The organism is Micromonospora sp. NPDC047074 (genome assembly GCF_040643815.1).
Taxonomy (GTDB): Bacteria; Actinomycetota; Actinomycetes; order Mycobacteriales; family Micromonosporaceae; genus Micromonospora.
On the sequence record NZ_JBEYVB010000014.1, the window covers coordinates 1 to 114,092 of the forward strand.

Genomic DNA, 114,092 nt, shown 5'->3' on the forward strand with positions numbered 1-114,092 from the left:
TCGGCGAGTACCGCGAGAACCGGAAGGGCCTGATGGCGCCGCCCCGCCGCCCCGCCGCCCCGCCGCCCCGCCGCCCTGCCGCCGTGGCGGTGGGGCGCACGTGCGCACCCCCTGTCGCGCCAAGATCGCGCTCGATCCTGGAACGAGTGGTCATCCGGCACCCGGGTGACCACCCGATCCTGGATCGAGCACGATCTTGACGGCGTCGGGCGCGGTGACCCGTACGCCGACAGCGTTGGGCGGTCGGCTGATCGGTTGAGCGGATGCCGGCCACGGGTATCGATTGCGGTGGCGCTTGGGCCGGTGGGATCGGATGGCCCGACGGCAACAAAACGCAGCAATCCCGGCAATCCTTAAGTTTTTCTTAGCGGCGCTGCTCAGTGCGCCGAAAGGCGGGGGTGGCGGGCATGATCGCGGACCGCTAACGTCCCGGCCCATACCCCTTCGGTGCTGGTCGCGGGCGCGGTGATGTCCGTGGCGGCGCGGCGGCGCCGGGTCGTCCTGGTGAACCCGGGCGACGAGAAGCCGACGGCCTGACAGTCGTCCTCCATCGACCCATGAGGGTCGTTCATATAACGCACGGCAGTGAGGGCGGGATGGGTGACCATCCCGCCCGCACTGTGCGTCGGGCCGTACGCGCCGGCCGGGCGGGGCGGCACCCGTACGTCCGACCAGGTCGGACGTACGGACAAAACATGATCGTCGTGCTGGCGCGGCACGTCGACCCTTCGATACCGTCCGCTCGGTTCCGCAACCACCAGTCTCCTTTCCTGACCCCCCGGGGGGACCGATGACCCTGTTCCACCGCTCGGCCCTGGCCCGCGCCGGTGCCGTGGCGCTCCTCGCGGCGGGCGGCCTGGCCGTCGCCGCCGTTCCCGCACAAGCCGCCGACCAGGTGGACCTGGCGCTGACTCCGGTCAGCTACCACGTGGCCAAGGGCGTGAAGGCGGCCAAGGCCAAGCCGTTCAAGTTCACCGTCCGGAACCTCACCGACGCGGTCGACGCGAAGGCCGTCACGGTCACCGTGGACACCAGCCGCCTCAAGGCCAAGCGGGTCGGCTACGTCGTCCCGGACGGCTGCGAGACGACCGGCGCGACGTTCACCTGCCTGCTCGGTGACCTGCGCGGCGGCACCAGCGAGGACTTCGGCATCCCGCTGTTCAGCACCGGCGGCAGGGGCGACGGCGGCGTGCTGCTGGTGTCGGTCAGCTCGGCCGGCGGCGATTTGAACCCCAAGAACAACGAAGACGTCGAAGTGCCGATCACCGTGACGAAGCCCGGCTACGACCTGACCGCCTGGGTGCAGGACGTCCAGGCCAACGTCGTGGTCAACGGCGCGGTGGCCGACGAGCCGGACCTGCGGCCGGTGCGCCGGGGCGAGACGGTCCCGCTGGACTGGGCGGCCTACAACGACGGCAGCCGGCCGGCGACCGGCATCTCCTACGGCATCACCCTCCCGGTGGGCGTGAGCTTCGCGACGCTGCCGGAGGGCTGCGTCGAACAGGTGTACCTCGGCAAGCAGCAGGCGTTCTGCGAGGACTCCGGCGTGACCATCCGCCGGGGGCAGTACTACACCGCCGGAATCACGGTGAAGGTCGGCGACGACGTCACCGCGCCGGTGCTCAAGGAGGGCGACCTCTTCGCGTACGGGCTGGACGCCGCCGAGGGCGAGCCGGAGGCGGAGCCGCGGGTCGCCGGACCGGCGCAGCGGAAGTCGTTCGACGAGGTCGACATCGTGGACAACCACACGACCTTCGAGGCGTTCGTCGACCTCTCGGCGCAGCCGACCCCGCACCCGACCGCCACGCCGGCCCCGACCGGGGAGCCGACGCCGGCCCCGTCCGGAGAGCCGACGGCGACCCCGACCCCGGGCGGCGGCGGTGGCGGCGGTGACGACGGCGGGCTGCCGGTGACCGGCGTGCAGGCCGGGCTGATCGGCGGCATCGGCGCGGCCGTGCTGCTGGCCGGCGGCGCGCTGCTGCTGCTCTCCCGGCGACGCCGTGTGGTTCTGGTCACCCCCGCCGACGAGAAGTCGACCAACTGACGACGGACCGGCGACCGGACAGGGGCGGGATGGGCGACCATCCCGCCCCTGTGACGTATCCGGCCGGCGGTCGACCCAGCGGCGGCCTGCCGGAGCCCGGCTGGCACAGTGGAGGGGTGAGCATCCCGCAGGGCCGGCGCGCCAGCCTGGACAAGCAGCCGCACGAGGTCGCCGCGATGTTCGACGGCGTGGCGGCCCGCTACGACCTGACCAACACCGTCCTCTCCTTCGGGCAGGACCGGTTCTGGCGGCGGGCCACCCGGGCCGCGCTCGACCTGCGGCCGGGTGACCGGGTGCTCGACGTGGGCGCCGGCACCGGTGTCTCCACGGAGGAGCTGGCCCAGTCGGGGGCGTACGCGGTGGGCGCCGACCTGTCCCTCGGCATGCTGCGCGTCGGCAAGCGCACCCGTCCCGGGGTGCCGCTGCTGGCCGGGGACGCGCTGCGGCTGCCCTTCGCCGACGCCACCTTCGACGCGGTGACCATCTCCTTCGCGCTGCGCAACGTGAGCGACACCGACGCCGCCCTGGGTGAGCTGGCCCGGGTCACCAGGCCCGGCGGCCGGCTGGTGGTGTGCGAGTTCAGCACCCCGGTGAACCCGGCGTTCCGCACCGTCTACCTGTCGTACCTGATGCGCTCGCTGCCCACGGTGGCGCGGGCCGTGTCCAGCAACCCCGACGCGTACGTGTACCTGGCCGAGTCGATCCGGGCCTGGCCCGACCAGCCCGGGCTGGCCGCGCGGATCGGCGCGGCGGGCTGGGAGCGGGTGGCCTGGCGCAACCTGAGCGGCGGGATCGCCGCGCTGCACCGCGCCGTCCGAGTCTGATCTCCCGGCCCCGTACGCGGTGCCGATGGCGCCGTGCGTCTCGACGTTTGACGGATTTTCGTAAATATCCGGTTTTGCTCCACTTCGTTCCGTAGGCTCGCCCCCATGACGGGACCAGACCAGGCGGCCGGCGTGGCGGCCACCGACGACGACGCGGCCGAACTCGTCGCGCAGCTCAAGGAGCTGGCCGGCGCGGATCCCGCCGACGTCCGTCAGGTGGTGGCCGAGGTGCTGGCCGCGCTGGACCGTGCCGCCGGCGGCGCGCTGCGCGAGCACCTGCCGGAGACGATCCGGCACGACGCGGGCCTGGGCGCGGCCTAGCGCCGTCCGGCACTGATACCCGGCCCCCGACCTCGGCCGCTGCGTTTCCGGCAAGTTAGGTACCCCTGATCAGGGGCCGGTATGGCTTCGGTCATAGACTCCCTCCGTCTGGCTTGTGAAGCATTTCACGAGCGTGCGGGAGGGAGTCGCGGATGGCCGCGGTGGAGCATGACGCCGACGTGATCGTCGTGGGCGCCGGCCCCGGTGGGTCGGCTACCGCATACCACCTCGCCCGGCACGGTGTGCGGGTGCTGCTGCTGGAGAAGACGGAGTTCCCCCGGGAGAAGGTCTGTGGCGACGGGCTGACCCCGCGCGCCGTACGGCAGCTGATCCGGATGGGCGTGGACACCTCGCCCGAGGCGGGCTGGCTGCACAACCGGGGCCTGCGGGTGATCGGCGGCGGGGTCCGGCTGGAGCTGGACTGGCCCGACCTGGCGAGCTTCCCCAACTACGGCCTGGTCCGCACCCGGCTCGACTTCGACGACCTGCTCGCCCGGCGCGCCGTAGAGGCCGGCGCCGAGCTGCGTACCGGCGTGAACGTCACCGGCCCGGTGCTGGGCCCGGACGGCCGGGTGACCGGCGTCGAGGCGGAGGTCGGCCCGGGCAGGGAGCCCGCCACCTTCCACGCGCCCCTGGTCGTCGCGGCCGACGGGGTCTCCGGCCGGTTCCCGCTGGCCCTCGGGCTGGCCAAGCGCGAGGACCGGCCGATCGGCGTGGCCGTCCGGCGCTACTACCGCTCGCCGGCCAAGCACGACGACAACTACCTGGAGTCCTGGCTGGAGCTGCGCAGCAAGGACAGCGGCGACAACCTGCTGCCCGGGTACGGCTGGATCTTCGGGCTGGGCGACGGCCGGGTCAACGTCGGCCTCGGCGTGCTCAACTCCTCGTCGGCCTTCGGCAAGACCAACTACCGGCGGCTGCTCACCGACTGGCTGGCCAACACCCCGGCCGACTGGGGCATGACCGACGAGGCGAACGCGGAGGGGCCGATCCTCGGCGCCGCGCTCCCCATGGGCTTCAACCGGGTGCCGCACTACACCCGGGGCGTGCTGCTGGTCGGCGACTCCGGCGGCATGGTCAACCCGTTCAACGGCGAGGGCATCGCGTACGCGATGGAGTCCGGCGAGCTGGCCGCGGAGGTCGTCGTGCAGGCGCTTGCGCGGCCGGCCGGCGCGGACCGGGAGCGGGCCCTGACGGCCTACTCGACGGAGCTGAAGGCGCGCTTCGGCGGCTACTACCGGCTCGGCGGCATCTTCGTGAAGCTCATCGGCCGTCCCGAGATCATGCGGATGGCCACGAAGCACGGCATGCCGCACCCGATGCTGATGCGCTTCGTGCTCAAGCTGCTGGCCAACCTGACCGACCCCCGGGACGGGGACGCGATGGACCGCGTCATCAACGCGATGACGAGGGTCGCGCCAGCGGTGTGACGGCCACGGTGTGGGCCGGATCGACCCCCGCCGACAGCCGCCACGAGGGACGTGAATAGTGTGATTTTTGTTAAGGACCAGGACCAGGGGCAGGGAAGGACGAGCAGGAGAAAACGATGACGCTCTCGCCTTACGCACCGATCATCGGGCTGTTCGCCCTCGCCGCGGCGTTCGCGCTGTTCTCCGTCGGCGCCGCCCGCTTCGCCGGTCCCCGGCGCTACAACAAGGCCAAGCTCGAGGCGTACGAGTGCGGCATCGAGCCCAGCCCGCAGCCGGTCGGCGGCGGCCGGTTCCCGATCAAGTTCTACCTGACGGCGATGCTCTTCATCGTCTTCGACATCGAGATCATCTTCCTCTACCCCTGGGCGGTCTCGTTCGACGCCCTGCCGATCTTCGGCTTCGTGGAGATGGTCCTGTTCATCGTCGCGGTCTTCGTCGCGTACGCCTACGTGTGGCGTCGCGGCGGCCTGGACTGGGACTGAGGGAGGAACCTCAGATGGGTATCGAGGAGAAGCTTCCCGCCGGTGTCCTGCTCACCTCGGTGGAGAAGCTGGTCAACTGGTCGCGGAAGTCGTCGGTCTGGGGCGCCACCTTCGGCCTGGCGTGCTGCGCGATCGAGATGATGGCCGCCGGTGGTCCGCACTACGACATGGGCCGCTGGGGCATGGAGGTCTTCCGGGCCTCGCCCCGGCAGGCCGACCTGATGATCGTGGCCGGCCGGGTGAGCCAGAAGATGGCTCCCGTGCTGCGCCAGATCTACGACCAGATGGCGGAGCCCCGCTGGGTCATCTCGATGGGCGTCTGCGCCAGCAGCGGCGGCATGTTCAACAACTACGCCATCGTCCAGGGCGTCGACCACATCGTCCCGGTCGACATGTACCTGCCCGGCTGCCCGCCCCGGCCCGAGATGCTCATCGACGCGGTCCTCAAGCTGCGCGAGAAGATCGGGCACGAGCCGCTCGGCCCGAACGGCCGCAAGATGCTCGAGGCGCGCAAGGCCCGCGGTGACGTCCCGGTCGTCCCGTACGGCTCGATGCCGTCGTCGTACCGCAGCGACAAGGCCCGGCGGGCCGAGTGGACCAAGGCGGTCCGCGAGGGCCGCGAGGAGCAGCTGCGGATCGAGAACTGGATGAAGGCCCAGAACCACCTGCACGGGAGTGTGAAATGACCGCGCCTAACGACGGTGGTGTGCCGGTGCCGGTGACGCCGGCGGGCGCCACCAGCGGCGCCCCGGCCGAGTTCCCGCCGGCCAGCCCGGCGGGCCGCGGCATGTTCGGCAACCAGGGCACCGGAGACGTGTCCGGCTTCGGCGGCCTCGTCCGCCAGCGCCGGACCATCGAGGACGCCCCCCGGCCGTACGGCGGCTACTTCGACGAGGTCCGCGACGCGCTGGAGGAGGCGTACCCGGACTTCGCCGACGCCATCGAGAAGGTCGTGGTCGACCGTGGCGAGCTGACCCTGCACGTCCGCCCCGAGCGGATCGCCGAGGTCTGCCAGGTGATGCGGGACGACCTGGCGCTGCGCTTCGAGCTCTGCTCCTCGGTGTCCGGTGTCGACTACCTCGGCGCCGACGCCCGCCGGCTGCACGTCGTCTACCAGCTCACCTCGATGACCTACCGCCGGATGGTGCGGCTGGAGGCCGCGGTCTCCGTCGAGGACCCGCACCTGCCCAGCGTCACGTCGGTCTACCCGACGGCGGACTGGCAGGAGCGCGAGGCGTACGACATGTTCGGCATCGTCTTCGACGGCCACCCCAACCTGACCCGGATCCTCATGCCGGACGACTGGGAGGGGCACCCGCAGCGCAAGGACTACCCGCTCGGCGGCGTGCCCGTCGAGTACAAGGGCGCGGAAATCCCACCGCCGGACCAGCGGAGGTCGTACCAGTGACCACGTCGAACTACGCCACCGAGCGCGACACCGCCGAGGGCAAGGTCTTCACCGTCACCGGTGGCGACTGGGACAGCGTCGTCTCGGGCACCGACCCGATCAACGACGAGCGGATCGTCGTCAACATGGGTCCGCAGCACCCGTCGACGCACGGCGTGCTCCGGCTGATCCTGGAGCTGGAGGGCGAGACGGTCCGCGAGGCCCGCTCGGTCGTCGGCTACCTGCACACCGGCATCGAGAAGAACCTCGAATACCGCAACTGGGTCCAGGGCAGCACCTTCGTGACCCGGATGGACTACCTCTCCCCGATCTTCAACGAGACGGGGTACGCGCTGGCGGTGGAGAAGCTGCTCGGGATCACCGACCAGATCACCGAGCGGGCGAACACCATCCGGGTGCTCATGATGGAGCTGAACCGGATCTCCTCGCACCTGGTCTGGGTGGCCACCACGGCCATGGAGCTGGGCGCGATCAACATGATGCTCTACGGCTTCCGCGAGCGTGAGTACATCCTGGAGATCTTCGAGATCATCACCGGCCTGCGGATGAACCACGCGTACGTCCGGCCGGGCGGCGTCGCCCAGGACGTGCCGGACGAGGCGATCGTGAAGATCCGCGAGTTCCTGAAGCTGCTGCCGAAGCGGCTCAAGGAATACGAGAACATGCTCTCCGGGCAGCCGATCTGGCTCGAGCGGACGAAGAACGTCGCGGTGCTCGACGTGACCGGCTGCCTCGCGCTCGGCGTGACCGGCCCGGTGCTGCGCTCCGCCGGCCTCGCCTGGGACCTGCGCAAGACCATGCCGTACTGCGGCTACGAGACGTACGAGTTCGACGTGCCGACGCACACCGACGGCGACGTGTGGGGCCGCTACCTGGTCCGGCTGGCCGAGATCCGGGAGTCGCTCAAGCTCGTCGAGCAGGCGTTGGACCGGCTCAAGCCGGGGCCGGTGATGGTGGCCGACAAGAAGATCGCCTGGCCGGCGCAGCTCGCCATCGGCGTCGACGGCATGGGCAACTCCCTGGAGCACGTCGCGAAGATCATGGGTCAGTCGATGGAGTCGCTGATCCACCACTTCAAGCTCGTCACCGAGGGCTTCCGGGTGCCGCCGGGCCAGGTCTACGTCGGGATCGAGTCGCCCCGCGGTGAGCTGGGCGTGCACGCCGTCTCCGACGGGGGTACCCGGCCGTACCGGGTGCACTACCGGGAGCCGAGTTTCGTCAACCTCCAGGCACTCCCGGCGATGGCCGAGGGCGGCCTGATCGCCGACGTGATCGCCGGCGGCGCCTCGCTGGACCCCGTGATGGGCGGTTGTGACCGATGAGTGTTTTCACTGACGAGACCAGGGAGCGGGCGCGGGAGATCATCGCCCGCTATCCGGCCGACCGGTCCCGGTCGGCGCTGCTGCCGCTGCTGCACCTGGTGCAGGCCGAGGAGGGCTACGTCTCGCCGGCCGGTGTGGCGTTCTGCGCCGAGGTGCTGGGCCTGAACAAGGCCCAGGTCGGGGCGGTCGCCACCTTCTACACCATGTACAAGCGCCGGCCGACCGGCGACTACCTGGTGAGCGTCTGCACCAACACGATGTGCAACGTGCTCGGTGGCCAGGAGGTCTACGACACCCTCGCCGAGCACCTCGGCGTCGGGCACGACGAGACCACCGCCGACGGGAAGATCACCCTGGAGCACGCCGAGTGCCTGGCGGCCTGCGACTACGGCCCGGTGATGACCGTCAACTACGACTTCTTCGACGGCGTCGACCCGCAGGGCGCGGTCGGGGTGGTCGACGAGCTGCGCGCCGGTGGCCGGCCGATGCCGACCCGGGGCGCCCGGCTCTGCACCCTCAAGGAGATGGCGGTGCAGCTCGCCGGCTTCGCCGACGAGCGGGAGGGCGCGGTCGCCGACGGCGGGCCGGGGGAGCCCACCCTGCGCGGGCTGCGGCTGGCGCAGGAGCACGGCATCTCGGTGCCGGGCTTCGACCCGAACACCCCGATCCGGAGCAAGGCCGAGGCCGACAAGGCCGCCGCCGAGGCGAAGGCCAGGAGCGAGGCCGCGAAGCCGGCCCCGGAGCCGGCCAAGGCCGCCCCGGCCGGCACCCGACCCGTCCTGGGCACGGCCGGCAACTCGGGCGCCGGTGAGCCGGCACCCGCCGCCGAGGCGGCCGGCAGCACCACCCGCGACGTCAAGGCGCCGGACGCCAAGTCACCCGAGGTGCGTGCCGCCGAGACCCGGCAGCCCGACGCGGCGACCGCCGTGCCGGACGCCCCGGGCACCAAGATTCCGGCGGACACCACGCCGCCGGCTCCCCGCGACGCGCGGGAGGCGGAGGCCGCCGGGGCGGCGGCCAACGCGCCGGCCGGCGACGGCAAGCCCGCCGGCGACGAGGCCGGCGCGCAGGAGCGCAACCTCAAGGAAGCCGAGGCGGGGGCGGGCGCCGGTGGCGCGGGCTCCGCCGCCGCGAGCGAGACGGGAGTCCAGAAGTGACCGCTCCCCGGCCGGAGACCCTGGCCAAGCTGACGCCGGTGCTCACCAAGCGCTGGCTGTCGCCGGACGCCTGGCGGATCGGCACCTACGAGAAGCTCGACGGCTACGCGGCCCTGCGCAAGGCGCTCAAGGCCCACCCGGACGACCTGATCCAGCTCATCAAGGACTCCGGCCTGCGCGGTCGCGGCGGCGCCGGCTTCCCGACCGGCCTCAAGTGGGGATTCATCCCGCAGGGCGACGGCAAGCCGCACTACCTCGTGGTCAACGCCGACGAGGGGGAGCCGGGCACCTGCAAGGACCTCCCGCTGATGACGCACGACCCGCACGCGCTCGTCGAGGGCGTGATCATCGCGTCGTACGCGATCCGGGCCAACCGCGCCTACATCTACATCCGGGGCGAGGCGGTGCACGCCGCGCGCCGGCTGCGCAACGCCGTGCGGGAGGCGCAGGCCAAGGGCTACCTCGGCCGGAACATCCTCGGTTCCGGGTTCGACCTGGAGCTGGTGGTGCACTCGGGCGCCGGGGCGTACATCTGCGGCGAGGAGACGGCGCTGCTGGACTCGCTGGAGGGCTTCCGGGGCCAGCCCCGGCTGCGCCCGCCGTTCCCGGCGACCCACGGCCTGTACGCGAGCCCGACGGTGGTCAACAACGTCGGCACCATCGCCAGCGTGCCGTACATCGTGCTGGGCGGCGCGGACTGGTGGAAGACCATGGGCACGGAGAAGTCGTCCGGCCCGATGATCTACTCGCTCTCCGGTCGGATCGCCAACCCCGGCCAGTTCGAGTGTTCGATGGGTGTCACCCTGCGGGAGCTGATCGAGCTGGCCGGCGGCATGCAGCCCGGCCACAACCTGAGGTTCTGGACGCCGGGTGGCTCGTCGACGCCGCTGCTCGCCGCCGAGCACCTGGACGTGCCGCTGGACTTCGAGGGGGTGGCGGCGGCCGGTTCGATCCTCGGCACCACGGCCACCCAGATCTTCTCCGACCAGGACTGCCCGGTCTACGCGACCTACCGGTGGCTGGAGTTCTACCACCACGAGTCGTGCGGCAAGTGCACCCCGTGCCGCGAGGGCAACTACTGGATGGTTCGGGTCTACCGGCGGATCCTCGCCGGCCAGGGCACCCATGAGGACCTCGACACCCTGCTGGACACCTGCGACAACATCCTCGGCCGCTCGTTCTGCGGTCTCGGTGACGGCGCGACCAGCTCGGTGACCTCCTCGCTGAAGTACTTCAAGCAGGACTACCTCGACTACATCGAGGGACGTACCGCGCCGAAGCTGTCGGACAAGCAGCTGGTGGGAGCCCACTAATGACCGACGTCGCGAAGCAGACCGAGACCGTCACGCTCACCATCGACGGCGTCGAGGTCACCGCCCCCAAGGGGGCGCTCCTGATCCGGGTCGCCGAGCAGTTGGGCACCGAGATCCCCCGGTTCTGCGACCACCCGCTGCTGGCCCCGGCCGGCGCGTGCCGGCAGTGCCTGGTCGAGGTGGAGGGGCAGCGCAAGCCGGTCGCCTCCTGCACCCAGACCGTCGCCGACGGCATGGTGGTACGCACCCAGCTCACCTCCCCGGTCGCCAAGAAGGCGCAGGAGGGGGTCATGGAGCTGCTGCTGGTCAACCACCCGCTCGACTGCCCGATGTGCGACAAGGGCGGCGAGTGTCCGCTGCAGAACCAGGCGATGTCGACCGGCCGCGCCGACTCGCGGTTCCACGAGCACAAGCGGGAGTACCCGAAGCCGCTGCCGATCAGCACCCAGGTGCTGCTCGACCGCGAGCGTTGCGTGCTCTGCCAGCGCTGCACCCGGTTCTCCGAGGAGATCGCCGGCGACAAGTTCATCGACCTGATGGGCCGGTCGTCCGCCGAGGAGATCAACATCTACCGGGACGAGGATTACGGCGCCGGCTGCGCTGGCCACGCCGACTCGGCCTCCGCCGGCGCTCCGGCCGAGTCCGGCGATGTCCCCTTCAACTCGTACTTCTCCGGGAACACGGTGCAGATCTGCCCGGTCGGCGCGCTGACGGGCAGCCAGTACCGCTTCCGTGCCCGCCCGTTCGACCTGGTCTCCACCCCGAGCGTCTGCGAGCACTGCTCCGCCGGCTGCGCCCAGCGCACCGACTGGCGGCGGGGCAAGGTGCTGCGCCGGCTGGCCGGCGACGACCCGGCGGTCAACGAGGAGTGGAACTGCGACAAGGGGCGGTGGGGCTTCCAGTACGCCCGCGCCTTCGACCGGCTCACCACCCCGCTGGTCCGCGACGCGAAGACCGGCGAGCTGCGTGAGGCGCCGTGGAGCGAGGCGCTGGCCGTCGCCGCCGAGGGCCTGCGCGCGGCGCGGGACGGCGGTCGGGGCACGGCGGTGCTGACCGGCGGCCGGCTGACCGTCGAGGACGCCTACGCGTACGCGAAGTTCGCCCGGGTCGCGCTGAACACCAACGACATCGACTTCCGGGCCCGGCCGGTCTCCCGCGAGGAGACCGACTTCCTGGCCAGCTCGGTCGCCGGGGTCACCGACGTCACCTACGCCGACGTCGAGAAGGCGCCGGCGGTGGTGCTGGTCGGGCTGGAGCCGGAGGAGGAGTGCCCGATCCTCTTCCTGCGGCTGCGCAAGGCGTACCTGAAGAAGAAGCTGACGGTGTACGCGATCGCGCCGTTCGCCAGCCGGGGCCTGGAGAAGCTCGGCGCCAAGCTGGCCCGGGTGGTCCCGGGCGAGGAGGCGACCGTGCTCGCCGAGCACGACACGGTCGCCGAGGCGCTCAGCGCCGAGGGCGCGATCCTGATCGTCGGCGAGCGGCTGGCCAGCGTGCCGGGCGGCCTCTCCGCGGCGGCCGCCGTGGCCCGGCGTACCGGCGCGAAGCTGGCCTGGGTGCCGCGGCGTGCGGGTGACCGTGGCGCGGTCGACGCGGGCTGCCTGCCCAACCTGCTGCCCGGCGGCCGGCTCGTCAACGAGCCGGCAGCCCGGGCCGAGCTGGGCGAGGCGTGGGACATCGCGGCGGGAGTGATCCCGAGCCAGGCCGGCCGGGACACCGACGCCATCCTGGCCGCCGCTGCCAACGGTCAGCTCGGCGCGCTGGTGGTGGCCGGGGTCGACCCGGCCGACCTGGCCGACCCGCGGCTGGCCGAGACCGCCCTGGACGAGGTGCCGTTCCTGGTCAGCCTGGAGCTGCGGATGAGCGCGGTGGCCCGGCGGGCCGACGTGGTCTTCCCCGTCGCCCCGGTGGCCGAGAAGGCCGGCAGCTTCCTGGACTGGGAGGGCCGGCTGCGCACCTTCGAGGCGGTGCTGCACACGGCCGCGATGACCGACGGCCGGGTGCTGGACGCGCTCGCCGCGCAGCTCGACGTGCAGCTCGGCACCGGTGACGTGCTCAGCGTCCGCCGGGAGCTGGGCGCGCTGCCGCGGACCCGCACCGACCGCCCCGCCGCCCCGTCGGTGGAGCCGGTCGAGGTGCGGCAGCCGGGCGCCGGCGAGGCGGTGCTCGCCACCTGGCACCAGCTGATCGACCTGGGCAGCCTCACCGACGGCGACGAGTACCTCGTCGGCACCGCCCGCCCGCCGGTGGTCCGGCTGGGCAAGGGCACCGCGGAGGCCATCGGTGTCGCCGACGGCGAGCCGGTGACGGTGGGCACCGACCGCGGGGCGCTGACCCTGCCGGCGGAGCTCACCGAGATGCCGGACGGCGTCGTCTGGCTGCCGACCAACTCGCCCGGCTCGACCGTACGGCGCAGCCTCGGCGCGACGTCCGGCGCGGTCGTGCGGATCTCCGCGAACGCGGTCGGGAACGGAAGGAGCGTCCAGTGAACGCGGTCCACCTGGCCCAGGATCCGACGCTGGCCGACTTCGGCCGGGATCCCTGGTGGCTGGTCCTCATCAAGATTGTCTTCGCCTTCGCCTTCGGCCTGGTCGCCACGCTGCTCGGCGTCTGGTTCGAGCGGCGGGTCGTGGGCCGGATGGCGGTGCGGCCCGGCCCCAACCAGGTCGGCCCGTTCGGTCTGCTGCAGACCCTCGCCGACGGCCTGAAGATGGCCTTCAAAGAGGACATCCTGCCGAAGGCGGCCGACAAGGTCGTCTACTTCTTCGCGCCGACCATCTCGGTGATCTGCGCGGTCACCGCGCTGTCGGTGGTGCCCTTCGGGCCGATGGTGAGCATCTTCGGCCACTGGACGCCGCTGCAGGTCACCGACGTGCCGGTGGCGGTGCTGGTGCTGCTGGCCTGCTCGTCGATGGGCATCTACGGCATCGTGCTCGGCGGTTGGGCCTCCGGCTCGACCTACCCGCTGCTCGGCGGCCTGCGCTCCAGCGCCCAGATGATCTCGTACGAGGTCGCCATGGGCCTCAGCATCGTGGCGGTGTTCATGACCGCCGGCACGATGTCCACCAGCGGGATCGTCGCCGCGCAGGGGGACGGCACCCAGCTGAGCATCGCCGGCGTCGAGGTACCGGCCCCCGGCTGGTACGCGATCCTGCTCCTGCCGAGCTTCATCATCTTCTTCATCTCCACCGTCGGCGAGACCAACCGCGCGCCGTTCGACCTGCCCGAGGCGGAGTCCGAGCTGGTCGCGGGTTACATGACCGAGTACAGCTCGCTCAAGTTCGCGCTCTACATGCTCAGCGAGTACGTCGCGATGGTCACCATGTCGGCGGTCACCACGACGCTCTTCCTGGGCGGCTGGCGGGCCCCGGCACCGATCACCACCTTCTGGGCCGGCGCCAACTCCGGCTGGTGGCCGATGCTGTGGTTCTTCGCCAAGGTCGTGCTGCTGGTCTTCGTCTTCGTCTGGCTGCGGGGCACGCTGCCCCGGCTGCGCTACGACCAGTTCATGCGCTTCGGCTGGAAGGTGCTGCTCCCGATCAACCTGGTCTGGATCCTGGTCCTGGCCGGCCTGCGCTCGATCGAGGACTGGGACTCGCGCAGCAAGCTGATCGCCGTCGGCGTCCCGGCCGGCCTCCTGCTGCTCGCCACGCTGCTGTGGCCGAGCCGGAAGCCGCAGCCGAAGCCGACGGTCCAGGAACAGGTCAACAACCGGCCGCACGGCAGCTTCCCGCTGCCCCCGCTGGACCTACAGGTACCACCGAGCCCGCGCACCAGGCGCGTGGTCGCCGAGCGGGAGCCGGCCAACATCGCCGCCGGCTCGGACTCCAGGGAGGTGTGACGTGGGCGCGATCACCGGAACGTTCAAGGGTTTCGGTGTCACCTTCTCGCACATGTTCAAGAAGGTCGTCACCACCGACTACCCGTTCAAGCCGCCGGTCTCGGCGCCGCGCTACCACGGGCGGCACATCCTCAACCGGCACCCGGACGGGCTGGAGAAGTGCATCGGCTGCGAGCTGTGCGCCTGGGCCTGCCCGGCGGACGCGATCTACGTCGAGGGCGGCGACAACACCGACGAGCAGCGCTTCTCGCCGGGTGAGCGGTACGCCAGCGTCTACCAGATCAACTACGCCCGCTGCATCTTCTGCGGTCTCTGCATCGAGGCCTGCCCGACCCGTTCGCTCACCATGAGCAACGAGTACGAGCTGGCCCGCGACAGCCGGCAGGACCTGATCTTCACGAAGGAGCAGCTGCTCGCGCCGCTGCTGCCGGGCATGGAGCAGCCGCCGCACCCGATGCGGCTGGGCGACAGCGAGAAGGACTACTACGTCGGCGCGCTGACCAACCCGGGCACCTCGGCCGGCGCGGAGCACTCGGCCAACAACCCGGGCCGGTACCAGTTGGAGGAGCACCCCGGTGTGACCTTCCCCGGTGCCGAGCAGCACGCCCAGCGGGCCGCGGCGGCCAAGGGGGATGGAGCATGACCACGCAGACGATCCTCGCCGCGGCGGGCGAGGTCTCCAGCGGGGAGCAGGTGACCTTCTACATCCTCGCCCCGCTGGCGCTGATCGGCGCCATCGGGATGGTCGCGGCGCGCAACGCGGTGCACTCCGCGCTCTGGCTGGTGCTGACCATGCTCTGTCTGGGCGTGTTCTACGTGCTCCAGGCCGGGCCGTTCATCGGCATGGTGCAGATCATCGTCTACACCGGCGCGATCATGATGCTCTTCCTGTTCGTGCTGATGCTGGTCGGGCGCGACGCCTCCGATTCGCTGATCGAGACCCTGCGCGGCCAGCGGGTCGCGGCCGTGGTGCTCGGGCTCGGCTTCGCCGGCCTGGCCGGCGGCGGGCTGTGGCGCGCGCTGGAGGGCACCACGGCGGTCGGCCTGGAACAGGCCAACGCCGAGGGCAACGTGCAGGGCATCGCCCGGCTGCTCTTCACCAAGTACGTCTTCGCCTTCGAGCTCACCTCGGCGCTGCTCATCACCGCCGCGGTCGGCGCGATGGTGCTGGCCCACATCGAGCGGCGCAAGCAGGACAAGCTGGACCAGCCGAAGACGATGCGGGCGCGGTTCGCCCCGGGCAACTACCCGGGCCCGAAGCCCGGCCCCGGCGTCTTCGCGACGTCCTCCTCGGTGGCCACGCCGGCCCGCCTGCCGGACGGCCGGCTGACCGAGCGGAGCACCCCGGACATCCTGCCGGTGCGCGAGCTCACCGACCGGGAGACCACGCTGAAGGGGACCGAAAAGTGAGCGCGAGGAGTGAGCTTGCGAGCCCCGCAGTCGCGAACGAAAGGCTGGCGCAGCGATGACGCCCGACTACTACCTGGTGCTGGCCGCGGTGCTCTTCACCATCGGCGCGGTCGGTGTGCTGATCCGGCGCAACGCGATCGTGCTGTTCATGTGCATCGAGCTGATGCTCAACGCGGCCAACCTGACGCTGGTCACCTTCAGCCGGATCAACGGTGACCTCAACGGCCAGATCATGGCGTTCTTCGTGATGGTGGTCGCGGCGGCCGAGGTCGTGGTCGGGCTCGCGATCATCATGGCGATCTTCCGGACCCGGCGCTCCGCGAGTGTCGACGACGCCAACCTGCTGAAGTACTGAGGGGTCCTGCGGTGGGAACGATTCTGACGAACGCCCCGGCTGAGCCGGTGGGCACCGTCGCCTACGCGACGGCGGACGGGCTGCTGGGCAGCGTGTGGCTGCTGGTGGCGATTCCGCTGGTCAGCGCGGCGATCCTGCTGCTGCTCGGCCGGCGGGCGGACCGCTGGGGGCACTGGCTCGGGGTGGCCGCCATCGGCGCCGCGTTCGTGCTGGGCCTGACCTACTTCCTCCAGCTGCGGGGCCTGGAGAACAAGTCGGTCGAGCTGAGCCTGTGGGACTTCATCACGGTCGGCGACCTGCGGGTGGACTTCGGTCTGCTGTTCGACCCGCTGGCGGCCGTCTTCGTGCTGCTGATCACCGGGGTGGGTTTCCTGATCCACCTCTACGCGGTCGAGTACATGTCGCACGACGCGGGGCGCAGGCGGTTCTTCGCCTACTTCAACCTGTTCGTCGCCGCCATGCTCCTGCTGGTGCTCGGCAACAACTACGTGATGCTCTACTTCGGCTGGGAGGGCGTCGGCCTGGCGTCGTACCTGCTGATCTCCTTCTGGTACGAGCGGCCCAGCGCCGCCACGGCCGGCAAGAAGGCGTTCCTGATGAACCGGGTCGGCGACGCCGGCCTGGCGATCGGCATCTTCATCATGTTCGCCACCCTCGGCACCACCCAGTACGACGAGGTCTTCAACGGGGTCGGTTCGCTGACCGCGACCACGGTGCTGGTGCTCGGCCTGCTGCTGCTGCTCGGCGCGACCGGCAAGTCCGGCCAGTTCCCGCTCCAGGCGTGGCTGCCGGACGCGATGGAGGGCCCGACCCCGGTGTCGGCGCTCATCCACGCCGCCACCATGGTCACCGCGGGCGTCTACCTGATCGCCCGGTCCAACCCGATCTTCTCGGCCAACTCCACCCTCCAGTTGGTGGTGGTGAGCGTCGGTGCGCTGACGCTGCTGATCGGCTGCGTCATCGGCGCGGCCAAGGACGACATCAAGCGGGTGCTGGCCTGGTCGACGGTGAGCCAGATCGGCTACATGTTCCTGGGCGTCGGCCTCGGCGGCGGGGCGTACGCGCTGGCGATCGTGCACCTGCTGGCGCACGGCTTCTTCAAGGCCAACATGTTCCTCGGCGCCGGCTCGGTCATGCACGGCATGAACGACCAGGTCGACATCCGCCGCTTCGGCGGGCTCGCGAAGTACATGAAGGTCACCTGGATCACCTTCATGACGGGTTGGCTCGCCATCATCGGCATCCCGCCGCTGTCCGGCTTCTTCTCCAAGGAGCCGATCATCGTGGCCGCGTTCGAGCGGGACGACTGGACGGCCTGGCTCTTCGGCATGGCCGCGCTGCTCGGCGCCGGGCTGACCGCGTTCTACATGACCCGCCTCTTCGTGCTCACCTTCCACGGGCCGAAGCGGTGGACGGAGGACATCGGGCACCCGCACGAGTCGCCGAAGCTGATGACGATCCCGCTGATCCTGCTGGCGGTCGGCTCGGTCGGCGCGGGTTGGCTGCTCTCCACCTCGGTGCCGGACTGGCTCACCGCCACGGCCGGGCTCGGTGCGGCAGAGGGGGAGCACCACGCGGTGCTCTCGCACACCGTGATCACGATCCTGTCGATCCTGGTCACCGTCCTCGGCGCCGGGCTCGCCTGGTTCCTGTTCCGCAACGGCACGGCCACCGCGCCGCAGCCGGCCGGGGTGCTGGTCACCGCCGCGCGGAAGAACCTCTACACCGACGCGGTCAACGAGGCGGTCTTCGAGAAGCCGGGCATCTTCCTCACCCGGGCGCTGGTCTACCTCGACAACCGGGGCATCGACGGGCTGGTCAACGGCCTCGCGGCGGGGATCGGTGGCGGCTCGGGCCGGCTCCGGCGGCTCCAGACGGGCTTCGTCCGGTCGTACGCCACGTCGATCCTGGCCGGCGCGCTGCTGGTGCTGGCGGCGTTCCTCGCCGTCGAGGCGGGGTGGCTGGCGTGATCGACCTCTTCCAGGCGGCCGTCACCGGCGGACCGCGCAGTGACGACGGAGGTAAGGCCGCATAATGTCCGACTTCCCGTTCCTCTCGGTGCTCACCGTGGCGCCGCTGGTCGGCGCCCTGGTGGTGGCCCTGCTGCCGCGCAGCCGGCCGGAGCTGGCCAAGCAGGTGGCGCTCGGCTGGTCGCTGCTGGTGCTGGTGCTGTCGGTGGTCATGTGGGTGACCTTCGAGGTCGGCGGTGACCGCTTCCAGTTCCGCGAGTCCTACGCGTGGATCCCCAACTGGGGCGTCAACTTCACCTTCGCCGCCGACGGCATCGCGCTGGTGATGCTGATGCTGATCGCGGTGCTCGTGCCGCTGGTGATCCTGGCGTCCTGGCACGACGCCGAGTCGTCGAAGCGGTCGGTGCCGGTCTACTTCGCCCTGCTGCTCGTCCTCGAGTGCACGATGATCGGCGTCTTCGCCGCCGCCGACGTCTTCCTGTTCTACGTGTTCTTCGAGGTCATGCTGGTGCCGATGTACTTCCTCATCGGCAGCTACGGCGGCCACCAGCGGCAGTACGCGGCGGTGAAGTTCTTCCTCTACTCGCTGGTCGGCGGCCTGTTCATGCTCGCCGCGGTGATCGGCCTCTGGGTGGTCGGTGGGAAGACCTTCGACTGGCAGGCGCTGTCCCAGGTGGACATCTCCACGGGCACGGAGCGCTGGCTGTTCCTCGGCTTCTTCCTCGCGTTCGCGATCAAGGCGCCGTTCTTCCCGTTCCACACCTGGCTGCCGGACGCCGGTGGCGCGGCCCCGGCCGGCGCGGCGGCGCTGCTCGTCGGCGTGCTGGACAAGGTCGGCACGTTCGGCATCCTGCGCTACTGCCTGCCGCTGTTCCCGGACGCGGCCAAGTGGTTCGCGCCGTGGGCGCTGGCGCTGGGCGTGATCGGCATCATCTACGCCGCGCTGCTGGCGGTCGGCCAGAACGACCTGAAGCGGCTGGTGTCGTACACCTCGATCGCGCACTTCGGCTTCATCGGCGTGGGCATCTTCGCCTTCACCACCCAGGCCGGCACCGGCGCGGTGCTCTACATGGTCAACCACGGGCTCGCGACCGGCCTGCTCTTCCTGGTGGTGGGCATGCTCATCGCCCGGCGGGGCTCGGCGTTGATCAGCGACTTCGGCGGCGCGGGCAAGCTGGTGCCGATCCTGGCCGGGGTGCTCTTCTTCGCCGGTCTGGCCTCACTCGCGCTGCCCGGCACCGCGCCGTTCGTCTCCGAGTTCCTGGTGCTGATCGGCACGTTCACGGTGAACAAGCCGGTCGCGGTGATCGCGACGCTCGGCATCATCCTGGCCGCCGCGTACGTGCTGTGGATGGTGCAGCGCACCACCCAGGGCACGCTCAACCCGGCCCTGACCGAGATCGACGGCATGCGGCGCGACCTCAACCTGCGCGAGAAGGTCGTGGTCGCCCCGCTGATCGCGCTGATCGTGCTGCTGGGCTTCTACCCGAAGCCGGTCACCGACGTGATCAACCCGGCCGTGCAGGCGACCATGCAGGACGTCGGCCGGACCGACCCCGCCCCGACGTCGGGCGGAACCGTTCAGGAGGCGGCCAAGTGAGCGCGAGGAGTGAGCTTGCGAGCCCCGCAGTCGCGATCAAGAGCGGCCAAGTGAGCGCGAGGAGTGAACGAGCGGAGCGAGTGAGCCCCGCAGTCGCGAACGAAAGGTTTGCGCAGTGACCGAGCTCAAGTTGCCGTCGATCGACTACGCGGCGCTCGCTCCCACCCTGATCATGCTGGGCGCCGCGCTGTTCGGCGTCCTGGTCGAGGCGTTCGTGCCCCGTCGGCTCCGGCACGTGGTCCAGTTGTCGCTGGCCCTGCTGGCCGTGCTCGCCGCGCTGACCATGGTGGTGCTGGCCGCCGACGAGCGGACGATCACCATCGGCGGGGCGATCGCGGTGGACGGGCCCACCCTCTTCCTCCAGGGCGCGATCCTGGTGCTCGCCGCGATGGCGCTGCTGCTCATCGGTGAGCGCACGGTGGAGCGGGGCGGGGCGTTCGTCGCCCAGGCCGCCGTCACCGCCGAGTCGGCCGACGACCGGCGGCAGGCCGAGGGGAAGAACGGCCTCACCGAGGTGTACCCGCTGACCACGTTCGCGATCGGCGGCATGCTGATCTTCGTGGCGGCGAACGACCTGCTGACCATGTTCATCGCGCTCGAGGTCTTCTCGCTGCCGTTGTACCTGCTCTGCGCGCTGGCCCGTCGCCGGCGGCTGCTGAGCCAGGAGGCCGCGCTGAAGTACTTCATGCTCGGCGCGTACGCCTCGGCCTTCTTCCTGTTCGGCGTGGCCCTGATCTACGGCTTCACCTCGGGCATCCCGGGCCGGCCGGCCGGCGTGGACTTCGCCACCATCGACGCCGCCGTCACGAACTCCCCGGCCAGCCCGGTGCTGCTCTTCGCCGGCATGGCGATGCTCGCCATCGGCCTGCTCTTCAAGGCGGCGGCCGCCCCCTTCCACGTCTGGACGCCGGACGTCTACCAGGGCGCGCCGACCCCGATCACCGGCTTCATGGCCGCCTGCACCAAGGTCGCCGCGTTCGGCGCCCTGCTGCGGGTGTTCCACGTCGCGTTCGACGGGGCCCGGTGGGACTTCACCCCGGTCCTCGGCGTGGTGGCGGTGCTCACCATGCTGGTCGGTGCGGTGCTGGCGGTCACCCAGACCGACATCAAGCGGCTGCTGGCGTACTCGTCGATCGCCAACGCCGGCTACCTGCTGGTCGGCGTGCTGGCGCCCGGCGCCGCCGGGGTCTCCGGGACGATGTTCTACCTGGTCGCGTACGGCTTCTCGGTGCTCGCCGCGTTCGCCGTGGTGACCCTGGTCCGCGACGCCGACGGGGAGGCCACCCACCTGTCCCGCTGGGCGGGTCTGGGGCGTCGATCGCCGTTCTACGCCGGGCTCTTCACCTTCGTCCTGCTGGCCTTCGCCGGCATCCCGCTGACCAGCGGCTTCACGAGCAAGTTCGCGGTCTTCGGCCCGGCGCTCGACGGCGGGCAGGCCTGGCTGGTGATCGCCGGCGTGCTGACCAGCATGGTGCTGGCCTTCCCGTACCTGCGGGTCGTGGTGATGATGTGGCTCTCCGAGCCGGGCGAGTCGACGCCGACCGTCGCGGTGCCCGGTGGGCTGACCTCGGCCGCGCTGATGATCGGCGTGCTCGCCACGCTGGTCCTCGGTGTCGCCCCCGCGCCCCTGCTCGACCTGGCCACGGGAGCCGCCGAGTTTGTCAGATGACCGACGCTCGCGCCCACGGGGGCCGGTACGCCACGGCGTGCCGGCCCCCGTGCCGTATCCCCAATCCCGAGCAGGTCGGATGGGTGTGGCATGGTTGATGGCGTGGTGAATCCGGCTGGCGAGCGTTCAGGTGCCCCCGGGTCCGGCGGCCGTCGGACCAGGGTGAGCACGAGTCAGTTCGGCGCGCTCGGCCTCTATCTCGCCGACCCCCGCGTCGAGGCGTCCGTGCTGGGCCTGCTGGAGGGCGTGGAGGCCGAGTTGCGGGCCAGCGTGGCCAGCGCCGACCCCTTCGTCACGGAGGCCGCCCGGCACCTCGTGGAGGCCGGCGGCAAGCGGTTCCGCCCGCTGCTGGTGGCGCTGGGCGCACAGTTCGGTGACCCGACCAACGCGCAGGTCGTACCGGCGGCGGTCGTGATGGAGCTCACCCACCTGGCGACGCTCTACCACGACGACGTGATGGACGAGGCCGCCGTGCGCCGGGGGGCGCCGAGCGCCAACTCCCGGTGGACCAACTCGGTGGCCATCCTCGTCGGCGACTACCTCTTCGCCCGCGCCGCCGACATCGCCGCCGACCTGGGCATCGAGGCCGTACGCCTCCAGGCGCGCACCTTCGCCCGGCTGGTGCACGGCCAGATCGCCGAGACCGTCGGCCCGCGCCCCGGCGACGACCCGGTGGCCCACTACCTCGACGTGATCGCGGGCAAGACCGGCTCGCTTATCGCCACCTCGGCCCGCTTCGGCGGCATGTTCGGCGGCGCCTCCCCGGAGCACATCGAGGCGCTGGCCGGCTACGGCGAGACCATCGGCGTGGCCTTCCAGCTCTCCGACGACCTGCTCGACATCGCCTCGGAGTCGGCCGAGTCGGGCAAGACACCCGGCACCGACCTCCGTGAGGGCGTGCCGACCCTGCCGGTGCTCTACGCGCTGGCCTCCGACGACGCCGATGCCGCCTCGGTGCGGCTGCGGGAGATCCTGGCCACCGGCCCGCTGACCGACGACGACCTGCACGCCGAGGCGCTCGGCCTGCTCCGCGAGAGCCCCGCGCTCAAGCGGGCCCGGGAGACGGTCCGCGGCCACGCCGAGGAGGCCCGGGAGCAGCTCGCGCCGCTGCCGGAGGGCCCGGCCCGCCGCGCCCTCGAATCCCTCTGCGACTACATCGCCGACCGCACGAGCTGACCCCGGCCCGCCCCGTTCGGAGGCGGGTACGCCGCCCGGGTCGGCCCCGGCCGGGATCAGTGCCGGGCGAGCAACCGGCTGCCGGTGAGCATCAGGGCGGCCGCGGCCAGCATGGCGACCGCCGCGACGGACCACATGACGGGGTATCCGGCGTGACCGGCGACCGCGCCGAGGCCCAGCGGGCCGAGGCAGCCGCCCGCGTACACCCCGGTCTGGGTGATCGAGGTGGCGGCGGCGGGCGCCTGCGGGTGCAGCCGGACCACCGCGAAGGTCATCAGGCCCGGCCACGCCCAGCCCAGGCCGAACCCGAGCAGCACACCGACCACCAGCGGCGCCGGGCCGGCCACCGCGAGCAGGCCCAGCCCGGCCGCGCCGACCACGAGCATGCCGGCGACGAGGGCCACGTGGCCGGCGGCGCGCCGGTCCGCCAGCCAGCCCAGGAAGACCCGGGCGGCGACGCAGACCACACTGCCCAGGGTCAGGGTCAGGCCGGCCAGCGCGGGCGACAGCCCTCGGCCGGCGGCGGAATCCACCAGGAAGGTGCCCAGCGCGTTCGCCGAGGCCGCGGCGAGGGTCCCGGCCGCCCCGACCACCACCAGGGCGCCGGTGGCGCGGCCGGCATGGGCGGGAGCGGCCCTTCGCGCGGGGCGTGGCTCCCGCGCGGGTACGGCCGCCAGCGCCGCCAGGGCCGCGCCGGCACCCGCCACGAAGGCCCAGCGCCAGCCGGCCGTCAGCGCGACGGTCGGCACCGCCGCCCCGGCCAGCAGGGTGGCGACGGGGATGGCGGCCTGCTTCACCCCGAACGACAGCCCCTGCCGCCGGGCCGGGACGTGCCGGGCGAGGGCGGCGTTGCTGGCGAGCTGCCCGAGGGCGTTGGCGGTGCCGCTGAGCGCGAGCAGCCCGAGCAGGACCGGGTACGAGCGGGCCACCGCCGCCACGGCCAGCAGGCAGGCGGCGGAGATCAGGATGCCGGCGCGGGCCACCACGGCGGGCCCGTACCGCTCGGCGAGGACACCGGAGGGCACCGAGGCCAGCGCGCCCACCCCGAAGTAGACCGACACGGCCAGCCCCAGGCCGGCGGGGGAGAAGCCGAGATCCGCGCCCATCTGCACCGCCAGGCCGCCGAGCAGGAAGACCGGCAGGACACAGGCGATGGTGACGGCGACTGCGCCGGCGGCGGCCCGGACGGGCCGGGACGGGCCGAGGCCCGGGGCGGGGTGGAGCGCGGTCTCGGTCATGGTCCGGCAAATCTACGCGAGCCGTCATCGCGTCACGCATTGTGCCTGTCGCTGGCACGCGCTGTGGGTGAAGATCTGGCATCCTCCACCCGAACAGGCATTTCGCACCCGGCCTGTTTTTCATATGGTGTAAGTCCCCGGCGGCGGAGGTGGTTGTGCGCGACCCCCTGGCGGAACCTTCGGATCTCATCCGGAGCGTGTCCCGCGCGCTACGAGTGCTCGAGTCGGTCGGTCGCGCCCCGAAAGGGCTGACCGTCAAGCAGATCGCCCGGCGCTGTGAGCTGACCGTGGCGACGACCTACCACCTGGTCCGCACCCTCGCCTACGAGGGCTACGTGATCAGACGCGAGGACGGCACCTACATCGTGGGCTTGGAGGTGGCCGACCGCTACCGCGAGCTGGTCACGGCGTTCCGTGGGCCGCCGGTGGTCGGGGAGAGCCTGCGCCGGGCCGCCATGGACACGGGCTACAGCCACTACCTCGGCCGGTTCGTGGGCGGCCAGGTGGCGCTCACGGCCCTGGCCGAGGGGCCCCGTTCGCCGTACCTGGAGGACCTGGTGCCCGGGTTCGACGAGGGCGCCCACGCGACCGCCCTCGGCAAGGCGCTGCTGGCCACGCTGACGGCCGATCAGCGCTTCCGCTACCTGCGCGAGTACGGCATGCGTCCGTTCACCTCCGCCACCCTGACCAGTCCCGAGGCGTTCGAGGTCGACCTGGCCGCCGGGGACCGCCGGGGCATGCAGCTGGAGCTGGGGCAGTTCCGGCAGGGCGTGGCCTGCGCCGCGGTGCTGGTCAGCCCGGACAAGGACATGGAGCGTCGGGTGGTGCTGGCCTGCGCGCTGCCGGCCGGCGAGATGATGACCTCCGCGCGGGTGGTCCGGGCGAAGCTGCTGACGGCCGCCCGGGCGATCGCCGACGGTCTGGCCACCGACAGCTGACCCGACCGATGCCGGGCGGCGGGCCCGGAACGGCCGAGGGCCCTCTCCCCGGCTGGGAGAGGGCCCTCGGCGGCGGTCCAGCGCCGGACCGCCCGAGGAGGAGTCAGCTACCGATCGGGCCGCCGTCGAGCCGCCAGGTGACCACCACGCCCGGCTTGGCGTAGTCGCCGTCCGGCCAGTTCGAGGCGGGCTTCTCGACCGACGCCCCGCTGATCTCACCCGGGTGCTGCACCGCCACGAAGACCGAGCGGTTGTCCCCGGTGATGAACGGGCCGCACGCCTCGGCGCCCAACGGCACCGTCAGGAACTGCTTGAGGTGGCCCCGCTCCGGCCCCTCGACGGCGGTGGCGAAGAGGCCGTCGTTGCTGCCCAGCGCGTTGCCGTCGGTGGAGATCCAGAGGTTCCCGGTGGCGTCGAACGCCACGTTGTCCGGGCAGGAGATCGGGGAGACCTTCGACTTGTCGTACCCGGCGAAGAAGGTCGACGGGTCGGCCGGGTCGCCGGCGACGATCGGCAGCGACCAGGCGAAGGTCTCGGCGGCGTTGTCGCCCCGGTCCTCGACCAGCTCCAGCACCTGGCCGTGCTTGTTGAGGTTGCGCGGGTTGGCCTCGTCGGCGGCCGGCTTGCCGGCCTTGCCCCGGTCGGTGTTGTTGGTCAGTGCCACGTACACCTTGCCGGTGAGCAGGCTCGGCTCGACGTCCTCCGGGCGGTCCATCTTGGTGGCCCCGACCTTGTCGCCGGCGAGCCGGGTGAAGGTGAGCACGTCGGCGGCGGTCATCCCGTCGACGTACGAGCGGTTGCCGCTGACCAGCTTGATCCACCGGCCCCGGCCGTTGAACGCCCCGTCGGAGGGGAGCTTGCCGGACCCGTCGATCTCGTCGGCGCTGGTCTGGTCGAGCTGCGCCACGTAGAGGGTGCCCGACTCCAGCAGGGTCAGGTTGTGCCGGCGGGCGACCCAGGAGTTGCCCTTCATGAACTTCTTGTCGGAGACGAACTTGTAGAGGTAGTCGAACCGCTCGTCGTCGCCCGAGTACGCGACCACGTGCCCGTTCTTCGCGACGATGACGTTCGCGCCCTCGTGCTTGAACCGGCCCAGCGCGGTGTGCTTGCGCGGGCGGCTCTCCGGGTCGAACGGGTCGATCTCCACGATCCAGCCGTGCCGGTTGGCCTCGTTCGGGTGCTTGGCCAGGTCGAACCGCTCGTCGGCGCGCTCCCACTTGCGGCTGCCGCTCGGGTGGCGGGCGGTGGTGTTGATGCCGTACCGGGCCAGCCGGGCCTTGTCGGCCTCCGGCGCGCCGTCGCCGCCGACGAAGTACTGGTTGAAGTTCTCCTCGCCGGAGAGGACCGTGCCCCACGGGGTCACCCCGCCGGCGCAGTTGTTGAGGGTGCCGACCACCGTGCGGCCCTTCGGGTCGGCGGCGGTGCGCAGGTGGACCGAGCCGGCGGCCGGCCCGGTCAGCTCGAACTGCGTGGCCAGCGCGGTGATCCGCCGGTTGTACGGCCGCCGGCCCCTGGTGACCGGCCGCCACTGCCCGGTGCCGTCGACCCGCTCCAGCTCCACCACGGACAGGCCGTGCGCGGCCATCGCGATCCGGAGCTGCTCGACGGTCAGCGCGTCCTGGCTCGTGAAGCCGGGGAACATCAGGTCCTCGTTGGTGTACTCGTGGTTGACCACGAGCAGCGCCCGCTGGCCGCGCCCGTCGAGCGGGAGCACCCCGACGAAGTCGTTGTTGTAGCCGAACTGCCGGGCCTGCGCGGCGGAGGACTGGGCGTGCACGTCGAACTCGGGAGCGCCCGGGACGACCGGGTCGCCCCAGCGGATGACGACCGCATGGTCGTACCCGTTGGGCACGACGAAGGTGTCCAGGGTGTTCGGGGGAACCGGCTTGAAGGTCAGCGCGCCGCTGCCGATGCCGCCGGAGGGGCGGCCGAAGCCGACGGCCTCGGGGACGGTGGGGGTGGGGGTGGCGGGGGCGGCCGCGGCGGGCGCCGCGTTGGCCGCCGCGCCGCCGAAGCCGAGGACCAGCGCGCCGACCGCGCCGGCACGGACCACGCCGCGCCGGGACACCTGCGCGTCCACCACGTCCCCGAAGTACGCGTTGTCGGAGGTGTTGGGGACCGGGTGGTCACACGCGTTGCCGCACCGGTAGAGACAGGTCATCGCGTCGCGGCTGCCGTGGCGGGTGGCGCCCAGCAACGGAAGCAGCCGGGGACGGTCGCTCATGGAAGGAGCCTCCTGGAGGGGTTGGTGCACGCCGGACCAGCCGCTGGCGTGCGTACCCGCCGGACGCTAGGAGGGTGTGATGAGCGGGCGTCGGCGACGGCGTGAACCAGACGTGAACACCCCCTGCCCACGCGGCCTGGCCACCCTCGTCGACCTTGCGCTTGTGGCCCGCGAAATGCGAGCTAAACCCCTTTTGCCTGGGCAGGAAGTGCAAGATCGCGAGGGAGGGCGGCGGTGGCGCGGCGGGAGTTGCGGGTGTGGCGGAGGGCGTCGACGGTGAAGACGATCAGGGCCAGCCAGACCAGGGCGAAGCCGGCCACGCGGGCGGGGGGCATCGGCTCGTGGAAGATCAGCACGCCGCAGCCGAGCTGGAGGATCGGGGCCAGGTACTGGACCATCCCGAGGGTGGTGAGCGGGAGCCGGTTCGCCGCCCCGGCGAAGAGCAGCAGCGGGATCGCGGTCGCCGCCCCGGCCGAGACCAGCAGCGCGGTGTGCCCGATCGACACCTGCCCGAACGTGGCCCCGCCGTCGGCGCCGAGCCAGACCAGGTACGCCAGGGCGGGCAGCGCCAGCACCGCCGACTCGACGAAGAGCCCCTCCGCGGCGGGCAGCCCGAGCCGCTTCTTGACCAGGCCGTACCCGGCGAAGGTGAGGCCCAGGGTCAGTGCCAGGTAGGGCAGCCGCCCGTAGTCGACGGTCAGCACGGCCACGGCCAGCCCGCCGATGCCGAGCGCCACCCACTGTGCCGGGCGCAGCCGCTCGCGCAGCACGGTGACGCCCAGCAGCACCACCACCAGCGGGTTGATGAAGTAGCCGAGGGCGGTCTCCACCACCCGGTCGGTGGTGACGCCGTAGATGTAGGTGCCCCAGTTGACGGCGATCAGCGCGGCGGCGACACCGATGCCGGCCAGCGCGCGGGGCCGGCGCAGCAGCGTCCGCAGGAACCCGATGTTGCGCATCGCGGCCAGCAGCAGGGCGACGAAGGCCACCGACCACACGATCCGGTGGGCCAGGATCTCCACCGGCCCGGCCGGGCGCATCAGCTTCAGGTAGACCGGAAAGAAGCCCCAGATGAGGTACGCGGTGATGCTGTAGACGTAGCCGAGGCGGAGTGGCGTCACGCCTCCACCGTAAGGGGCGAACGGCCGATCGGATCCTTGCCGGTGACCTGGCTCACCGGCGTGTTCCGCTGGTCGAGCTGCATCCAGCGGTGCGGATCGGCCAGCGGGTCGAAGCCGGCCTTCGCGTACACCCCGTGGGCGTCCTCGGTGGCCAGCAGGATCCGGCGTACGCCCAGGGTGGCGAGGTGGTCGCGGACCGTGCCGGCCAGCCAGGTGCCCAGCCCCCGGCCCCGCTCGGCGGGGTCGACGTAGACGTCGCAGAGCCAGGCGAAGGTGGCCCCGTCGGTGACCGCCCGGGCGACCGCGACCTGCCGGCCGTCGCCGGGGCGGTAGACGCCGAACGGCACCGACCCGGCGAAGGCCCGCGCCACCGTCTCCCGGTCCCGCCCGATCGCCCAGTACGCGTCGGTGGAGAGCCAGTGGTGCGCCAGGTCCAGCTCGATCCGGGCCGGGTCGGTGCTGATCAGGTAGCCGTCGTCGCGAGTCAGGGTGAACATGCCGTGACGCTAGCCCGGCCCCCCGGGCCCCGCGCCGGCCAATTCCCGCCCTCTGGTCAGCCGACCGGAGGGCGGATCGCGTCAGTCCCGGTCGAGCACGGCGCCCAGGATCCAGGTGACGATGCCGACGAAGAGCGCGCCGAGCACCGCCTCCGGCCAGAAGCTCTCGACGTGGAAGGGCAGCCCGGCCTGGTCGGCGATCCAGCTCGTGAGCAGGAAGAGCAGCCCGTTGACCACCAGCGCGATCAGCCCGAGGGTCAGCAGGTAGAAGCCGCAGCCGACGGTCTTGATGATCGGCTGGAGCACCGCGTTGACCACACCGAAGATCACCGAGACGAGGATCAGCGTGGTGACCGCCTCGACGGCGGACGCCGAATCCAGCGTGATGCCCGGGATGAGCAGCGTGGCCAGCCAGAAGGCCAGCGCCGTGCTGCCCAGTCGGATCAGCAGCCCCTTGAGGAAACCCATGGCGGGGATCGTGCCACGGACGCGCCACGCACGGAACCCGCGAAGGACCTCGAACCCCTCGTCGTCCGGCGGCTCAGCGCCGGGCGGGGCGGCCGATCAGCTGCGACTCGATCGGAGTGGGGGAGAGCAGCGCCCAGCGCAGCGCCCGGCGGTTGACCACCGCGACCATGTCGTCCCGGATCCGGGTCAACCACTCCGCCGAACCGCCGAGGCCCAGCGCGGCGCCGGCCACGGCGGCCTCGGCAGGGGCGAGCGGTTGCAGCACGGCCAGGTCGGCCCGGCCCAACGCGTCGGCGTCGGCGGGGGTCAGCTCGTCGCGGACCAGCAGCGTGGTCTGCCACGGGGAGCCCGGTTCCGGATCGGCGGGTGTCGGACCGGCGTCGACCACCACCAGGAGCGGGCGCAGCGGCGAGCCCGGCTCGCCCACCGGCCGGCCGGGCGGGACCATCGGAATCATCGCCCCGGGGGTGCCCACGCCCCGGACGAACGGTTCCCAGCCGCGCGGGCGGGCGGTCTGGACCACCACCCGGGCGCCGAGCGCCATGGCCCGCAGCGTGACGAGCTGTGCCGCGCGTACCCCACCGACGAGCATCACCCGGGTGCTCTCCGGCCGGAACAGCCGGACGGTCACGGCGCCACCGTGCCGGTTCCTGCCGACCATCAGCCCCGCCTCGCCGACGGTCAGCTCCAGGCCGGCGGGCGTCGGGCCCGGTCCCGCCGCGCTCACCGCCGCGATCGGCAGCGTCCCGGCCAGCCCGTCGAGCTGCTCGCCGTCGAGCCGGCGTACCTCACCGCCCGCCTCGGCCAGCAGCCGGCGCAGCGCCTGCGCCGCGATCGACAGCTCCGTCGCGGTGGCGGCAGCCAGCCGTACGGTCAGCCCGGTCGGCACCGACGCGGGGTCGGCGCCGGCCCACGGCCCGGCGCAGAGCGACACCGTGGTCGCGGTCGCGGGCAGTGCGAGCAGCCGGGACACCAGCCGCCGGCCGGCGTCGGCACCCGCGTCGGGCCAGCGGCGCAGCCGGAAGGTGGTCTGGAGCAGGTCCCCCGCGCGGACCGCCTGCCAGGACTCCTGCACGGGATGGGCGTCGTGGTGGGCCAGCTCCGCCAGCACCCGCAGCGTCGCGTGCTCGCCGAGCGGGCGGGCGGTCGCCGGCCCGATCCGGCGCACGATCCGGCGCACCGTGCCGGAGAGTGCCCGCCGCAGCTCATCCCCGGTCCACCCCTCGACCCGGAGCACCCGGACGGCGAGCACCGCCCGGTCCCGGCCGGCGAGCCGGCCGTCGGTGAGCTGACGGTAGGAGGTGGCGACGGTGCCGCCCCCCGCGCCGACGGTCGGCGCCGGCGAGCCGGTCAGCAGGAGCTGGAGCCGGACCGGGGGGCCGTCCGGCGCGGCGGCCGGCAGCAGCGACGCCGGTAGCGGCAGTGGACGGGGAGCGTCGCCGAGCAGATCGGCCGGGTCACTGATCTCCAGGACGGACACCATGCCCGAGGCGTCGTCCAGCACGGCGGCCGACGTGCCGGCCAGCTCTGCGGGGCGGACGACCGCGCCCGGGCCGACCAGGTCCAGCAGGGCCGCCGGCCCGGCGGCCGGGGCCAGGGCGCGGCGCCGGCTCGCGTAACCCAGCCCGGTGACCAGCCACTCGAACAGCCAGCGCCCCCGCAGCCGCACCCACGCCACGGGCAGTAGCAGCGCGGCCACCCCCACGGCCGCCAGCATCGCCAGCACGCCTTCGTCCAGGGCCGCGACCACGGCGGCGACCGCCAGTTGGGTGGCGACGACCTGGCCGGCAAGGACGCCGACTCCACCCGGCCGGGCGACCGGGATCCACTGTGGCGGCAGGGCGGCCCGGGGCGCCGGCGGGCCCGGCGTGGGACCCGCCGGAGCCGGCGGGACCGGCACGGGCGCCGAGGTGGGCGGGCCGGGATCGTGGCCCGGGAGCGGTCGGCGCGGGCCCGGGCTGGTGGTCACCGTCACCGCGCCTCCTCGACCGATCACTCGCTGCGACACCGACGCCGCCCATCGTAAGCGGCGAGCGTGCGGGGCGGGGTGCCGCGGTCGTCCACAGGGGAGAGCGGCGGGGTAGCAGAACCGCGACCGGACCGCTACCGTCAGCGACGAGTTTTGCTGACCCCGCGCCCGACGCGCTCGGCGTCCGGGCGGCGCGAGCGGCGCGCCCGGTGGGCGGGCGCACCGACGGCCAGCCACGATCGAGGAGACGAGGTGACGTCCCGGGTGTCCCAGACCCAGGCGGAAGCAGCGGTGATGCAGCAGACCGCCGCGAAGTTCGAGCAGGTCGACCAGTCCCTGCAGTCCATGCTGAGCAGTCTGATGGCCGAGTTGGAGGTGTTGCAGCAGGCCTGGCGCGGCGCCGGTGGGCGCTCGTTCGAGCAGGTCAAGCAGCAGTGGGCACAGGATCAGGCGGCGTTGCAGCGCGCGCTGCGGGAGACCGCCGGCGGCATCCGCACGGCCGGTCGGCAATACGACGTCTCGGACGCCGAGGCAGCCAGCCGGGTGTCCACCACCAACCGCGGCGGCATCCAGCTGCCGCTCTGACCCGGTCTCGGGGGAGGAGACATCCGATGGATCACGGTGTACTGGTCGTCAACTTCGCCGCACTCCAGCAGGCGAGCGCGGACATCCAGAAGGCGCTGAACGCGCTCGACTCGCAACTCGGGCAGCTCGAACGCGACGCCGCCCCGCTCGTGGCGAGCTGGTCGGGCGAGTCCCGCCAGGCCTACGAGCAGCGCCAGGCCCGCTGGCGCTCCGCCTCGCAGGACCTCCAGGCCATGCTGCGCGACATCAAGCTCGCGGTGGACGACTCCGCGGCCGACTACCTCGACACGGAGAAGAAGAACGTCGGCCTGTTCCAGTGACTCCCGCCGGTGGCGCCGACCGTGACCGGTCGACGCCACCCGGCCGGCGGGCTCCCGGCAACCGGGCCACCCGGCCGGCGGGATCCCGGCAGGACGGCGAGCCGGCCGGTCAGGCGGGGCCAGCCGGCTCCCAGCGACGGCGTGCCCCGCGCGGCACGACCAGCGCGAGCAACGCCGCCAGAGCCACCGCCGCCCCGCTGGCCCCCGCCACCAGCAGCGCCCGGTCACGGGCCGTCGCCCGCCGGGCCTGCTGCGCCACCAGCGCCGGATCGGCCCGGTCGTCGGCCAGCGCGGTCGCCGGGCGTGACCGTTCCAGGACCCCGCCGCCGGTCTCGGTGACCGCCCGGTACGGGTTCAGCACACCCGCGCCGTACCCGCCACCCTGGCCGTCGCCCGGGGCCGGATCGGCGGTCGCCACGATCCGCCGCGTCACCTGCGCCGCGGTCAGCTCCGGCCGGTACTGCCGCAGCAGCGCCGCCGTGGCCGCCACGAAGGGCGCCGCGTAGCTGGTCCCCTCCGCCCGGAGGTGACCCTGGCCGGGGGCGGCCATCAGCACGTCGCTGCCGGGGGCGACCAGGTCCACGTACGCGCCGGTCTGGGAGAACGGCGCACGGATCCCGTCCACCCCGATCGCGCCGACCCCGAGCACCCCGTCGTACGCGGCGGGGTAGGGCAGGGGGTCTCCCGCGTCGTGCAGGTTGCCGGCGGCAGCCACCACGACCACGTCCCGGTCGACCGCGTAGCCGATCGCGGCCCGCACCGCGGGGTTGTCCGCGTACAGCACGACGGAGAGGTTGAGCACGTCGGCGTCGTGGTCGACCGCCCAGCGGATCGCCCGGGCGAAGTCCTCGGCGCTGACCGTACGCCCCGACTCCCGCCCCTCGACCACCTGCTGCTCGCTGACGCGTACCGGCAGGATGCGGGCGCCCGGGGCCAGCCCGTGGAACGCGACCCCGGCACGGGGCGCGGCGGCGATGAGGCTCGCCACACCGGTGCCGTGGCCGGCGCAGTCCCGGCTGCCGTCGCCGCCCGCGTCGAGCAGGTCGGTGCCGTCGAGGACCCGGCCGGTCAACTGCGGGTGTCGCCGGTCCACGCCGGAGTCGACCACCGCGACCGTCACCCCGGCACCGGTGGCGAGCGGCGCCAGCCGCTCCGGCGCGTACCGCTGCTGCGGCCACGGGAGCGCGGACACCGGCCGGACCGGGGCGAGAGGCGCGGCGCAGCCGGGGGCCGCCCGGGCGGCGGTCGGGACGGGCGCGAACCGCCCGGCCGGAACCGGCCCGGGTGCGGCGCCGGCCGGGCTGCCGGCGGATGCCTGGGCGGCCGGAGCGACGGTCAGCAACGCGGTCGTCAGAGCGGCCAGGAGCGGGCGCGCGAGGGACGGGGACATCGACCGCCTCCGTATCGTGTCGGCTCCGGAACGGGATGTTAGCGCCTCCGGCGGAACCCGGCGCACCGCCGCCGGCCAGCGATTGTGATCTTGCTTCTACCTTGTAGGTTGTACGCGATACCTATGGCCTGTGCGCGGGAGGAGGGGTGGCCGTGACCGAGTGGGCGCCGGCCACCGAGGCCGAAGCGGCGATGCGGGACGCCCTGCGCGCCAACGACCAACAGCTCTACTTCCGGGTCCTGGCCCGCACGGAGCTGCTGCTGCCGGTCGCCGCCGAGGCGCACGGCGGGCGGGCGCCGGTGGGCTGGGGCACCTGGACCACCGGAGGCCGGACCCACGTGCTGGCGTTCACCTCCGGCGCGGCCCTGCGCGCCTGCCTCGGGGAGAACGGCGGCGGAGTCCGGCGCACCGCCTTCGCCGACCTGGCCGACGGCTGGCCCGATCACGAGTGGTGGCTGGCGGTGAACCCGGGCCTGCCCGTCGAGGGCTACCTGCCGGCCTGGTTCGTCGCCCAACTCGCCCGCGGCGACGTCCGGCTGCCCGGCCGCACCATGGGGGCACGGGCGCGGCTGGAACGGGTGGAGACGGCCGCGCGGGCACGGGCCAACGCGGCCGGCAACGAGGCACCGGGCGGGCCCGGCAACAGGCCGACCACCGGCGGCGCCCCGGCCACCGGCACGCCGACCACCGGCGGCGCCCCGGCCACCGGCACGCCGACCACCGGCGCCGCCCCGACCACCGGCACGCCCTGGCTCGACCGCACGGCCGCGTCGAGCGCCGGCCACGCTCCCGCCCGACCCGGCGGGCCGGCGGGCCACCCCGACCTGTGGCACGGCGACCCGGCGGCCGGCGGGCCCACCCGGCTCGACACCCCGGCGGCGGCCGACCGGGTTGCCCCGCCCCGCCCGGCGCCGCTCACCGAGCGGCCGAGGGGCCTGCCGCCGCCCGACACCCAGCCCACGCCGTCGACAAACGGCCGCCCCGCCGGAGAGGCCCCGGACCGGCAGAACCGGTCCTTCTTCGAGCCGGCGTCCGGCCGTGCGGCGGCCCACCGGCAGGAGGCGTTGCGCTCCGGCGAACGGGCGACACCGCCGCCCCGCATCGCGCCCGGCAGTCAGCCGTTTCCCCGCCGTCGGCCGCTCACGGAGCCGGTGCCGATGCCGGCTCCGGCACCGGAGGAGACGACCCGCCCCATCCGGATCGCCTCGACCGACGGGGAACCGACCCGGGCCTTCGCGGTGCCGGGCGCGGAGGCCACCCAGGTGCTGCCGCCGCACCGGCCCGCCACCGCCGCCGAGGACGTCACCCGGGACCTCCGGGCCCCTGCCCCGAGCCCCGGGCGGCCCCCGGGGCACGCCGGGCGCCCACCGGAACCGGCCGAGGAGGCCACCCAGCCCCTGCCGCGCCGACGGCCCGTCCCCGAACCCGGCGGGCCGGATCCGGTGGCGGAGCCGCCGTCGTCGGCCGCGGAGCCGGTGTCCGCGCCGCCCGCCCCCCGGCGTGGCTTCACGCCGATCGTCATCGAGGGCACCATCGTCGAATCGCGGGACGTCACCGGACCGAGCGCCGCCGAGCGCGAGGCCGCCGCCGAGGAGACCGTCTCGCTGTTCGAGCCGGTCCGACGGCGGCGGGAGTCGGTGACCCCCGGTCCGCCCGCCGCCGCGCCCGCGCCGCCCGCGCCGCACGGCCCGCCGCCGCAGGAGCCGGCGACCCTGCCGGTCGACGCGCCGGCCCCCTTCTCAGCCGACGCGCCGGCGACCCTTCCTGACGAGCCGGTCCTTCCCGTCGACGAGCCGGTGGCCCTGACCGAGCCCGCCGCCGAGGACGCGCCGCCGCTCGCCGGTCCCGCGCCGGCCGACTTCCGGCCGGCCAACGAGGTCGAGGAGAACCTGCTCGACGCCGCCGGTGCCGGCAGCACCGACACGTTCCTGTCCACCCTGCTGCTGGCCCGTGTGCTGCTGCCCGTGGCGGCCGGCTCGGGGCCGGGCAGCGGACCAGGCGATCCCGGCTTCGTCTGGCGTACGGAGGAGCTGGACGGCGAGACCTTCGTGGTGGTGTACACCTCGCCGGAGCGACTCGCCGACCACACCGACGTGGCGGTCGAGACGATCGAGGTCAGGTTCGTCCAGTTGATCCGCCGCTGGCCGGAGGAGTCCTGGTCGTTCGCGGTCAACCCGGGCACCCCCGTCGGGGCGAAGCTGCCCGGTGAGCAGATCGTCGGCCTGGCCAACTGGGCGGCCGAGGTGGGGCTCGGCGACGACGTCGGGGCCGAGACCGAGCCGCCCGCCGCCGAGGAACCGGTCAGCCGCCCCCGCTACGCCCCGCCCGCCCCCGATCCGGCGCGCCCGATCGTGATGCAGAAGGCGGTCGCCGCCAGCCAGCTCGCGTACTACCTGGAGCGGGGCTACGACCGGGTCTCCGGCTTCGTGCACCGGGCCGGCGAGCTGGCCCACCTGAACACCCCGGCGCAGCTGCACGAGGCGCTCGGCCTGGGCTACCCCGACTCGCCCTTCGCCCGCGACGCCGAGGAGATCTACGTGCTGCGCTGGCCGGCACACCGGCCCAGCCTCTACCGGATCCCGTACGGCGGGCAGAACGAGGCCGCCATGCGGGCCATGGAGGGCTGGGTCATCGAGCGTCCGCCCTTCCGGGGCAACGGCTTCGCCCCCGGCGAGAGCAGCGACGTGGTGGCGGAGTTCAAGGTGGACAGCGCCCGGCTGCCGCACGGCGCGCAGCTGTGGCGGATCGGCGCGGACGGCACCGAGCGGGTCGTCGCGATCCTCGACACGGACGCGCTGCGGTGGCGACAGGTCGGTGAGCAGTGACCCGCGACGGCTACATGGCCCGCTGGCGGGGCCGGGAATACCAGGCGAGCCCGGACGGCGACGACGTCCGGCTCTACCGGCCGGAGCCGGGCGAGGGCTTCGAGGAGGTCCGCCCCGGCCGGTACGTCCGCGTACTGCCGGCCAGCGAGATCGAGGACCTGGCGTACGTGCGGACCACCTGCACCTGGCAGGGGCAGCCGTTCATCGTGCTCGGCGAGCACGACGGCTGGCTGCGGGTGGAGTACACCGGCGGGCGCTGGCCGGTCGCCCGGGCGATGGGGCTGGAGGTCTTCGACTTCGGCGTCTACCAGGGCTGGGCGCCCGCCGCCGAGGTCGCCGACCTGCGCGAGCAGCGGGTCTGAGTCAGGACTTCGCCCAGCGCAGGATCTCGCCCAGCACCACGTCGCCGGCCTCCACGTGCGGGAAGTGCCCGACGCCGTCCAGGAGCCGCCACTCGTACGGCGCGACCACGTACCGGCCGGAGCCCTGGGCGGTACGTGGCAGGGAGGCCTCGTCGAGCGCGCCGTGCAGCTGGAGGGTCGGCGTGACCAGGGGCTTCTGCATCAGCCGGACGAACCGGTAGCCGTGCAGGCGGAGCACCGAACGGAACGCCCAGCGGTAGCCCTCCAGCGCGCAGAACGCCGCCTGCGGGATCCGCATGGCCTCCTGGCACCGCCTCGCGTACGCCTCGAAGCCGGGCCCGTCGACCCAGCGCGGCCCGCCCCAGCGGCGCAGCATCCCCGTCACCGCGTCGTCGCGGGTCAGCACGTGCTCGTAGCGGGGTAGCTGGAACTTCAGCGTGGGGGTGGCGGCGGCGAACTGCCCGCGCGGGTCGGCGAAGATGGCGGCCCGGAGCCGGAGCGGGTGGGGTGCGCCGAGCACCACCAGCCGGCGGACCAGCGACGGGTGGAACGACGCCGCCGTCCACGCGATCATGCCGCCGACGCCGGTGCCCACGACGGTCGCGGACCGCTCGCCGAGGGCCCGGATCAGCCCGGCGACGTCGGCGGCCAGCGTGTAGCCGTCGTACCCCCGGGGCGGCTTGTCGCTGGCGCCGTAGCCGCGCAGGTCGACCGCGACGGCGCGGAAGCCGGCGTCGGCGACCGCCGGCAGCATCTCGTGCCAGGCCCACCAGTGCTCGGGGAAGCCGTGCAGGAAGAGCACCATCGGCCCGGCGCCGGCCTCGACGACGTGGAAGCGGCTGCCGTTGGCGCCGACGAACCGGTGCGTCCACGGCCCCTCGGTGAGGACGCAGGACTCGTCGACGGCCTCGCCGCGCTGCTCGGTCATGGCAGACAGCCTAGGACCCCGGCGCCGGCCGGCTCCGCGGCCGATCCCACGGGTGGCCGGGACCGCCCGCGGAACGGGCGATGCCCGGGCAGGTGACCTGCCCGGGCATCGCGTGGTACGGGTGGTGCGGATCAGGTGATCAGGAGATGCGGATCTTGGTGTTGAGGCCGTTCTTCTCCAGAACCTTGATCTTGGTGCCGGTGGCCGGGAGCTTGACGCCGTGGTTCGGCAGCTCCGGGAACCAGTACTGCTGGGTGTCGTCGAACAGCGGCTGCGCGGCCTGGCCACGGATGTACTGCGGCTGGCTGTTGAGGTGCAGCGTGAACGAGTCGGCCTTCTTCAGGCTGAACGGCGCGTCGTAGACCTGGACGCGGGCCCGCCACGGCTGGCCGGTCAGGTTGTAGATCGGCCGCGGGTGCGCGTCGATGATCAGGTTGCGACCCTCACCCGGGTGCGCGAACGTGTCGTTGTCCGCCCAGCGGGTGTTCCAGTAGGAGATCAGCAGACCCTCCTGGTACGCGTAGTGGTCCACGTAGTCCGGGCGGGTGTTCGAGTAGCCGAAGAAGTACGGGCCGGTCTTCAGGTACTTGTCGTACGAGATGTACTGCCGGGTGCCCGCGATGTAGTAGTTGTCGTACGCCTTGGTGTAGCTCGCCTCGGCGATCTCGAAACCACCGGCGAGCGTCCAGCCGGCGGCGCCGGACTCGGCACCCTCGGAGACGACGGTCTGGCCGTCGGCGGTCACGGTGAGCGCGTCACCGTAGAAGCCGCCCTCGGAGACACCACCGTCGGTCTGGTAGCGCAGCCGGAACTGCGCGGCCTTGCCCGCCGCCACGTCCAGCGGGACGTTGATGTCGACCCACTGGCCGTTGCTGCTGCCGTCCAGCGCGTACCGGCCGGCCGAGATCTCCTTGAGCGGCTGGCCGTTGGCCGTGCCGGGCAGGGTGCTCCAGCTCTGGCCGCCGTCCAGCGACACCTCGAAGAACAGGTAGTCGTAGTCGGCCTCGATGCTGTAACGGCCCTTCAGCGACAGCGCCGCCGACGACTTCCCGGTGAGGTCCAGGGCCCGGGTCATCGAGCTGTTCAGGTCGTCCTGGTTGCCGGAGAAGAACTGCTTGCTGCCCTCGAACGGCGCGCCGTGGTCGAACGTGTAGTCGCGCTGCGGGAGCACCACGACGACGGCCTGCGCCTCGGCGGTGTTGTACTCCTGCGGGCCGAGGGTCATGGTGCGCTTCTGCCCCGCGACGACCACCTCGTAGTCGAGCCAGCCGAGCTGGAGCTTGTTCCACGCGCCGAGGTCACCACCGCGGTCGCCGATGCCGGCGTCCTCCTTGGCGCCGAGCCGGCTCTGGGCCATCAGGGTCCAGTGCTCGTTGTTGTTGTCCCCACCACTGGTGACGTTGTAGTCGTCCGGCAGACCGAGGTCGTGGCCGTACTCGTGGTAGAAGACGCTCCGGCCACCGTTCTCGGGCTGGATGGTGTAGTCACCGATCCAGAGGCCGGTGTTGCCGATCTGGGTGCCGCCGAGCGGGTTGCCCACCGGGCCGGTCGAGCCCTGGTCGGACGCGTAGGCGTACCAGCGGTGGCTCCAGATGGCGTCCTCGCCCTGGTACGGGTCACCGTCGGCCTCGTCGCCACCGGAGTGGACGATCTGGAAGTGGTCGATGTAGCCGTCGGGCTCGTTGAAGTTGCCGTCGCCGTCGTGGTCGTACCGGTCCCACTGGTCCATCGCCTGCAGGTCGGCGGCGATCTGGGCGTCGGTCTGGCCCTTGGCCTTCTGGCTGGCGACCCACTGGTTGGCGGCGTCGCGGACCAGCGCCCAGGTGTTGGTGCAGACGTTCGAGGCGCACGGGTAGCCGCCGGAGCGGCCGTAGCGGGCCTCGTTGTACTGGACCTTCACCCAGTCGGTGACGACGCCGTCGACGCTGTAGCGACCCGAGGACTGCGCCTCGTAGTACTGCTTCACCGACTCGTCACCGGGGTTGGTGCCGAAGTAGAGCTTGCGGTAGTAGTCGGCGTTGTAGTCCGCCTGCCACACCGTGGAGTTGTCCACCGCCCGGTTGGGCTGCGGGATCTCGTTGTGCAGCGGCCCGTCGAACCGGGTCGGGCCCGCGGTGTTCGGGTTGGTGTCCTGGTCCGGGTAGCTCGGGTGCCGATCGTTGCCGAACTCGGCCAGGATGACGAAGATCTGGTCGGTCTTCTCCCGGGAGAGCTCGACGTACTGGTCCTCGGTCTGCGTGGCGGCGTTGGCCCGGGTCGAGCGGGCGCTGGCCCCCTCGGCCTGGCTCTTGCCGACCTTGACGACCGTGCTGCCGTTGACCTTCTGCGGCTTGGACCGGCCGGAAAGGACGTCGCTCAGGCCCTTCTGGCGCAGGGCGCGGCGCTTCTCCTCCATCGGGTTCGGCAGGTCGTGGTCGACATGGGCTGGCTCGGCGGCCGACGGAGCGGCCGTCGGCAACTTCAGCTGGGGCGCGGCGCTGGCGGTCGTGCTGAACGCCAGTCCCGTCGCCGTCAGCGAAAGCCCGAGCAGACCCACTGCGACTTTGCGCACGTGGTACCTCCGGTTTTAGGGAACCGGCCCAACGGGGGTACGGGCCGGCGAGACGAGTCCCACTAGGGGGACCAATGGTGAACATAGACACTCGTGTGACCGGTGGGAAGACGCATGCGTCGATTTGTTGCAAAGTCTTGTTGGGAATGCTTGTCCGCGTCACATTCCGGCCGGACGTCAACCGTCGTGAGCAGCGCGGACGATGGCCGTTAAGTAGGGAAGAGACGGTTTTCGGCAGGACTGGTCGCGTACGCGAAAACCGGCCACCGCCCGGCGTTCCACGGTTGTCGATGGAGCGTGACCGGGACACCTCGAAGCGAGGCGGGGCCCGCCCGGAGCAGTGTGCTCCGGACGGGCCCCGCCGGGTGTCCCGCGTCAGCCGACCCTGGGGTCAGTTCCGTGCGGGGGTGACGTACACCGTGGCGTACGAGTTGTCCTTCGCGGTGCGCTTGATGGTGATCGTGACGCCGTAGGACACGCCCTGGTCGCCCGGGTTACCGGTGCCCAGCACGATGCCGCTGCCGAGGCTGACCCCGTAGTAGGACGGCGCCGGCGTACCGTCCGGGTTGGTGACCCGGGTCGTGTACGGCGCGTTGCCCTTAGACGGGATGACCACCGAGGCGTCGCTGTCCCGGGCGTACGCCGAGCCGTTGCGGATCTCGATGCCCGGGTACCAGCCCTTCGCGTCCGTGAAGGTCGGCACCGCCGGCTGGGCGGCGAAGTTGGTGCAGTACTCGCTGTACGGCTCGTCGGCCGCCTCCAGGCACTCCGTGAAGGGGTACGTGGGCTTGAGCGAGAAGGCCGCGTTCGCGGACTGCGGGCGGCTGGGCAGGTTGTCCAGCACCGACGGGTCCTTGACGGCCGCCTCGCCCTGGCGGCGGTACGGGTCGAAGTGCGAGTCGACGATCAGCAGACCGCCCTTGGCCCCGTAGCTGGGCAGGGAGGTGAGCTGCGCCGTGGTGTGGTTGACGTCGCCCAGCGCGGTGTCCCGGTACCAGACGAGCATGCCCGGGGCGTTGTAGGAGACCCGGTCGACCTTCCACGCGTCGCGCGAGTACACCGTGTCGTAGCCGTACTTCAGGCCCTTGTCGAAGCCGTCGAAGTTGCGCCACTCCGCCAGGTAGTAGTGCGCCTGGTTGGAGGTGCCGCTGTTGATGCCCCAGCCCGCGCCGGTGGTGTCGACGAAGGTGCCGCCGGTCGCCGTCCAGTCCTTGACGCCGCCCTCGACGTCGTCGCTCCACGTGGTGGCGCCGCCGCCGGTCACCGAGAAGTCGTCGGCGAACCAGCCGCGCTCCGCGAACGCCTCGTCCGTGGCGTAGCGGAGGCGGAGCTGCACGGTCTGCCCGGCGTACGCCGACAGGTCGACGTAGTCGTGCCGCCAGCCGTGCGTGTCACCGGTGAGGCCGTACTTCTTGTTGCCGAAGTCCACCATCCGGCCGTTCGGGTCGGCGTAGCCGTCGTTGGTGGTGACCAGGTTGCCGGCCTCGTCGTAGACCTTCTGCTCGGTCCACGTGGTGCCGCCGTTGGTGGAGACCTCGACGAAGCCGTAGTCCCAGTCGGCCTCGATGACGTAGTTGTTCCACATCCAGAACTTCGCGTCGGCCGCCGCCGGAACGGCCACCTGGCGGGCGAGCTTGACGTCCGCCCACTCCTGGTCGGCGCCGGAGTACCACATGTTCGCGCCGCTGTGCGGCGTGGCCAGGGTGATCACCTTGTTCGGCAGGTCGATCTTGATGCCGTCCTGGGTGCCACGCGGCGTCCGGGACGTCTGGCCGAGCTGCACGGAACGCGGGTCGGAGCCGGGCGCGAGGGTCAGCGGGTCGGCCCAGCCGAGCACCCACTTGTCCCACAGGCCCATGTGCGTCGGCAGCGCCTGGAAGATCTCACCGGAGTGCGAGCCCGAGGCCATCAGGTCCCAGAAGTCGACGTCCGAGTCGGCGTTGCCGGAGGTGTCGTAGAGGTCCGGCAGACCCAGGTCGTGGCCGAACTCGTGGGCGAAGACACCGACGCCCGCGTCCTCCGGCTGCACGATGTAGTTCGAGACCTGGAGGTCGGTGCCGGGGATGGTGTAGCCGCCGGCGATCGACGACGAGTGCGCCCAGATGGCGTACGTGCCCTCGGCGCCGCCGCCACGGGACTTGCCCTGGCCGGCGTGCACCAGCACCAGGTGGTCGATCACGCCGTCCGGCTCGAAGAGGTTGCCGTCACCGTCGCGGTCGGCCTGGTCCTCGATGTCGTAGTCGGCCCACGGGAAGTCCGGGTCCGACTGCGCGAGGGTGGCGATCGCGTCGGTGGCCAGCCGGCCCGCGCCCTGCGGGTTGTCCGGGTGACCGTTCATCGACTGCTGGCGGCCGGGGACCCAGGCGCCGGTCTCGTCCTGGAAGCAGCGCGAGGCGGCGTACCAGCCCTCGGAGTGCGGCACCTTGATCCACGGGCTGGCCTGGCCGTCGACCGTGTACGCGCCCTTCGACATCTCCAGGTACATGTTGTGCATCGTGCGGCCGGCCAGGCTGACGCCCGGCTTGCCGTCCGGCCCGGTCAGGTCCGGACGGACCCGCTCGGTGAGGCCCGTCTTGCTGTAGAGCATCTTGTCGAAGTGCGTGGGGGAGAAGTCCGGCACCCACATCGAGTTGTTGTCCTCGTGGGGCAGGTTCGCCGGGTTCGGGATGTTGTTGTGCAGCGGGCCGTTCTGGACGGTGCCGGGGACACAGCTCCGGTCCTCGAAAACCGTCTTGGGGACCATGACGCCGGTGAAGTCGTCGTTGGCCTGGTCGTTGAACTCCACCAGCAGGGTCAGCAGCTTGGCGGTCTGGGTGGCCGGGGCCTTCTTGATCTGCCGCGGGCTCTTGCCCGTCTTGATCGCCTTGGCCTCGTCCTTGGCGAGCCGCTCGGCCGTGACCGGGTTGCCGCGGGCGAACTTCCGGTCGTAGGCGCGGGCCTCCTCGACCGCCGGGGCGAAGACGCCGTTCTTGCCCTTGACCTCGCGGCCGGTGCTGTCCGGCTGGACGGCGGGCTCGGCGTAGTTGATGTAGTACTCGTCCGCCCCGATCTTGGCGCGGGCGGGGCCGGGCTCGGCCGCCACCGCGCCGCCGGGCACGGTCAGTGCCGCGGCGGCGAGGGCGATGGCGGGCAGCGCGACGAGTAGGCGTCGGCGCTTCCCGGACTGCGGATTTCTGTTCATTCCGCTCCGTTTCTCGGGCTTGGAGAGGCGGGGGCCGGGCGCGCACCATCGATGTCACATCCATCGAACCGGCCCGACCTGCGTGAATTTAAATCAGAAAGAAGGCGAACGACAGGGCCGAGGTGCCCCTGTGTCCGTTCAGCTTCACCCGGCTCACCCGACCGACCGATGTGACAGCACGTCGCCGGACCGCCGTACACCCGTAAGAAACAGCGAGGGTGGCGGCCCGTGCGGACCGCCACCCTCGCTGCGTACGCCTGCCGTCAGTCCTCGTCGGACTTGCCGCCGCTCATGCCGGACGAGATCAGGTCCATCACGGACGAGTCCTGGAGCGTGGTGACGTCGCCGAGCGAGCGGTTCTCCGCGACGTCCCGCAACAGCCGACGCATGATCTTGCCCGAGCGGGTCTTCGGCAGCTCCGGCACCAGCATGATCTGCCGCGGCTTGGCGATCGGGCCGAGGGTCTTCGCCACGTGGTTGCGCAACTCGGCGATGAGCTTCTCGCCGGCCTCACCGGCGGTGTCCGTGGTGCCCCGCGGGATGGCGAACGCGACGATGGCCTGCCCGGTGGTCGGGTCCGTCGCACCGACCACCGCCGCCTCGGCCACCGACGGGTGGGAGACCAGCGCCGACTCCACCTCGGTGGTGGAGATGTTGTGCCCGGACACCAGCATCACGTCGTCGACGCGGCCGAGCAGCCAGATGTGCCCGTCGTCGTCCTTCTTCGCGCCGTCCCCGGCGAAGTACATGCCCTCGAACCGCGACCAGTACGTCTCGATGAACCGGTTGTCGTCGCCCCAGATGGTGCGCAGCATCGACGGCCACGGCTCGCGCAGCACCAGGTAGCCACCGCCGCCGTTCGGCACCGACTGGCCCTGGTCGTCCACCACGTCGGCGACGATCCCGGGCAGCGGCGTCATCGCGGAGCCGGGCTTGGTCGCCGTCACGCCCGGCAGCGGCGAGATCATGATCGACCCGGTCTCGGTCTGCCACCAGGTGTCGACGATGGGCAGCTCACCCCGGCCGACGTGCTGCCGGTACCAGATCCACGCCTCGGGGTTGATCGGCTCGCCCACGCTGCCGAGCAGCCGCAGCGAGGACAGGTCGTAGCCGGCGGGGATGTCCTCGCCCCACTTCATCATGGTGCGGATGAGGGTCGGGGCGGTGTAGAGGATGGTGACCTTGTACTTGTCGACGACCTCCCAGAACCGGCCCTTGTGCGGGGTGTCCGGGGTGCCCTCGTACATCACCTGGGTGGCGCCGTTGGAGAGCGGGCCGTAGACGATGTAGGAGTGCCCGGTCACCCAGCCGATGTCGGCGGTGCACCAGTAGACGTCGGTCTCCGGCTTCAGGTCGAACACGGCGTGCGTCGTGTACGACGTCTGGGTCAGGTAGCCGCCGGTGGTGTGCAGGATGCCCTTCGGGCGGGCCGTGGTGCCGCTGGTGTAGAGGATGAACAACGGGTGCTCGGCGTCGAACGGCTGCGCGTCGTGCTCGGCCGCGGCGGTCTCCACCGTCTCGTGCCACCAGTGGTCCTTGGCCGACCAGGCGACCTCCTCGCCGGTGCGCCGGACCACCAGCACGTGCTCGACCGAGGGGCAGTTCGCCACCGCCTCGTCCACGGTGGGCTTCAGCGCCGACGGCTTGCCCCGGCGGTACCCGCCGTCGGCGGTGATCACCACCTTCGCGCTGGCGTCCTGGATCCGGTTGGTCAGCGCGTCTGCGGAGAAGCCACCGAAGACCACGCTGTGCGTGGCGCCGATCCGGGCGCAGGCCAGCATCGCGACCGCCGCCTCCGGGACCATCGGCAGGTAGATCGCCACCCGGTCGCCGGCGGTGACGCCCAGGTCGGTGAGCGCGTTCGCGGCCTGACAGGTCAGCCGGTGCAGGTCGGCGTAGGTGATGGTGCGGGTGTCGCCCGGCTCGCCCTCCCAGTGGATGGCGACCTTGTCACCGAGGCCGGCCTCGACGTGCCGGTCCAGGCAGTTGTAGGCCACGTTGAGCTGCCCGCCGACGAACCACTTCGCGAACGGCGGCTTCGACCAGTCGAGCACCTGGTCCCACTGCCTCGCCCAGGTCAGCCGGCCGGCCTGCCGCTCCCAGAACGCCAGCCGGTCGGCGCCGGCCTCCGCGTACGCGTCTGCGGTGACGTTGGCGTTCTCGGCGAGTTCTGCCGGCGGGGGGAACTGGCGCGTCTCGTTCAGCAGATTGGCCAATGCCTCGCTCATGCCGTGCTCCCTCGTCGTTCAGGTGAACTACGTCTCTCTTGGCCACGAGGTTAGTCGGGGTGCCGGGCCCGGGCGACAAGACCCGGTCGACGCGCGCCGAGCGGCCCCCGCGACGCGCCGGACGGCGTTCCTGAGGTAAGGAAGGGCACCCTGTTAACGGATTCTGTCGAGGAAGGGCCCCTTCCTAACCTGAACGCGGGTGGCAGCGGTCGCTTCCGGCCGGCTCGTCGGCGGGTCGCGCCGGGCAGTCGATAGCGTGACGGGGTGACCGCTGACCCGCTCGCCCCGCTGCTCGCGCTCGCCGACATCGCCCCCGCCGTCGAGCGGGCCCGCGAGCGGTTCGACCAGGCGCTGGGGCACCGCGCGCTGCGCCGGCACGGGGGGCAGGTCGCGGCCGAGGTCAGCCTCCGGTCCGCGGTGGCCAGCGCCGCACTGGAGGGGCATGCGTACGAGCGCGAGGCGGTCCGCGCCGGGACCGTGACCGAACCGGTGGTCCAGGGTGCGCTGCGGGTCGCCGGGGCGCTGCCGGGGCTGTCCGAGCTGTGGCCGAAGGCGCCCCGCCAGGCGCTGGCCAGGCTGCACGTGCTCGCCGCCCGCGACGTCGTCACGGAGGCCGAGCTGGGCCGGCCGGTGGCGGACCCGGTCGTCGCCGCCCGGCTGGACGGCCTGGCCGGGCTCGTCGCTGGCGGCACGCAGGTCTCCCCGCTGGTGCTGGCCGCCGTCGTACACGGCGAGCTGCTGAACCTGCGCCCCTTCGCCGGGCCCTCCGGGGTGGTGGCCCGGGGCGCCGCGCGGCTGGTGCTGCTCTCCAGCGGGCTCGACCCGCGCGGCCTGTTGGCCGTCGACGTCGGCCACCACGAGCGGGAGCCGGAGTACGTCGGCTCGGCCGGCGCGTTCGCCACCGGCACCCCGGACGGGCTGCGATCCTGGCTGCGGCACTACATGGCGGCGGTGGAGGTCGCCGCCGCCCAGCTGACCGCCATCGGCGACGAGATCCTCGCGGCCTCCTGAGCCCTCCCGGCCCGCGTCTCCGCCCGCCGGCGCTGGTCAGGCCGGGGTGGGGGCGGTGCGGGTACGGCGGTGACGGCCGTACCACGCGATGCCGATGGCCACGCCCACGCCGACACCGAGCGCGGCGGCGGCGACCGGGACGGCCGGGCGTTCGCGCAGCCGCCGGCCCAGCGGGATCGGGTGCCGGAACTCCAGCACCGGCCAGGAGTTCTCGACGGCGAGCCGGCGCAGCTGCCGGTCCGGGTTCACGACGGAGGGATGGCCGACGCACTCCAGCAACGGCCGATCGCTGTACGAGTCGGAGTAGGCATACGAGTCGGCCAGGTCGTAGCCGCGCTCGGTGGCCAGCTCGCCGACCGCGTCGACCTTGCTCGGGCCGGCCGCGTAGAACTCGACCTCGCCGCTGTAGCGGCCGTCCACCACGCCCATCCGCGTGGCGATCACGTCCGTCACCCCGAGCAGCGCGCCGATCGGTCGCACCATCTCCTCGCCGGAGGCGGAGACCAGGACCACGTCCCGGCCCGCGGACTGGTGTTCCTCGATCAGGGCGGCGGCCTCGGCGTACACGTACGGATTGATCAGCTCGTGCAGTGTCTCCGCCACGATCTGGCGGACCTGTTCCACCTGCCAGCCCTTGCAGAGCGTGGCGAGGTAGTCCCTGGTCCTGGCCATGGTCTGCTCGTCGGTGCCGCCCAGCCGGAACATCAGCTGCGCGTACGCCGACTTGACCACGTCACGCCGGGTGATCAGGCCGTCCCGGTAGAACGGCCGACCGAACGCCAGAGCGCTCGACTTGGCGATGACGGTCTTGTCCAGATCGAAAAAAGCGGCACTTCGGCCCACGGCGCGAAAGTCTAGCCGGATGGTCTATGGTCGGCGGGTGCCCGGGGCCCGATGACCCTCTCGGACCTGCGGGCCCACCCTCACCGCCTTCGCTCACCGTGACGGTGGTCACACTCTGCGGGTATTAATTCGCGGGGAGTGGAGTCGGCACCACTCGACGTATACAGGTCCGCTCAGGCAGACTTGTCAGTGCGACGAGTATTCACATCTCGTACGAGAGGCAGACCCTCGGCGGTTGCACCCCCCGTGACCGCTGAGTGGGTTCGGCTCGACCCCCCCGGAGCCGAACCTTCGACGACCCCCGTCTCCCCCCGACGGGGGTCGTCCCTTTCCGGCGGGAGCGCTCCGACGCAGGTCACAGGTCGTCTCCATCTCCGTCAGGGCCGCTCTCCGAGGGCGAGTTCTCGACCGGAGGCAGCAGGGAGGCAGCAGAGCCGTCGAAGGCATCCAGGACCCGGGCGGCGTAGTCGTCGGGGGTGTGCGTATAACGATTGAGCGTCGTGGACGCCTGCTCGTGGCCCATGACCCGCTGCACCAGGTTGATCGGGACGCCGTCGGTGACCAACCAGGTGGCGTAGGCGTGTCTCAGGTCGTGGAACCGCATGCCGCCGACAGCCTTGGCCGCGATGTGGGCCACCGCTTCCCGATCGGTGGTGAACTCGGTGGACCACTCGACGCCCTCTCGGTCCGGCCAGACAGCGCGGTACCGATGCGGGCCGCTGTTGACGACCTGGCCGAGCAGGCCGGCACGTACCAGCAGCCGACAGCCTGACGCCGGACCCCCTCGACAGGGGCCGTCCCTTTCCGCGAGCGTCTTCCGGCCCACGTGGAAGGCAGATCGCCGGGCTCGGCCGGGCGGGACGCCGGGCGGAATCTTCTCATGCCCACGACCCGCCGCACGATGCTGACCGGCACCCCGTCCGTCACCAGTCAGGTGAGGTGCAGTTGCCGCACGTCCGCAAGGGCGGCCCTGAACGGGCCGCACGCGCCGCCGCCTGGGCGTGCGTCCGATGCTCCGCTGTCGCTTTACGCCGGCCAGGCAACACGCCAGCAGTTGGCGGAGGGCGTGCCGGGTTCACCCGGCGAGTGACGGCGGGCGAACCCGGTGGGTGCGGGGATCTTTCTTGTCCTGGCTGTTTGGGTGCACCACTGTCGCAGTATGGGCAAGGGTGGGAAGCGGAAGCGCTTGGCGGCAGTTGGGCGGCGCTTCCAGGAGGAACGAGACGAGGACTGGGTGTCGCTGGGATGGTCCGAGGACCAGACCGCCGCAGTGGCCCAGGCGTGGAGGCGTCTGGCTGACCTCGGCGTTGATCTGCCAACGCGACCGACTCTCCGAGACCTCTGGGCTGCCGGCATCGCGGACACGGATATCAAGATCGATCACTGCTACCTCGGTCCAGAGCGGGGTGTCTGCGCGATCCAGATCAGTGTGCGTAGGGCAGCGCTGGATTTCGCACGGCGTAGACCGTGATCGAGCGCTCCGGTCGGTCCGGCGCCGCGGCTGGCGGTTGAGTCGCCGAAAGTCGGACGGTGCGGAGTACGTACAACGATCTTGGCGTGTCCCGGCCGCTGGCCGTCCTCTGGCCGCGCAGCGCTGACGGCCCGGACCACCAGTCACGCCAGCGATCGGGCCCGTTGCCAGGGCGACGCGGACGGATCACGACAGCCGAGAATGATCTTCCAGACTGGTGGTGCGGAGATCGCGGGCGAGAGAGCATCCTCTGATGCTGACCTGCATGGCGAACGACTGTGATCGTCTGGCGACGCGTGGACAGGCGTGGACGGACGAACCGCTGGAGGGGATAGCGCAGTACCAGAAGGGAATCAGGCTTGAACTGTCTGTGCAGGACATCGCGGTCCGGTTGGTGCTGTGCGATGAGCATGCCCGGGAGTTGACAGTCGCTGCGTGGGAGGCGGCGCTGGCCAAGCTCGACGGGTGGGGCTGGCAGCCGCTTCGCGGGCCGATCGGCTGACCACCGGCAGCGCGTCCTCGCGAGCCCGTGCCGCCGTGGCACCGCCGTCAGGCGAGGTCGGCGTCGTGGGCGAGGAGCGCTATCTGCGTACGGTTGTCGAGGTCGAGCTTGGTCAGGATGTGCGACACGTGGGTCTTCACGGTCGCCAGGGTCATGTTGAGCGCGGCGGCTATCTCGGCGTTGTTGCGGCCCTGGCCGATCGTCACCACGACGTCGCGCTCGCGTGGGCTGAGCGCCGCGAGGGTGGCCCTGGCCCGGGCGTACGCGCCGGCCTGGACGGCGACCCGATCCATGAGCCGGCGGGTGATCCGTGGGGACAGGATCGGCTCGCCGGCCGCGACCTGCCGTACCGCCTCGGCGATCCGGGCCGGTGGGGTGTCCTTGAGCAGGAAGCCGCTGGCCCCGGCGCGTAGCGCGTGCAGGATGTTCTCGTCGGTGTCGAACGTGGTCAGCACGATGATCTCGGGCGGCCGCGGGCGCGCCCGTAGGCGGCGGGTGGCGGTGATGCCGTCGACCCGGGGCATGCGCAGGTCCATCAGTACGACGTCGGGGGCGTGCGCGTCGGCTGCGGCCGGCACCTGGTCGCCGTCAGCGGCCTCGCCGACCACCGCGATGCCCGGGGCGCCGTCGAGCATCATGGTCAGCCCCGCGCGGACGAGCGCGTCGTCGTCGACGACGAGCACGCGCACCGGCGGGGTCATGCCGGCCATGGTATCGACGCGTGCAGCCGGAACTCCCCGCCGATCATCTGGTGGTCGAGCCGCCCGCCGGCCAGGTGCACCCGCTCGGTGAGCCCGACCAGCCCGGCGCCCCCGGACCAGCCGGGTGGCGTCGTACGCTCCGACGCCAGCGCGTTGCGGACGTCGATCTCAAGCCCCACGCCCGGCCCACCGCGCAGGGTGACCTGGGCCGGCTGGCCCGCGGCGTGTTTGCGGGCGTTGGTGAGGCCTTCCTGGATCACCCGGTACGCGGTGCGGGCCACCGACGGGGGCGCCTCGGCCGGCTTGTCCACCGCCTCGTGCAGCAGCACCTCGGTGCCGGCGTCGCGGGACTCGTCGACCAGGCGCGGGACGTCGGCCAGCACCGGCTGGGGGCGGCTGCCGTCGCTGTCCGGCGGGTCGTCGTCGCGCAGTAGCGAGATCACCTCGCGCAACTCGTCGAGCGCCTGGTGCACGCCGTTGCGGACGACGCCCGCGGCCTGGGACAACCGCTCGGGTGAGGAGTCCGGACGGTACTCCATCGCGCCGGCGAACGTGGCCAGCAGCGACAGGCGGTGGGCGAGGACGTCGTGCATCTCCCGGGCGATCTTGCGGCGTTCCAGCATGCGCGCCTCGGCCACCCGGCGGCCCTGCTCGGCCTCGGCGCGGCGGGCCCGCTCGTGCAGCGAACGGATCAGCGCTTCGCGGGCCTGCGCCCACGCGCCCCAGCCGAGCAACGCCCCGTAGCCGATGACGACCAGCGCCAGCCACCAGCCGTACGACATGCCGCTGTTGGACCGCCATACGCCCTGGACCGCGTGCGCGCCGATCCCGGCTACCGCCACCGCGACCGCAACCGGGGCGCGCCGGCGCCGCGCCACCTGCAGCGCGCCGATCGTGGCCGGCGGGGTGGCTGCCGGCGACACCGCAGCCAGCACGGTGAGCACGGCCGTGGTGGCGACCGGCCGCCACACCACCAGCGGCGTCAGCAGCCAGCTCAGCGCGCCGGCCGTGAGGTCGAGCGCGAGCAGTGGGCCGGGCGAGCGGTCGCTCCACCAGCCGAGGATCGTCGCCGCGACCAGCACGCCGGACACGACCAGCATCGCGGCGTGGGCGGCGATGGCGGGGCGGCGGTCGCAGTCTTCCGGCCCGACGGGGAAGCTGTTCACGCGGCGAGGCTAAACCGGCGGGCACCGGCGCCGACACCTTCCAAAGTTGGGGGTCGGGCTCTCCTAGGAGAGGACCGGCGCAGCTCGCGGCCCGATGTGCCCACCCGGCCCGGACCGCGACGCTCATCGGCATGACGAACGACATGCAACAGAGCGACACGACCCGGACCACCGTGCGGCGTACGCGGCGGGCGATCACCGTCGGCGCGGGAGCGGCCGGCGCTCTCCTCCTGTGGGTCGTCAACGACCCCTGGGCCGGTGTCGACCTCGCCGTCCGCCAGGGTGACACCACGCAGCACATCGGCCCGGCCGCCGTCGTGGTGGCCGCGCTGGTCGCCGGCCTGGCCGCCTGGGGCCTGCTCGCGCTGCTGGAGCGCACCGTCCGCCGTCCCGCCCGGGCGTTCCGGATCATCGCGCTGATCGTGCTGGTGCTCTCGCTGATCGGCCCGCTGGGCAGCGGCGGCGGCATCAGCAGCCGACTGGTGCTGCTCGGCATGCACCTGACCGTCGGCATCGCCCTGATCATCGGACTCCCCGGCCGACGGAACTGCTGAATGCTCGCGCGGCACTCATAGCAGATCGACTCGCGCTGCGGGCGTTGTCCACAGGGCGTGCGGTTGTCCACAGGCTGTGCGGACGGGGCGGCGATCAGGGGTGGTAGCGGAGCAGGGTCTCGGGCCAGGAACCCCGGAGCCCGACCGCTGGAGGCCGCGATGCCACCCCGTACCTCCGTCCCGCCGCACCGGCGCCTGCCGCTGCTCGTCACCTCGGACGGCGACCTGCTCGACGACCTGCTCCGGCTCGCCGCGGCCGGGGGTGTCGAGGTGGAACTCGCCGCCGATCCCGCCGCCGCCCGGACCCGGTGGCTGCCTGCCCCGCTGGTGCTGGTCGGTGCCGACCAGGCCCAGCCCTGCCTGCGGGCGCGGCTGCCGCAGCGGCCCCGGCTGGTGCTGGTCGGCCGGGCCGGGGAGCTCGATCCCGGCTGGCAGGTCGCCGAGCTGATCGGCGCGGAGCACGTGGCGACGCTGCCGGCCGCCGAGCCGTGGCTGGTCGACCGGTTCGCCGAGTGCGGGCCGGAGGGCGTGGGTCGGGGCGGCGCCCGGATCGTCGCCGTGCTGGGTGGCCGGGGCGGTGCCGGGGCGAGCATCCTGGCCGGCGGGCTCGCCGTCACGGCCGCCCGCGCCCGGCTGCGCACCCTGCTCGTCGACGCCGACCCGCTCGGCGGCGGGCTCGATCTGGTGCTCGGCTGGGAGCAGTTGGAGGGGCTGCGCTGGCCGGCACTGACCGGTGCGGACGGCCGGGTGGACGCCCCGGCGCTGGTGCGCGCCCTGCCGAGCCGAGGCGATCTGGTGGTGCTCTCCTGGGACCGGGGCGATCTGCTGGCCCTTCCCGCCCAGGCGATGGCGGCCACCGTCGACGCCGCCCGACGGGGCCGGGACTTCGTGGTGGTCGACCTCCCCCGGCAGTTGGACGACGCCGCCGTCACCGCGCTCCAGGCCGCCGACCAGGTGTACGTGGTGGTCCCCGCCGAGCTGCGGGCCACCGCCGCCGCGGCCCGGGTGGTGGCCGCCGCCGGCCCGCACTGCGCCGAGCTGTCGGTGATCGTGCGCGGTCCGGCACCGGGCCGGCTGGGCGCGGCGGAGGTGGCCCGGGCGCTCGGGCTGCCGCTTGCCGGCACGCTGCGTCCGGAGCCGGCGCTGGCCCGTGGGTTGGAGCGGGGCGAGGCCCCGGCCGCGCACGGCCGGGGACCACTGGCGGCACTCTGCCAGCGGATCGTCGCCGAGCTGACCGGCACCCCGGCGGCGGGTGCGGCGTGACCGGGCCGTCGGCCGAGGGCGACACCCTCGCCGCCCGGGTCCGGCAGCGCATCGCGGCCGCGTCGACCCCGGTCACACCCGCCGCGATCGTCTCCGCCGTACGGGCGGAGCCCACCGCAGCCGTCCTCGGCGACACCACCGTGCTGCGGATGGCCGACCAGGTGCACGACGACCTGATGGGGGCAGGCCCGCTCGCTCCGCTGCTGGCCGACCCGGAGGTGACCGACGTGCTGGTCAACGGCGTACGGGTCTGGGTGGACCGGGGGCAGGGCCTGCACCAGGTAGCGGTGCCGCTCGGCACGCTGGACGACGTACGCCGGCTCGCCCAGCGGCTCACCGCCAGCGCCGGCCGGCGGCTCGACGACGGCTCCCCGTACGCGGACGCCCGGCTGCCCGACGGCACCCGGCTGCACGCCGTGCTGCCGCCGGTGGCGACCGACGGGCCCTACCTGTCCCTGCGGACCTTCCGGCAACGGCCCTTCACCCTCGACGAGTTGGTGGGCCAGGGGACGGTCACCCGTCCGGTGGCGCCGGTGCTGGCCGCCGTGGTGGCGGCCCGGCTGGCGTACCTGGTTGTCGGCGGCACCGGCTCGGGCAAGACGACGCTGCTCAACACGCTGCTCGGGCTGGTCCCGGCCACCGAACGGATCGTGCTGGTGGAGGACGCGGCCGAGCTGCACCCCCAGCATCCGCACGTCGTCGGGTTACAGGCGAGGACGGCCAACGTGGAGGGCTCCGGCGCGGTCGGGCTCACCGACCTGGTGCGGCAGGCCCTGCGGATGCGGCCCGACCGGCTGGTCGTCGGCGAGTGCCGGGGCGGAGAGGTGGTCGATCTGCTCGCCGCGCTGAACACGGGCCACGACGGAGGCGCCGGCACCCTGCACGCCAACGCCCCGTCGGACGTGCCGGCGCGACTGGAGGCGCTCGGGATGCTTGGCGGCTTGCCCCGCCCCGCCCTCCACGCCCAGGTGGCCGCTGCGCTCCAGGTGGTGCTCCAGGTGCGCAGGAGCGCCGAGGGACGCGTGCTGGAGTCGGTCTGCCTGCTGCTGCCGGAGGGCCCGGATCGCCTGGTCACCGCGGTTCCCGCCTGGGTACGCGGGCGCGGCCCGGGTCTTGCCGCCCCCGCCCTCGCCGCACTGCTGCGGGAACGGGCCGTGCCGGTGCCACCGATCCTGCGCGAGCCGTGGCCCGGATCGGCGGGACCGCGGTGACCGCCACGTACGTGCTGGTGGCGATCGTCTCGGTCGTGGCGGCGGCGCTGGTGTCCCGGGCGATGCGCGACGGTCGGAGGCGGCGGGCGGTGCTGGTCGACGGCGCACGGGGGAGCGGACGGCCCGGCGGGCAGGATCCGCTCGTCGACTGGATCGTCGAGCTGCGCCAGACGTCCGGCCCGGGAGACGAGCTTGACCAGGCCAGCGGCGGTTGCGCGGATCGGCGCGCGTCGGACGGCGAGGCACGGTGGGGGTCGCGGGACGCGGCCGACAGGTCGCCCTGGCCCTGGCCTGACGGCGCGGACCGCAGCCCTGCTCGCCCCCCGACAGCACCGGTTCGCCCGACTGCACCGGTTCGCCCGACGGGAACCGCTCGGCCGACTGCGCCGGTTCGGCCGGCGGGGACCGCTCAGCCGACGGCGCCGGCTCGGCCTGGTGGCGGCGACCTCGGCCGAGACCGGCCGCCTGCACGTCGGGACACCCGGCGCCCGGGCGGTACGCCCGCCCCCGTGGTCGCCCCTGCCCGGCGAACTGGCGTCCTGGCCGACCCGGCCGGCGAGGGGCGGCGACCGTGGTGGCTCCGGCCGGGTCTGCTGACAGCGTCGCCCAGGCGCACCCTGCTGCTGGTCGCGTCGGCCGGCGCCGGGTCCGGCCTGCTGTTGGCCGGTCCGGTCGCGGCGGTGGCCGTCGGCGGTTACGGCACGTTGGCCGCCCGCGCACTGATCCGGCGGCAGGATGGCCGGTACGCCGTCCGGGCCCGGCGGCGCCGGCTGGACCAGCTGTGCGGCCTGGCCGCGGACCTTCGCGCCGGCCTGCCGGTGCCGGTGGCTGCCGAGCGGTTGACCGGCGATCAGTCGGTGGACGGTGGCGGATCCCCGCGCGACCGGCCGACGGTTGGCGACGGGCGGGGTGGGGCAGGGCGGCTGGATCGGCTGGCGCGCGCGGCCGTACGTCTCGCTGACCAGACGGGTGCGCCGCTGGCGGAGTTGCTGGAGCGCATCGAAGCGGACGCCCGCGCGAGCGATCGCGGACTCGCGGCGGCGGACGCCCAGGCAGCCGGTGCGCGGGCGACCGCCTGGCTGCTCGCCGCCCTGCCGCTCGGTGGTATCGGGCTCGGCTACGGCATCGGCGTCGATCCGGTGTCGGTGCTGCTGCACACCCCGGTCGGCGGTGTGTGCGCGGTCGTCGCCATCGCCCTTCAGGTCGCGGGACTGTTCTGGGCCGAGCGGCTCGGTGCGACGCCGGGACAGGTGACCTGATGCCCCGGTTCGCGCTGACCGTGGGCGCTGTGGTGACGGTGGCCCTGCTCGTGGCGTTGCTCGTCGCCGGCCGTCGGCCCCTGCGTCGACTGCGGGCGCTGCGCCGGGCACCGGTCGGCGTGCATCCGGCCGCCGCGCCTCGCCGAACGGCTGCCTCCGACGACGACACGAGAGCTGGCCTCCGACCTTGGCGACGGCCGGACGCCATCCGCCTCGCCGCGTGCCTGGGCGGTGTGGCCCTGGCAGTCGTCGTCGGCGGCTGGGCCGGGGCGGTGGGGGCCGGGCCGACAGCGCTCCTGCTCGATCGGCTGCTGCGGCGGATCGAGCCGCCGGCCGCGCGGAACCGACGGCTGAGGGAGGCCGCCGACCTCCCGCTCGCCGCCGACCTGCTCGCGGCGTCGATGCGCGCGGGAGCACCCGTGGACAGGTCGGTGCTGGCTGTGGCGGAGGCGCTCGACGGCCCGCTCGCCGACCGGCTCGCCCGGGTGGGCCGGTTGCTGCGACTCGGCGGTGGCCCCGACGAGGCGTGGGCGCCACTCGCGGCGGTGCCGGAGGCCGAGCGGCTGACGGCTGCCGTGCTCCGCAGCGCTGACAGCGGAGCCGCGCTGGCCGGTGCGCTGACCCGACTCGCCGACGACCTCCGCGCCGACCGGTCCACGGCTGCGGAGGCGGCCGCTCGTCGCGCCGGCGTGCTCATCGTCCTGCCGCTGGGGCTCTGCTTCCTGCCGGCCTTCATTCTCGCCGGCCTGGTGCCGGTGATCGTCGCCGTCCTCGGCGACGTGCTCTGACCGACCATCGAGAAAGGACAAGCACGTGCGCAAACTTCTCGCCCGCCTGCGCGGTGACGCCGGGATGAACACCGCCGAGTACGCCGTCGGCACCCTCGCCGCGGTCGCCTTCGCGGGGATCCTGCTGAAGGTGCTGACCTCGGGCAACGTTCAGTCCGCCCTGACCGCCGTCATCGACCGGGCACTCAAGTGACCCGGCGCCGGCCGGCTGGCCGCGACCGGGGTTCCTTCACCGCCGAGATGGCGGCCGGCCTGCCGGCGCTCCTTCTGCTCCTGCTCACCGGCCTGTCGGCGGTCGACGCCGTCGGTACGAGAGCGGCCTGTCTGCACGCGGCCCGGGAGGCTGCGCTGGCCGCCTCCCGGGGCGCCGACGGGGCGGTCGCTGCCAGCCGCGCGGCCCCGGCAGGTGCCGAGGTGACCGTCACGGTCGACGGCCAGCGCGTCGTCGCGACCGTGCGGGCACCCGTACGCGCGCTCGGCTCCCGGGTGCCCCGGATCGCCGTGACCGCGACGGCCGTCGCAGCCGTGGAGCCCGGAGTCGTGGCCCCCGGACCCGCTGGGCCTTCGGGTTCCGAGGTGCCGGAGGACAACCCGTGACGGGCGTCGCCTGGTGTCGCCGGGCGCCGTACCAGGAGTCCGGCGACGCCCGGCGGCCCGGAGCCCGGCGGCCCGGAGCCCGGCGGCCCGGAGCCCGGCGGCCCGGAGCCCGGCGATTCGGCACGTGCGGCCTTCGGGTGGCAGAGCAGGGCGCGGAGGAGCGTGGTGGGGCGACCGTCTGCCTGCTTGCGATCGGGTTGGTGTTCGTCATGGTCGGGCTCTTCGGTGCCGCCGTCGGTGCGGCGCGGACGGCGCGGCAGCAGGCGCAGGTGGCGGCGGACTTCGGCGCGCTGGCCGGCGCCGGTCAGGCTCTGCTGGGCGAGCCGGCGGCCTGTGCGCGGGCGGTCGAGATCACCACCGCCAACGGTGCGCGGCTCCTCGCCTGCCGGCTCGACGGCCTCGACGTCCTGGTGACCGCCGAGGTGGCGGTCGCCCCGCTGCCCGGCCTGGCCCGAGCTGCCCGCGCCAGCGCCCGCGCCGGCCCGGTCCGCAGCTGATCGCCGAGTGGCCCGTGACGGTCCATAACGCGGCGCCGGTCGTCACTCGGGGGCGAGGCGGTCACCCCCGAGCGTCGTGCCGGCCCGCCTTTGCTCAACGTGTGCCGGTCCGCGTTGGCGCACCACTCGAACGCGGGCCGGTGCGGGCCGGGGCGACGAGAGATCGGCACCCCGGCCCGAACGGGTCAGCGCCCCTGGAGGGCGTCGAGGGCGATGGCCATCGCGATCACGACACGGCGGTCGACCTGCGGCTGGTGGATCTGGACGACGTACCGGTCGCGCAGGCCCCACTTCTTGATGACGGAGAAGACCGGCTGGCCGCCGGCGACGAAGTCGAAGTGGTACGGCAGCCACGACAGGGAGTCGACGAACCGGCGCAGCAGCGCCACCGGCATGCTGCGTTCCTGGCCGGTGACCTGCGGCAGGCCGGCCTGCTCGACGTGCCAGGTGGACCGGAGCAGGGACTGGGCGAAGTCCTTGCGGAACAGCCCGATCGGGTTGCCGGCGTGGTCGGTGACGTCGTACGTGGCGCCGAGGTCGAGGCGCTGGCGGGCCTTGAACCCGAGCAGCGGCTGCTGCTTCGAGTCGTCGGTGTAGATCGTCACCTGCTCCTTGAAGGCGAGCCGCTTCTGCTGGGCGAACGCCAGCAGCCCACCTTCGGAGCCGTCCGGTGCGACGGCGTGGACCTCGTACTGGTTGACCATCATCCGGATTCGCTGCCGGATGTGGAACTGCTGCTGGGACTGCAGGTGTTCGAGCTGCATGGGATCTCCTTCAGGGGGTGGCCGGAGTCTCGCACAGCTCCCGCCGGTTCGCCCGCAGCAGGTCGCGCACCGCCCCCGCCCCGACCCTCAACGCCCCCCGTCGGCGGTGGCCTTGAGCGCCCAGGCGTTGAGGACCTGGTGGATGCTGCGCAGCCGCTCGTTGATCTGCTCCAGCCGTTCGGCCTGTGCCAGGGCGGCCAGCGCGGAGCCCAGGGCGATCTGCTGGTCGGGGCTGAGTTTCTCCTGGTCGATCGTGTAGAGCAGGTCGACGGTCTCGGCGATGGTGTCGGCCACGATTGCTCCTTCGGCGGGAGGGGCGGTCAGATGATCCGCGGCGTTCGATGGAAGCGCTCCCATCCGTCCTTGCCCCGCCTGGCGGCGTTCTAAGCCTGATCTCCCCCGGCCCGAACGGGGGCACCGCCGGGATCGGTGCGGCCGCCCGGGACGGCGGGACCGCGGCCCGGGACGTGCGCCGGTGCCCCGACCTCCGCCCCGTCGCCGGCCGTGCGGGGTGCCGGTACGCCGTCGGGGAGGTTGGCGAGCACCACGTCCAGCACCCTGACGGCGTCCGGCTTCGAGAGCGGGTTGTTGCCGTTGCCGCACTTCGGGGACTGCACGCAGGACGGGCAGCCGGTCTCGCAGCCGCACTCGGTGATCGCGTCCCGGGTGGCCCGCAGCCAGGTCGCCGCCGTCCCGTACGCGCGCTCGGCGAAGCCCGCCCCGCCCGGGTGCCCGTCGTAGACGAAGACCGTCGGGGCCTCCGTGTCCGGGTGGACGGCCGTCGAGAGCCCGCCGATGTCCCAGCGGTCGCAGGTGGCGGTGAGCGGCAGCAGCCCGATCGCGGCGTGCTCGGCGGCGTGCAGCGCGCCCGGCACGTCGGCGGGCTCCACTCCGGCGGCCGTCAGCGACTGCGGCGACAGGGTGAACCAGACCGCGACCGTGCGCAGCTCCCGGGCCGGCAGGTCCAGCGGGCGGGTGTCGATGACCTCGCCGGTGGCGATCCGCCGCCGCTGGTACGACACCACCTGGCTGGTCACGTCGACCTCGCCGAGGAAGAGCCCCACGGGTCCGGCGTCCACGTACGAGCGGACCGACACCACCGACAGCGAGGTGACGTCGCGGGCGTGGGTGGACCAGTCCGGCTCCTCGGGGTGCACCAGCGCGCACCCGTCGGCCAGGTCGAGCGAGTCGACCACGTACGAGACGCCCTGGTGCAGGTAGACCGCGCCGGGGTGGAGCAGGAAGTGCGACGAGCCGCCGTCGACGGTGCCGAGCAGCCGGCCGGTCGCCGCCTCGACCACGCAGACGGGCGCGCCGCCCTCGCCGCGCAGGTCCACCTCCGGCCGTTCCCGGTGCCGCCAGTACCAGCCGGTCGGCCGTTGCCGCAGCGCCCCCGCCGTCACCAGACGGTCCACCGCCTCCTTCGCGCCGTCGCCGAAGAGTGCCAGGTCGGCGGGGGTCAGCGGCGCCTCGACCGCCGCGCAGGCGAGCTGTGGGGCCAGCACGTACGGGTTGGCCGGGTCGAGCACGGTCGCCTCCACCGGTCGACCGAACAGCGCCTCGGGGTGGTGCACGAGATAGGTGTCGAGCGGGTCGTCCCGGGCGACCAGCACGGCGAGCGCCTCCTGCCCGGAGCGCCCCGCCCGGCCGGCCTGCTGCCAGAGCGAGGCCCGGGTGCCCGGGTAGCCGCAGATCAGCACCGCGTCGAGTCCGACCAGGTCGACGCCCAGCTCCAGCGCGTTGGTCGAGGCCAGGCCGAGCAGGTCGCCGTGCAGCAGCGCGCGTTCCAGCTCGCGCCGCTCCTCACGGAGGTAGCCGGCCCGGTAGGCGGCCACCCGGGCACCGAGGCCGGGCACCGCCTCGTCGAGGGACCGGCGGGCGTTCGCCGCGACCACCTCGGCGCCGCGCCGGGACCGCACGAAGGCCAGCGTGCGTACCCCCTCGGCGACCGTGTCGGCGAGCAGGTCGGCCGTCTCGCGCAGCGCCGACCGGCGGACCTGGGTGAGATCCGCCTGCTGGTCCGCGGCGGAGTCCGGCGGCAGCAGCGGCGGCTCCCAGAGTGCGAACGTCACCCCGCCGCGCGGCGAGGTGTCCTCGGTCACGGCGGCGACGGGCAGCCCGGTGAGCCGCCCGGCCGCCGCCGCCGGGTCGCCGGAGGTGGCCGAGGCCAGCACGAAGACGGGCGTACGCGGGCCGCCGGGCGCGAGGGAGGCGGACCGGCCCGGCGCCCCGCTCAGTCGGCGCAGCCGGCGCAGCACGTGCGCGACGTGTGAGCCGAAGACCCCGCGGTAGGTGTGGCACTCGTCGATCACCACGTACGTGAGCCGGCGCAGGAAGCCGGCCCACTGGGCGTGCCCGGGCAGGATGCCGTGGTGCAGCATGTCCGGGTTGGTCAGCACGAAGCGGGAGTGTCGCCGGATCCACTCCCGTTCGGCGCGCGGGGTGTCCCCGTCGTAGCAGGCGGGGCGTACCCCCTCCAGCTCCAGGGCGGCGACGGCGCGTAGCTGGTCGGCGGCGAGCGCCTTCGTCGGCGCCAGATAGAGCACGGTGGCCCGCGGGTCGGCGAGCAGGGTGGCCAGGGCGGGAAGCTGGTAGGCCAGGGACTTTCCGGACGCGGTGCCGGTCGCCACGACCACGTGCTGGCCGTCGTACGCCAGGTTGGCCGCCTCGGCCTGGTGCCGCCAGGGCGCGGCGACGCCCCGCCGGGCGAACGCCGCCCGGAGTTCCGCGGGCGCCCACCCGGGCCACGCGACGGCCTCGCCGGCCCGGGCCGGCACCTGCTCGACGTGGGTGACCGGGTCGGCGGCGCCGCGGGCGCGCAGCCTGCCCAGCAGGTCGGCCGGTGCGCGCCCGGGGCCGGTACCGGCGGATACGGTGGCCGCGGACGACGACTCCGGGTCGTGACGCGGCACCAGACGCGCCGCGCTGAAGCCGTCGTCCGTCACGTCCTGCACTCTCGCACTGGTGTTCGGCGGTGAAACGCCGAGGGCCGGGGTAATGGGGAGGCCTCGCCGGTGAGCTGGAGCCGTCGCCCGGCGGGGATGGTTAGATGCCCAGGAGAGTTTACGGCTCTTGCGAGGGAGGACCGATGGAGCTGTCGCTGGCGACCCGCACCGTGGGAGAGCACACGGTGCTCGAGGTCGGCGGTGAGGTGGACGTCTACACCGCCCCCCGACTGCGGGAGCGGCTCCTCGAGCTGATCGACGCGGGCGCCCGGCACGTCGTGGTCGACCTGGGCCGGGTGGACTTCCTCGACTCCACCGGGCTGGGCGTGCTGGTGGGTGCGCTCAAGCGGCTCCGCGCGGCCGGCGGCTCGTTCGCGCTGGTCTGCGACAAGGAGCCGCTGCTCAAGATCTTCCGGATCACCGCGCTCGACCAGGTGTTCCCGTTGCATCCCACGGTCGACGCGGCGGTCGGCGCCGATCCGGCCGGTGCTGGCGCCTGATGGCCACGGTCCGGCTCTCGTTCTCGCCGGCCCCGGTGCACGTGCGCACCGCGCGTCTGGTCGGCGTGGCGGTCGCCCGGCGGGCCGGGGTCCGGGAGGAACTGCTCGACGAGGTGCGGCTGGCCATCGGTGAGGCGTGCACCCGCGCGGTCGCCCTGCACCGCCAGTACGGCGTGCCCGACCCGGTGCTCGTCGAGATGTCCGACACGGGGGCGTACGCCGTGCGGGTCGTCGACCGCGCGCCGATCGAGGCGGGCCTCGGCCTGGCCGCGCTGGACGCCGACCAGCTCGCCAACGAGTCCCTCGACGAGGACGACCTCACCACCGGCGTGGGCTTCGCGCTGCTGGCCGGGTTCGTCGAGGATCTCCAGGTCCGTCCGGTCGAGGAGGGCATCGGCACCGAGGTGCGGATGGTCTGGCCCGTCGGCCGCTGACTCGATCCTTCCCCCACCGCCCTCGCCGAGGGCGTCGTACGGCATCCAGGCCGCGTCCGTGTGCAGGACGCGGCCTACTTGTCATGGACCGACTCCTATATCAGATTTTTCCTCATAACACAGCGACGAAGATCATCGCGGCGCGGTGCCCCCTCGGTGTGACCTCCGACACGCGGAGAGCTACAGTACGCGAGTTGTCAGCAAGTGATCCATCCCGCGGCCAGCGGGAACGGTGTTCGTCGCTGGTCCGTCGGGGTGGGGTGCGCGCGCTTGCGGCACCGCATCCAGGCGCCGGCCAGTGCGTCTCCACCGGCCGGCGCGAGCGTTCGGTACAGGAGGACACAGATGTCCGACACCTTGGCCGCCGACGGCGGCGGGATCTCCCTAAGCGGAAGCAATGTCACGTACGTCGTCATCGCCGCGGTGCTCGCGCTGGTGGCGCTCGCCTTCGCCGGCGCGCTGACGAAGACCGTACTGGCAGCCGGCAAGGGCACCACCAACATGCAGGAGATCTCCGGCGCGGTTCAGGAGGGGGCCTCGGCCTACCTGATCCGGCAGTTCCGGACCCTGGCGATCTTCGTGGTCGTCGCAGTGGTGCTGCTGTTCCTGCTGCCGGTGCACGACACCGACGGCAGCGAGATGGCGGTGAAGATCGGCCGGTCCGCGTTCTTCGTCGTGGGCGCGTTGTTCAGCGCGTTCATCGGCGGCGCCGGCATGTGGCTGGCCACCCGGGCCAACCTGCGGGTCGCCGCCGCCGCCCGCGAGCGGGAGGGCGGCCGCGAGGCCGCCATGAAGATCGCCTTCCGCACCGGTGGCGTGGTCGGCTTCCTCACCGTCGGCCTCGGCCTCTTCGGCGCCGCGCTCGTCGTGCTCTTCTACCGGGGCGACGCGCCGACCGTGCTGGAGGGCTTCGGCTTCGGCGCCGCGCTGCTCGCGATGTTCATGCGGGTCGGCGGCGGCATCTTCACCAAGGCCGCCGACGTCGGCGCCGACCTGGTCGGCAAGGTCGAGCAGGGCATCCCCGAGGACGACCCGCGCAACGCCGCCACCATCGCCGACAACGTGGGCGACAACGTGGGTGACTGCGCCGGCATGGCCGCCGACCTCTTCGAGTCGTACGCGGTCACCCTGGTCGCCGCGCTGATCCTCGGCCGCGCCGCCTTCGGCGAGCAGGGCCTGGTCTTCCCGCTGATCATCTCCACCATCGGCGTGCTCGTCGCGATCATCGGCGTCTTCATCACCCGGCTGCGCGCCTCCGACCGCAACGGCCTCACCGCGATCAACCGGGCCTTCTACATCTCGGCGCTGCTCTCGGCGGTGCTGGTGGCGATCGCCACGTACGCGTACCTGCCGGCCAGCTTCGCCGACCTGGAGGGTGGGCTGACCGACGTCAGCGAGAACCCGCGCACGGTCGCCATCGGCGCGGTCGTCATCGGCATCGTGCTGGCGGCGGCGATCCAGGCGCTGACCGGCTACTTCACCGAGACCAACCGGCGCCCGGTGCAGGACATCGGCAAGAGCTCGCAGACCGGCGCCGCCACTGTCGTGCTCGCCGGCATCAGCGTCGGCCTGGAGTCGGCGGTCTACTCGGCGCTGCTGATCGGCGCCGGCGTGTTCGGCGCGTTCCTGCTCGGCGGCAGCTCCATCACGCTCTCGCTGTTCGCCGTGGCGCTGGCCGGCACCGGCCTGCTCACCACGGTCGGCGTGATCGTCGCGATGGACACCTTCGGCCCGATCTCCGACAACGCCCAGGGCGTGGCGGAGATGTCCGGCGACATCGACGAGCACGGCGCCCGGACGCTCACCGAGCTGGACGCGGTCGGCAACACCACCAAGGCGATCACCAAGGGCATCGCGATCGCCACGGCGGTGCTCGCCGCGACCGCGCTGTTCGGCTCGTACACCGACACGCTGCGTACCGCGTACTCGGACGCCGGGGTGGGCGACGTCGGCACCGAGATCCTCAACTCGCTGAACGTGGCGAACCCCCGCAACCTGGTCGGCCTGATCATCGGCGCGGCGGTGGTCTTCCTCTTCTCCGGCCTGGCCATCAACGCGGTCTCCCGCTCGGCCGGCGCGGTCGTGATGGAGGTACGCCGGCAGTTCCGCGAGCTGCCCGGCATCATGGACCGCACCCAGCGCCCCGAGTACGGCAAGGTCGTCGACATCTGCACCCGGGACGCGCAGCGCGAGCTGATGACCCCGGGCCTGCTCGCCATCCTCGCGCCGATCGCGGTGGGCTTCGGCCTCGGGCCCGGCGCGCTGGCGGCGTACCTGGCCGGGGCGATCGGGGCCGGCACGCTGATGGCGGTCTTCCTGTCCAACTCGGGCGGCGCCTGGGACAACGCCAAGAAGCTCGTCGAGGACGGCGCGTACGGCGGCAAGGGCTCCGAGTCGCACTCCGCGACGGTCATCGGCGACACCGTCGGCGACCCGTTCAAGGACACCGCCGGCCCGGCGATCAACCCGCTGATCAAGGTGATGAACCTGGTCTCGCTGCTGATCGCGCCGGCCGTGGTCGCCTGGAGCGTGGGCGACGACCGGAACACCGCCCTGCGGGTGGGTATCGCCGTGGTGGCGACGCTGATCATCGTCGCGGCGGTGGTGTTCAGCAAGCGCAAGGGCGTGGCGGTCTCCGACGCCGACTCCGGCTCCGGCACCGGCAGCCAGAACCAGCGACCGGAGACGGTCAACGCCTGATCGGGCACGCATCCCGGTCCCCGGTCGGCCCACGTGGCCGGCCGGGGACCGCTCGTAGCCGGGCAAACCTGACCGGTGCCCCGGCTCGACAGAGGCCGTACGCTGCAACGCATGCGTACGTGCCGGGCGGCAGCCGTCGGAAAGCTCACGGTGGTCCTGGCCACGCTCGTACTTCTGGCCACCGGTTGCGGCAGTGGTCCCAGCCCGCAGGCGTGGGCGGCGTCGGTCTGCTCGGCGCTCACCCCGTGGCGGGCCGAGATCAGCAAGCTGACCAGCAGCACCGACCAGCAGATGACCGCCCAGACCACCCCGGCGCAGGCGAAGGAGAACCTGGTGCGGCTCTTCGACGGCGCGGAGCAGGCCAGCGAGGCCGCCCGGCGCAAGGTCGAGGAGGCCGGCATCCCGGAGGCCGAGCGCGGCGCGGAGGTGTCCGCCGGCTTCCGTGCCTCGCTGGGCAAAATCCGCGACGCGTACGGCAGGGCCCGCGACACGATCGACGGACTCGGCACCGGGCAGCCCACCGCCTTCTACGACGGCGTCCGGGCTGCGGTGGACATCCTGAACAAGGAGTACGACGCCAGTGCGCTCGACACCAGCCGGCTCAACTCGGAGGAGTTGAAACGCGCCTTCGACGAGGTGCCGGAGTGTCGCTGAGCGGGCCCGGTGACCCGTCCGGCAGCGAGGCGCTGCCGGTGATCTTCCCGGCTCCCACGGACCGGGCCGCGCCGGCCGCACGCCGCGCCGCCCGACCGACGCCGACCGACGCCGACGACTCCGCCAGGCAGCTCACCTTCTTCGGCGCGGAGACGGCGGACCCGTCCGTCGCCGACCTCGCCGGGCTGCTGGCCGGCCCGGGCGAGGTGGTCCGGATGGGCGGCACGGCCCGGCTCTCGGTGCTGGTCGACGCCGCCTGGCGGGTGCACGTGCTCGTCGCCGAGCTGGCGTTGCGCGGTGTGGCGGCCAACTGGGAGGCGACCACCGACGGGCGGCACGCGGTGCGCACCTCGTACGCCCGCACCCTGATGCCGCTCGCGACGGCCTGGCTGAACGGTGCGGGCAAGCGGCCACCCGCCGGTTTCCACCTCAACGGCCGGCGGCTGCGGCTCTGGCTCGCCGCGGCGGGGGCCGTCGAGCCGGCCGGCCTCCTGCTGCGGCTCGGCGTCGCCGACGAGGAGTGCTGGGCGCCGGTCGGCGGGGCACTCGACGCGGTCGGCCTGGCGGGGACGCTGCTCGGGCCCGTCGACGGCGGGCCGGCGTACCGGATCACCGGTCGCCGGCGGCTCGCCCGGCTGGCCGAGCTGGTCGGTGACCCACCCGCCACCGCCCCCGCGACAGCCTGGCCGGCCCGCTCCTGAACCGCCGCGCGGCTGTCCGATGGGGGACAGTCGGGGACGAAATCCCCCAGCAGAACGCCCGGGTGGCTCCTCGGCCGAGGGACCGCCATCGTCACAGTGTCCTGCCTGGCGGCACACGCACGGTGTACGGTGACGCCGTCCGGCTCGGCTGCCGGTACGTCGCTACCGACGTGCACGACCAGCCTGCGGCCGGACCGAAGGAGGGCCACCCCCGGCAGGGGCGGTTTGCCGCCCGCGAAACCCGAAACGCGGGCGGCGCGTTACGTTGGACATCCGGACCGCCGGGGGCCGGCGGGCCGAAACCGGCCCGAACCGGGCGCCGGTGGCTATGAGCAGGAGTGAGGTCGGGGAGAGACGTGCCGAGCAACGCTGGAACCACCCGTCTGGTCATCGTCGAGTCACCGGCGAAGGCCAAGACGATCTCGGGCTACCTCGGCCCGGGGTACGTCGTGGAGGCCAGCTTCGGCCACGTCCGGGACCTCCCGCGCAACGCCGCCGACGTGCCGGCCAAGTACAAGGGCGAGCCGTGGGCCAGGCTCGGGGTGGACGTCGACAACGGCTTCCACGCCCTCTACGTGGTCTCCGCCGACCGCCGGCAGCAGATCAGCAAGCTGGTGAAGCTGGCCAAGGAGGTCGACGAGATCTTCCTGGCCACGGATGAGGACCGCGAGGGCGAGGCGATCGCCTGGCACCTGGTGGAGACCCTCAAGCCCAAGGTGCCGGTCAAGCGGATGGTCTTCCACGAGATCACCAAGCCGGCCATCCAGGCCGCGGTGGCCAACCCCCGGGAGATCGACCGCGACCTGGTCGACGCCCAGGAGGCCCGGCGCATCCTCGACCGCCTCTACGGCTACGAGGTCTCGCCCGTGCTGTGGAAGAAGGTCATGCCGAAGCTCTCGGCGGGCCGGGTGCAGTCCGTCGCGACCCGGATCGTGGTCGAGCGCGAGCGGCAGCGGATGGCCTTCCGCACGGCCGAATACTGGGACATCCTGGCCACCCTGGCCGTGGCGAACGCCGGCGAGGGCCCGCGTAACTTCAACGCCACCCTGGTCGCGCTGAACGGCGACCGGATCGCCACCGGCAAGGACTTCGAGCCGACCACCGGCCGGGTGAAGCCCGGCGCGGGCGTGGTCCACCTCGACTCGGCCGGCGCCCACGGGCTCGCGGCCCGCCTTCAGGGGCGGCCGTTCACCGTCACCCGGGTGGAGGAGAAGCCCTACCGCCGCCGCCCGTACGCGCCGTTCATCACCTCCACCCTCCAGCAGGAGGCGGCCCGCAAGCTGCGGTTCTCGTCGCAGCAGACGATGCGCACCGCGCAGCGCCTCTACGAGAACGGCTACATCACCTATATGCGTACCGACTCGGTGAACCTGTCGGAGACCGCCATCGCGGCGGCCCGCCGGCAGATCGTCGAGCTGTACGGCGAGCGCAGCGTGCCGCCGGAGCCGCGCCGCTACACCGGCAAGGTGAAGAACGCGCAGGAGGCGCACGAGGCGATCCGCCCGGCGGGGGACAACTTCCGCACCCCGGGCGACGTGGCCAAGGAGCTCTCCGCCGAGGAGTTCAAGCTCTACGAGCTGATCTGGCGGCGCACCATCGCCTCGCAGATGACCGACGCCGTCGGCTCCAGCGTGTCGGTGCGCATCCGCGCCGTCTCCTCCGCGCAGGAGGAGGCCGACTTCGGCGCCACCGGCAAGACCATCACCGACCCGGGCTTCCTGCGGGCGTACGTCGAGTCCAGCGACGACGAGAACGCCGAGGCCGAGGACGCCGAGCGTCGGCTGCCCAACCTGGTCAAGGACCAGCCGCTCACCGCCGACGAGCTGGCCGCGCAGGGCCACCACACCCAGCCGCCGTCGCGCTATACGGAGGCGTCGCTGGTCAAGGCCCTGGAGGAGCTGGGCATCGGCCGCCCCTCGACGTACGCGTCGATCATGCAGACCATCCAGGACCGGGGGTACGTCGTCAAGCGGGGTCAGGCGATGATCCCGTCGTTCCTGGCGTTCGCGGTGATCGGCCTGCTGGAGCGGCACTACCCGCGCCTGATCGACTACGACTTCACGGCCAGCATGGAGAACGAGCTGGACGAGATCGCCGGTGGCGACCACGCGGCCGTCGACTTCCTCACCGCGTTCTACTTCGGCAGCGCCAACGGTGCCGGCGACCGGGACATCGCCCGCTCGGGCGGGCTGAAGAAACTGGTCACCGAGAACCTCAGCGACATCGACGCGCGCAGCGTCAACTCGATCCCGCTGTTCACCGACGACGAGGGCCGCGAGGTCGTCGTCCGGGTGGGTCGCTACGGGCCGTACCTCCAGCGGGCGGTGCCGGGCGAGCAGCCCGCGCCCGCCGCGGAGGGCGAGGAGGGCGGCGGCCAGGGCGACCGGGCGCCGATCCCCGAGGGGCTGGCGCCGGACGAGTTGACCCCGGAGAAGGTGCACGAGCTGTTCCTCGGCGGCGGGGGTGAGCGCAAGCTCGGCGACGACCCGGCCACCGGCGAGCCGATCCTGCTCAAGTCGGGCCGCTTCGGCCCCTACGTGGCCAGCGGCGAGCGCAAGTCGTCGCTGCTGCGCTCGCAGTCGCCCGACTCGCTGACCTTCGACGAGGCGCTGCGGCTGCTCAGCCTGCCCCGGCTGGTCGGGAAGGCCCCGGACGGCACCGAGGTCCTCGCCGCCAACGGCCGCTACGGCCCGTACGTCAAGCAGGGCGACGAGTTCCGCTCGCTGGACTCCGAAGACAAGATGTTCACCGTCACGCTGGACGAGGCGCTGGCCCTGCTGGCCGCTCCGAAGGCGCGCCAGCGCCGGGCCGCCGCCCCGCCGCTGCGGGAGATGGGCGTCGACCCGCTCACCGAGAAGCCGCTGGTCATCAAGGACGGTCGGTTCGGCCCGTACGTGACCGACGGCGAGACCAACGCGTCACTGCGGCGCGGCCAGACCCCCGAGGCGCTGAGCATCGAAGAGGCCTCGGAGATGCTCGCCGAGAAGCGGGCGAAGGGGCCGGCACCGAAGAAGAAGGCACCAGCGAAGAAGACCACGGCGGCGAAGACCACGGCGGCGAAGAAGACGGCTGCGGCGACCAGGTCCACGGCCGCGAAGAAGACCACCACGGCCAAGGCCACCACCGCCAAGAAGACCCCGGCAAAGAAGGCGACCCCGAAAAAGGCCACCACCCCCACCACCGACTGACCCGCGCCGGGGCTGGGCTGGACCCGGCTGACCGGTGCCAGGCTGGGCTGGGCTGGAGTTCTTGGTACGAACGCGCCCCTTGGAGGGCCTGTTCGTACCAAGATCCGGCGTAGCAGGGTGAAAAACAAGCTCAGTAGCCCGGTGAACAACGCAGCCCGGTCGCCCGGCGGTCGGTTGATGGAGTGCGTAAGGCGAGGGCCTGGGTCAGGGCGAGCCAGTCCAGCCGGCGGCCCGCAGTGCTGCTCGGAGTTGGGCGAGGACCGTGCGAGAGTCGTTGCGTACCGCCCAGGCGGGGAACCGCAGCACCCGGTCTCCGTCGATCCACAGGTCGTTCTGCCGGCGCATGTCCGCCCAGGCGGTGCCGGGGTCGAGGTGCTGCCCGCCGTCGATCTCCACGTGCACCCGCCACTGCCCGAACCACGCGTCGAGGTAACGCCGGCGGCCGGCAGAGTCGTGTCGGACAACCTGCCGGGAGGGGTCGGGCAGGCCCGCTCGCCGGACCAGGCCGAGGAAATCCAGCTCCGCCAGGGAGTGCGCGCCGCCGGCGGCGTCCGCAGCGGTCTGCCGGATCAGGCTCCGGCGACGGGCCCGGGGCATGCCGTCCAGTATCCGGTGCAGGTCGTCGCCGGCCACGAGACGTTGCTGGAAATCCGCGGCGATGACCGCCCGAGCCTGCTCGTCGGTGACCGCCCACTGCGCCGCGTCCACCAGCGACCGGGCCGGCATGGTGCGGGGCGGCTGCCCGACGTGCAGGACGTCCTCCGGGCCCAACAGGGTGGTCCGGTGCAGGCGTACGCCGGGCGGCAGGGTGCGGGTTTGGTGCACGGCGGGTAGGAGCACGTGCACGATCCGGCTGTCGTAGCCGCGCAGGCCCCAGGCCTGGGCTGCCGTCAGGCCACCGAGCACCGCAGCCGGCCCGGCGGCGAGCACGGCGATCCAACGGTGCTGAGCGGGGCCGACCGGACCGTTGTGGGCGACGAAGACGGCACGGTGCACCTGGCGCCAGCGTTGGGTGGCGACCCGGTGCCGGATCGCCTTCGACGACAGATGGCATCGGGCCTGGTCGAGGCTGATCACGTCGTCCTGACGGAACAACAACCAGGTCAGCTCGTCGGCATCGTCACCCGGCAACGCCCGGCGCAGCTCCGCTAATGACCTCGAAGACCTCGCCACACCCGCACTCTGCCCAACCGGTACCGCCCGCGTCCGCCCCTGTGGACAGCGGACAGATCTTGGTACGAGCACGCCCCCACAGGGGCCGGTTCGTACCAAGATCGCGGCGGGGAACGGCGGCGGGGGTTAGCCGAGGATGTGGGTCAGGTGGGGGGTGGTGAAGAGGTGGTTCGGGTCCAGGCGGGCGCGGAGGGCCTGGAAGTCGGCGAACCGGGGGTAGGCCGCAGCCAGTGACTCCGCGTCACGCCAGTGCAGCTTGCCCCAGTGGGGCCGGCCACCGAGGCTGGCGGCGACCTGCTCGAAGGCCCGGAAGTAGGGCTCGTAGGGCATGCCGACGTACTGGTGGATCGCCACGTACGCGGACTCCCGCCCGTAGCCGTGGGAGAGCCAGATGTCGTCGGCGGCGGTGAACCGCACCTCGACCGGGAAGAGCACCTTGAACGGCAGCCCGTCGACGATCCGCCGCAACGCGTCGAGCGCCTCGCGGAGGGCGTCGCGCGGTAGCGCGTACTCCATCTCCACGAAGCGGACCCGGCGCGAGGTGCAGAAGACCCGGTCGGAGCGGCCGGTGTAGCGGCGCTCGGTGAGCGCGCGGGCGGAGACGGCGCTGATGCCCGGGGCCAGGGCCGGCACGGCCCGGCCGAGCCGGCAGGCCCCGGCGAAGACGGTGTTGGAGAGGAACTCGTCGTCCAGCCAGCCCCGCCACCGGGGCAGCGGCTGGTCGTCGGCGGGCACCCGGTCGTTGGCCTTGACCTGCACCCGTTCGGTGTACGGGAACCAGTAGAACTCGACGTGGTCGTGCCGCCCGATCAGCGTGGGCAACTCGTCGAGCACGGCCCCCAGGGGTGCCGGCCGCTCGTGGGCGCGGAGCACGAAGGCGTCCACGCAGCGCAGGGTCACCTCGACGAGCACTCCGAGCGCGCCCAGCGAGACCCGGGCGGCGGCGAAGACGTCGGGGTGCTCGTCGGCGGAGCAGCGCAGCACCTCGCCCGTGCCGGTGACGAGGGTGAGTGCCTCGACGAACGTCGACAGGCAGCCGTACGCGGCGCCGGTGCCGTGGGTGCCGGTGGAGATCGCCCCGGCGATCGTCTGCGCGTCGATGTCGCCCAGATTGGGTAGGGCCAGGCCGTGCGCGGCGAGCAGTTCGTTGAGTGCGCGCAGGGTGATCCCGGCCGGTACGGTGACCAGTCGGCGATCGATGTCGACGCGTACGCCGGTGGCCAGTTCGGTCAGTTCCATCCGTCGTGCGTCGGTGACCGCGACGGCGGTGAAGGAGTGGCCGCTGCCCACCACCCTGATCCGGTCCCCGGTCGTCGCGGCGGCGCGTACGGCTTCGGTGACGTCGGCGAGGGAGGTGGGGCGCAGGATGGCGGTGGCGGTGGCGCGTTGGTTGCCGGCCCAGTTGGACCAGGCTGCCACGGTTGGCGGTGCGGTGCCGGCCATGTGCGCTCCTCGACATGAATATGAAGTGCCTTCATATCAGGAACGTTGTCGCAGGTAAATACCGCAATCGAGGTTAGCTCGTTGTACCGGTAGTCACGAACCAGTGACGTGCAGATATGTTCATCCGTCGAAGGGGGGTGGCGAGTGTCCACACCAGCCGCCACAGCCGGGCCGCTGCGTCGCGTACCGGTGCAGGGTCGAAGTGTCGCGCGGGTCCAGCGGATGCTGGACGCCTGCGCCGAACTCGTCGACGAGGTGGGGTACGAGGGCCTGACCACGACCCTCCTCGCCGAGCGGGCCGAGGTGGCGATCGGGTCGGTATACCAGTTCTTCCCGGACAAGCGGGCCATCGTCCAGGCGCTGACCCTGCGCACGATGGAGTCCTACCTCCAGCGGCTCGACGAGCGCTTCGCCTCCGACGACCTGACGCACTGGTGGGACGGGGTCGACGCGGGGATCGACGAGTACATCTCGATGCACCGCACCGTTCCGGGATTCCGTACCCTGCACTTCGGCGACGTGGTCGACCTGCACCTGCTCGACGAGCAGCGGGACAACAACGGCGTGATCGCGGACCAGCTCGCCCGGGTGCTCGCCGAGCGCTTCGGGCTGACCGACGTCCCCGACCTCCGGTTCCACCTGGAGATCGCCGTCGAGGCGGCCGACGCGCTGATCAAGTTGGCGTTCCGGCGGCAGCCCGAGGGTGACGACCGGGTGCTGGTCGAGGCGAAGGCGCTGATCCGGGAGTACCTGCACCGCCAGGTCGACGCCCCCGCCGACGCCAACCAGCCCGGCTGACCGGGCCGCGCCGGCCCCGGGTGTGCTGACCCCGGGGCGGGGGCCCGGGTGCACCACGACTCGGGTGCGCCGGGCCTCCGGGTGCGCCGGCCCGGCCGGTTCAGAGGAACGCGTGGCTCTCCCCCCGGTAGGTGGGCACGGTGGCCACGACGGCATCCCCCTCGACCAGGTGCAGCTCGTTGACCCGCTCGCACAGCTCGCCGGCCTTCGCGTGCCGGAACCAGACCCGGTCGCCGACCCGCAGCTTGTCGGCCGCCGCGCCGGCCAGCGGGGTCTGGACCTCGCCGGCACCCTCGGTGCCGATCAGCTTCAGGCCGTCCGGCAGCCACGGGCGGGGGAGCCGGCTGTCCTCGGCCGGGCCGGAGGCGATCCAGCCGCCGCCCAGCACGGTGGCGAGGCCGGGCCCCGGCCTGCGGACCACCGCGCAGGCGAAGAACGCCGCCGGGGTGGGACGCCAGGCGCGGTAGGCGTCGAACAGCGTCGGCCCGTACAGGCCCGATCCCGCGGTGATCTCGGTGACCGCGGGATCGGCGCTGGTCGCGGCCACGCTGCCGGTGCCGCCGCCGTTGACGAACTCCAGGTCGGCGTGTTCGCGTACGGCCGCCACCGCCGCGCCCCGGCGGGTCAGCAACTCGCGGTACGACCGCCGCTGGGCCAGCCGGATCGCGGAGCCGAGCGCCGCCCGCCCGGGCGGCGCGTCGCCGAGGCCGGCGATCTGCGCCTCGTACGCCATCAGCCCGACCAGCCGGAAGCCCGCCCGGCCCGCGACGGTGGCGGCGAGCGCGCCGGCCGCCTGGGCGCTGTGCACCGGTGACCGGCGCACCCCCACGTGCACCCGCCCGCCGAGCGGTCGCCAGGAGGCGTCGAGGTCGAGGCAGACCCGCAGCTCGGGCCGCCGCCCGGGCGGGCACACGGTGTCGACCAGGTCGAGCTGGTCGGTGCCGTCGATCATCAGCGTGACGGCGGCGGCGAGCGCCGGGTCGGCGGCGAGCGTGGCGAGCGCCCCCCGGTCGGCCGTGGGATACGCCACCAGCGCGTCGTCGGTCACGCCGGAGCGGACCAGCCAGATCGCCTCGGGCAGGGTGAAGGCCATCACGCCGTGCCAGCCGGGCCGCCCCAGCGCCCGGCCGATCAGGTCGCGGGCGCGTACCGACTTGCTGGCGAGCCGGACGGGTTTGCCGTCGGCCCGTCCGGCCAGCGCGGCGGTGTTGTCGTCGAAGGCCGCGAGGTCGACGACGGCGTACGGCGGGTCGAGGTGCGCGGTCGCCCGGTCGAGGCGGTCACGAAGTTTGTCGCTTTCGATGGCCACGTGTGCACGCTAACTGTCCGGCGGTCAATGCGAAATACCCTCGCGTCTGTCCGGGCTGCGGGCGGTGGTCGCGGCGGCCTAGGCTCGACGAACAGGAGAATGTCGCGGCGGGGCAGGTGACCCGCCGGGTCTAGAGTGTTCCACCGGGACTGCCCAGCGATGGGCCGGCACGTGGAGGTACGGCCATCGAAAGCCAGTTCAACGGCGAGTCGCCCGGCGTGTCGCCGTCCTCGAACAAGCCCGGCGGCACCGCCGAGCAGCAGCCCATCACGGACCACTCCGGCTACGCGGCCATCCGCTCGGTGCTGCGGATCACCCCGTTCCGCCGGCTCTGGATCGTGCTCGGTGCGGCCTCCTTCGGCGACTGGTTCGGCCTGCTCGCCACGTCGGTCTTCGCCGCCTCCCAGGTCGAGGGGAGCACCGCCCAGGGCGCCGCGTTCGGTGGCGTGATCGCCATCCGGCTGCTGCCGGCGCTGGTGCTCGGCCCGGTCGCCGGCGTACTGGCCGACCGGTTCGACCGGCGCTGGACCATGGTCATCTGCGACATCCTGCGGTTCCTGCTCTTCGCCTCGATCCCGCTGGTCGCGCTGCTCGGGGCGAGCGGGCCCGTCGTGGTCGGCTGGGCGGCGATCGCCACCTTCCTGATCGAGTCGATCACGCTGCTGTGGATCCCGGCCAAGGAGGCCGCGGTCCCCAACCTGATCCCGCGCGCCCGGCTGGAGGCCGCCAACCAGCTCACGCTGATCACCACGTACGGCCTCACCCCCATCCTCGCCGCGCTGATCCTCGCCGCGCTCGACGGCATCGTGCGGGGGGCAACGGGGGGCTCGACGCCCAACTGGGCCGAGCCGGCCGACCTGGCGCTCTGGTTCAACGCGTTCTCCCGGCTGGCCACCGCGCTGGTGGTCGCGTACGGCATCAGGGAGATCAGCCAGGGACAGGCCGCCGAGCGGGACCGCACCGAGCAGAGCATGACGCGCCAGTTCAAGGAGGGCTGGCGTTACATCGGCCAGACCCCGCTGGTCCGCGGCCTGGTGCTCGGCATCTTCGGCGCGTTCGCCGGCGGCGGCATCGTGATCGGCACCGCCAAGTTCTTCGCCACCTCGCTCGGCGCCGGTGACGCCGCCTTCTACCTGCTTTTCGGCGCCATTTTTGTCGGCCTCGCGCTCGGCATCGGGCTCGGCCCGATGATCGTCAAGGAGATGTCCCGGCGGCGCTGGTTCGGCATGAGCATCGTGCTGGCCAGCGCCTCGGTGATGGCCCTGGCCTTCGCCATCCACCTGTCGATGGCGATGGTCGGCGCGATCCTGGTCGGCGCCGGCGCCGGCATGGCGTTCCTCTCCGGCACCACCCTGCTCGGCGGCGAGATCGCCGACGAGGTCCGCGGCCGGGTCTTCGCGGTGGTGCAGATCGGCACCCGGCTCGTGCTGATCCTCGCGATCGGCCTCAGCAGCCTGCTCGCCGGCGTCGGCGGCTCGCGCCGGCTGGAGCTGGCCGACCTGGGCGTGTCGATCTCGTCCACCCGACTGCTGCTGCTCGCCGCCGGCGCCGCCGGCATCTTCGCCGGGATCAGCGCGTTCGGGCAGATGGACGACAAGAAGGGCGTTCCCGTCCTGGCCGACCTCTGGGGCTCGATCCGGGGTCGCCCGCTGATGCCGGCCGAGCCGTTCGTCTCCGCCGGCCTCTTCGTGGTCTTCGAGGGCGGCGAGGGCGCCGGCAAGTCCACCCAGCTCGCCGCGCTCGCCGAGCGGCTGCGCGGGCAGGGGCGCGACGTGGTGGTGACCCGGGAGCCGGGCGCCACCGCCGTCGGCGAGCGGATCCGGTCGCTGCTGCTCGGCGCGCCCGGGTCCGACGTGCCGTCGCCGCGCGCCGAGGCGCTGCTCTACGCCGCCGACCGGGCGCACCACGTGGCCACCGTCGTCCGGCCGGCGCTCGTCCGGGGCGCGGCGGTGATCAGCGACCGGTACGTCGACTCGTCCCTGGCGTACCAGGGGGCGGGGCGGACGCTCCCCGTCGACGAGGTCTCCTGGCTCTCCTCCTGGGCCACCGGTGGGCTCAAGCCCGACCTGGTGGTGCTGCTGGACGTCGACCCGCGTACCGGCCTGGCCCGGGTGGCGGCCCGCGCCGAGGCGGCGGACCACCTGGAGGCCGAGTCGGTGACCTTCCACGAGCGGGTCCGGTACGCCTTCCTCGACCTCGCCGCCGCCGACCCGAAGCGCTACCTGGTGCTCGACGCGTCCCGCCCGGTCGAGGAGATCGCCGGCCAGGTGGCCCGGCGGGTCGAGGAGATGTTCGGCAGGCCCGGCGGCATCGTGCACCCGCGTCCCGCCCAGGGCCCGGACACCTCGGTGCAGCCGGAGTTATCCGAATCGGAGCTGGTACCGATGGAGCGCCGGACCTGATGCCGGACGTCTTCGCCGACCTGGTCGGGCAGGACGAGGCGGTCGACACGCTGCGCCGGGCCGCCGCCGCGGCGGCAGCCGTGCTGCGCGCCGCCGCCGCGCCCACGACCGCCGTCGGGGACGAGCTCGACGCGCTGGCCGAGGAGGCAGGAGGCGCGGAGGCGGCGACGGTCGACCCCGGGGCGGGGATGACGCACGCCTGGATCTTCACCGGGCCGCCCGGGTCGGGGCGGTCGGTGGCGGCCCGGGCCTTCGCCGCCGCCCTCCAGTGCGCGTACGGCACCGGCTGCGGCGAATGCCCCGGCTGCCACACCACGATGGCCGGCACCCACGCCGACGTCCGGATGGTGGTACCGGACGGGCTCTCCATCGGCGTCAACGAGATGCGGGCGCTGGTGCTGCGCGCCGCCAGCACCCCGTCCGGCGGGCGCTGGCAGGTGGTGGTCATCTCCGACGCGGACCGGCTCACCGAGGCCGCCGGAAACGCGCTGCTCAAGGCCATCGAGGAGCCGCCGCCGCGGACCGTCTTCCTGCTCTGCGCCCCCTCCACCCACCCGGACGACGTCTCGGTGACCATCCGGTCGCGCTGCCGGCTCGTACCGCTGCGGCAGCCGGCACCGGACGCGGTGGCCGAGGTGCTGGTCCGTCGGGACGGTGTCCCGCCCGACGTGGCGCGGTGGGCGGCGGCGGCCGCGCAGGGGCACGTGGGGCGGGCCCGCCGGCTGGCCAATGACCCGGAGGCGCGCAAGCGCCGGGAGGCGGTGCTGGCGGTGCCGCGCCGGCTGACCGGCGTGGGTGCCGCGTTCGACGCGGCGTCGGCGCTGATCGAGGCGGCCGAGGCGGAGGCCGAGGCGTCGGTGGCGGAGACCGCCGCGGCCGAGCGCGCGGCGCTGGAGACCGCGCTCGGGGCGGGCGGCACCGGGCGGGGTGCGGCCGGCGCCATCCGGGGCGCCGCCGGGCAGTTGAAGGACCTGGAGCGGCGGCAGAAGTCCCGGGCCACCCGGGCGCAGCGGGACGCGCTGGACCGGGCGCTGGTCGACCTGGCGGGTTTCTACCGGGACGCGCTCACCATGGCGCTACGCGCCCCCGTGGCGCCGGTGCACACCGACACCGCCGCGCTGGCCGGGGCGGGCGCGCAGAAGTGGGACGCCGAGGGAGCGCTGCGCCGCCTGGAGGCGGTGCTGGAGTGCCGGGCGGCGATCGAGGCGAACGTCAAACCCCGGATCGCCGTCGAGGCGATGATGCTCTCGCTCTGGAAGGGCTGAGCCGGCCGCAGCGCGACGGCGAGGTCCCGGCGGTCGGACCGGCCGTCCACAGGCATCGACAGGCGCAATTGCTGTGCGGTACGGTCCGGTGTGCCGTGGTGACGACGGCGGTACGCACAGTGATTCCCTGTCCCGGGAGGAGTCCGCCGATGCCGCGGGGGGAGATCGACGAGGCCTGGATCGAGGAGGCGGTGCGGCGCTACCGCCGGATCGAGTCCCTCCAGGCCGAGTTCGACCAGGCGGTGTCGACCGTCGAGGTCACCGTGCGGTCGCCCGACGGGCTCGTCGAAGTGGTGGTCACAGCCGGCGGGCGGATCACCGACGTGCGGTTCCTCGGCCCGTTGCACACCCGCAGCCCGCGCGACGTCGCCCGCGCGGTGCAGGCGGCGGTCACCGCGGCGGCCGACGCCGCCGAGTGGGCCCGGGAGAAGCTGCACAACGAGACCTTCGCCGCCTACCGCCCGCTGGCGGGAGCCTGAGATGGAGAGCCTGCGGGCCCTCGCCGCCCGGCTCGACGAGGCGAGCGAGACCATGACCGCCGTGTCCCGCCGGGTCACCGCCAGCGACCCTGCGCAGGCCGCGTTCGGTGCCGACGCCCCCGGCAGGCCCGGCGAGATCGGGCGGGCCCTGCACCGGCAGTGGGCCGCCGCCACCGGCGACCGGGCCCGGGAGGCGCACGCCGCGGCCCAGCGGCTGGCCGCCGCCGCGACAGCGGTGCGGGCCGCCGCCGATTACTACGCCGAGGCCGACCGCGCCGCGCGCCACCGGCTCACCGGAGGGGCGTGATGGACGCGCTGGACCGGCTCGCCGAGCCCGGCCTCGACCTGCTGCGCCGGGTCGACACGCTGCTCGCCGCCGGTGCGCCCGAGGGGCACCGCGTCTGGCCGCTGCTGCGCCGGATGCAGGTGCTGCCCGGCGAGGCCGTCCGGCACTTCCTCGACCTGCACCCGGTGCCGCTGGCCACCGCCGGCCACGCCGTGCGCCGGCTGGTGCGGGGCTACGACGACGCCTGCGCCGCGCTGACCGATCCGGTCCTCTGGTCCGGCCCGGCCTCGTCCGCGTACGGGCAGGAGCGGGCGGCCCTGCTGCGGCACCTCGACGAGGGACCGGACAGCCTGGTGGGCCGGCTGGAGTCGACCGCCGGTTACGCCGATGCGCTCGCCGACTGGGTGGAGGGCAGCCGGCTCGCCCTGGCCCGGGCGCTGGCCGACGTCCTCCGGTCGACCGAGGCGGTGGCCGTGGTCGCGGCGACGTCGGTGCCGGCCGGTGCGGCGAGGCGTCAGGAGCCGGCCGGGCCGGGCGCGATCGAGGCCGCCGAGATCGCCACGCGGGTGCTGGCCGTGCTCGGCGTCGCCTACGACGGGGCCGAGACGCTGCTGCGCGAGTGGGCGCCGAGCATGGCCGAGTCCCGCTGGCGGGCGCCGGTGACGGAGCGCCCCCGCTACGACACCCCCACCCGGATCGGCTGGTAGCCCGCCGGACGATTCGACCACCGCGGAATGGCTGCACTGAGTAGTCGGGTCGCGACGGCCGGCCGGGCCGCCCCGGCCCGCGCGTCGTAGGGTGTGAGGCATGGGCATGCTCTGCGCGGTCAGCTTCCACCGGTACGGGCGCCTCTACTACCTGGATCCGGGGGAGCTGCGCCCCCAGGTCGGCGACAAGGTGCTGGTGCCGACGGACGACGGGCCCGAGGTGGCCGAGTGCGTCTGGGCGGCGCAGTGGGTCTCCGAGGAGACCTCGGGCTTTCCCCGCCTGGCCGGGCTGGCGGGGGAGAAGGACCTGCACCGCGACGAGGCGGTACGCCGGCGCAAGGCGGAGGCCAAGGTCGCGGCGAAGCGGCTGATCCGGGAGCACGGCCTGCCGATGAAGGTGGTGGCCATCGACCACGTGCTCGGGACGGCCGAGGGCGGCGGCGAGCGCAGCACCATCTACTTCACCGCGCCGCACCGGGTGGACTTCCGGTCGCTGGTCCGGGACCTCGGCGCCACCCTGCACTGCCGGGTGGAGTTGCGCCAACTCTCCGCCCGGGACTCGGCACGGGTGCAGGGCGGCATCGGCTCCTGCGGCCGGGACCTCTGCTGCGCCACCTTCCTCACCGACTTCGAGCCGGTCACCATCCGAATGGCGAAGGACCAGGACCTGCCGCTCAACCCGCTGCGCATCTCCGGGGCGTGCGGCCGGCTGATGTGCTGCCTGAAGTACGAGCACCCGCTCTACCAGCGGTTCCAGGAGTCCGCCCCGGCAGTGGGCAGTCGTGTGACGACCCCCGAGGGCACCGGCCGGGTGGTGGGGCACAGCGTGCCACGCGACGCGGTCACCGTACGGATGGACGCGGACGGTTCCCGATGTTCCTGCTCGCGTGCTTCGGTCTGCGGGCCCCGGCAGGCCTACGAAAGCCGTGACCAGTCGATCGCGGAAGCCGAGGAAAGCTGACCGGCGCAGAAAGAGGTCGCCCTCCGCGTCGGGGACGCGGAGGGCGACCGAGGTGCAGTGGAGAGGCCTACCGGGCTTCGGTGAGGCCGTAGGCGCGGTCGATGGTCTGCACGACGCGATTGCCCGAGCGGTCCCAGGCCTCGGTGCGTACGGAGACCGCCCCGGTGGTCTTCGCCAGCTTCGGGTGTACGACCAGCGCGTGGTAGCTGCCGCCGAGGCCCGGCACGACCACCGCCTGCTTCCAGGTGGCCCCGTCGTCGTACGACACCCAGGTGCGCAGCCCGGCGATCCGGGGCGCGTTCGGCGCCGCGTGCGGCGTGACCTCGAACCGGTACGCCCGCCCCGCCTGCGCGGTGTCGGTGAGCGACAGGTCGAAGTCGTGTTCGAGCTGGATCAACGGCTGCCAGTCGCACGTGCCCGTGCCGATGTTGATCAGCGCGGTGTAGCACTGCGCCGGCTCCCGTACCGTGCCGGTCGCGCCGGCCGAGCGGAACGTCCAGTCGGTGGCGATCCGCTTCGCCAGCGTCTGCCCGGAGAACCGGTCCTCGCGGACGGTCCGCAGGGTGTACTCGCCCGGCTCCGGAGACACCGTCCAGTGCAGGAAGTTCCCCCCGCGGCCCGGCGGCGGGTTCGGGACGATCCGGACGCCGTCCCGTTCGAGCGTCGCCTGCACCCGCCGAGTCCCGGAGACGGAGCTGGTCAGATCCGCCGCCGACGACGAGCGTTCGAGCAGGTAGATGGTGTCCCCGTCCCGGCACGACATGCAGGTGTGGGTCAGGGGCGGGTGGCTCGGCAGGGCGCCCAGCACGACCGGCGGCTGGTGGATCTTCTCCGTCCGGGACAGCGGCCGGGTGAACGTCCCGATGTGGTCGGTGCCGCGGCTGGCGCCGTCGGCCCGGTTGATCACCGTGAAGTACCGCGCCCAGAGGACGTCCGGGCCGGTGACGTTGTAGTACTCGGTGCGGGCGACCGGCACGTCGTAGTCGTGCGCGGCGTTGGCGCTGAACGTCTGGCCGGGGACGAACGTGTGGCTGACCTCGTGCGCGTTCGTCTGGTACTGCGGCGACGGCACCTGGGCGTGCTGCTCGCTGCGCACCTGGACGAGGTCCCGGTGCCGGACGCTGTCGACCGGCTTCGCCGGCATCCGGTCGGCGGTGTGGTGCCGCAGCTTGTACTGGTACGGGCTGACGAGCTGCGCGTCGATGTCGACGTACGGCCGCTTCGCCCCGGCGATCACCTTCGCCACCTTCGCCCCCTGCGCGCCGTCGAGCCAGAGCAGCGGCAGCCGGGGCTTGACGATGTCGTACGGGGGGATCTGGGCGGGCAGGCCGATGTCGTCGCGGCCGACGAAGTACTGGAGCACACCGGCCGCGCCGGCCTTCGCGGCCTGCTCGATCTCGTCGACGAACCAGCTGTTGGCCGGGCTGTCGAGCAGGACCAGCTTGCCCTTGACGTCGCGACCGGCCAGCAGGTCCGCCCGGCTGGCGAGCTGGAGCCGCTGGTCGGTGGCGAACTTCGGCGCGAACTCGCTGTCGGTGAGGTAGGTCGGGTTCACCCGGAGCCGGCCGTTGCCGTGCACGGTGGTGGTGGCCTCCGGCGCGGCGCGGAGCTGCTCGAACCAGGTCCCGTACTGGCCGATCGTTGGCTTGGCCCGGGTCGGTACGACGTGCGTCCGCCAGCTGTAGGCGTGGCCGGGTCCGGTGTACCACATGTTGGAGTAGGTCAGACCGGACGCCGTGGAGAAGGTGCTGCCCATGCCGAGGTGCACCGCCTCGCTCGGCAGCGGCGTGTCGATCTTCTCCAGCTCCACCAGGTCGCGGGCGAGGTCGTACTCCAGGGTGGCGTCACCGCTGATCGTGTACTGCGGGTTCTCCAGCCACGCCTGGTGGCGGAACGCCTCGGTGTCGCCCCAGTAGGCGCCCCAACAGCTCACGTGGTATTCGCCGTCCGGGACGTACCCGACGCCCTGGATGGCGTTCTGGCCCGGCACACCACCCATCATGACCAGGTAGGACGTGTCGTCCCGGAGGTTGCGGAAGTCGCAGGGGGCGTTGCCCATCGCGATGGGGTCACCGGGCACGCCGACGATGCGGGTGGTGATCGTGCGCATCGGCGGCTGCCGGATCAGCCCGACCGCGAGGGTCAGCCGGGTCCCGGTGGCCTCGTCGGTGGCCACGAGCGAACCGGTGTAGCTGCCGATCTCCAGCCCGGCGGCGTCGAGCGAGACGGTGACCTCCCCGGTGCCGCCGGCCGGCACGGTGACCGAGGCGGGGGTGTTCAGGGCGCCGGTGGCGTCACCACCGGAGATCCGGCGCAGGGTCGGGGTCAGGGTCAGGGTGACCGGCTGCGCGGTGGGGTTGTGGTAGCTGACCTGCCGGTCGAGCCGGGGGTCGGTGTTCGGGGAGACGGTGCCGAAGTCGACGTTGACGGTGCCGGTGGTGACCTGCTGACGCACCGCGCGGGCCAGGTCGAGCCGGCCGGCGCCCTGCTCGTAGGCGGTGTGGCCGGCGTCCTTGCTGGTGCCGATCAGCGTCGGCTTGAGCTGGGCGGCGGTCCAGTCCGGGTGCTGCTGGGCCAGCACCGCCGCCGCGCCCGCCACGTGCGGGGTGGCCATCGAGGTGCCGTTCGCCGAGGTGTACCGGTCGTCGACCGGGGTGCCCATCGAGGTGCCGGCGGCGCGGGCCGCGACGATTCCCACGCCGGGCGCGGAGATGTCCGGCTTGATGGCCCGGTCACCGACCCGGGGGCCCCGGCTGGAGAAGTCGGCGAGTTCGTCGGTCTTGGAGGTCGCGCCCACGGTCAGCGCCGCGTCGGCGGCGCCCGGGGCGCCGACGGTGTTCTCCCGGCCGGAGTTGCCCGCGGCGATGACGAACAGGGTGCCCGTCTCGGCGGTCAGCCGGTTCACCGCCTGGCTCGCCGGGTCGGTGCCGTCGGTGGGATCGCCACCGAGGCTCATGCTGACGATCTTCGCGCCGCTGGTGGCAGCCCACTCCATCGCGTCGATGATCCACGACATGTCACCGTTGCCGCCGTCGTTGAGCACCTTCGCGACGAGCAGGTCCGCGCCGGGGGCGACGCCCTTGCGCGCGCCGCCCGAGCCGGCGCCCGAGCCGGCGATGGTGGCCGCGACGTGGGTGCCGTGGCCGTGCCCGTCCGTCACCGACTCGACGCCCGGCACGAAGCTCTTCGAGCCCACGACCTTGCCCCGCACATCCGGGTGGTCGGCGTCGATGCCGGTGTCGAGCACCGCCACCTTCACCCCGCTGCCGTCGAGCCCGGCGGCCCAGGCCTGCGGCGCGCCGATCAGGGGCACGCTCTCGGCGAGGTCGACCTTGACCTTCTGGTCGAGCCACACCTTGCCGACTCCCGAGGCCAGCGACGGTCCGGTGGTCTTCGCCGCCGGTCCACGGGCAGCGGCGACCCGGTCGGCGCCACCGGTCAGCGCGGCCCAGAAGTCACCGACCCTGGCCTTCTCCACGGACAGCCCCGCGCCGGCCACGCTGGGCAGGTCGCGCCGCACGGTGGTGCCGGGCAGCGCTGCCGGGGAAGCCGCCCGCGCCTTCGTACCCGCGCCGTAGCTCACAATCACCGGCATCGTCTGAGCAACGTCGTCGCCGTAACCGTTGCGCGCCAGGTACCGCACGTCGAACAGTTCCTGGTCCAGCAGGCCCCTGGCCACCAGATCCTGCGCCGACTGAGGAATGACGTAGACCCCGGTCGGGTCCGAGTAGGAACGGAACGCGTCCGTCGCGGCGGGGCCGTCGGGCGAGCTGGTCACCGTGGCGCTGCTCCGGCCGTCCGCTCCTTCCACGTACCGCACCCGGTGGCCGGTGATCAGAGTGACGGTCGCCTCAAGGCCCTCGCCGGTTCCGGTGGTCACGGTGGTCGTCGCGGTCGGGTTCGGCACCGGTTCGCCCGCCGTCGGCGCGGCGGTCACCGGTGACGGAACCCCGACGGTGGCGACGGTCACCACGACGGCGAGGCCGCCGGCGACCCCGCCACGCCGTGATCGCCGTGGGATCAGGCTCGACATGAATATTCCTCTCCGAGGGGTGTACGCAGGGGGAACGGATGCGTCCCGTGGAGCTTCGCAGCGGCTTCGACGTCACGGAAGCTGTCCGCCTGCCTGGTTCACGCCACTGGCGTGAATGGGGCACCCCTCCGGAAGGGATCCGCGTCTTCGCAGGTGACGGTGGGTACGGATCGGATCACCCGGCCAGACGAAGAGCCACAGGACCCTTGTCGCCACCGCCGGCCGGGGGCAGCATGACCGGATGCGGGATGATCGACGGTCGTTCCCCGACCTCGGCCTGTCTCCCGGGCAGCAGGCCCTCTACGAGTCACTGGTCGCCAGCGCGGACCCGGTGTCGCCCGACGTCGCCGGAACCGCCGACTTCGCGCGCCTGGCCGAGTTGGGCCTGGCCACCCGGTTGCCCGGCCAGCCTCCCCGGTGGACGGCGGTGGCACCCGACGTCGCGCTGGGCTCCCTGCTGACCGAGCGCCGGGAGTCCCTGCGGGAACTGCGCCAGCGGGTGACCCGGATGGCCGACCGGTTCCAGCGGGCCGCGACCGCCGAACACTCGGAACTGGTCGAGGTGCTGCACGGGCGCGACGCCATCCACGCCGCCTTCCAGAACCTCAGATGCAGCGCCGAGCGGGAGTTGCTGATCTTCGACGCGCCGCCGTACCTGAACGCGTTCGCCCTGCCCGCCGAGGAGGCGGAGCGTCAGGAGGTACGGATGCGCACCATCTACGACCGGGAGGGCGTGGCCATCCCGGGGCGGCTCGCCCGGCTCGCCCGCTTCGTCTCGGCGGGTGAGCAGGCCCGGGTCGCGGACGTGCCGATGAAGTTGATGCTCTGCGACCGGCGGGTGGGCCTCGTGCCGCTGCGACCGGACCTCGCGCTGGAGACCTGCCTGCTGGTCCGCGACTCCGTCCTGCTGTCGGCGCTGCTGGCCCTCTTCGAGAGCTTCTGGGAACGGGCCGTGCCGCTCGACGTGGGGGTGCGGCAGCGGGTCGAGTCGGACCCGGATGCGCCGTCGGACCTCGAACGTGACCTGCTCGCCCTGCTGGTCGCGGGACTGACCGAACAGGACGTCGCCGAGCACCTCGGCTGCCACCCGCGTACCGTCCGCCGGCACATGAACCGGTTGTTCGCCCGGCTCGACGCGGTGACCCGGTTCCAGGCCGGTTACCAGGCCGTCCAGCGCGGCTGGCTGACCGCCGAGGACCGGGAGGAGCTGTGTACGAACTGATCGGTGACGCCGAGGAGACGGCTTACGATCTGCTGCTCGAACGTCCCGGCACCACCCTCGCCGAACTCGCCGCGATGTGGTCGGGGCCGGGCCGTCTGTCCGACGCGCTCGCCCGGCTCGAGGCCGCTGGCCTGGTCGGCGTCCAGCCCGGAAGCCCGCCCCGCTACACCGCGTCCGCCACCGACGTCGTCGCGGGGCTCCTCCAGGAGCGCGAGGCGTCCCTGGACCGGACGCACGACCACGTCCTGCGGCTCACGGAGGCGTACCGGGAGGCCCGCGCCGACGTCGACCCGCACGTCGTCGAGGTGGTGCGTGGCCGCCGCGCGATGGAACAGGCGGTGAACCAGGTCCAGCGCAGTGCCCGGCGAGAGCTGTGCTGCTTCGACAAGCCGCCGTACGTCTATCTGGAGAGCACCGCCGCGACCGACCGGGAACTGCTCGCCGCCGGAGTGCAGAGCCGCTGCATCTACGACCGGGCGGCCGTGGAGGAGAGCGGTGGACTGCCCACGATCGAGGAGCTGATCCGCGCCGGGCAGCAGGCTCGTGTCCTGCCCGACCTGCCGATGAAGATGTACATCGCCGACGGTCAGCGGGCGATCCTGCCGATGCAGCCCGGCCCGATCGGGCAGGAGAGCGCCATCATCGTCCACCCGTCGGCGCTGCTCGACGCGCTGCGTACGCTGTTCGACAGCCTCTGGCACCGGGCGGTGCCCCTGCACCTGCCCGCCCACCGCGCTGGAGGCGAAGGCCGGAACCGGACCACGGAGATCGACGACGGGCGGTTGGTGGTGCTGCTGCTGTCCGGGCTGACCGACGAGGCGATCGCCCGCCAGATCGGCGTCGGGTACCGGACCGTGCAACGGCGTATCGCCACCCTGATGAGCGACCTCGGGGCGCGCACCCGGTTCCAGGCCGGCGTCCAGGCGGCTTTCCGCCAGCTGTCCTCCCGCTCCGGAGGTGGTGGCAGGCCACCGCTGCTCGATTAGCCGCGGTACCCGGGCCCGCCGCCGGCCGTGGTGGAACTGGCACGTCTCAGACGATGGTGACGGGGGGCTCGGCCAGGCGGGGGCGCAGCGGCTGCCTCGGGACCAGCCAGGAGGACTCGGGGGACTGGTCGGGGTTGACCTGCCAGTCGCGGGACACCCGGTCGACGGCGATCGGGTAGATCGTCAGAGCCCCGTCGGGATCGATGCGCAGCCGCAGGAACGCCTTGGCGTCCTCGATGCCCTGGCCGGCGAACAGCTCGTTGATGTTCACCCCGAACGCGCCCGCCACCAGCAGGTACGCCGCCACCAGTTGGCTCGCCGCCAGCCCCGCCACCGGGCCGTAGACCACCGCCGCGGCGACGGCCGGCAGCGGCCACGGCCAGTCGTAGAAGGGCAGGGCCAGCCAGGCCCAGGTGCCGGCGGCGGCCAGCCCGATCTGCGCCAGGCCGTGGCCCACCCCGAGGATCCAGTGCCGGGCGTGCCGTTTCCCGCTGGAACTGGGCGGCTTGGCGAAGAACGCCGCGCTGAGCATCGTGACGATCAGCATCGCCATCAGCGGCACGCTGAACAGCCGCTGCTCCGTACCGCTCGGGTTCGTCACGACACCGGCCATCGCCAGCATCAGCAGCGTGTGCAGGGCGCCCAGCAGTGTGGTGAAGCCCGGGTTGCGCAGCGGCAGCCGGGGGAAGATGCCCCAGCCGTACCGCCGGGAGCGGGCGGCCTCCGGGTAGCGGCCGGCCAGCTCGTACGGGTGGGAGACGCTGGCCCGCCGGGCGAGGGTGTCGCGCGGCGGCACCTCGATACGCTCCGGGAGCCGGTGCGTCGGGTAGAGGTACGCGCCGCCGCTGCCGCAGGTGACGAGCTGCCGGTCCGGGCCGGCGTACCGGGCGTAGTGGTGCAGGTCGCCGGAGACCAGCAGCCGCACCTGGGCCCCGGTGGGCGCCACGATGGTGCGGATGAAGTAGTCGATCGAGTCGTACGCCGTGGGATGGTCGACGGCCTTGACCCACGTCGGCGCCGGCACGGCCACGATCACCCGGCTGCGCGGGCCCAGCCGCTCGGCGACCCTGTCGAAGTAGGTGAGCTGGGGGTCGTCCAGGTACGAGCCGGACTGGTCGTCGAGGCCGAGCAGCCACCAGTCGGCGGGCAGTTCCACCGCGAAGTACGAGCGGGACTGCCCGGTCTCCCAGCCGCCGAAGTGCCGGTCCCGAGACCGGACGAAGAGCCGCAGGAAGGCGGTCAGTCCGTCGTACCAGTCGTGGTTGCCGGGGACCGCGAACAGCGTGGGCCGCTCGGGCGGGGTGACCGGCAGCGCGGCCTGGTAGGGCCCCTTGCACCGGTCCTCGTACGCCTCGAAGGCCGCCGACGGGTAGACCTGGTCGCCGCCCATGACCAGGGTCTGCGCGCGGGGCAACCGGTGCCCGTCGACCTCCAGCTCGGGCTGGGCGAGCAGGTAGGCCACCGAGTAGGTGGCGTTGAAGCCGTCGCCCAGGTCGGCCACGTAGTCCAGCCAGAGCCCGCCGTCCGGCCCGACCTGCCGCGCGATGCCGGCGTCGAGCGAGTTCTGTAGCTCCCGCTTGTCCAGGTACGCCCCGAAGAGCATCGCGAGCAGCGTACGGATGCCGGTGCTGATCAGCAGGAACGGCGCGAGCCACGGCACCGGCTTGCGCGGGGTGAAGCCCAACTCCCGGGGATCGGTGCTGCCTGGCCGGCGCGCGGCCCGCCCACCGGCCGCCTCGCTCGCGTGCGCGCTCCGCTCCGGGTCGTCCTGCGGAGCCACGTCGGGGGCGCGATCGTCGGTCACCCGCCGCAGCGTAGTCCGGGCCCACGGGACCCGCTGTCCGGCGGGCGACGGATCCGGGTCGGATGTCCGGGTCGGCGGACTGAGGGGAACCCGTTCGGCCGGTGGCCGGGTTGTGCCGTACACTTGGCGATCGTTGCCGCCTTAGCTCAGTCGGCTAGAGCGACGCACTCGTAATGCGTAGGTCGACGGTTCGATTCCGTCAGGCGGCTCGGGACGATGCCCTGACCAGCGGAGACGCAGGTCAGGGCATCGCTTGTATCGATGAGGATTTGAGCCCCCCCCCCCGAAAACTCCGCCACGCGACCAGGTGTCGCCGATGGTCTGACCAGGACCCTGGTGCGGCGGGAAAGTTCGAGGGCCTGCCGCGCCGTGCTGGCTGGCGGGTTCTGCTGGCGGGGATGGGCCGCCCGGTTCCGCCGGGGCCTGCGCGGTTGGACGCGCCTTCTCGCCGAGCCTGGCTTGGGCTACCGCTTCCGCTTTGACCGGCAGAAATCTCCAGTACTCAGTACTACCGGCTAGCGGTACTCAGTGATACCGTGTACCGGTACCCGGCGCTACTAGATACCGGATTTGGGGGGCTGGGGTGGAGGATCTGACCGAGATGCTGAAGGGCACGCTTGAGGGCTGCGTGCTCGAAATCATCGGCCGTGAGGAGACCTACGGCTACGCCATCACGCGCCGCCTGAACGAGCTCGGCTTCGCCGACGTCGTCGACGGCACGGTGTACACCATTCTGCTGCGCCTGGAGCGCAACAAGCTCGTCCAGGTGTCGAAGCGGCCGTCCGAGGTGGGTCCGCCGCGCAAGTTCTACACACTCAACGACGCCGGGCGCAGGGAGCTCGCGACGTTCTGGACGAAATGGCAGTACGTCTCCTCGCGGATCGACAAACTCAAGGAGGGCGGGGCATGAACTTCTGGGAGACCATCACGGGCAGCGATCTGACCCGGGAGTGGAAGGCGTTCGAAGCCCGGGCGCAGGCGTTGCCGGCCGACTATCAGGCCGCATGGGGACAGATCGTGACTCACCTCTTCCCGTACGGGAGCTTCACGGGCCGCAACCTGACCCCTATCGCCGACGCCGCTCTCGGGCTGCTCGAGGAAGCCGCAGCCGACGGGCAGCGCATTGACGAGGTGCTCGGCGACGACATTGCCGGCTTCTCGACGGCACTGGCCGGCGGAGCGGGGGCTCGCACCTACCGCGACCGGTGGCGGAGGCAGTTGAACCAGAACGTGGCACGCAAACTGGCCCGGCTAGGAGACTGACGTGAGCATCCGGAACATCATCGAGGGCAAGAAGCAGTGGCGGGCGCACGTCGCCCGGGTCAAGGCTCTCCCGCCCGACTATCGGATCGTCTACCAGGAGATGCAGCGCTACCTGTTCAAGGTCGGGCCGACCGACCTGCTCGACGGGGGCCTGCTCCCTGGCATCGTCGACTTCTTCGAGGAGGGCGTCGCAGCCGGCAAGGGAGTTCTGGAAGTCACCGGCACCGACGTCGCCGCCTTCTGCGATGAGCTGATCAAGGACTCACGCACCTACGCCGACGTCTATCAGGAGTCCCTCCCCAGATAGCTCCAGCATTGTCTATGCGTATAGGTGTGCGTATAGTCAGGTCATGCCCAACAAGACCATCTACGTGTCCGACGACGACCTGCCGCTGTTCCAGCGCGCCCAGGAGCTCGCCGGCGGCACCCTGTCGGCGACCATCGCCGCCGCGCTGCGCCGTTACGTCGAGGTAGAGGAGGGCCGGCAGCAGGGATACGACGATGTCGTCGTGCGCGTCGGACCCGGGCTCGGCCGCAAGCAGCGGTTCTCCGGCGTGCTGCTGGCCGAGATGGAGCGGACCGGCAACGAGCGCGACGAGACCTACCGGGTCTACCGCACCCGCAGCGAGAAGTACGTCGTGCACCTCGAGCGGTCCGAGGCGCATGTGAACACCGGACCGAACGCCGAGAAGTACCGCACCGGCTGGCGCGCCTGGGTCGGCGACTGGAGCGCCAACCAATCCTGGACGCGCATTCCCGCAGACTCCAGCCTGCGCATCGCCGACGACCTCGCCGCGCTGCGCGAGATCATCCCGACCGAGCTTCACGAGCTGGTTCTCGACGCCGTCCACGAACCGACGATCGAGGACCTCGACATCTGATCCACGCCTGACCAGCCACGGACGAGCCGCCGGCTCGCCCGTCGATCACACACGTCCCCACTTCACGGACGAGCCGACAGCGGCCGTCCGGCGATGACCCCTGCCCACGCACAGGAGGCGGCACATGGCAACAGCCAGCCCGGCGATCCGGGTCACCGGATTGCGGAAGTCCTACAAGGAACTACCCGTCCTCAAGGGCGTCGACTTCGAGGTGGCGCGCGGCAGCATCTTCGCGCTGCTCGGCTCGAACGGCGCCGGCAAGACCACGGTCGTGCGCATCCTGTCCACCCTGCTCAAGCCGGACGGCGGCACGGCAAGCGTCCACGGGTTCGATGTCGGGTCCGAGCCGCTGCGGGTGCGCGAATCGATCAGCCTCACCGGGCAGTTCGCCGCCGTCGACGAGATCCTCACCGGCCGGGAGAACCTGGTCATGGTTGCCCGGCTCCGCGGGGTCGGCAACCCCCGCGAGACCGCGGACGAACTGCTCGACCGGTTCGGACTGGCCGACGCCGGCGGGCGCCGCGTCGGGACGTACTCGGGAGGCATGCGCCGCCGGCTCGACATCGCGATGAGTCTCATCGGTGACCCCCCGATCATCTTCCTCGACGAGCCGACCACCGGCCTCGACCCGGAGGGCCGCATCGAGGTGTGGAACGAGATCCAGAAGCTCGCCGGCGATGGGACGACGGTGCTGTTGACCACGCAGTACCTGGAGGAGGCCGAGAAGCTCGCCGACCGGATCGCGATCCTGCACGAGGGCACGATCATCGTCTCCGGCACCCTGGCCGACCTGCGGAAACTGCTGCCACCAGCCCAGGTCGAGTACGTGGAACGGCAGCCCACCCTCGAGGAAGTGTTCCTCTCCGTCGTCGGAAAGCAGGCCTGACCATGACCACTCACGTTCTCCGTGACACCGGCGTGATGCTCGACCGCTCGATCAAGCACGTGACCCGCAGCCTCGACACCATCATCACCGTTACGATCATGCCCATCGCGTTCCTGCTGTTGTTCCGATACGTGTTCGGCGGCGCGATCCAGGCCAACACCGACAACTACGTCAACTACTTGATGCCCGGCATCCTGCTGATCGCGATCGCCAGCGGCATCTCGTACACGGGATTCCGGCTGTTCATGGACATGAAGAGCGGCATCTTCGAACGGTTCCACTCAATGCCGATCGCCCGATCGTCAGTGCTGTGGGGCCATGTGCTGACCTCTCTGGTGTCCAACGGCATCTCCGTGGCGGTCATCCTCGGAGTCGGGCTGGCAATCGGCTTCCGCTCCTCCGCCGGGCTGCTGGCCTGGCTCGCCGTGGCGGCCATACTCACGCTGTTCACCCTCGCCCTGACCTGGCTCGCAGTGATCCCCGGCCTGACCGCGTCCACCCCGGACGGAGCATCCGCCTTCTCGTACCCGCTCATCTTTCTGCCGTTCATCAGCTCAGCGTTCGTCCCCACCGAGACGATGCCCGGCCCAGTGCGGGCCTTCGCCGAGAACCAGCCGGTCACCGCGATCGTCAACGCCATCCGAGCGCTGTTCGAACAACAGCCGGTCGGCAACGACATCTGGATCGCGCTCGCCTGGTGCGCCGGAATCCTGGTCATCGCCTACGCGTTCGCGATGGCCGTCTACCGCCGCAAGATCGCCTGAACCGACCGGGGTCGTGCATGTCCTGCAAGGGGTCGACGGTGCCCCCGCTTACCCCCGAGAACCTCTGCCGATGAACAACTATCGGTGACTAGGGTTGATGAGCTGGCGATAGCGTCTGCGCAGGTCAGCGATGGATGTTGGCGATCGATAACAAGCCGTGGCTCGTGACGTACGGTTGGCGTAGGTCGACGGTTCGGTTCCGTCAGGCGGCTCGGTGAGAAGCCCAGGTCAACGGCCTGGGCTTCGCCTTTTCCGAGGTCGACCACGCCGCCGCCGAGGTGCCGGGCGGCCGATGGTCCGCACTTCGGGCCGTGACCGCCTCATCCAGCCGGTTGGCGACCGCGGCCGGGCCGTCGCCGGACAGCCCCGCGTACCCGTCCAGCGTCTTCGACGCCGAGGCGTGCTGCCGCGGGCAATCATCGCCGGGAAGAGGGCGGTGATATCGCCGGGAGTGCGGTGATCGGGAACAGCAGCCCCACCTACGGTGCAGGGAGCTCTCGGTGCATCGCGAGGTCCTCCACACGGTGCAGTGTTTCCGAGTTACGCGGGCGCAGCATCAGCGACAGTACGGCCTCCGGGACGAAGCGGGCGAACCCGGCGGCCGCCCTCCAGCCCATCCGTACGCGGGTGGTCGTGTCCGAGACGGGCTCCAATGCGAGGCGGACACGAGCGATCCCGAGCGGCCCGGCGTGCGCGTCGAGTTCGAGTAACCGGTTCGGCTCCATCTCGCGTACCACTGTGCGGTCGTCGACCTGCAGCGGCCACGGGCCCACCCGGTGATGGACCCGGGTACCCACTGCGGGCCAGCCCTCGTCGACGGCCCGTATGTGGGCGGCACCGACGACCCAGCTGGCGTAGCTCCAGCCATCCGCGAGCACAGCGAAGATCCGGTCGGGTGGGGTGCGGATGGTTCGACAGACCTCGATCATCACGTCTCCTCGCCTCCGGCCCTGCCGTGCGCCTTCCCGGTCTGGGCGGAGGCAAACGTTGGCTCTCGCGGGGCCGTTGACGGTCCTCATCCAGTCCGCAGGAGGCCGACCCTTGATCACTGACAGCGTCTGGCGCGGCTTCCACCGTCCACGATGGCCGGTTACCCTGATTCAACCCGAAGCGGCGAGTGTGCAGGTGTGCGCAGATGCGTGCACATGGCTCAGTCCCGACGCTCGGATGGGGAGGCTATGTCTGCGGCGGTGTCTGTCAGTGTGCTGGCCGACGGCGTACCCATCGACTGTGGCGGCATGGCCGACGGCCTCGCCGGCTGTTACGGAGCGGTCCCCGCCGTCGGCATCGCCGCTGTAGCGGTGCTGGGTGGTGCCGCTCTCGCCGGTTACACGGCGTTCGCCGTGCTCTTTCCACAGGTGCTCAATGCCCTGCTGGGAGTACCGGTGACGACGGACCTGATGGGCAGCAGGCGGGACTGGAAGGATCCCAGCACACATCCGCACCAGCCGACCCGGCCACCGGACTCGCAACTCGCCGGCGGCGACCCGGTCTACCACCGCCCCGGCGCCACGGCGATCGGCTACGACGAGTCGACCATGCAGAACTTCGACCTCGTCGCACCCGAGCCGGGCTACCACGACGTCGTGGTCCACGGTAAGCGCAACGGGATGTTCCGGCCGGGCCTGATCGGGGCAGACGGTGCTGACCATCCGTCGAACTACACCCACCCGGCCCAGATCGCCGAGGCGATCCGCGGCAACCCGCACTACGACGGCGGGCCGGTGCGTCTGGTGTCCTGCCACTCGGCCACGGTGGCGCCCGACGCGGGTGTCGCACCGCCGGCCCAGCAGGTCGCGGACGCGCTGGGGGTCACGGTCATGGCGCCTACCAATGCGGTCGGTGTGAACCGGTATGGTCCGGTGAGGCAGGTTCCTCGGATCAGGAACGGCGGCCAGTGGGTGACCTTCTATCCCGGCGGGGGGACCGATGGGTGAGCCGGCGTTGCGGTTCGTCGGGATGTTCCGCGAGCTGGGACCGGTCGGCCTGGGCCTGGTCCAGGAGAGCATCTTCGACAACGTCTCCGCCGTGGAGCTGCCGGATGTCGACGAGGTCGTCCGTTACCTGCGAGCGGGGTACGTCCTCATCGACATGATGGACCTGGCCGACGACCCGTTCGACCCGGCGCGACAGGTCATGAACGGGTCGACGATCCGCACCGACGGTGACTGGTTGTGGCGCGACGATCTGGCGTACTACGTCCACCGGCACCGGGTGACCCTTCCCGAGGACTTCCTGGCGCTGATCCGCGAACGCCGCTACGTCATGCCGCACCGGGACGAGGAGCTGCTCCGCGAATGTTCACTGGTGGCCGAGGAACTGATGTTCTGACCCTGGTCAGTCGAATCCGACGCTGGCGAGGCGCCGGCATCACCAGTGCTGGTGATGCCGGCGCCATCGCTGCGGGTTCGTCCCTCAGGCCCGCGGTGTCACCAGCGGGCATCGGGGGACGGGTCGGTCAGGGCGTCACCACCCGGCCGCCGAAGGTCACGACGAGGCGGCCATCCGATGCGAAGGACCAGCCCAGGGCGCCGGTGTACTGGGAGCACCGGGATCCGTTGGAGCCGGACCAGAACTGGTTCGAGCTGTCGGAGTTGCCGATGATCTTGTCGTTCGAACCGCCGTTGCACGAGGTGTTGTTACGGAACACCGAGCTGCCGCCGTCGAAGGTGAAGTTGCGTTCGGCGTTGCCGATGCTGGCGTTGTTCGACACCTGCATCGTGCCCAGGTTGCGGTTGTAGGTGAACCCGTGCTTGCCGTTGTCGTAGGCGATGTTGCCCCGGACGACGTGGTTGACGCCGATGTCCTCGCCGCCGAGCTTGTAGCCGTTGCGGTCGCCGGCCCCGGCCTGGCCGCCGTTGCTGAGGGTGCCGTTGTCGTAGGCGAGGGAGTACTCGATGGTCACCGCCCCGATGGCCCCGGTGTCGGACTTGGTGTAGAGGTCGTACCCGTCGTCGATGTTGTTGTGTGCCACGGTGTAACGGAAGACGTTGCCCGAGCCGACGGTGAGCTTCGGGGCGAAGCCGTCCGCGTCCTCGCCGTCGGAGTCGACGTTGTCGTGTGACACGGTGCTGACCACGAGGTTGTTGGACGGCCACTGGTCCCTGGGCGCGTTGGCCACCAGGCGGGAGAGCTGCAGCCCGGAGTCGCGGTTGTGGCGGGTGACCACCCGCTCGATGATGTTGTAGTTGCCGGCGAGGAGGATGCCGTTGTCGCCGGCGCGCTCCACGATGATGCCCGAGATGTGCCAGTACGACCCGCCCACGGCGAGGCCGCGGTTCGCCGGATCCTCACTCTGGGCCGAGAAATTCAGCACCGGGGTCTCGCCCGCGTACGCGAACAGCTTCTTCCGCGCGCTCGACGTGCCGTTGTTGCCCTGGGCGATGGTGATGGTCTGCGAGTAGCGGTAGGTGCCGCCCCGCATGTAGATCGTCCCACCTGCGGGAATACGGGTGATCGCGGAGGCGAGCGTCGTCGGGTTCGACTCCGTCCCGGAAGCGCTGTCGCTGCCTGTTGGCGCCACGTACAGGACGTTGCCCGACGGCGGCGGAGTCGTCGGCGGCGGCGTGGTCGGCGGCGGCGTGGTGGGTGGCGGAGTCGTGGGGGGCGGGGTGGTGGGGGGCGTGGTCGTCGGCGGAGTGGTCGTCGAGGCGTAGGTCTCGAACTCGGCGACTCGCGGCGTGCCACTCGAACTGGTGATCTCAAAATTGATCTTGCTAAGCGAGATCGGGGCGAAGCTGATTTCGCCCGCCCCGCTGCCGGTGGCCAGGGTGGCGCCGGTGTCGTTGTTGACGACCCGCCACGAGCCGATGACCCCGACAGCGCCGGATGCCTCGCGGATGCTGATCGCGGCGACCGTGGTGGCCGTGCCCCACTTGACCGAGATGCGACCGGTCGAGCCGGTGGGCGACCAGTAGGTGCTCATGTTGCCGTCGATCGCGTTGCCGAAGCTGGTCCCGCTGGCCTTGCTGGAGCCGTCGGCGCCAGCCCCGAGGCTGAGGTTGGGGCCGCTGACGGCGGCCGATACCTGCACCATCGGCAGGGCCACGACGGCGGTGGCGACCGCGGCCAAGGCGACGCTGCCCGCGAGTAGCTTCGGTCTCACTCTGGCTTTCACTGTCGACCTCCTGAGGAGTGGATGCGGCAGTACGCCGTCCTGCGGGCGCGCGCGCCACACGTCCTGTGCCTGCGTCCCTGGCCCCGGCCGGTGACCCGAAACATTGCTGAAACACCAGGCTAGGAAAGCGTTTGCCTGAAGCGCAAGGATCGACATATGCAGGTTTGTTGCAGCTGGGCGCGGTCGCCATCCGCGCCCGGCTCATGCGGCGCCTACCGCCGTCACTTCCCGGGCCGGTGAAAAGGGCGAATCTGCGCGTGCAGGGCGACGCTCCGGCGACCATGGGTGGATGGGGCGATCGTCCGAGCCGGCGCGGGGCGGGAGCATCCTGCGCGGCGAGGAGGACGCCCGGCAGGCGAGCTTCCTGGAGCTGTTCTTCGACCTGGTGCTGGTCTTCGCCCTGACCGGTGTGGTCAGCCGGATGGTGCCGGACCTCCTCTCCGGCGACGTGCGCCTGCAGTGGTTGGCGCTCGTGTACACGCTCGTGCTGGCCCTCCCGCTGCTCTGGCTCTGGACGACGACGGCGTACATCACGAGCCGGTTCGACTGCCGCAACGGATGGATCCAGCTGCTGGTCCTGATCAGCGCGTTCGGCCTGCTGATCATGTCGGCGTCCCTGCCGTACGAGTTCGAGGCGCGCGGTGCCGCCTTCGCCGTCGTGTACGTGCTGCTGCACGTCGGACGCCCTCTGCTGCTGCGGCCGTTGTTGCGGCAGCAGGAGGAGCTGAGAGCGCTCTACGCCCAGGTGGCCATCTGGTCCGGCGTGTCCGGCATGATCTGGCTCACCGGGGCGGTGACGAGCGGCGATCACCGGGTCGCCCTGTGGGTGGTCGCCATCGCGGTGGACCTGGTCGTGGCGCGGTTCAGGTGGCCGGTTCCCGGCGTGCGCCGGCCGCCGGTCAGCGCGTGGGCGATGGCCAGCAGCCGCCACCTCCCCGAGCGCTACCAGCAACTGTTGCTGATCGCGCTCGGCGAGTCGGTGCTCTCCATCGGCCTCACCTACGCCAACCACCCCGCCACGCTCGCCACCACGACGGCCCTGGTGACCACGTTCCTGTCGTCCGTGCTGATGTGGCGGATCTACTTCTACCGCGCCGGCCAGGTGCTGGTCGAGACCGTCGAGATGTCGTCGGACCCGGCGGCTGCCGGCCGGCTGGTGGGCGCGGCGCATGTGCTCATGGTGCTGGGCATCACCGCCGTCGCGACGGGCTCGGACATCGTGCTGGCGCATCCCGGCGGGTCCGCCGAGCCGGCCTGGCTCGTGGTCATCCTCGGCGGGCCGGTGGTCTTCCTGCTCGGCCGCAGCCGGCTGGAACGGGTCGTCTTCAACCGGCTCGCCGTGCGCCGGCTCGTCGGCATCGCCGCTCTGGCCCTGCTGGCGCTGCCGCTGGCGTCGGGCCCGCCGCTGCTCGCCGCCATCGCCGCCGCCGTCGTGCTGCTCGGGGTCGCCGTCGCGGACGCGCGACGCGCCGCCGGCCGCCCATTGGAGGCCCCGTCCCCGTCCGTCTAGCGGAGACTGTCAGGGCCGGCGGCGGGCGAAGATCATTCCGCCGAGCCGGCTCTCGGCCGAGGTGAGCGTCATCTGCGCCTCGACCGTGAACCCGCTCTCGTGCAGCCGGGCCGCCACGCGGTCGGGCTGGCGGCGGTGGACGTGGACCTTCATCGGATGGCCGCCGTAGCCCTGTGTCTTGAGCGTGGCTTCGTCGCCGACGTGGAAGCTGAGCATCAGCGGGCCGCCGGGACGCAACACCCGCCGGAAGTGCGCGAGGACCGCGCCGATCTGGGCGTCGGGGACGTGGATGAGCGAATACCAGGCGACCAGGCCGGCGACCGAGCCCTCCGCCAGATCGAGGTCGGTCATGGAACCGACCTCGAACCTCAGCCCGGGGTGGTCACGCCGCGCCACCTCGACCATCCCGGGCGAGAGGTCGATGCCGAAGGCGTCGACGCCAAGCTCGTGCAGGTAGGCGGTGATGCGCCCCGGGCCGCAGCCCACGTCCGCGACCGGCCCGCCACCGGCGGCCTGCACGAACTCGGCGAACAGCGTCAGCGCCGCCCGTTCGTAGGGCGTTTCGGCCAGGAGGTCGCGCAACTGGTCCGCGTAGCTGGCAGCCACCGTGTCGTAGGAGGTGCGCGTGTCCGCCAACCAGCTCTCGACATCCATGGCGGCGACCCTAGGCCAGGGACCGGTCGGGCCGTCGGACCGCGTCGCGGGTCGCTAGTCGCCCGTCAGGTCGCGGCGCACGGCGACCAGGGCCACCCCGCTGGCGAGGAGCGCCCAGGCCGCGGTGATCACGAGATTGCGGCTGTCGCCGGTGCCGGCCTCCAGGAAGGCGGAGAACGGCAGCGGCGCCTTCAGCCTGCCGATCAGGCCCTCGACGAAGACGAACCATCCGGCGTAACCCAGGAAGACCCAGGTGGAGCGGCGTACGATCGCTGCGTTGGCGGCGCCGAACACGGCCATGACCGGCACGACGGCCAGGGTGTCCGTGTAGTGGGTCGGGTCGCCCTTGACGAGCACCGGGACACCGCTCACCGCGGCGACTGCCACGGCCACGATCACGCTGGTCAGCACCTGGCCGATCAGCACCGTCATCCGGTTCGGCCGGGCCAGGTAGAGCAGGACGGCCGTGCGGTGCTGGTGGTGCTGGGCCACGATCATGACGGCGAGCCCGAACGCTCCCATCCCGGCCAGCAGCCCCCAGGCGTCGACGTTGAACCAGCCGAAGAGCATGCCGAGGGCGCTGAACACGACGATCGAGATCTGGCTGGACCGGATCGTCGCCACCCGGTACAGCTCGCTGCGTAACAGCGCGTACATCAGCCCGCCGCCAGGTCGAGGAAGATCTGTTCGAGGTTCGGGGTGTCGACGGTCATCTCGTAGATCGGCACCCGCGCGTCGAAGGCGATGTCACCGGCCTGCTCCGGGGAGAGCCCCACCACCTCCAGCGCGTGCCCGTCGGTGGTGACCTGTCCGCCGAAGCTTTCGAATGCCTGCCACAGCCGCCGCGGGTCGCGACCGCGGACCCGCAGGCGGCGTCGCGAGGCGTCGTACAGGTGGGTGAGGGGTGCCTCGCATCTGAGCCTGCCCTTGGCGATGACGACGACGTCGTCGATGAGCTGGGCCAGCTCGGACAGCAGGTGGCTGGAGATCAGCACGGTCCCGCCCTTGCCGGCATGGTCGCGCAACAGCTGGCGGAGCCACGCGATGCCTTCCGGGTCCAGGCCGTTCGCCGGTTCGTCGAGGACGAGGACCGGCGGGTCGCCCAACAGCGCGGTCGCCACCGCCAGCCGCTGGCGCATCCCCAGCGAGTAGTCGCCGCTGCGCTTGTCGGCGGCATGCGCCAGCCCCACGTGTTCGAGCAGCGAATCCACCCGGGAACGGCTCGCGCCCGCGACGATGGCCTGGGCGACGAGGTGGGCGCGGCCGGTCTGCCCGGGATGGCTGATGCCCTGGTCGAGGACCGCGCCGACCTGCCGCAGCGGGTGTGGGAGGTCGCGGTACCTGGTGTTGTTGATCAACGCCTGCCCGGAGGTCGGCCGCGTCAGACCGAGCAGCATCCGCAAGGTCGTGGTCTTGCCCGCGCCGTTGAGCCCGAGGAATCCGGTGACCCTGCCGGGCCTGGCGGAGAAGTTGAGACCGTCCACGGCTGTGACACGGCCGTACGCCTTGGTGAGGTCGAGGGCCTGGATCACCCGGGCATTATCCCCGGGCGTCCCATCGGTGCCAGCCCGCCGGGGTGCCTGGCCAGGAACCCCGTGCCGGCCCGCCGGCAGCCTCGGGGCATCGCGCCATCGCTTGTCTTCGACCTACAATCGCGGCCCGGACAGCGCTGCCCGCTGCTGACGACGGCCCCTGCGAGGCGGGTGTGGGCACTTGACGATCGACCGTACGACGACGATCCCGACCGACGAGCAGATCCGGGCGCTGCACGAACGGTACGCGCCGAGCGAGGAAGCCTTCACGCTCGTCTACACCCACTGCCAGATCGTCTGCGCCGTGGCGGAGCAACTGCTCGACAGGTACGACTCGCCCCTCGACGTCGCACTGGTGCGTGCGGGAAGCCTGCTGCACGACATCGGCGTCTACCGCCTGTACGGCGTGACGGGGCAACTCGATCACGAGAACTACGTCCGGCACGGGGTGCTGGGGCAGGCGTTGCTCCGTGATCTCGGATATCCCGAGCTGGTCAGCAGGTTCTGTGCCCACCACACCGGCGTGGGGCTCACCCGTACGGACGTGCTGCGGCAGCGCCTGCCGCTCCCGGTGGACGACTACACGGCCGACACCGTGGAGGAACAACTGGTGATGTACGCGGACAAGTTCCACAGCAAGACGACGCCGCCCACGTTCGTGACAGCGGCGTCGTACGCTGCCGGCGTGCGGCGGTTCGGTGCGGACAAGGTGGTCCGGTTCGCGGCGCTGGTGGAGAAGTTCGGTGAGCCGGACCTCCCACCACTGTCCCGCCGGTACCAGCAGCCGCTGATCTGAGGCACCTGTCGGTGGAGGCCGCTACCCTCCCGGCGTGACTGATCTTTCCGAGGGTGTGCGGTTGCCGACCAGCGAGGAGGAGGCCCGGTTCTGGGCCCTCGTCGAGTCGGCCTGGGAGCGGCTCGGCGACGAGCCCGCGGCGCACCGACGGGCGCTGCTCACCCGAGAGCCCGGCGTCGACGACGAGGGTGCCTACGCCATCGGCGCGTGGCTCGACCGGTTCCTCGACAACCTCCGCGAGCTCAGCGCGGGCCTGTCCGGCCGGGAGCTCACCGACCTCGACCGGGTGCTGGAGCGCAAGCTGCACGACATCGACCGGGCCGACGTGCACGAGGTGACCGACGGCTCCGACGACGGTTTCCTCTACTGTCGCGGGTTCATCGTCGCGCTCGGGCGCGACTTCTACGAGGCAGTGAGCGTCGACCCCACCATGGCCGTCCCCGACGCCGACTGCGAGGCGATGTGCTACTTCTTCGGCCGCCTGCACCGGGAGCGGTTCGGCGACTGGCCGGTCACCGGCTCGGGCATCTCCCGGGAGTCCTGCACCAATCCGGCGGGCTGGCGCGAATGACCACCCGGGCGCGGGCCAGCGACGCCGGCCGTCGGGCGCCCGGGGGTGCATCCTGATATCGGCCCATCCATCAGCCTGTGGAGGCATTTCATGCAGTACGCACCCGTCGTCGTCAGCCTGCCGATAGCCGACCGCCCCACCTCCTACCGCTTCTACTCGGAAGGGCTCGGCCTGGACGCCGTCGGTGAGCCGGCGGACGACGGCATCCCCGAGCCGTTGCAGTACGCGCTCAACGACGGCCTCCGCATCATGCTGGTGCCGACCGGCGGCTTCGGCTGGGCCATCGGCCACCACGAGGTGGCCCGGCGCGGGCAGAGCGAGTGCGTCGTCAGCCTCCCGGTCGCGACGCCGGCCGAGGCCGACCAGCTCGTCGAGCGGGCCCGGGCCGCCGGCGCGGAGATCGTCGTCGAGCCGGGGCAGCAGCCCTGGGGCTACACGGGTTCCTTCACCGACCCCGACGGCCACCTGTGGATGGTGCTCGCGGAACCACACTGACGCCGACCGCCGCCCCCGCCGCTCCCGGGAGAGCTGGGGCAGCCGATCTGACGACCGGCTGCGACCTGGGCCGCCACGGTGCGTGCGGCTGCGACCTGGGCCGCCACGGAGCGCCCGGCTCCGACCCGGGCCGACACGAAGCGGACGGCCCGGGTCGGGAAGGACCTGGGCCGTCCGCTGACGGGGCTGGCGTGTGGAACGCGGATCAGAGGGGCCGCTGCGGGTATCCGGCGGTGCCGACTCCCGGGGCACCCTCGACGTCGCCCGGCACGTACGCCTGGCCGTTCGTGGTGTGCGGCCGGTTGTCGAAGTCGGTGTCGTGGCGGTGCCCCGCCGTGCCGGCGTAGCCGACGTCCGGCGTGCCGACACCGAGGCCGTTGTCGATCGTGCCGTTGTCGATCGTGCCGCGCCAGGCGCCGCTCTCCACGCCTCGCTCCTCGATGTACGACTTGAACCTCCGCAGGTCGGACTCGGCCTGCCGCTCGATGATGTTGAGCTTGTCGCCGGCCTTCTCGACCAGGCCCTCCGGCTCGAACTCCAGGTGCAGGCGGACCATGGTGCGGTCGGCGCCGACGGGCTGGAAGTAGACGGCCCCGGCGTTGGTCACACCCTCGGTGGCCGCCCAGGCCACCTTCTGGTCGGGCAGCTGCTCCAGCACACGGGCGTCCCACTCGCGCTGGACCCCGGCGATCTCGGCGACCCAGTGCATCCGCCTGTCGTCGAGCTGGCGCACCTCGCGGACGCCGCCCATGAAGCGGGGGAACTCCTCGAACTGGGTCCACTGGTTGTAGGCGGTGCTGACCGGGACGTGCACCTCGATGGACTTCTCGACCGTGGTGGTCACGGGCAATCCTCCTTCTCAGGTCTACCGCTCTCGTCGCTGCGGAGAATCGCTGCGGAGAGCCGTCGTCGTCACCTGAACTCCTACCCCCGGTTCGGGCGTTCAATCACGGGACCCGCCAAGACGCCACAAGGGACGGTCGGTCAGCCGGCCGCCTGCTCGGGCAGTTCGCGCAGGTGGCGGACCGGCGAGAAGACCACCCACAGCACCCCGGCGACCGCCCCGGCCGTCGCGATCCACAGTGCCGGGCGTACGCCGAGGGCGCTGCCGAGCGCGCCGCCGAGCAGCGCGCCGATCGGCCGGACGCCGTAGTTGATGGTGCGCCGGGCGCCGGTGATCCGGGCCAGCAGCGTCTCCGGGGTGAGCGCGGTCTGCACGGACCCGACCGTGATGTCGAGCATCATCACCCCGACGGCGGAGAGGAACTCGGCGGCGAAGAGCATCCCGACCACCAGCGGCGTCGGCCCCCCGGCGAGCGGGATGAGCACCAGGGGCGCGGGAAAGAGGAAGAACCCGGCCAGCAGCGTCGGGCCGATGCCGAAGCGGCGTACCAGCCGGCCGGTGAGTGCCGCGCCGATCAGGCCGCCCACCGCGCCCGCGCCCAGTACGGCGCCCAGCAGGCCCGGTGTGAGGCCCAGCTCCTGCGTGGCGTAGAGCACGAACAGCGCGATGAACATGAAGTTGAACAGGTTGATCGTGGTGGTGCCGAGCACGGTCGCGCGCATCATCGGCGTCCGCGCGATGAACCCCAGCCCGGCGCCGAGGGCCAGGCCGCCGCCGCGGGCGGGCGCCGGCTCCGTCGGCCGGATCCGCACCAGGAAGTACGCGGACACGAGGTAGGACAGTGCGTCGGCGACCAGGGCGATCGGCGCGGTGAGCACCTGCACCAGGACACCGCCGATGCTCGGCCCGGCCACCAGGGACATCGCCCGGCTGCCGTTGATCAGGGTGTTCGCCTCGACGTAGTCGGACCGGCGCACGACGGAGACGAAGAGTGGCCCCCGGGCGACCTCGAAGATCAGGGCGAGGGTGCCGACCGTGAAGGCCACCACGTAGAGCTGGGCCAGCGTGAGCACGTCCAGCAGGTAGGCGACCGGCACGGCGGTGAGCAGCAGCGCCCGGCCGAGGTCGGTGAGGATCATGAGCCGGCGCTTGTGCGGGTAGCGGTCCACCCAGGCGCCGGCGAGCAGCGAGAAGAGCAGGTTCGGGATGAGCGCGGCGGCGGTCAGGTAACCCATCTCGGCGGGCGTGGCCTGGAACACCAGCACGGCCAGCAGCGGCAGGGCGAGGGTGGAGATCTCGTCGCCGAAGTACGACACGGTCTGCGCCGACCAGTACCGGCGGAACACCCGCTCGCGCAGCAGCCGGGGCAGCGGACCGCGTGGCGGCCCGCCGCGCGCGGCGGTGACCGGGGTGGCCGTCGCCTCGGCGCTCATCGGGCGCCGCCCCGCCCGCCGGAGGTGCCCGCCTGCTCGCCGCCGGTGGTGCCGTCCGGCTCGCCGCCGGTGGTGCCGTCCGGCTCGCCGCCGGTGGTGCCCTCCGGCTCGCCGCCGGTGGTGCCATCCTGTCCGGCGGCGGAGGCGCCGGACGGCGGTGGGTCGGTGAGGACGGCCAGGTGCATGAGGCTGACCTTCCGGCTGCCGGCCGGGCGTTTCGCCGGGTCGGTGATCCGGTCGTCGTACTCGGCGAGCAGGGCGTCGATCCGGGCGTTCAGCTCGGCCATCTCCTCGGCGGTGACGTGCACCGGCCGGTCGCTGAACCCGGTGACCGCCCGCCACCGGGCCGGCTCCTCGGCCCGCCTGGTCAGGAACTCCTCGGCGCGGCGGGTGTAGAGGGCGAGCTGGACGGCGTTCAACTCGTCGACGGCTGCCCGCGTCTGCGGGTCGTCGGAGGCGTCGTCCCAGGAGGTGTTGAGGGCGGTCGCCCGCCAGGGCCGCTCCCGGGCGTCGGCGGCGGGCGCCCGCTCGGCCAGCCCGTACTTGGCGAGCTGGCGGAGGTGGAACGAGCAGTTCGGCACGGTCTCGCCGAGCCGTTCGGCGGCCTGGGTGGCGGTCATCGGGCCCTGCTGCCGCAGCAGCCCGATCAGGGCCATCCGCAGCGGGTGCGCGTAGCCGCGCAGGGCCTTGGGGTCGGTGAGTTTCACCTCGGGCAGCGACATACCCTAAAGCTATCTTTATAAAGATGTCTTTAGCAACCGCCCGACCCTGCTGACCCCCCACCCCCCCCGCCACCCCCCGGCCAACCCCCGCCCCCGCGATCTTGCAGTTTCTGCCCCGACGAATTACGCATATTGCTCATAACGTGGGCCTCAAGTGCAAGATCGGCGAGGTGCCGCGGGGGTGGGAAGCTCAGCGGTAGATCGAGGCGACGTAGTCCGGGCCGTAGTGGCGTTCCAGGTCCGCCAGGTCCGCCGCCGGGTACTCGACCTCCTTGACCAGCCGGGCCCGGGTCGGCAACGCGCCCGGCTGCCAGGTCTCCGGCTGCCACAACCGGCCGCGCAGGAACGCCTTCGCGCAGTGGTAGAAGATCTGCTCGATCTCCACCATCACGGCGAGGACCGGGCGGTGCCCCTCGACCACCATGTCGTCGAACCATGGGGCGTCGCGGACCAGCCGGGCCCGGCCGTTGATCCGCAGCGTGTCCGTGCGCCCGGGAATCAGGAAGATCAGCCCGACGTGCGGGTTGTCCAGGATGTTGCGGTAACCGTCGGCACGCCGGTTGCCCGGCCGCTCGGGGACGGCGATGGTCCGGTCGTCCAGCACCTTCGCGAAGCCGGGCGGGTCGCCCTTCGGCGAGACGTCGCAACTGCCGTCCGCGCCGGCCGTCGCCACCAGGCAGAACGGCGACGCGGCGAGCCACTCCCGGTCCCGTGGGTGCAGGACGGGCCGCTCCTTGCCCAGCGCCCGCGGCGTCGGCGCCCCCAGCAGCTCGCGCAGCTCCTCGTGCGAGGTGATCTCCACCGTCACGTGAACCTCCCCCGTGCGTTGTCCCAGGTGGCGGTGTGCCACGTTCCGCCAGCCTAGGAGAGCGCGGCCAGCGCGAGGTTTGCCCCTCGTCGGCAGGGGTACCGCCTCACCCGAACCGCCCGCGGAGACGGAGCAGTGGAGGCCCGATGGAGAGCCGACTCAAGGTGCTGGGCCACCCCGTCCACCCGATGCTTGTCATGTTCCCGGTCGGCCTGCTGGTCACCGCGGTCCTGTTCGACCTGGTGGACACCGTGGGCGGGCCGGACTTCCTCGGCGAGGTCGCGTACTGGAACATCACCGTCGGCCTCGTCGGTGGACTGCTGGCCGCGGTGGCCGGGACGTTCGACCTGCTGGCCATCCCGCAGGGCACCCGCGCCAAGCGGGTGGCGTTGACCCACGCCGCCGCCAACCTGGCGGTGCTCCTGCTCTTCGCCGCGATCTGGGTGGTCCGGCTCAACGCCGACTCCCGGGCCGCCGGCGGCGCGCTGATCGCCATCGAGGTGGTCGCGCTGGCCATCCTCGGCGTCAGCGCGTGGCTGGGCGGGGAACTGGTGGACCGGCTCGGTGTCGGCGTGGACCGGGAGGCCGACCTGGACGCGCCCAGCTCACTGCGACCCGCGGCGGCCACCCAACGGATCGGAGGGGCGCAATGAGCGAGCGCAGCGAGCGAATCATTCGGCTCAGTGCGGTGTTGCCTCGTGGCGGCCCGGAGCGGAGCGGAGGGCCGGCATGAGCGAGCGTGACGGAGGGCCGGCACAGGGCGGCGGGCCCGGCCGGGGCTGGCGCGGCCGGCAGCAGGGCTGGGACCCGATGGGTGAGCTCCAGTCCCTGCGTACCGAACTGCGCCGGCTGGTCGGTGGCCGGGCCGGGCCGCCGGACGTCGAGCTGGCCGAGACCGCCGACGGCTGGGAGGTCGTGGTGCGGCTGCCCGGGGTGGCGCCGGAGGAGGTGGCGGTCGAGCTGGACGACCGCGAGCTCTGCGTCCGGGCCCGCTCCGAGGCCGAGGTCAACGCCGACCACGGCATCCCCGGCGGCTTCGAGACGCGGGGCTTCGAGTACCGGGTCGACCTGCCGTCCCGGGTGGACCCCGACGCCATCGACGCGGTCATGGACCACGGCCTGCTCCGGGTGCGGCTGCCCCGGGCCGCCCGGCCCGCGCCCCGCACCATCACCGTCGGCCGCACCGGCCCCCGCCCAGGCGGCATCACCGGGGGTACGCCGACAGTCGTCGACCCGGCAGCGGACCGGGAGATGCACCACCCCGACATCGCCCTCGGCGAGACCGACCGACCGTAGCCACGCGTGGTCGCCCCCGAACTGCTCGGCCCCGCCGCCGGGCGCGTGCCCGACGTCGGCCGGATCGCCGTGCTGCGCGCCAACGCGCTGGGCGACTTCATCTTCGTCCTGCCCGCGCTTGACGCCTTGCGGGCCGCGTACCCGGAGGCGGAGATCGTGCTGCTCGGCGCGCCGTGGCACGCGAAGCTCTGGCGCGACCGTCCCGGCCCGGTGGACCGGGTGCTTGTGGTGCCGCCGGCGCCGGGGATCCGCCACCCGGAGCCCGGCGAGCCGGAGTCGACGATGGACGGCTTCCTCGCCACGGCCCGCGAGGAACGCTTCGACCTGGCGCTGCAACTGCACGGCGGCGGCGCCAACTCCAACCCGTTCATGGCAGCCCTCGGCGCGCGGGTCACCGCCGGGCTGCGGGCCGAGGACGCGCCAGCGCTGGACCGCTGGATCCGCTACGTCTACTACCAGTACGAGGTGATCCGCTACCTGGAGGTGGCCGCGCTCGTCGGCGCGCCCGCCACCACCATCGTCCCGGCCCTGGCGGTGACCGGCGCCGACCACGCCGAGGCCGCCGAGGTGCTCGGCCCGGCGCGGCGGCCGAGGGTGGCGCTGCACCCCGGCGCCACGGACACCCGCCGGCGGTGGCCCGCCGAACGCTTCGCCGAGGTGGCCCGCGAGCTGGTCGGCGACGGGTACGAGGTGCTGGTCACCGGCACCCCCGCCGAGCGGGAGGTGGTGGACCGGGTGGTCGCGGCGGCGGGGGTGCCGGTCCGGCCACAGGTGGGCACGCTCAGCCTCGGCGGGCTGGCCGGCTGCTACGCCGGCTGCGAGCTGGTGGTCTCCAACGACACCGGGCCGCTGCACCTGGCCGCCGCCGTGGGCACCGCCACCGTCGGCATCTACTGGGTCGGCAACCTGATCACGGTGGCGAACCCCCTGCGCGGGCGGCACCGGCCGATCAGCTCGTGGACGGTGCGCTGCCCGGTCTGCGGGGTGGACTGCACCCCGGGCATCTACCCGCACCGCCCCGGCGACGGCGAGTGCCCGCACCGGGACTCGTTCGTCGGGGACGTGCCGGTGATCGAGGTCGTGGAGGCGGCCCGCGAACTACTCCACCGGGAGCCCGGCGCCCCCTGAGCGGCCCGCCTCCGCCCGCGCCGCAGGTCAGCCGTGGAAGTCGGCGCTCACCGAGACCTCCGCGAAGCGGCCGGCAGCCAGACTGTCGCGGTTGATCGTGTAGAAGACGGTGGCGTAGTCGGTCCCGAAGTCATCGCCGACCATCTCCTCGGTCAGGAAGAACTCGGCCAGCAACACATGCTTCGCACTGACGGGAACGCCAAGACCACCGGTGTTCGACAGCCCGTAACCACCGAGGACGACCACTTCGCCGGCGTCGTGCTCGCCGCCGAGATCCCACACGATGTTCCTGTAGTCGCGCTCGTCGTCGCGGTCGCCCGGGGTATAGCCGGGACTGAAGGAAGCGCTCTCGGGCAGGCTCCAGTTCGGCGTGGCGTGCAGGGGGAAACGGTCGTACGGGTCCCAGCCGGACGGTGACTCAGCCTCGGCGACCACCGCGCCGGCCGGCACGTGGATCACCTGACCGGTGTCGGCGGGCATGTCCGGCTCCACGAAGAACACCAGGGTGCCGTCGCTGGGCAGGTCGAGGTCGAGCGTGCCGTCGGGGAGCGCGGCGAGGTCGATCGAGGCCAGGTGGACGGTGTCGTCCGGCCAGGCCACCGAGGCGGGCAGCGCCGGCGTGCCGCCGAAGTGCCCGACCACCGGGCCGCTGCCGGCCTTCTCCAGATAGAGGCAGGGGCGCGCGAGGCGCAGCCACCAGTCGATGGCGTCGTCGGGCATTCCCTTTTTCTGGGCAGCAGCGCGGAACGCTTCCAGTTCATTCACGGATCGGCATTGTCGCAGTGGGGTGAGACAACCGGAGGACTGGGTGTTCAGGCCGGCTGGGTCGCGTCCTCGTCGGCGAGCACGACCTCCCAGGCCTCCACGTCCCGCTCGGTGACCGTGGTCGGCGACTCCAGGTGGTACGCGCCGCTGGGCAGGACACCGGCGCCACCGTGCCGCGCCAGCACGGCGAGCTGGGCGGCGACGTCCTCGCCCTGGTGCTTCTCCTGCACCCGCCGCCAGAAGTCGAACCCGCCGGAGTCGAGCAGCTTCGCCCGGTCGTACAGCACGCAGCCGCCGATCCAGGACACCTTGTACGCCCGCCACGACCCCGGCGACAGGTTCAGCTTCCGCGTCACGTGCAGCAGGTTCGCCGCCGAGTGGATCGACGCCCGCTCCCACTCCGGCGTGCCGGGGCGGATCCGTTCAGGGGTGGGCGGGCCAGGCCACTCCTCGTAGTGCCGGTGCGTCTCCGGCCGCACGTCGTCGGCGTACGACAGCCCGTGCACCGCGTTGCCGACGAAGCCGCAGCCCAGCTCCTCGATGGCGGTGACCAGCCGGCGCAGCGTGCCGGGCTCCAGCCAGACGTCGTCGTCGAGGCAGAGCACGTACCGCGCGGCGGAGGCGGCCAGCAGGTAGGCCCGGTGCTCGGCCAGCCCGCGCCGGGGCAGCCGGCGGGTCAGCAGCACCGGGTGCCCCCGGTGGCGCAGCGCCCGGACCATGGTGGCCGCCGCCGGGTGCCGGTACGCGGCGTCGCCGTCGGACTGGTCGCTGACCACCACGCCGAACCCGGGCACGCCCTCCTGCGCGGCCAGCCCGGAGAGGGTCACCGCCAGCTCGGCGGGGCGGTTGCGGGTCGGGACCAGCACGTCGAGCAGCCGATCCGCGCGGAACCCGCCGGCCGTGCCGGGGTCGAGCGGGCGGTTCACGTCGGCTCGGGTGTCAGGGAGGTGTCCTCCTGGGGCTCCTGGCCGTGGGCCCGGATCCGGTCGATGATCGCCGAGGTGGACCGGTCCGGCACGTACCCGAGGGTGCGGACCTGCCCGCCGAGCCGGCGCACCAGCGGCGCCTCCGGCACCATCTCCGGCGGGTAGTCGCCGCCCTTGACGTACACGTCGGGTCGGATGGTCTCGATGAGCCCGGCCGGGGAGTCCTCCTCGAAGACCACCACGTGGTCCACGCAGGCCAGCGCGGCGAGCAGGGCGATCCGGTCCTCGACCGGGTTCACCGGCCGGTCCGGGCCCTTCAGCCGGCGTACGCTGCCGTCGGAGTTGACGGCCACCACCAGCAGGTCACCGAGCGCCCGGGCCTGCTCCAGGTAGCGCACGTGGCCCCGGTGCAGCACGTCGAAGCAGCCGTTGGTGAAGACGACGGCGCGGCCCGCCCGGCGGTGCTCCGCGACGATCGCGGCCAGCTCGCCGGCACCGACCAGCGCCCGCTGCCCGGCCCTGTCGACCGGCACGTCCAGCGCGGTGAGCAGGTCCTCCCGGCGGCACACGCAGGTGCCGGTGTCAGACACGGTGATCGTCGCGGCGAGCTGGGCCAGCTGGGCGGCGGTGGGCAGCGGCGCGTCGGCCGCCAGCGCCAGCGTCATCGCCGCCAGGTAGGCGTCGCCCGCCCCGACCGCGTGGCTGGCCGGCACCGGGGTGCTGTGGCTGCGCCGGGGTTCGCCGTCCGCCCCGCCGACCACCGCGCCGTCGGTGTCCAGGGTCACCGCCACCACGTCCGCGCCGGTGTGCGCGCGCAGCTCGGCGAGGCGGGCCTCGGCCAGTACGGCCCGGTCGACGCCCTCACCGGCGGTGGCGTTGACGGTGACGCCGGTGCCGGTCACGGTGAGCCCGTCCCCGGTCATCGCCACCCGGTCCTCGCCGGGGGTCGGCTCGCCGGTCGCCCCGAGGCCGCCGGCCGGCCCCGCCGGGTGCGGGGTGTCCAGGTGCGGCCCGGTGCGGCCGGGCGAGACGCCCACCGTGAGTTCGGAGGGGCCGTCGGAGGCGTCGCCGCCCGGGTGGTCCAGGTGCAGCTCGCCGCCCGCTGCCGGGCGGGTGCCGGTCGTCCGGGCGAGCAGCCGGGTCGCCTCGGCGAAGCTGGGGGTCACCACGGTCGGGGCCAGGCCGTGCCAGTCGGCCAGGTCGTGGGCGTCCAGCGCGACCGTCGCGTACCGCTGCCGGTGGGCGACCAGCCAGGCGCGGACGGGCGCGGGCAGCGCCCCCAGGCCGTAGTCGCAGACCACCAGCGTGGGCGCCTCGCGGCCGGCGGCGCGCAGCTCCTCGGTCGCGCAGTCCAGCGCGGTGAGCAGCCGGGCCACCCCGTCGTCGTCGAGCGCGTCGTCGGGGTCGCCGGAATCCTCCCGCAGCAGGATCTGGTTGCCCGCCAGCATTCGCCGCTTCACCGGTGTCGGGCGACCGGGCTGGTTGACCGTGCGGTCCCAGACGCCGGCCCGGTCCAGACAGTCGTGCAGCTCGTCGCCGGCGACGTCCGCGCCGACCGGCGCCACCAGCACCGCCCGGCCCCCGAGCGCGGCGACGTTCACGGCGGTGTTCGCCGCCCCGCCGGCCGCCGAGATCCGCCGGCGCAGGGTGAGGACCGGTGCGGGCGCCTCCCGGCACAGTCGGTCGGACTCGGCGAACCGCCAGTCGTCCAGCATCGCGTCGCCGACGACCAGGACGGGACGCCCCAGCCAGCCCTCCACCACGGTGGCGAGCCGGCGCTGTTCCGCTGCTCCTCCTGCCATGCCGTGCCGGGTCCCCCGGGGCACCCGGGTCAAACCTGGTGCTCCGGCGACGGGTTTCGGGCATCTGCCGCCGGGAAGGGACGGACGGTACCCCCGGAAAGGAGAGACACGACGATGGCAGCGACGACACTTCAGGGCAAGCGGATCGCGTTCCTGGCCGCCGACGGCGTCGAGGAGGTCGAGTACGTCCAGCCCCGCGAGGCGGTGGAGCAGGCCGGCGCGACGGTGGAGCTGGTCTCGCCCAAGCCCGGCACGATCCAGTCCTTCAACCACCTGGACCAGTCCAGAACGTACGACGTGGACGTGACCGCGGCCGACGCGGACGCCGGCGGCTACGACGCGCTGGTGCTGCCCGGCGGGGTGGCGAACCCGGACTTCCTGCGGACCGACCCGGAGACGGTGCGTTTCGTCCGGGCGTTCTTCGACGCCGGCAAGCCGGTCGGGGTGATCTGTCACGGCCCGTGGACACTGATCGAGGCGGACGTGGTGCGGGGCCGCCGGATCACCTCCTGGCCCAGCCTGCGCACCGACCTGACCAACGCGGGCGCCACCTGGGTCGACGAGCAGGTGGTCACGGACAACGGCCTGGTCAGCAGCCGCAAGCCGGACGACCTGCCGGCCTTCTGCGCGAAGATCGTGGAAGAGTTCGCCGAGGGCCCGCACTCGTCCCGCTGACGGATCGTTTAGCGTGCGGCCGGTGGTCCGCAGCGCCGCCGGCCGCACGACCGACGAGTGGACCGGCCGCGGGCATGTTTCGGGTCAGCGGGGAAATGAGGCGGGATGACCACGCAAGCCCCGGCGTTCGACAGACGGCAGATCCGGCTGCTGATGTTCGGCCTGATGACCGGCATGCTGCTGGCCGCGCTCGACCAGACGATCGTCGGCACCGCCCTGCCGACCATCGTCGGGGAGCTGGGCGGGATCAACCACTACTCGTGGGTGGTGACGGCGTACCTGCTCGCCTCCACGGCCTCGACGCCGCTCTACGGCAAGATGGCCGACCTGTACGGGCGGCGCCCCGTCTTCCTCTTCTCCATCGGCACGTTCCTGCTCGGCTCGCTGCTGGCCGGGCTGTCGCAGGACATGACCCAGCTCATCGTCACCCGGGGCGTCCAGGGACTCGGCGCCGGTGGCCTGATGACGCTCGCGTTCACCATCATCTCGGACGTGGTGTCGCCCCGGGAGCGCGGCCGCTACCAGGGGCTGTTCGGGGCGGTCTTCGGCCTCTCCTCGGTCGCCGGCCCGCTGGTCGGTGGCTACTTCGCCGAGACCGACTGGCGGTGGATCTTCTACATCAACGTGCCGCTGGGCATCCTGGCGATCCTGGTCTGCTCCCGGGTGCTGCGGCTGATCCCGTTCACCCGCCGGGACCACGCGATCGACTGGCTCGGCGCGGGGCTGCTGGTCGCCGGGGTGAGCTGCCTGCTGCTCGCGCTGAGCTGGGGCGGCAACGAGTACGCCTGGGGCTCCGGCGTGATCGTCGGCCTCTTCGTCGCGGGCGCGGTGCTCGGCGTGCTCTTCGTGCTCCAGGAGGCCCGGGTGGCCGAGCCGATCCTGCCGCTGCGACTGTTCCGCAGCGCCACGTTCGCGCTGGCCAACTCGGCGGGCTTTGTGCTCGGCCTGGTGATGTTCGGGTCGATCATCTTCATCCCGCTCTACCTCCAGATCGTCAAGGGCGCCTCGCCGACCCGCAGCGGCCTGCTGATGCTGCCGATGATGGCCGGCATCATCGTCACCTCGGTGCTGACCGGCCGGGCGATGAGCCGGATCGGGCGGTACAAGTGGTTCCCGGTGGCCGGTGCGGCGGTGCTGCTGGTCGGCATGCTGCTGTTCACCCGGCTGGAGGTGGCGACCTCGCTCTGGGTGGCCTTCGGCTTCATGGTCGTGATCGGCGTCGGGCTGGGGCTCTGCATGCAGTCGCTGATCCTGGCGGTGCAGAACTCGGTCTCGATGCGGGACCTGGGCGCCGGCACCTCGTCGGCGACGTTCTTCCGGTCGCTGGGCGGCTCGTTCGGCGTCGCCATCCTCGGCGCGGTGCTGTCGTCGCGCCTCACCTCGGAGCTGGCCGACCGGCTGCCGGGCGCGATCGCCCAACTGCCGCCGCCCCAGCAGGCCGCGGTTGCGGCGAGCGGCGGGGCGGACGTCTCGGTGAACGATCCGGCCACCATCCTGGCGCTGCCCGCGCCGGTGCGCGCGGCCGTCCAGGCGGCGTTCGTCGAGTCGCTGCACCTGGTCTTCCTGACCACCGGCCTGATCGCGATCGTGGCGGTGCTGGTCACCCTCGCGCTGCCGAACGAGAAGCTGCGCGGCGCGGGGCCGGGCGGTGCCTCCGGCGGCACGGACGGCCTCGGCGGCGAGGGCCCGGCGCCCGGCGGCAAGCCGTTGTCCCGGGAGTCGAAGGAGGAAGCCGCCGCCGAGATGGAGGCGAAGAGTCAGACGATGCTCTGACGAGGTCGGGCGGGCCGGCCCTACTTGAGGATCAGCCGGTTCGTCTGCTCGAAGACGTCCAGGTCGGCGAGGGTCTCGGGGACGCTCGCGGAGAGCGGGGCCGGTAGCTGCGCCCGGTGGAAGAAGCCGGCGTCGGTCGTCTCGTCGGTGACCCGGGCCAGCTCGCCGTCCCACTCCTCGACCCGGAACGCCGTCGTGAAGACCTGGTACGTGTGGCCGTACACGTTGGTGTGGGTGCGGTCCGGGCCGGTGTAGAGGGCGAAGGCGTTGACGCGCAAGGCGCGCAGGCCGGTCTCCTCGCGTACCTCGCGGACGGCACAGTCGGCGATCGACTCGCCCAGCTCCATCGCCCCGGCGGGCAGGGCCCACTGGCCGTTGTCGGAGCGCTGGATCAGCAGGAGGCGCCCCGCGCCGTCGCGGATCACGGCCCGGGCGCCGACGAACATCAGCGTCCGGTCACCGGCGAGCGCGCGGAGCTGTCCCACGTACGAATCAGCCCAGGAGATGCTCATCCGGACAATTTACGGGGTGGGGCCGGCGGCGATCGGGTTTCCAGGGTTCCCAACTTGTGATCGCCGACACTACTTTGTTACCCATGCGTAGCACGATGATGGACGCGCCCCTCCAGATCTCCCGGATCCTCGGCCACGGTTCGATCGTGCACGGAGCCGCCGAGGTGGTCACGTGGAC

102 protein-coding genes, 1 tRNA gene and 1 pseudogene (1 of these 104 running past the window's edge) are annotated in these 114,092 nt (G+C 72.5%); 68 read left to right on the top strand and 36 right to left on the bottom strand.

Going from position 1 to position 114,092, the window contains the following annotated elements; genetic code table 11:
• Positions 1-790: 790 nt before the first annotated feature.
• The 19 genes from ABZ809_RS18675 to ABZ809_RS18765 all read left to right on the top strand — a co-directional run bounded on the left by ABZ809_RS18675 (position 791) and on the right by ABZ809_RS18765 (position 22,319).
• Positions 791-2,044 carry a PT domain-containing protein gene (locus ABZ809_RS18675; RefSeq protein ID WP_357563765.1) on the top strand — a complete coding sequence of 418 codons (1,254 nt, stop codon included), beginning with the start codon at positions 791-793 and terminating at the stop codon, positions 2,042-2,044.
• A 116-nt stretch (positions 2,045-2,160) separates the two neighbouring features.
• A complete protein-coding gene (locus tag ABZ809_RS18680) occupies positions 2,161-2,868 on the top strand; it encodes a demethylmenaquinone methyltransferase (RefSeq protein WP_357563766.1) in 708 nt (235 codons plus the stop codon).
• Positions 2,869-2,973: 105 nt separating this feature from the next.
• Complete coding sequence (locus ABZ809_RS18685) at positions 2,974-3,189, top strand: hypothetical protein (RefSeq protein ID WP_357563767.1); 216 nt, start codon at positions 2,974-2,976, stop codon at positions 3,187-3,189.
• A gap of 152 nt (positions 3,190-3,341) precedes the next feature.
• Complete coding sequence (locus tag ABZ809_RS18690; RefSeq protein ID WP_357563768.1) at positions 3,342-4,619, top strand: geranylgeranyl reductase family protein; 1,278 nt, start codon at positions 3,342-3,344, stop codon at positions 4,617-4,619.
• A gap of 116 nt (positions 4,620-4,735) precedes the next feature.
• A complete protein-coding gene (locus ABZ809_RS18695; protein WP_357563769.1) occupies positions 4,736-5,101 on the top strand; it encodes an NADH-quinone oxidoreductase subunit A in 366 nt (121 codons plus the stop codon).
• Positions 5,102-5,115: 14 nt separating this feature from the next.
• Complete coding sequence (locus tag ABZ809_RS18700; RefSeq protein WP_357563770.1) at positions 5,116-5,787, top strand: NADH-quinone oxidoreductase subunit B family protein; 672 nt, start codon at positions 5,116-5,118, stop codon at positions 5,785-5,787.
• The gene (locus ABZ809_RS18705; RefSeq protein WP_357563771.1) at positions 5,784-6,509 is read left to right on the top strand and encodes an NADH-quinone oxidoreductase subunit C; all 726 of its coding nucleotides are present in this window, start codon (positions 5,784-5,786) and stop codon (positions 6,507-6,509) included. Before ABZ809_RS18700 ends, ABZ809_RS18705 begins: the two co-directional genes overlap by 4 nt.
• Complete coding sequence (locus tag ABZ809_RS18710) at positions 6,506-7,831, top strand: NADH-quinone oxidoreductase subunit D (protein WP_357563772.1); 1,326 nt, start codon at positions 6,506-6,508, stop codon at positions 7,829-7,831. The genes ABZ809_RS18705 and ABZ809_RS18710 overlap by 4 nt, the downstream gene beginning before the upstream one ends.
• The gene (nuoE, locus tag ABZ809_RS18715) at positions 7,828-8,988 is read left to right on the top strand and encodes an NADH-quinone oxidoreductase subunit NuoE (protein ID WP_357563773.1); all 1,161 of its coding nucleotides are present in this window, start codon (positions 7,828-7,830) and stop codon (positions 8,986-8,988) included. Before ABZ809_RS18710 ends, nuoE begins: the two co-directional genes overlap by 4 nt.
• A complete protein-coding gene (gene nuoF / locus ABZ809_RS18720; protein WP_357563774.1) occupies positions 8,985-10,301 on the top strand; it encodes an NADH-quinone oxidoreductase subunit NuoF in 1,317 nt (438 codons plus the stop codon). Before nuoE ends, nuoF begins: the two co-directional genes overlap by 4 nt.
• Positions 10,301-12,787, top strand: a complete 2,487-nt coding sequence (locus tag ABZ809_RS18725) for an NADH-quinone oxidoreductase subunit G (protein ID WP_357563775.1) — start codon at positions 10,301-10,303, stop codon at positions 12,785-12,787. Before nuoF ends, ABZ809_RS18725 begins: the two co-directional genes overlap by 1 nt.
• Positions 12,784-14,139 (top strand): NADH-quinone oxidoreductase subunit NuoH, encoded by a 1,356-nt coding sequence (gene nuoH / locus ABZ809_RS18730; protein WP_357563776.1) that lies wholly within the window; start codon positions 12,784-12,786, stop codon positions 14,137-14,139. The genes ABZ809_RS18725 and nuoH overlap by 4 nt, the downstream gene beginning before the upstream one ends.
• A 1-nt stretch (position 14,140) precedes the next feature.
• Positions 14,141-14,782 carry an NADH-quinone oxidoreductase subunit NuoI gene (gene nuoI, locus ABZ809_RS18735; protein WP_357563777.1) on the top strand — a complete coding sequence of 214 codons (642 nt, stop codon included), beginning with the start codon at positions 14,141-14,143 and terminating at the stop codon, positions 14,780-14,782.
• Positions 14,779-15,549 (top strand): NADH-quinone oxidoreductase subunit J, encoded by a 771-nt coding sequence (locus ABZ809_RS18740; RefSeq protein ID WP_357563778.1) that lies wholly within the window; start codon positions 14,779-14,781, stop codon positions 15,547-15,549. Before nuoI ends, ABZ809_RS18740 begins: the two co-directional genes overlap by 4 nt.
• Before the next feature lie 55 nt (positions 15,550-15,604).
• Positions 15,605-15,904: an NADH-quinone oxidoreductase subunit NuoK gene (nuoK, locus tag ABZ809_RS18745; RefSeq protein ID WP_132232104.1), complete on the top strand. Its 300-nt coding sequence runs from the start codon at positions 15,605-15,607 to the stop codon at positions 15,902-15,904.
• A gap of 11 nt (positions 15,905-15,915) precedes the next feature.
• Positions 15,916-17,874 (top strand): NADH-quinone oxidoreductase subunit L, encoded by a 1,959-nt coding sequence (nuoL, locus tag ABZ809_RS18750; RefSeq protein ID WP_357563779.1) that lies wholly within the window; start codon positions 15,916-15,918, stop codon positions 17,872-17,874.
• A 64-nt stretch (positions 17,875-17,938) separates the two neighbouring features.
• Positions 17,939-19,474, top strand: a complete 1,536-nt coding sequence (locus ABZ809_RS18755) for an NADH-quinone oxidoreductase subunit M (RefSeq protein ID WP_357563780.1) — start codon at positions 17,939-17,941, stop codon at positions 19,472-19,474.
• 115 nt (positions 19,475-19,589) lie between these two features.
• The gene (gene nuoN, locus ABZ809_RS18760) at positions 19,590-21,143 is read left to right on the top strand and encodes an NADH-quinone oxidoreductase subunit NuoN (RefSeq protein ID WP_357563781.1); all 1,554 of its coding nucleotides are present in this window, start codon (positions 19,590-19,592) and stop codon (positions 21,141-21,143) included.
• Between the two features lie 90 nt (positions 21,144-21,233).
• A complete protein-coding gene (locus ABZ809_RS18765) occupies positions 21,234-22,319 on the top strand; it encodes a polyprenyl synthetase family protein (RefSeq protein WP_357563782.1) in 1,086 nt (361 codons plus the stop codon).
• Between the two features lie 56 nt (positions 22,320-22,375).
• Here the strand turns inward: ABZ809_RS18765 and ABZ809_RS18770 are convergent, their stop codons facing one another.
• On the bottom strand, positions 22,376-23,557 hold the full coding sequence (locus tag ABZ809_RS18770; protein WP_357563783.1) for an MFS transporter: 1,182 nt from the start codon (positions 23,555-23,557) through the stop codon (positions 22,376-22,378).
• A gap of 155 nt (positions 23,558-23,712) precedes the next feature.
• Here ABZ809_RS18770 and ABZ809_RS18775 point away from each other — a divergent pair, with 155 nt between their 5' ends.
• Positions 23,713-24,495 carry an IclR family transcriptional regulator C-terminal domain-containing protein gene (locus ABZ809_RS18775; RefSeq protein ID WP_357563784.1) on the top strand — a complete coding sequence of 261 codons (783 nt, stop codon included), beginning with the start codon at positions 23,713-23,715 and terminating at the stop codon, positions 24,493-24,495.
• Between the two features lie 103 nt (positions 24,496-24,598).
• Here ABZ809_RS18775 and ABZ809_RS18780 read toward each other — a convergent pair whose 3' ends face one another.
• The 5 genes from ABZ809_RS18780 to eccE all read right to left on the bottom strand — a co-directional run bounded on the left by ABZ809_RS18780 (position 24,599) and on the right by eccE (position 30,645).
• Positions 24,599-26,719, bottom strand: coding sequence for a PhoX family phosphatase (locus ABZ809_RS18780; protein ID WP_357563785.1), 2,121 nt, complete (start codon positions 26,717-26,719; stop codon positions 24,599-24,601).
• Positions 26,720-26,901: 182 nt separating this feature from the next.
• Complete coding sequence (gene rarD, locus ABZ809_RS18785) at positions 26,902-27,840, bottom strand: EamA family transporter RarD (protein ID WP_357563786.1); 939 nt, start codon at positions 27,838-27,840, stop codon at positions 26,902-26,904.
• A complete protein-coding gene (locus ABZ809_RS18790) occupies positions 27,837-28,337 on the bottom strand; it encodes a GNAT family N-acetyltransferase (RefSeq protein ID WP_357563787.1) in 501 nt (166 codons plus the stop codon). The genes rarD and ABZ809_RS18790 overlap by 4 nt, the downstream gene beginning before the upstream one ends.
• An 81-nt stretch (positions 28,338-28,418) precedes the next feature.
• Complete coding sequence (locus ABZ809_RS18795) at positions 28,419-28,805, bottom strand: phage holin family protein (protein ID WP_357563788.1); 387 nt, start codon at positions 28,803-28,805, stop codon at positions 28,419-28,421.
• A 73-nt stretch (positions 28,806-28,878) separates the two neighbouring features.
• Positions 28,879-30,645, bottom strand: coding sequence for a type VII secretion protein EccE (eccE, locus tag ABZ809_RS18800; RefSeq protein ID WP_357563912.1), 1,767 nt, complete (start codon positions 30,643-30,645; stop codon positions 28,879-28,881).
• A 393-nt stretch (positions 30,646-31,038) separates the two neighbouring features.
• On the opposite strand from eccE, the gene ABZ809_RS18805 reads away from it, so the two are divergent.
• Together ABZ809_RS18805 and ABZ809_RS18810 are read left to right on the top strand one after the other, a co-directional pair.
• Positions 31,039-31,359, top strand: a complete 321-nt coding sequence (locus ABZ809_RS18805; protein WP_357563789.1) for a WXG100 family type VII secretion target — start codon at positions 31,039-31,041, stop codon at positions 31,357-31,359.
• 26 nt (positions 31,360-31,385) lie between these two features.
• Positions 31,386-31,679, top strand: a complete 294-nt coding sequence (locus ABZ809_RS18810) for a WXG100 family type VII secretion target (protein ID WP_357563790.1) — start codon at positions 31,386-31,388, stop codon at positions 31,677-31,679.
• 109 nt (positions 31,680-31,788) lie between these two features.
• Here the strand turns inward: ABZ809_RS18810 and mycP are convergent, their stop codons facing one another.
• Positions 31,789-33,069 (bottom strand): type VII secretion-associated serine protease mycosin, encoded by a 1,281-nt coding sequence (mycP, locus tag ABZ809_RS18815; protein WP_357563791.1) that lies wholly within the window; start codon positions 33,067-33,069, stop codon positions 31,789-31,791.
• 152 nt (positions 33,070-33,221) lie between these two features.
• Here mycP and ABZ809_RS18820 point away from each other — a divergent pair, with 152 nt between their 5' ends.
• Entirely contained in the window at positions 33,222-35,894 is a 2,673-nt protein-coding gene (locus ABZ809_RS18820) for an SseB family protein (RefSeq protein WP_357563792.1), read from the top strand.
• Positions 35,891-36,256 (top strand): hypothetical protein, encoded by a 366-nt coding sequence (locus ABZ809_RS18825; RefSeq protein WP_357563793.1) that lies wholly within the window; start codon positions 35,891-35,893, stop codon positions 36,254-36,256. Before ABZ809_RS18820 ends, ABZ809_RS18825 begins: the two co-directional genes overlap by 4 nt.
• 1 nt (position 36,257) lies before the next feature.
• Here the strand turns inward: ABZ809_RS18825 and ABZ809_RS18830 are convergent, their stop codons facing one another.
• The 4 genes from ABZ809_RS18830 to acs form a co-directional block, all read right to left on the bottom strand.
• A complete protein-coding gene (locus ABZ809_RS18830) occupies positions 36,258-37,184 on the bottom strand; it encodes an alpha/beta hydrolase (protein WP_357563794.1) in 927 nt (308 codons plus the stop codon).
• Between the two features lie 139 nt (positions 37,185-37,323).
• Positions 37,324-39,720: an immune inhibitor A domain-containing protein gene (locus tag ABZ809_RS18835; protein ID WP_357563913.1), complete on the bottom strand. Its 2,397-nt coding sequence runs from the start codon at positions 39,718-39,720 to the stop codon at positions 37,324-37,326.
• Between the two features lie 406 nt (positions 39,721-40,126).
• Complete coding sequence (locus ABZ809_RS18840) at positions 40,127-42,916, bottom strand: immune inhibitor A domain-containing protein (RefSeq protein WP_357563795.1); 2,790 nt, start codon at positions 42,914-42,916, stop codon at positions 40,127-40,129.
• A 263-nt stretch (positions 42,917-43,179) separates the two neighbouring features.
• A complete protein-coding gene (gene acs, locus ABZ809_RS18845) occupies positions 43,180-45,144 on the bottom strand; it encodes an acetate--CoA ligase (RefSeq protein ID WP_357563796.1) in 1,965 nt (654 codons plus the stop codon).
• A gap of 264 nt (positions 45,145-45,408) precedes the next feature.
• On the opposite strand from acs, the gene ABZ809_RS18850 reads away from it, so the two are divergent.
• Positions 45,409-46,155 (top strand): oxidoreductase, encoded by a 747-nt coding sequence (locus ABZ809_RS18850; protein WP_357563797.1) that lies wholly within the window; start codon positions 45,409-45,411, stop codon positions 46,153-46,155.
• Positions 46,156-46,191: 36 nt separating this feature from the next.
• On the opposite strand, the gene ABZ809_RS18855 is transcribed toward ABZ809_RS18850, so the two are convergent.
• Together ABZ809_RS18855 and ABZ809_RS18860 are read right to left on the bottom strand one after the other, a co-directional pair.
• A complete protein-coding gene (locus tag ABZ809_RS18855; protein ID WP_357563798.1) occupies positions 46,192-46,998 on the bottom strand; it encodes an HAD-IB family hydrolase in 807 nt (268 codons plus the stop codon).
• Positions 46,999-47,353: 355 nt separating this feature from the next.
• Positions 47,354-47,635, bottom strand: coding sequence for a tyrosine-type recombinase/integrase (locus tag ABZ809_RS18860; protein WP_357563799.1), 282 nt, complete (start codon positions 47,633-47,635; stop codon positions 47,354-47,356).
• Positions 47,636-48,722: 1,087 nt separating this feature from the next.
• Between ABZ809_RS18860 and ABZ809_RS18865 the strand changes: the two genes are divergently transcribed.
• A complete protein-coding gene (locus ABZ809_RS18865) occupies positions 48,723-48,971 on the top strand; it encodes a hypothetical protein (protein ID WP_357563800.1) in 249 nt (82 codons plus the stop codon).
• A 47-nt stretch (positions 48,972-49,018) separates the two neighbouring features.
• Here the strand turns inward: ABZ809_RS18865 and ABZ809_RS18870 are convergent, their stop codons facing one another.
• Entirely contained in the window at positions 49,019-49,681 is a 663-nt protein-coding gene (locus ABZ809_RS18870) for a response regulator transcription factor (RefSeq protein ID WP_357563801.1), read from the bottom strand.
• Positions 49,669-50,838, bottom strand: a complete 1,170-nt coding sequence (locus ABZ809_RS18875; protein WP_357563802.1) for a histidine kinase — start codon at positions 50,836-50,838, stop codon at positions 49,669-49,671. The genes ABZ809_RS18870 and ABZ809_RS18875 overlap by 13 nt, the downstream gene beginning before the upstream one ends.
• Before the next feature lie 131 nt (positions 50,839-50,969).
• On the opposite strand from ABZ809_RS18875, the gene ABZ809_RS18880 reads away from it, so the two are divergent.
• The 8 genes from ABZ809_RS18880 to ABZ809_RS18915 all read left to right on the top strand — a co-directional run bounded on the left by ABZ809_RS18880 (position 50,970) and on the right by ABZ809_RS18915 (position 57,007).
• Positions 50,970-51,392, top strand: a complete 423-nt coding sequence (locus tag ABZ809_RS18880; RefSeq protein ID WP_357563803.1) for a DUF6069 family protein — start codon at positions 50,970-50,972, stop codon at positions 51,390-51,392.
• A gap of 159 nt (positions 51,393-51,551) precedes the next feature.
• Entirely contained in the window at positions 51,552-52,655 is a 1,104-nt protein-coding gene (gene ssd / locus ABZ809_RS18885) for a septum site-determining protein Ssd (protein ID WP_357563804.1), read from the top strand.
• Positions 52,652-53,866: a TadA family conjugal transfer-associated ATPase gene (locus tag ABZ809_RS18890; protein ID WP_357563805.1), complete on the top strand. Its 1,215-nt coding sequence runs from the start codon at positions 52,652-52,654 to the stop codon at positions 53,864-53,866. The genes ssd and ABZ809_RS18890 overlap by 4 nt, the downstream gene beginning before the upstream one ends.
• 509 nt (positions 53,867-54,375) lie before the next feature.
• Entirely contained in the window at positions 54,376-55,125 is a 750-nt protein-coding gene (locus ABZ809_RS18895; RefSeq protein WP_357563806.1) for a hypothetical protein, read from the top strand.
• A gap of 14 nt (positions 55,126-55,139) precedes the next feature.
• Positions 55,140-55,913, top strand: coding sequence for a type II secretion system F family protein (locus tag ABZ809_RS18900; RefSeq protein ID WP_357563914.1), 774 nt, complete (start codon positions 55,140-55,142; stop codon positions 55,911-55,913).
• 25 nt (positions 55,914-55,938) lie between these two features.
• Complete coding sequence (locus tag ABZ809_RS18905) at positions 55,939-56,106, top strand: DUF4244 domain-containing protein (protein ID WP_076470820.1); 168 nt, start codon at positions 55,939-55,941, stop codon at positions 56,104-56,106.
• On the top strand, positions 56,103-56,510 hold the full coding sequence (locus tag ABZ809_RS18910; protein WP_357563807.1) for a TadE family type IV pilus minor pilin: 408 nt from the start codon (positions 56,103-56,105) through the stop codon (positions 56,508-56,510). The genes ABZ809_RS18905 and ABZ809_RS18910 overlap by 4 nt, the downstream gene beginning before the upstream one ends.
• A gap of 137 nt (positions 56,511-56,647) precedes the next feature.
• Positions 56,648-57,007: an Rv3654c family TadE-like protein gene (locus tag ABZ809_RS18915; RefSeq protein WP_357563808.1), complete on the top strand. Its 360-nt coding sequence runs from the start codon at positions 56,648-56,650 to the stop codon at positions 57,005-57,007.
• A 185-nt stretch (positions 57,008-57,192) separates the two neighbouring features.
• Here ABZ809_RS18915 and ABZ809_RS18920 read toward each other — a convergent pair whose 3' ends face one another.
• From ABZ809_RS18920 to ABZ809_RS18930, 3 genes are all read right to left on the bottom strand, one after another.
• Positions 57,193-57,771: a hypothetical protein gene (locus tag ABZ809_RS18920; RefSeq protein ID WP_357563809.1), complete on the bottom strand. Its 579-nt coding sequence runs from the start codon at positions 57,769-57,771 to the stop codon at positions 57,193-57,195.
• Positions 57,772-57,858: 87 nt separating this feature from the next.
• Positions 57,859-58,065 carry a hypothetical protein gene (locus tag ABZ809_RS18925; RefSeq protein WP_357563810.1) on the bottom strand — a complete coding sequence of 69 codons (207 nt, stop codon included), beginning with the start codon at positions 58,063-58,065 and terminating at the stop codon, positions 57,859-57,861.
• Positions 58,066-58,154: 89 nt separating this feature from the next.
• Positions 58,155-60,683 carry a DEAD/DEAH box helicase gene (locus tag ABZ809_RS18930; protein WP_357563915.1) on the bottom strand — a complete coding sequence of 843 codons (2,529 nt, stop codon included), beginning with the start codon at positions 60,681-60,683 and terminating at the stop codon, positions 58,155-58,157.
• A gap of 176 nt (positions 60,684-60,859) precedes the next feature.
• Here ABZ809_RS18930 and ABZ809_RS18935 point away from each other — a divergent pair, with 176 nt between their 5' ends.
• The 6 genes from ABZ809_RS18935 (at position 60,860) to topA (ending at position 68,893) form a co-directional block, all read left to right on the top strand.
• A complete protein-coding gene (locus ABZ809_RS18935; protein WP_357563811.1) occupies positions 60,860-61,216 on the top strand; it encodes an STAS domain-containing protein in 357 nt (118 codons plus the stop codon).
• Positions 61,216-61,650: an ATP-binding protein gene (locus tag ABZ809_RS18940; protein ID WP_357563812.1), complete on the top strand. Its 435-nt coding sequence runs from the start codon at positions 61,216-61,218 to the stop codon at positions 61,648-61,650. The genes ABZ809_RS18935 and ABZ809_RS18940 overlap by 1 nt, the downstream gene beginning before the upstream one ends.
• Before the next feature lie 345 nt (positions 61,651-61,995).
• A complete protein-coding gene (locus ABZ809_RS18945; protein WP_357563813.1) occupies positions 61,996-64,350 on the top strand; it encodes a sodium-translocating pyrophosphatase in 2,355 nt (784 codons plus the stop codon).
• A gap of 111 nt (positions 64,351-64,461) precedes the next feature.
• Positions 64,462-65,004 (top strand): hypothetical protein, encoded by a 543-nt coding sequence (locus ABZ809_RS18950; protein ID WP_357563814.1) that lies wholly within the window; start codon positions 64,462-64,464, stop codon positions 65,002-65,004.
• A complete protein-coding gene (locus tag ABZ809_RS18955; protein WP_357563815.1) occupies positions 64,995-65,705 on the top strand; it encodes a hypothetical protein in 711 nt (236 codons plus the stop codon). The genes ABZ809_RS18950 and ABZ809_RS18955 overlap by 10 nt, the downstream gene beginning before the upstream one ends.
• Before the next feature lie 356 nt (positions 65,706-66,061).
• Complete coding sequence (gene topA, locus ABZ809_RS18960) at positions 66,062-68,893, top strand: type I DNA topoisomerase (protein WP_357563816.1); 2,832 nt, start codon at positions 66,062-66,064, stop codon at positions 68,891-68,893.
• A gap of 204 nt (positions 68,894-69,097) precedes the next feature.
• Here the strand turns inward: topA and ABZ809_RS18965 are convergent, their stop codons facing one another.
• Together ABZ809_RS18965 and ABZ809_RS18970 are read right to left on the bottom strand one after the other, a co-directional pair.
• Positions 69,098-70,024: a DUF559 domain-containing protein gene (locus tag ABZ809_RS18965; RefSeq protein ID WP_357563817.1), complete on the bottom strand. Its 927-nt coding sequence runs from the start codon at positions 70,022-70,024 to the stop codon at positions 69,098-69,100.
• A gap of 168 nt (positions 70,025-70,192) precedes the next feature.
• A complete protein-coding gene (locus ABZ809_RS18970; protein ID WP_357563818.1) occupies positions 70,193-71,509 on the bottom strand; it encodes a D-arabinono-1,4-lactone oxidase in 1,317 nt (438 codons plus the stop codon).
• 222 nt (positions 71,510-71,731) lie between these two features.
• Here ABZ809_RS18970 and ABZ809_RS18975 point away from each other — a divergent pair, with 222 nt between their 5' ends.
• Entirely contained in the window at positions 71,732-72,307 is a 576-nt protein-coding gene (locus tag ABZ809_RS18975) for a TetR family transcriptional regulator (protein WP_357563916.1), read from the top strand.
• Positions 72,308-72,407: 100 nt separating this feature from the next.
• On the opposite strand, the gene ABZ809_RS18980 is transcribed toward ABZ809_RS18975, so the two are convergent.
• Positions 72,408-73,616, bottom strand: a complete 1,209-nt coding sequence (locus tag ABZ809_RS18980) for an amino acid deaminase/aldolase (RefSeq protein ID WP_357563819.1) — start codon at positions 73,614-73,616, stop codon at positions 72,408-72,410.
• Positions 73,617-73,918: 302 nt separating this feature from the next.
• Between ABZ809_RS18980 and tmk the strand changes: the two genes are divergently transcribed.
• From tmk to ricT, 6 genes are all read left to right on the top strand, one after another.
• Complete coding sequence (gene tmk / locus ABZ809_RS18985) at positions 73,919-76,018, top strand: dTMP kinase (RefSeq protein ID WP_357563917.1); 2,100 nt, start codon at positions 73,919-73,921, stop codon at positions 76,016-76,018.
• Positions 76,018-77,283: a DNA polymerase III subunit delta' gene (locus tag ABZ809_RS18990; protein WP_357563820.1), complete on the top strand. Its 1,266-nt coding sequence runs from the start codon at positions 76,018-76,020 to the stop codon at positions 77,281-77,283. Before tmk ends, ABZ809_RS18990 begins: the two co-directional genes overlap by 1 nt.
• Positions 77,284-77,432: 149 nt before the next feature.
• The gene (locus ABZ809_RS18995) at positions 77,433-77,762 is read left to right on the top strand and encodes a YbaB/EbfC family nucleoid-associated protein (protein WP_357563821.1); all 330 of its coding nucleotides are present in this window, start codon (positions 77,433-77,435) and stop codon (positions 77,760-77,762) included.
• Between the two features lies 1 nt (position 77,763).
• Entirely contained in the window at positions 77,764-78,069 is a 306-nt protein-coding gene (locus ABZ809_RS19000) for a hypothetical protein (RefSeq protein ID WP_357563822.1), read from the top strand.
• Positions 78,069-78,755, top strand: a complete 687-nt coding sequence (locus ABZ809_RS19005; RefSeq protein ID WP_357563823.1) for a hypothetical protein — start codon at positions 78,069-78,071, stop codon at positions 78,753-78,755. The genes ABZ809_RS19000 and ABZ809_RS19005 overlap by 1 nt, the downstream gene beginning before the upstream one ends.
• 100 nt (positions 78,756-78,855) lie before the next feature.
• Positions 78,856-79,716, top strand: a complete 861-nt coding sequence (gene ricT, locus ABZ809_RS19010) for a regulatory iron-sulfur-containing complex subunit RicT (RefSeq protein WP_357563824.1) — start codon at positions 78,856-78,858, stop codon at positions 79,714-79,716.
• Positions 79,717-79,783: 67 nt separating this feature from the next.
• On the opposite strand, the gene ABZ809_RS19015 is transcribed toward ricT, so the two are convergent.
• Positions 79,784-83,749, bottom strand: coding sequence for a S8 family serine peptidase (locus ABZ809_RS19015; protein ID WP_357563825.1), 3,966 nt, complete (start codon positions 83,747-83,749; stop codon positions 79,784-79,786).
• A gap of 241 nt (positions 83,750-83,990) precedes the next feature.
• On the opposite strand from ABZ809_RS19015, the gene ABZ809_RS19020 reads away from it, so the two are divergent.
• Both ABZ809_RS19020 and ABZ809_RS19025 read left to right on the top strand, forming a co-directional pair.
• The gene (locus tag ABZ809_RS19020; protein ID WP_357563827.1) at positions 83,991-84,971 is read left to right on the top strand and encodes a LuxR C-terminal-related transcriptional regulator; all 981 of its coding nucleotides are present in this window, start codon (positions 83,991-83,993) and stop codon (positions 84,969-84,971) included.
• Positions 84,959-85,957, top strand: a complete 999-nt coding sequence (locus ABZ809_RS19025; protein WP_357563828.1) for a hypothetical protein — start codon at positions 84,959-84,961, stop codon at positions 85,955-85,957. The genes ABZ809_RS19020 and ABZ809_RS19025 overlap by 13 nt, the downstream gene beginning before the upstream one ends.
• 46 nt (positions 85,958-86,003) lie before the next feature.
• Here the strand turns inward: ABZ809_RS19025 and ABZ809_RS19030 are convergent, their stop codons facing one another.
• Positions 86,004-87,737: a metallophosphoesterase gene (locus tag ABZ809_RS19030; protein WP_357563918.1), complete on the bottom strand. Its 1,734-nt coding sequence runs from the start codon at positions 87,735-87,737 to the stop codon at positions 86,004-86,006.
• Between the two features lie 159 nt (positions 87,738-87,896).
• Here ABZ809_RS19030 and ABZ809_RS19035 point away from each other — a divergent pair.
• From ABZ809_RS19035 to ABZ809_RS19065, 7 genes are all read left to right on the top strand, one after another.
• Positions 87,897-87,970 (top strand) — tRNA-Thr (locus ABZ809_RS19035).
• 374 nt (positions 87,971-88,344) lie between these two features.
• Complete coding sequence (locus ABZ809_RS19040) at positions 88,345-88,671, top strand: PadR family transcriptional regulator (RefSeq protein WP_357563830.1); 327 nt, start codon at positions 88,345-88,347, stop codon at positions 88,669-88,671.
• The gene (locus ABZ809_RS19045; protein WP_357563831.1) at positions 88,668-89,024 is read left to right on the top strand and encodes a DUF1048 domain-containing protein; all 357 of its coding nucleotides are present in this window, start codon (positions 88,668-88,670) and stop codon (positions 89,022-89,024) included. The genes ABZ809_RS19040 and ABZ809_RS19045 overlap by 4 nt, the downstream gene beginning before the upstream one ends.
• A 1-nt stretch (position 89,025) precedes the next feature.
• Positions 89,026-89,331: a DUF1048 domain-containing protein gene (locus tag ABZ809_RS19050; protein ID WP_357563832.1), complete on the top strand. Its 306-nt coding sequence runs from the start codon at positions 89,026-89,028 to the stop codon at positions 89,329-89,331.
• A 43-nt stretch (positions 89,332-89,374) separates the two neighbouring features.
• A complete protein-coding gene (locus ABZ809_RS19055; RefSeq protein WP_357563833.1) occupies positions 89,375-89,905 on the top strand; it encodes an EXLDI protein in 531 nt (176 codons plus the stop codon).
• 124 nt (positions 89,906-90,029) lie between these two features.
• Complete coding sequence (locus ABZ809_RS19060) at positions 90,030-90,791, top strand: ATP-binding cassette domain-containing protein (protein WP_357563834.1); 762 nt, start codon at positions 90,030-90,032, stop codon at positions 90,789-90,791.
• Between the two features lie 2 nt (positions 90,792-90,793).
• Entirely contained in the window at positions 90,794-91,555 is a 762-nt protein-coding gene (locus tag ABZ809_RS19065) for an ABC transporter permease (protein ID WP_357563835.1), read from the top strand.
• A 479-nt stretch (positions 91,556-92,034) separates the two neighbouring features.
• On the opposite strand, the gene ABZ809_RS19070 is transcribed toward ABZ809_RS19065, so the two are convergent.
• Entirely contained in the window at positions 92,035-92,484 is a 450-nt protein-coding gene (locus tag ABZ809_RS19070) for an SRPBCC family protein (protein WP_357563919.1), read from the bottom strand.
• Between the two features lie 261 nt (positions 92,485-92,745).
• Between ABZ809_RS19070 and ABZ809_RS19075 the strand changes: the two genes are divergently transcribed.
• On the top strand, positions 92,746-93,492 hold the full coding sequence (locus ABZ809_RS19075; protein ID WP_357563836.1) for a hypothetical protein: 747 nt from the start codon (positions 92,746-92,748) through the stop codon (positions 93,490-93,492).
• Positions 93,485-93,886, top strand: coding sequence for a hypothetical protein (locus tag ABZ809_RS19080; RefSeq protein ID WP_357563837.1), 402 nt, complete (start codon positions 93,485-93,487; stop codon positions 93,884-93,886). The genes ABZ809_RS19075 and ABZ809_RS19080 overlap by 8 nt, the downstream gene beginning before the upstream one ends.
• A gap of 127 nt (positions 93,887-94,013) precedes the next feature.
• On the opposite strand, the gene ABZ809_RS19085 is transcribed toward ABZ809_RS19080, so the two are convergent.
• Positions 94,014-95,660 carry a cellulose-binding protein gene (locus tag ABZ809_RS19085; RefSeq protein ID WP_357563838.1) on the bottom strand — a complete coding sequence of 549 codons (1,647 nt, stop codon included), beginning with the start codon at positions 95,658-95,660 and terminating at the stop codon, positions 94,014-94,016.
• 301 nt (positions 95,661-95,961) lie between these two features.
• Between ABZ809_RS19085 and ABZ809_RS19090 the strand changes: the two genes are divergently transcribed.
• Positions 95,962-97,182, top strand: coding sequence for a low temperature requirement protein A (locus ABZ809_RS19090; protein WP_357563839.1), 1,221 nt, complete (start codon positions 95,962-95,964; stop codon positions 97,180-97,182).
• 9 nt (positions 97,183-97,191) lie between these two features.
• Here the strand turns inward: ABZ809_RS19090 and ABZ809_RS19095 are convergent, their stop codons facing one another.
• From ABZ809_RS19095 to ABZ809_RS19105, 3 genes are read right to left on the bottom strand one after another with little or no spacing between them, the layout of a single operon-like run.
• Positions 97,192-97,836, bottom strand: coding sequence for a class I SAM-dependent methyltransferase (locus ABZ809_RS19095; RefSeq protein ID WP_357563840.1), 645 nt, complete (start codon positions 97,834-97,836; stop codon positions 97,192-97,194).
• A 54-nt stretch (positions 97,837-97,890) separates the two neighbouring features.
• Positions 97,891-98,493, bottom strand: coding sequence for a hypothetical protein (locus tag ABZ809_RS19100; RefSeq protein WP_357563841.1), 603 nt, complete (start codon positions 98,491-98,493; stop codon positions 97,891-97,893).
• Positions 98,493-99,368 (bottom strand): ATP-binding cassette domain-containing protein, encoded by an 876-nt coding sequence (locus ABZ809_RS19105; protein WP_357563842.1) that lies wholly within the window; start codon positions 99,366-99,368, stop codon positions 98,493-98,495. The genes ABZ809_RS19100 and ABZ809_RS19105 overlap by 1 nt, the downstream gene beginning before the upstream one ends.
• A gap of 181 nt (positions 99,369-99,549) precedes the next feature.
• Between ABZ809_RS19105 and ABZ809_RS19110 the strand changes: the two genes are divergently transcribed.
• The 3 genes from ABZ809_RS19110 (at position 99,550) to ABZ809_RS19120 (ending at position 101,230) form a co-directional block, all read left to right on the top strand.
• Positions 99,550-100,164 carry an HD domain-containing protein gene (locus tag ABZ809_RS19110; protein WP_357563843.1) on the top strand — a complete coding sequence of 205 codons (615 nt, stop codon included), beginning with the start codon at positions 99,550-99,552 and terminating at the stop codon, positions 100,162-100,164.
• Between the two features lie 34 nt (positions 100,165-100,198).
• On the top strand, positions 100,199-100,735 hold the full coding sequence (locus ABZ809_RS19115; protein WP_357563844.1) for a DUF4240 domain-containing protein: 537 nt from the start codon (positions 100,199-100,201) through the stop codon (positions 100,733-100,735).
• A gap of 90 nt (positions 100,736-100,825) precedes the next feature.
• Positions 100,826-101,230: a VOC family protein gene (locus tag ABZ809_RS19120; protein ID WP_357563845.1), complete on the top strand. Its 405-nt coding sequence runs from the start codon at positions 100,826-100,828 to the stop codon at positions 101,228-101,230.
• Positions 101,231-101,624: 394 nt separating this feature from the next.
• Here the strand turns inward: ABZ809_RS19120 and ABZ809_RS19125 are convergent.
• The 4 genes and pseudogenes from ABZ809_RS19125 to ABZ809_RS19140 form a co-directional block, all read right to left on the bottom strand.
• Positions 101,625-102,074, bottom strand: a pseudogene (locus tag ABZ809_RS19125) (SRPBCC family protein); the annotation flags it as partial.
• Between the two features lie 140 nt (positions 102,075-102,214).
• Positions 102,215-103,507 carry an MFS transporter gene (locus ABZ809_RS19130; protein WP_357563846.1) on the bottom strand — a complete coding sequence of 431 codons (1,293 nt, stop codon included), beginning with the start codon at positions 103,505-103,507 and terminating at the stop codon, positions 102,215-102,217.
• On the bottom strand, positions 103,504-104,229 hold the full coding sequence (locus ABZ809_RS19135; RefSeq protein ID WP_357563848.1) for a helix-turn-helix domain-containing protein: 726 nt from the start codon (positions 104,227-104,229) through the stop codon (positions 103,504-103,506). The genes ABZ809_RS19130 and ABZ809_RS19135 overlap by 4 nt, the downstream gene beginning before the upstream one ends.
• A gap of 190 nt (positions 104,230-104,419) precedes the next feature.
• Positions 104,420-105,037, bottom strand: coding sequence for a pyridoxamine 5'-phosphate oxidase family protein (locus tag ABZ809_RS19140; RefSeq protein ID WP_357563849.1), 618 nt, complete (start codon positions 105,035-105,037; stop codon positions 104,420-104,422).
• Positions 105,038-105,183: 146 nt separating this feature from the next.
• Between ABZ809_RS19140 and ABZ809_RS19145 the strand changes: the two genes are divergently transcribed.
• From ABZ809_RS19145 to ABZ809_RS19155, 3 genes are all read left to right on the top strand, one after another.
• Positions 105,184-105,690: a DUF2231 domain-containing protein gene (locus tag ABZ809_RS19145; RefSeq protein WP_357563851.1), complete on the top strand. Its 507-nt coding sequence runs from the start codon at positions 105,184-105,186 to the stop codon at positions 105,688-105,690.
• A gap of 76 nt (positions 105,691-105,766) precedes the next feature.
• Entirely contained in the window at positions 105,767-106,333 is a 567-nt protein-coding gene (locus ABZ809_RS19150) for an Hsp20/alpha crystallin family protein (RefSeq protein WP_357563852.1), read from the top strand.
• Between the two features lie 6 nt (positions 106,334-106,339).
• The gene (locus ABZ809_RS19155; protein ID WP_357563853.1) at positions 106,340-107,461 is read left to right on the top strand and encodes a glycosyltransferase family 9 protein; all 1,122 of its coding nucleotides are present in this window, start codon (positions 106,340-106,342) and stop codon (positions 107,459-107,461) included.
• 27 nt (positions 107,462-107,488) lie between these two features.
• Here the strand turns inward: ABZ809_RS19155 and ABZ809_RS19160 are convergent, their stop codons facing one another.
• Genes ABZ809_RS19160 through rfaE2 form a run of 3 tightly spaced genes read right to left on the bottom strand, consistent with a single transcriptional unit; the run spans position 107,489 to position 110,954 of the window.
• Positions 107,489-108,226, bottom strand: a complete 738-nt coding sequence (locus tag ABZ809_RS19160; RefSeq protein ID WP_357563854.1) for a DUF1963 domain-containing protein — start codon at positions 108,224-108,226, stop codon at positions 107,489-107,491.
• A 47-nt stretch (positions 108,227-108,273) separates the two neighbouring features.
• On the bottom strand, positions 108,274-109,152 hold the full coding sequence (locus tag ABZ809_RS19165; RefSeq protein WP_357563855.1) for a glycosyltransferase family 2 protein: 879 nt from the start codon (positions 109,150-109,152) through the stop codon (positions 108,274-108,276).
• Positions 109,149-110,954 (bottom strand): D-glycero-beta-D-manno-heptose 1-phosphate adenylyltransferase, encoded by a 1,806-nt coding sequence (rfaE2, locus tag ABZ809_RS19170; protein ID WP_357563856.1) that lies wholly within the window; start codon positions 110,952-110,954, stop codon positions 109,149-109,151. The genes ABZ809_RS19165 and rfaE2 overlap by 4 nt, the downstream gene beginning before the upstream one ends.
• A 114-nt stretch (positions 110,955-111,068) precedes the next feature.
• Between rfaE2 and ABZ809_RS19175 the strand changes: the two genes are divergently transcribed.
• Both ABZ809_RS19175 and ABZ809_RS19180 read left to right on the top strand, forming a co-directional pair.
• A complete protein-coding gene (locus tag ABZ809_RS19175; protein ID WP_357563858.1) occupies positions 111,069-111,629 on the top strand; it encodes a type 1 glutamine amidotransferase domain-containing protein in 561 nt (186 codons plus the stop codon).
• Positions 111,630-111,734: 105 nt separating this feature from the next.
• On the top strand, positions 111,735-113,402 hold the full coding sequence (locus ABZ809_RS19180) for an MDR family MFS transporter (RefSeq protein WP_357563859.1): 1,668 nt from the start codon (positions 111,735-111,737) through the stop codon (positions 113,400-113,402).
• A 20-nt stretch (positions 113,403-113,422) separates the two neighbouring features.
• On the opposite strand, the gene ABZ809_RS19185 is transcribed toward ABZ809_RS19180, so the two are convergent.
• Positions 113,423-113,914 carry an NUDIX domain-containing protein gene (locus ABZ809_RS19185; RefSeq protein WP_357563860.1) on the bottom strand — a complete coding sequence of 164 codons (492 nt, stop codon included), beginning with the start codon at positions 113,912-113,914 and terminating at the stop codon, positions 113,423-113,425.
• A gap of 98 nt (positions 113,915-114,012) precedes the next feature.
• Between ABZ809_RS19185 and ABZ809_RS19190 the strand changes: the two genes are divergently transcribed.
• Positions 114,013-114,092 carry the beginning of a fatty acid--CoA ligase gene (locus tag ABZ809_RS19190; RefSeq protein WP_357563920.1) on the top strand. The gene runs 1,555 nt beyond the window's last position, so 80 of the gene's 1,635 nt are visible here — the first part of the coding sequence; its start codon is at positions 114,013-114,015; the stop codon falls past the right edge of the window.

What these genes read in the sequence shown, in the direction of transcription:
- ABZ809_RS18675 (WP_357563765.1), top strand. Translation starts at nt 791, where the DNA reads ATGACCCTGTTCCACCGCTCGGCCCTGGCCCGCGCCGGTGCCGTGGCG.
- ABZ809_RS18685 (WP_357563767.1), top strand. Translation starts at nt 2,974, where the DNA reads ATGACGGGACCAGACCAGGCGGCCGGCGTGGCGGCCACCGACGACGAC.
- ABZ809_RS18690 (WP_357563768.1), top strand. Translation starts at nt 3,342, where the DNA reads ATGGCCGCGGTGGAGCATGACGCCGACGTGATCGTCGTGGGCGCCGGC.
- ABZ809_RS18695 (WP_357563769.1), top strand. Translation starts at nt 4,736, where the DNA reads ATGACGCTCTCGCCTTACGCACCGATCATCGGGCTGTTCGCCCTCGCC.
- ABZ809_RS18700 (WP_357563770.1), top strand. Translation starts at nt 5,116, where the DNA reads ATGGGTATCGAGGAGAAGCTTCCCGCCGGTGTCCTGCTCACCTCGGTG.
- ABZ809_RS18705 (WP_357563771.1), top strand. Translation starts at nt 5,784, where the DNA reads ATGACCGCGCCTAACGACGGTGGTGTGCCGGTGCCGGTGACGCCGGCG.
- nuoE (WP_357563773.1), top strand. Translation starts at nt 7,828, where the DNA reads ATGAGTGTTTTCACTGACGAGACCAGGGAGCGGGCGCGGGAGATCATC.
- ABZ809_RS18725 (WP_357563775.1), top strand. Translation starts at nt 10,301, where the DNA reads ATGACCGACGTCGCGAAGCAGACCGAGACCGTCACGCTCACCATCGAC.
- ABZ809_RS18740 (WP_357563778.1), top strand. Translation starts at nt 14,779, where the DNA reads ATGACCACGCAGACGATCCTCGCCGCGGCGGGCGAGGTCTCCAGCGGG.
- nuoK (WP_132232104.1), top strand. Translation starts at nt 15,605, where the DNA reads ATGACGCCCGACTACTACCTGGTGCTGGCCGCGGTGCTCTTCACCATC.
- ABZ809_RS18755 (WP_357563780.1), top strand. Translation starts at nt 17,939, where the DNA reads ATGTCCGACTTCCCGTTCCTCTCGGTGCTCACCGTGGCGCCGCTGGTC.
- ABZ809_RS18765 (WP_357563782.1), top strand. Translation starts at nt 21,234, where the DNA reads ATGGTTGATGGCGTGGTGAATCCGGCTGGCGAGCGTTCAGGTGCCCCC.
- ABZ809_RS18770 (WP_357563783.1), bottom strand. Translation starts at nt 23,557, where the DNA reads ATGACCGAGACCGCGCTCCACCCCGCCCCGGGCCTCGGCCCGTCCCGG.
- ABZ809_RS18780 (WP_357563785.1), bottom strand. Translation starts at nt 26,719, where the DNA reads ATGAGCGACCGTCCCCGGCTGCTTCCGTTGCTGGGCGCCACCCGCCAC.
- ABZ809_RS18790 (WP_357563787.1), bottom strand. Translation starts at nt 28,337, where the DNA reads ATGTTCACCCTGACTCGCGACGACGGCTACCTGATCAGCACCGACCCG.
- ABZ809_RS18795 (WP_357563788.1), bottom strand. Translation starts at nt 28,805, where the DNA reads ATGGGTTTCCTCAAGGGGCTGCTGATCCGACTGGGCAGCACGGCGCTG.
- ABZ809_RS18810 (WP_357563790.1), top strand. Translation starts at nt 31,386, where the DNA reads ATGGATCACGGTGTACTGGTCGTCAACTTCGCCGCACTCCAGCAGGCG.
- mycP (WP_357563791.1), bottom strand. Translation starts at nt 33,069, where the DNA reads ATGTCCCCGTCCCTCGCGCGCCCGCTCCTGGCCGCTCTGACGACCGCG.
- ABZ809_RS18830 (WP_357563794.1), bottom strand. Translation starts at nt 37,184, where the DNA reads ATGACCGAGCAGCGCGGCGAGGCCGTCGACGAGTCCTGCGTCCTCACC.
- ABZ809_RS18840 (WP_357563795.1), bottom strand. Translation starts at nt 42,916, where the DNA reads ATGAACAGAAATCCGCAGTCCGGGAAGCGCCGACGCCTACTCGTCGCG.
- acs (WP_357563796.1), bottom strand. Translation starts at nt 45,144, where the DNA reads ATGAGCGAGGCATTGGCCAATCTGCTGAACGAGACGCGCCAGTTCCCC.
- ABZ809_RS18865 (WP_357563800.1), top strand. Translation starts at nt 48,723, where the DNA reads ATGCTGACCTGCATGGCGAACGACTGTGATCGTCTGGCGACGCGTGGA.
- ABZ809_RS18870 (WP_357563801.1), bottom strand. Translation starts at nt 49,681, where the DNA reads ATGGCCGGCATGACCCCGCCGGTGCGCGTGCTCGTCGTCGACGACGAC.
- ABZ809_RS18880 (WP_357563803.1), top strand. Translation starts at nt 50,970, where the DNA reads ATGACGAACGACATGCAACAGAGCGACACGACCCGGACCACCGTGCGG.
- ssd (WP_357563804.1), top strand. Translation starts at nt 51,552, where the DNA reads ATGCCACCCCGTACCTCCGTCCCGCCGCACCGGCGCCTGCCGCTGCTC.
- ABZ809_RS18920 (WP_357563809.1), bottom strand. Translation starts at nt 57,771, where the DNA reads ATGCAGCTCGAACACCTGCAGTCCCAGCAGCAGTTCCACATCCGGCAG.
- ABZ809_RS18935 (WP_357563811.1), top strand. Translation starts at nt 60,860, where the DNA reads ATGGAGCTGTCGCTGGCGACCCGCACCGTGGGAGAGCACACGGTGCTC.
- ABZ809_RS18940 (WP_357563812.1), top strand. Translation starts at nt 61,216, where the DNA reads ATGGCCACGGTCCGGCTCTCGTTCTCGCCGGCCCCGGTGCACGTGCGC.
- ABZ809_RS18945 (WP_357563813.1), top strand. Translation starts at nt 61,996, where the DNA reads ATGTCCGACACCTTGGCCGCCGACGGCGGCGGGATCTCCCTAAGCGGA.
- ABZ809_RS18950 (WP_357563814.1), top strand. Translation starts at nt 64,462, where the DNA reads ATGCGTACGTGCCGGGCGGCAGCCGTCGGAAAGCTCACGGTGGTCCTG.
- ABZ809_RS18970 (WP_357563818.1), bottom strand. Translation starts at nt 71,509, where the DNA reads ATGGCCGGCACCGCACCGCCAACCGTGGCAGCCTGGTCCAACTGGGCC.
- ABZ809_RS18975 (WP_357563916.1), top strand. Translation starts at nt 71,732, where the DNA reads ATGCTGGACGCCTGCGCCGAACTCGTCGACGAGGTGGGGTACGAGGGC.
- ABZ809_RS18990 (WP_357563820.1), top strand. Translation starts at nt 76,018, where the DNA reads ATGCCGGACGTCTTCGCCGACCTGGTCGGGCAGGACGAGGCGGTCGAC.
- ABZ809_RS18995 (WP_357563821.1), top strand. Translation starts at nt 77,433, where the DNA reads ATGCCGCGGGGGGAGATCGACGAGGCCTGGATCGAGGAGGCGGTGCGG.
- ABZ809_RS19000 (WP_357563822.1), top strand. Translation starts at nt 77,764, where the DNA reads ATGGAGAGCCTGCGGGCCCTCGCCGCCCGGCTCGACGAGGCGAGCGAG.
- ABZ809_RS19005 (WP_357563823.1), top strand. Translation starts at nt 78,069, where the DNA reads ATGGACGCGCTGGACCGGCTCGCCGAGCCCGGCCTCGACCTGCTGCGC.
- ricT (WP_357563824.1), top strand. Translation starts at nt 78,856, where the DNA reads ATGGGCATGCTCTGCGCGGTCAGCTTCCACCGGTACGGGCGCCTCTAC.
- ABZ809_RS19015 (WP_357563825.1), bottom strand. Translation starts at nt 83,749, where the DNA reads ATGTCGAGCCTGATCCCACGGCGATCACGGCGTGGCGGGGTCGCCGGC.
- ABZ809_RS19020 (WP_357563827.1), top strand. Translation starts at nt 83,991, where the DNA reads ATGCGGGATGATCGACGGTCGTTCCCCGACCTCGGCCTGTCTCCCGGG.
- ABZ809_RS19045 (WP_357563831.1), top strand. Translation starts at nt 88,668, where the DNA reads ATGAACTTCTGGGAGACCATCACGGGCAGCGATCTGACCCGGGAGTGG.
- ABZ809_RS19055 (WP_357563833.1), top strand. Translation starts at nt 89,375, where the DNA reads ATGCCCAACAAGACCATCTACGTGTCCGACGACGACCTGCCGCTGTTC.
- ABZ809_RS19060 (WP_357563834.1), top strand. Translation starts at nt 90,030, where the DNA reads ATGGCAACAGCCAGCCCGGCGATCCGGGTCACCGGATTGCGGAAGTCC.
- ABZ809_RS19065 (WP_357563835.1), top strand. Translation starts at nt 90,794, where the DNA reads ATGACCACTCACGTTCTCCGTGACACCGGCGTGATGCTCGACCGCTCG.
- ABZ809_RS19070 (WP_357563919.1), bottom strand. Translation starts at nt 92,484, where the DNA reads ATGATCGAGGTCTGTCGAACCATCCGCACCCCACCCGACCGGATCTTC.
- ABZ809_RS19080 (WP_357563837.1), top strand. Translation starts at nt 93,485, where the DNA reads ATGGGTGAGCCGGCGTTGCGGTTCGTCGGGATGTTCCGCGAGCTGGGA.
- ABZ809_RS19090 (WP_357563839.1), top strand. Translation starts at nt 95,962, where the DNA reads ATGGGGCGATCGTCCGAGCCGGCGCGGGGCGGGAGCATCCTGCGCGGC.
- ABZ809_RS19095 (WP_357563840.1), bottom strand. Translation starts at nt 97,836, where the DNA reads ATGGATGTCGAGAGCTGGTTGGCGGACACGCGCACCTCCTACGACACG.
- ABZ809_RS19100 (WP_357563841.1), bottom strand. Translation starts at nt 98,493, where the DNA reads ATGTACGCGCTGTTACGCAGCGAGCTGTACCGGGTGGCGACGATCCGG.
- ABZ809_RS19120 (WP_357563845.1), top strand. Translation starts at nt 100,826, where the DNA reads ATGCAGTACGCACCCGTCGTCGTCAGCCTGCCGATAGCCGACCGCCCC.
- ABZ809_RS19130 (WP_357563846.1), bottom strand. Translation starts at nt 103,507, where the DNA reads ATGAGCGCCGAGGCGACGGCCACCCCGGTCACCGCCGCGCGCGGCGGG.
- ABZ809_RS19135 (WP_357563848.1), bottom strand. Translation starts at nt 104,229, where the DNA reads ATGTCGCTGCCCGAGGTGAAACTCACCGACCCCAAGGCCCTGCGCGGC.
- ABZ809_RS19145 (WP_357563851.1), top strand. Translation starts at nt 105,184, where the DNA reads ATGGAGAGCCGACTCAAGGTGCTGGGCCACCCCGTCCACCCGATGCTT.
- ABZ809_RS19150 (WP_357563852.1), top strand. Translation starts at nt 105,767, where the DNA reads ATGAGCGAGCGTGACGGAGGGCCGGCACAGGGCGGCGGGCCCGGCCGG.
- rfaE2 (WP_357563856.1), bottom strand. Translation starts at nt 110,954, where the DNA reads ATGGCAGGAGGAGCAGCGGAACAGCGCCGGCTCGCCACCGTGGTGGAG.
- ABZ809_RS19175 (WP_357563858.1), top strand. Translation starts at nt 111,069, where the DNA reads ATGGCAGCGACGACACTTCAGGGCAAGCGGATCGCGTTCCTGGCCGCC.
- ABZ809_RS19180 (WP_357563859.1), top strand. Translation starts at nt 111,735, where the DNA reads ATGACCACGCAAGCCCCGGCGTTCGACAGACGGCAGATCCGGCTGCTG.
- ABZ809_RS19185 (WP_357563860.1), bottom strand. Translation starts at nt 113,914, where the DNA reads ATGAGCATCTCCTGGGCTGATTCGTACGTGGGACAGCTCCGCGCGCTC.